The sequence below is a fragment of the Algoriphagus sp. TR-M9 genome (genome assembly GCF_027594545.1).
GTDB lineage: Bacteria > Bacteroidota > Bacteroidia > Cytophagales > Cyclobacteriaceae > Algoriphagus > Algoriphagus halophytocola.
The window spans coordinates 3,294,872-3,410,214 of record NZ_CP115160.1 but is presented as its reverse complement, the minus strand read 5'-3'; the positions used below and the strand labels follow the sequence as shown (position 1 = coordinate 3,410,214).

Sequence of the window (115,343 nt, the reverse complement as noted above, 5' to 3'; positions counted from 1 at the left end):
GAGTAATCTGAGGAGGAAAAAACCGCGTCGAATTTTATTTTTTGGTCTAAAATCCCTTGCATCACCTGTCTGCCTCCCTCCAACTGCATATTGCAGTCGAATATCAGCTTAGGATCCACAGCGATTCCATTATCGACCAAAGCGTCCTCGTAACCTCTTTTTCTTTCCTTATAGATGTTGATCCGCTGGTTACTGGTGAAGTGAATGATGCGTTTGCAGCCACTTTTTATCAGGTGGTCTACCGTTTGGTAAGCGCCCAAATGATCGTCGATTACCACCTGACTGACTTCCAGCTCATTGCTGATTCGGTCAAAAAGCACCAAGGGGATGCCTTTTTCAAGGATTTTCTGGAAATGCTCCACGTTTTCAGTGGTTTTGCCAATGGAAGCGATCACTCCATCCACTCGGGCATTCAGCAGCGCCTCTACGTTTTGGACTTCCTTTTCAAACTCATCATAAGATTGGGAAATGATAATCTTATAGTTCAAGTTGTTGGCAATGTCCTCAATTCCTCTAATAACAGATGAAAAGAAATTACGGTTAGCAGTGGGGACAATCACCCCTACCAGTCGACTTTTGCCGCTTCGCAAAGCTGAGGCGATGTGATTGGGCTGGTAATTGATCTGCTTTGCGATTTTGAGAACTTTCTTTTTGGTTGCATCAGAGATTCTGGGGTTATCATTTAGTGCCCTGGATACTGTGGATGCAGTGATGTTAAGTTTCTCAGCAATATCATGGATAGTTGCTTTGTTTTTTTTCATTGCTAAGAGGTTAGTGATGGGTTGTTAATCTTGCAATTTAATTTTCGCCGTTTGGCTTTCCTATTGTGGCCAATATACCACCATCTACATAAATGATTTGTCCGTTGATGAAGTTACTTGCTGGACTGGCAAGAAAGACCACTGCTCCGCCTAGATCATCCGGATCGCCCCATCTTCCCGCAGGAGTTCTGTTTACTATAAAGTCATTGAAAGGATGTCCATCTACCCGGATCGGGGCGGTCTGCTCGGTAGCAAAGTAGCCAGGTCCTATTCCATTGACCTGAATGTTATATTTGGCCCATTCAGTAGCCAGATTTCGGGTGAGCATTTTTAATCCACCTTTAGCAGCGGCATAAGCACTGACCGTATTTCGCCCAAGTTCGCTCATCATGGAGCATATATTGATGATTTTGCCACTCCCGTTTTTTACCATGGTTTTGGCTACTCGCTGAGAAACGATAAATGGAGATATCAGGTCTACGTCCACAATTTTGCGGAAATCCTCAGGATCCATCTCTAAAGCTGATGTACGCTGGATCATTCCGGCATTGTTTACCAGAATATCTACGTTTCCAATTTCACTTTCTATTTTGCCTATAGCCTGGTCCACGGCTTTGGCATCAGTCACGTCAAAAAGGTAGGGGTGCGCCTGTATACCCTCGGCGCTATAACTTGCAATGGCTTGTTCCATCTTGGAAGGAGTATGCCCATTCACTGCTAAAGTAGCTCCCTGCTGGGCCAGTGCTTTAGCCATGGCCATACCCAGACCATGAGTGGCTCCGGTCACCAATGCGACTTTGCCTTTCAAATCGAAATTTGGTTTCATAGTTATTTGAGATCTGTAGGGGCCACTACGTCCATATCGCCGTAGTCTAGGTTTTCTCCTGCCATTCCCCAGATAAAAGTATAATTGGACGTGCCGGCACCACTGTGTATAGACCAAACTGGCGATAATACTGCCTGATGGTTTTTCATCCAGATATGCCTTGTTTCATCCGGCTGCCCTAAATAATGGGAAATAGTGTTTCCTTCAGCCAAGTCAAAATAGAAATAAGCTTCCATTCTACGGTCATGTGTGTGGGCAGGCATGGTGTTCCAAACAGAACCAGGTTTCAGTTCTGTCATGCCCATTTGCAGCTGGCATGTTTGTACCACTGAGTTTACCAATAACTTGTAGATGGTTCTATGATTGGAGTTTTCTAGGGAGCCCAAGGTGACAACCTCGGCATCGTCCTGGCTCACTTTCTTGGTAGGGTAGGCAGCATGTGCAGGGGCAGAATTAAAGTAAATTAAGGCTTCCCCTTCTTTCGATGGGTGAAATATAACTTCCCTTACGCCCTTGCCTATATATAAGGCTTCCTTATGCGAAAGGCTAAAATCTTCACCATCCACAGTGATGGAAGCAGGGGCGCCCACATTGATGATTCCGAGTTCTCTTCTTTCCAGAAAGTACTCTGCTTTTAGCTGATCTACCGGTTCGAGAGTGACAGGCCGGTCCACAGGGTTTATACCGCCTACAATCAGGCGGTCTTCCATAGTGTACACGCCTGTAATTTGGTTAGGGACAAAGATTTGCTCTAGCAAAAATTTCTCACGAATCTCGGTTGTTTGGTATTTTTTGAAATCTTCTGGATGCGAAGAATACCGTGTTTCTATAGCAATACTCATAAGGGTCTATGTAATCGTTTGCGCAATATACAATTAAAATGAAGAATAAGTAAAAATAAAGGTTTTGAAATTTTCACGATTTACAAGTTTTTATTTGCATTATTTATCAGGTAGTAGTCATTTTAGGCTACGAGGGAGAGTAATTTTACGAAAAAGTTTTTTATTCGCCTGATTATTTATAATATGCAATCGATTGCTCAATGTTGGTAATTCCAGTCAATTCTGAGTTGTAATTGATCTGAGGTAATTGGCTGTAAATAAGTTGATTAATGATAGAAAACCCAAAAAAAACTACCGGTAATAAACGTCTTTTTGTGCTTGTTTCATGCATGATTGCCTTGGCTGTTGCGCAATATTCCTGTTATGGCCAAGCTTCTTCCAGTCCCGGTAAGGCGGAGGATGTTATTTATTTTTCGGTTAAAAATCATTTGGATCAGTCCAGGGAAAATTCCTTAATCGTATTGGATCCGAGCGTCTTGTCCGAGGTTAATTTTTCAGAAAGGAGCAGGTTGAGGATTTTTCTAGGAGAAAATGAAATTCCTTCCCAATGGAATGAAAAAGGTCCTGAAAAGGGCTTGGCTTTTGTTTTGCCAACTATCGGACCTTCAGAAACTCTTGAGCTGAGAATTGTCCAAGATGATTCAAGTAAAAGACCAGACTATAATAAAAGAACCCAAGCTGAGCTTTCCCATAAGTTTGGTGGGGAATTCAAAGACCGGGAGTATATAGGTGGGTATTTTGAGAATGTAGATTCACTGCATGTTCCGGCCGAACACACTGATCATTCCTGGTTTATCCGCTACGAGGGACCGGGCTGGGAGTCTGACCTGGTAGGCTATAGATTTTATCTGGATTGGAGAAATGGTATTGATGTATTTGGCAAAAAAGTAAAATCTCCGGTTTTACAGGATGTAGGTCAGGATGGTTTCGATTCCTATCATGAGCCGGCTGAATGGGGTATGGACGTGCTGAAGGTGGGCAAGACGCTGGGACTCGGAAGTATTGCCACTTGGGAAAATGGAAAAGCCAGACGAGTGGATGTGACGGATAGTTTATATGCTGAGATCACAAATAACGGAGCGGTTTATTCCTCAGTTTTGACAAACTATTACGGGTGGGATCTACCTTCCGGAAAAACTGATTTAAGGGCTGAAATAGCTATACATGCCGGCACAAGGCTTTCCAAAATGGATTTAATCTCCTCCAATGAGATTCCGAATTTTGCGACGGGTTTGATTAAAGACCCCAAAGCAGAATTGATGCAGAGTAATTCAGATTTGGAGTTTGGCTACATCGCGACTTACGGATCCCAAAGTTTGGCTGGCGACAAGCTGGGCATAGCGGTGATTTATCCTACCAGTAAACTAAAAGAAATCACGGAAGATGAGCTCTCCCATGTTTTGGTTTTTGATGCGAGAGATCAGGAGCTGAGCTACTATTTTTTAGCAGCTTGGGAGCAGGAACCTGGGGGCATCACTTCCAAAGAGGAATTTAAAAATTACTTAGAGATGGAAATAGTTAAGCTTTCCAATCCACTGGAAATAAGTATCAAGTAGTCATTTATTCAATACCCAAAATAAGCAATGCTTAAATTATTCAAATACACTTCGTTAGCACTCTTTTCTGGTGCTCTTTTGCTTAGCTGCTCTGCCGAAAAATCTACTGAAAGCACAGAAGTAGAAATCTCTCCCAAAAAAGACTATTCCATCTGGATGGCAGACTCCGAAATCGCTCGAAACCCAGAAGGCTGGACTCTAGATTTCAACAAAAAACCAAAATGGGAATATACCCATGGCCTGATCATGTCTTCCATGCAGGCGGTTTGGAAGCAAAAAGGTGAGCAAAGATTTTACGATTACACCAAGAAGTTTGCGGACTTTATGGTGGACAGTGCGGGAAATATCCTGACTTATAAAAAGAGCGATTTTAACATCGATAGAGTAAATGGAGGTAAATTCCTGATCAACCTTTACGAAAAATCCGGTGAGGAAAAATACAAATTGGCCATAGAGGAGCTACGAGATCAGATGAGAAATCATCCGAGAAACTCCGAAGGTGGTTTTTGGCATAAAAAAGTTTATCCTCACCAGATGTGGCTGGACGGAATCTACATGGGCTCCCCATTTTTAGCTCAATACGCGGCCACTTTCGACGAGCCAGCACTTTTTGATGATGTGGCAAATCAGATCCTGATCATGGATAAATATGGGTACAGCGAAGAAACTGGTTTGTACCACCATGCCTATGACGAAAGCAAGGAGCAGAAATGGGCTGATCCAGAAACTGGACTTTCCACGAATTATTGGGGCAGAAGCATAGGCTGGTTTGCCATGGCGCTGGTCGATGTGCTGGATTTTCTTCCTGAAGATCACCCAAAAAGAAGTGACATTATCGCGATTGCCCAAAAGCTAGCCAAAGGAATTCAGCGCTATCAAACTCCAGAGGGTGTTTGGTATCAAGTGGTGGATCAGGGAACCCGCGAAGGGAATTACTTGGAATCCTCGGCTTCGGGAATGTTTACTTATTTTCTCTTGAAAGGTTCTGAAAAAGGCTATTTGGATCAGGAAGATCTGGCTGCTGGCAAAAAAGCCTACGAAGGAATGCTTGCGGAGTTTGTCCGAGAAGATGCCGATGGCGGGATCAGCTTGACGAATGTCTGCGGAGTGGCTGGCTTAGGGGGAAATCCTTATCGAGATGGCTCTTTTGAATATTACGTAGGTGAGGAAATCCGGGTAAACGATCCAAAAGGCGTTGGGCCTTTCATTCTAGCCTCTTTGCAATACGAGAAACTCGGTGACTAATCATGAAAAAATCGATTCTATATATTTTGGCCTTTTTTCTAAGCGGATTTCTTTTCGCTCAGGAATTTGATTTTGTGGTGGCTTCTGATGGTTCAGGTGACTTTCAGACCATTCAGGCGGCTTTTGATGCAGTCCCGGATTTTCGGAAAAATCAAACCAAAATCCTTCTCAAGCCTGGTACTTATAAAGAGAAGTTGGTGCTGGCAGCATCCAAAACCAATATTTCTCTGATCGGGGAGGATGCTGAAACAACTTTGGTGACGTACGATGACTTTGCTCAAAAGAAGAACAAATTTGGTGAGGAAATGGGAACGACTGGATCCAGCAGCTTCTTCGTTTTCGGAGATGGTTTTTATGCCAAAAACATCACATTTGAGAATTCCTCAGGACCTGTGGGACAGGCAGTAGCGGTGCGTGTGGATGGAGATAAAGTCATGTTTGAAAAATGCCGATTTCTAGGATATCAGGATACACTTTATCCGCATGGAGATCGTAGCAGACAGTATTATAAGGATTGCTACATCGAAGGAACAGTTGATTTTATCTTCGGTTGGTCCACTGCAGTTTTCGAGAATTGTGAGATTTTCTCCAAAAAAGGAGGAAGCTATGTGACTGCTGCTTCCACGGAAAAAGAAACCGAATTTGGCTTTGTTTTTATCGATTGCAAACTGACTGGAGAAGGTGAAAATGCCTCGGCTTACTTAGGAAGACCTTGGCGTGATTATGCTCAGACGGTTTTCATCAATACAGAATTGGGAGCTCACATCAAACCGGAAGGCTGGCATAATTGGAGTAAACCAAATGCTGAAAAAACTGCCTTCTATGCAGAGTATGGATCGAAAGGCCCAGGAGCTAATGCTGCTCAGCGGGTGACCTGGTCACACCAATTGACTGAAGAGGAAGCTGCAAAATACACGGTGGAGTCAGTCCTGTCAGGTGAAGATGGCTGGAATCCAAAGAATAGAAGTAATCAATAACAAGAGAGTTAGTGAAAAAAATAATTTATAGCTTTTGTGTAATGTTCGCTGCTGCAAGTTCAGTTTTTGCGCAGCAAAATGTGGTTTCCAACGTCTGGGTTGCCGATCAAGGAGACGGGACTTACATCAATCCCATTTTACATGCGGATTATTCTGATCCTGATGTAGTAAGAGTAGGCGAGGATTTTTACATGACGGCTTCCAGTTTTAATGCCGTTCCAGGCCTGCCGATTTTGCATTCTAAGGATTTGGTGAATTGGTCTTTGGTGAATTATGCGCTTGAAAGGCAGGTTCCGCTTGATCACTTCGCAAAGCCCCAACACGGAAATGGTGTTTGGGCTCCGGCAATCCGATACCACGAAGGTGAATTTTATATCTATTGGGGAGATCCGGACTTTGGGATTTATATGGTGAAAGCCAAGGATCCGCTGGGTCAATGGGAAGAACCTGTTTTAGTAGAAGCAGGAAAAGGATTAATCGATCCTTGTCCGCTTTGGGATGAAGATGGCAAGGCCTATTTATCTCATGCCTTTGCTGGAAGTCGAGCAGGAATTAAAAGTGTGTTGGTGGTGAAACCTATGAACTGGGAAGGAACCAAAACGACCGGAGCCGGCAAACTAGTATTCGATGGTCACGATGCGCATCCTACAGTGGAAGGAACAAAGTTCTATAAGCGAAACGGCTACTATTATATTTTCGCTCCAGCAGGTGGGGTGTCCAAAGGTTGGCAGTTGATTTTGAGATCAAAAAGTCCTTATGGGCCTTATGAAGAGTATATTTCTCTGGCTCAAGGCGATACGCCTATTAATGGTCCGCATCAAGGTGCTTGGATAGCTACTGAGTCTGGAGAGGACTGGTTTGTGCATTTTCAGGATGTGGAGGCTTATGGAAGGATTACGCATTTGCAGCCGATGAGTTGGAAAAATGACTGGCCAACCATGGGCGAAGATCCGGATGGAGATGGCACTGGGCAGCCGGTTTTGAAATACAAAAAACCAAGCGTCACAGCTAACCAAGCGATCTCAACTCCTGCGGATTCAGATGAATTTGATGGGGGTGATATCGGTTTACAATGGCAATGGCAGGCAAACCCAGGGGCAACTTGGGCTTTTGCCAATCCAGCTAAAAGTAAGCTAAGACTCTTCACAGCACAGCTTCCAGAAGACGCCAAAAACTTGTGGGAAGTCCCTAATTTATTACTTCAGAAATTTCCTGCGGAGGAATTTACAACGACCACTTCTCTAGAGTTTTACCTAAATCCCAAACTGCAAAATGAGCAAGTCGGGCTGATCGTGATGGGAATGAGTTATGCGTACCTTTCGTTAGAAAGTACAGACGATGGTATTTCTCTAAACTATGTCACCTGCATCGATGCGGAAAATGGCAATCCGGAAGTAAAGAAGGAACTAGCGAAGCTGGACACTAACTCGATTCAACTTCGTGTAAAAGTGGAAAAAGGTGGTGTTTGCACTTTTTCTTACTCCAATGACGGAAAGAATTTCAAAGAAATAGAAGAGATCTTTACTGCAGTTCCTGGCAAGTGGATAGGAGCCAAAGTTGGGCTTTTTGCCATCAGAAATACCAAAACCAATGACAGCGGGTTTGCCGATGTGGATTGGTTTAGATTTAATAAATAAGACACCATGAATACCCGAAATATGAAAACCAAATTAATAAGACTAGCATTTCTATTTATGCTTTTTGCAAGTGCATTTCCAATTTATGCGCAGCAAACGCTAGAAACCATCTATGATGGGGTGGAATTTGATATGCCAAAAGTGAAGGAAGCGAGCTTTCCTGATTTTGAAAAAAGTATTACAGCTTTTGGAGCTATTGGAGATGGTCTGACGAAAAATTCCGAAGCTTTTAAATCAGCCATCGAGGCGGTCAATCAAGCTGGTGGAGGAAAGGTGTTGGTGCCGAGGGGAGTTTGGTACACTGGTCCGATCACGCTTTTGAGCAATGTGAATCTTCATTTGGAAGACGGAGCATTGATTATTTTCAGCAAGGATAAGGATGATTACCCTTTGGTAGAGACAAGTTTCGAAGGGCTAAATACTGTTCGTTGCCTATCACCAATCAATGCCTATCAAGTAGAAAATATCGCCATCACCGGGAAAGGAACCATCGATGGAAGTGGTGAGGTCTGGAGAGCAGTGAAGAAGGGTAAAATGACCGAATCGCAGTGGAAAAACCTGGTGAAAAGTGGCGGAATAGTAGAAGGGACAAACTGGTTTCCTTCCCAATCTTTTTTGGATGGATATAAAGCAAGTTCTAGTTTCAATGTGCCGGATGTTACGGACCGCAATGAATTGCAAAAAATGAAGGATTTCCTTCGCCCTGTGATGGTAAGCATCAGGGAAAGTAAGGTGGTTTTATTCGACGGGCCGACTTTTCAAAACTCTCCTGCCTGGAATATCCATCCCCTGATGAGTGAAGATGTGATCATACGAAATCTGAATGTGAGAAATCCATGGTTTTCTCAGAATGGTGATGGTTTGGATTTGGAGTCTTGCAAAAATGCATTGATCTATAACAATACTTTCGATGTGGGAGATGATGCGATCTGCATCAAATCCGGAAAGGATAAGGATGGTAGAGATAGAGCCATTCCTACGGAAAATGTGATCATCAAGAACAATATCGTGTATCATGGTCACGGTGGAGTAACTGTGGGAAGTGAAATGTCCAGCGGGGTGAGAAATATCCATGTTTCTGCCTGTACATTTATCGGAACTGACATTGGTCTTCGCTTCAAGAGTACAAGAGGCCGGGGTGGAGTAGTGGAGAATATCTGGATTTCGGACATTGATATGGTAGGCATTCCTACTGAGGCGATTGGTTTTAATATGTTTTATACGGGGAATAGTCCTGTGATCGAGGAAGACCAAAGTGCAGATGATGAGGCAAGGCAGGAAAACCTAGTGCCTGTGACTGAAGAAACGCCTGTTTTCAGAAATATCAGCATGAAAAACATCACAGTGACTGATTCAGAAATTGCAGCGTTTTTTATGGGGTTACCAGAGATGAAGCTGGAAAATGTGCGATTGGAGAATGCGGTTTTACAAGCGAAAAAAGGAATTACTGCTATCGATGCTTCTGGCTTGGAATTGATCAATGTAAGAGTGTTGGGAACGGATGAAGTGCCATTGACGATCTACAATAGTCAGGGAGTGAAGGTGAGTGGATTTACGTTTGAGGATAATGGAAAAGCTGCTGTCCGAGTACTAGGAACCTCCGATAAAGTAGAATTTGATCAAGCGGATTTCAAGAGTGCTGATCAAATTTCAAAAGGAAACGGACTTTCACCAACTGCAGTAAAACTGAAATAAGATGAGGGCCTTTTTGATTCTATTTTCAACATTTTCTCTGTTCTATGCGGCACTATTTGGAAGTGATAAGGGAGAAAGGGAGATCACCTTTTTTATGGTCGGGGACTCGACCATGGCCGACAAACCTTATACTGGAAGCAATCCTGAGAAAGGCTGGGGACAGGTTTTTCCATTATACTTCAAAGAAGGAATCCGCTTTGAAAACCATGCAATGAATGGCAGAAGCACCAAAAGTTTTCGAGCCGAAGGGCGCTGGGATGTAGTGATGGCGCGGATCAAACCTGGAGATTATGTCATAGTTGAGTTTGGTCACAATGATCAGAAAATCAATTCAGAAGATCGCTATGCTTTTGCAGATTCAACTTATAGAGACAACCTGGTCAGGTACGTGAATGAGATCAGGAAAAAAGGAGGAAAGGCTGTCTTGGCTACTCCGATTTCCAGAAGGAGCTTTGATGAAAATGGAGTGCTGACCGATACGCATGGAAGATATTCTGAGGTGGTAAGAGAAGTTGCAGCCGAAATGGAAGTTCCTCTTTTTGATTTGCATAAGAAGACCATTGAGGTTCTGGAGCAGTTTGGAGTGGAAAAATCCAAGGAATTATTCCTTCATTATCGTCCGGGTGATTATTCCCAATTTCCAGAAGGGAGAGAAGACAACACCCATCTTTCCCCAACTGGCGCTTTCAAAGTAAGTGATCTTGCAGTGGAAGAATTGAGAAGGGAACTGCCTGATTTGGTGAAGTTTCTGAAGGATTAAACAGTCGACAGTCCACTGTCCACGGACCACGGTTCCCTGCAGTGGACTGTTGACCGTCGTCTGTGGACATTAAAATTGAATCATGAAAATACACCTGTCTATACTACTTCTGATTATTGCGTTCTCCGCTTTTTCACCAAAAGAAAATATCAAAAAAATCTACCTTATCGGAGACTCTACGATGGCGGATTACTCGCTTTATGAAGGAGAAGACTATATGAAAGATCGCTACCCGCTGATGGGTTGGGGACAGGTTTTTCAGCCTTTTATGAATAAAGAGAATCTCAAATCTTTGCAAGGTTTGGTAAATGCTGACTCAGTGATTGTGGACGATAGAGCCCGTGGAGGAAGAAGTACACGTACATTTTTCGAAGAAGGTCGATGGTCGGCCGTTTATAAAGAGTTGGAAGCAGGTGATTTGGTGATCATGCAATTTGGCCACAATGATGCGGCTGTTGAAAAGACTGAGCGCTACGTGACTGTGGAAGGATACAAGGAGTACATTCGGCTTTTTGTCACTCAAACCCGAGAGAAAGGGGCGACTCCAATAGTACTGACTCCGGTAGCAAGAAATTACCCTTGGGAAGATGGGCATTTGCAAAATGTGCACGGGGAATATGATTCAGCAGCCAAAGAAGTTGCGGAGGAATTGGGTGCTTTGATGATAGATTTGAACCAGCGTTCGATGGATTTTTTCTCTGAAAAAGGGCAGGAATTTGTAACTGATAATTACTTTATGAACTTTGGACCGGGTCTGTATGAAGCCTATCCAGAAGGTCAAAAAGACAATACGCATTTCCAGCCTGCGGGAGCAAAAGCTGTGGCTGAGTTGGTGTTGGAAGGGTTGAAGGAGCTGGCTGGAAGTATCAAGTAGCAAATATTAAGTAGCAAGTAGTTAGTATCAAGACAATAGAATCAAGAGTAAAGAACCAAGAGCCAAGAAATAAATAAGTCGAATAGTTAAGGCAAATAAAATGAAGATAAGCTATAGGAAATCAGCATTTTATCATCTGGTAATTTGGGTTTTGGCGGTTAGTAATTCTTTTGCCCAGGTGTCCGATGTAGAAATCAAACCACTTGATTCTGAAAAGCTGAAAGGCAAAATTGAACATGATATAGTTGTGGCTCAGGATGGTTCGGGGCACTTCGAAACAATAGGAGAAGCTTTGGATGCGATAAGGGTTTATTTACCAGAGCCACTCACTGTTTATATCAAACCTGGAGTTTATAAAGAGAAGCTGGTTATTCTAGGGCCAGTGACGAATGTGACTTTTGAGGGCGAAAATCCTGAAAATACGATTATCACTTTCGATGATTTTGCAGCGAAAGACAATATGGGAACTTTTGAAACCTATACGCTGAAAGTGCTGGGGAACTCCCTGACTTTTAAAAATCTGACCATAGAAAACACAGCCGGAAATGTAGGCCAGGCAGTTGCGCTACATGCCGAAGGTGATCGCTTGGTTTTCGAAAACTGTAGATTTTTGGGTAATCAGGATACCATGTTTGCCTCGGGTGAAAACTCCCGCCAACTCTATAGAAATTGCTACATCGTGGGTACAACGGATTTTATATTCGGTTCAGCGACTGCGCTTTTTGATAACTGCGTGATCCACTCCAAATCAGATTCCTACATCACAGCTGCTTCTACGCCCGAATGGGTGGAGTATGGCTATGTTTTTAAAGACTGTAAGCTTACTGCTGATTCTGAGGTGAAGAAAGTTTATCTGGGAAGACCTTGGAGGGATTTTGCCAAAACGGTTTTCATCAATACAGAAATGGGAGATCATATTGTCCCTGAAGGCTGGCATAATTGGAGTAGGGAGAATGCTGAGAAAACAGTTTTCTATGCGGAATCTGGAAGCTATGGTCCAGGTGGAAACATTGACAGAAGAGTCGGCTGGTCGCATCAATTGACTGCTGAACAAGCAAAAGATTATCATATTTATGAGGTGTTCGAAGGGAAGACCAAAACTGTGGACTTTTATGGAAATCGCTGGTACGGATACCAAAAGGAGGGTTCTTATAATTTGGAAGATGCTTGGAAAAAGGATGTAAGGAATTTTCCCCAGATCAAGCCTGTAGAAATTAAATCCAGCGAATCAGTGACTGAAAGTAAAGGGCATGTTTATAAAAATCTCGGGAGTAGAGAGCTGAAGTTGGATGTGTTCTCACCTATTAGAGCTGAGACTTTACGACCAGCGATCGTGATGATTCATGGTGGAGGTTGGAAATCTGGAGACAAGGAGCTTCAGATTCCGATGGCAATTGCTTTGGCTGAAAAAGGGTACGTGACGGCTGTAGTAGAATATAGACTTTCGCCGGAGGCGCAATATCCTGCTGCGATTCACGACGTGAAGGAAGCGGTTCGTTGGCTGAAAGTTCATGCCAATGAATTTGGGATAGATACTTCTCAGGTGGCTATTTCCGGTAGTTCAGCGGGTGGGCAAATTGCGGCTCTGGTAGGTATGACGAATACAGCAGCGTATGAAGGAAATTCAGAATTAAATGCAAGTTCGGAAGTGAAAGCAATTGTGGATATGGACGGAGTGTTGGCTTTTCGTCATCCTGAGTCTGCGGAAGGGCAGGTGGCATCGGAATGGCTGGGTGGTACCTACGCGCAAAAGCCGGAAGTCTGGGATGCAGCATCACCTTTGTATCTCAAGAGTCCTGCATACAAACCTATACTTTTTATCCAAAGTCAATACCCTAGATTTCATGCTGGGAGAGATGAGTTGATTGCGCTATTAAACGAAAAAGGGATTTATTCAGAAGTACATACTTTTCCTGAGAGCCCTCATCCTTTTTGGTTGTATGATGTATGGTTTGAAAAGACCCTTGCACATATAGATGATTTTTTACTTAAAATTCTCCAAAAGTAGCGCTTTTTTGATGTAATCGATTGCGCTAATTATCCTTTTAGTAATGTAAAAAAGAGACTGCTTACTGTGGTTTTAACTTGTTTAATATTTGGCAAATAGCTGATTTATCTATTAATAATTTTGATTTATGGATTTTTTTAAAATTCCTTTTGAGAAATTAATTTTATTTAATTATTATGCAATCGATTGCTCAAATGATACTGCAAGTTTGAAGCATTCTTAACAATAAACCCGCAATACGATATGGAATTTCCTCGCATTATGTCTCCTCCAGTGTTTGGCCTGAGAGCAGTCTGCTGAATACAAGCAGAATTTTTCTTGCTCAATTATTACCAAGAGTTTTCCCGAAACATTAAACAATAATCCCTTAAAACTTGAAATGAATTTTACTAGAATCTTTTCGTTAATGATGCTGTCGATGACGGTGTTCGCTGTGGGACTACAAGCCCAGCAGACGCGAATCACTGGGACGGTAAGCAGCGAAGAAGGCGAGTTGCTCCCCGGAGCCACAGTCTTGTTGAAAGGAACGACCATCGGTGCAGTTACTGACATTGATGGTGGTTATGCTATTACAGTGAATGACCCCAATGGTACCTTGGTGTTTTCGATGATCGGAATGGTAGCCCAGGAGGTTGCAATAGAAGGTAGGTCATCTATTGATGTGGTGCTGAATCTCGATATGTCCCAGCTGGAGACTGTGGAGGTGGTTAGCTTTGGATATGGTACAGTTAAACGGACCGACCTTACGGGCTCCGTGGCTTCCATGTCTGGCAAGGAGCTTGCAAAAATCCCTGTGGCTTCTGCAGCACAGGCGATCACAGGTCGACTTCCAGGTGTTAATGTATTGACTACCGACGGTTCTCCTGATGCTGATGTGGTAATCCGTGTCCGGGGTGGTGGTTCCATCACGCAGGATAATGCCCCTCTTTATGTGGTGGATGGTTTTATTGTGAGCAGCATCAGAGATATTCCCCCTACTGATATTGAAAGTATATCTGTGCTCAAGGACGCAGCGGCAACTGCCATATATGGTGCCCAAGCTTCTAACGGCGTGATCGTGGTAACTACCAAGACGCCCACCGCGGGTAAAGTCTCCGTTTCCTACAATAACTTTTTTCAGTTCAAGAACCTTCCCAAAGATCGTCGATATGAGGTGCTGGACCCTTATGAATATGTAATGGTCAACTATGAATATGCCAAATTGAGATCTGAGGCAGATCTGAGGAGATTTGAAAGATTCTATGGAGTATATGATGACCTGGAGCTGTATCAGCAAAAACCGGGTACTGACTGGCAGGAAGAGTTGTTTGGTGATCCTAAGATGTCCATGTACCATAATATTTCCCTCTCTGGAGGTACAGACAAGACTAAAGTCATGCTCAGTTTGACCAATAACTCCGATGAGGGTTTGATGCTTAATTCCGGGTATAATAGAAATGTGATCAACTTCAAGTTGAATCAGGAGCTTTCCAAAAGACTCATGTTTGATGCAGGTGCCAGGATTACCCGTACCGTGGTAGACGGCGCCGGCACATCTGGTAATGCACAGATTAATATCAAAGATGCAGTGCAGACCAGACCAGTGAACGGTATTGCTGATGAATTGGATATAGATGTTACTGAGCTGAACTCAGAAGACGATTTTCAATCATTTTTATTGAGCTTGGTGAGTCCGGTAGAGCTAGCTGAGCAGGACTGGAGAAAGCGCACTGACAATGACTATGTATTCAACGCGGGGCTTACTTGGAACATTACCAATGGGCTGGATTTTAAAACGACCTTCAACGGGTCCAAGACTTTCCGTGAAGATCTGAGGTTCTATGGGCCTTTGACTGGGGAGTCTTTCAATAACGGAGGAAGTTTGCCTCTAGGCGTGAAAACGAATAGGGAAAGTGATTCCTACCGATGGCTGAACAGTGTAAACTGGAAAGTGAATGGCTTGGGTGATAAACATCAATTAGACTTTTTGATCGGACAGGAAGTATATTCTACCGGTGGAAAATATGCCATGATCAGGTCTGAGGACTTTAGGCTTTCCATCACTCCTGAAGAGCTTTTTGCAAATATGACATTTGGTAGAGTGGATCGATTGGAAACCAGTGACAATACGGATTCCAATAGGATTTCTGCTTTTGGTAGAATGAATTACCAGTTCAATGGGAAATGGCTTTTGACAGGTACAGTGAGGGCAGATGCCTCGAGTAAATTTGCCAAAGAAAACCGCATTGGTGTTTTCCCTGCTGTGGCTGTAGGTTGGAAACTTTCCGAAGAGGATTTCTTGGTCAATTCAACTTTTGTAGATGAGTTGAAGCTTAGAGTTTCCTATGGTGAAACTGGAAATGACCGCATAGATGCGACAGCCACTCAGTTTCTATTCCAGGGTTCTACCAATAGAGGTCCGGGATTTGGCAATGTGGACAATGTGTATTACACACCGAGTAGCTCAGTGCTGTATAATCCTGATCTGGTGTGGGAAACCACAGTCAATAGAAACCTAGGTTTGGATTTTACTTTGATGCAAGCGCGGATTGCAGGTAGCTTGGATTTTTATTCCAATACTACCAGAGATCTTCTTTTGCAGTCTGCCATTCCTCCCAACACAGGTTTTAGCTCCCAGTGGGATAATATTGGGAGTACTTCCAATAAGGGTTTTGAATTGGGGATCAATGTGTACTTGATTGATAAGTCCGACTTTTCATTGGCAGTGAACTTCAATACCGGGGTGAACATAGCCAAAATTGAAGAACTAGACGGAACCAATGAGCGCTTCTTCCAGTCCAACTGGGCCAGTACAGATTTGAACAACATCAATGACTACTACCTGCAGGTGGGCGGCAAGCTAGGTGATATCTATGGGTATGTGTCTGATGGTATGTATAGTGTCAATGATTTCCAATCTTATGATGCCGTGACAGATACTTATACCCTGAAGGAGGGGATCCCAAGTTCTGGGGCTGTAGTAGGCAACACCAATATCAAACCTGGCTACATGAAATTGAAGGATTTGAATGAAGACGGGGTGATCGATGCCAATGACCGGAAGGTGATAGGCAACGCCCTTCCAAGAAACCAGGGTGGTTTTGGTCTTACAGGTACATTTAAGGGTTTTGACGCGCAGGTATTCTTCAATTATCAATTTGGGAATGATGTCTACAACACCGGTAAAATCCAATACAACCAGTTCAGAAGAGTTACTTACGGCAATTTGCTGACCACCATGAGCTCTGATAACCGCTTCACCTATATTGATGTGGACGGTTCTTACACTGGAGTGGCTGGAGAAGTAGTTACCGATTTGCAGCAGCTCGGAGAAATGAATGCAGATAAGAATATCTGGTCTCCAAGTAGTTTCGGGATTGCCGGAGCGGTGATTTCTGATTGGGCAGTGGAAGACGGTTCATTTATCCGATTGAACAACCTAACGCTGGGTTATTCTTTCCCAACACCTCTGATTTCCAAGATTGGTCTATCACAATTGCGAATTTACGGAACGGGAAGTAACCTGAAGCTATGGACAGATTATTCAGGGTATGATCCTGAGGTGAGCACTTCGCGCAGCAGTTCTTATGCTGCCTTGACTCCGGGAGTGGATTACTCCTCCTTTCCACGAAGCCGATCTTACACGGTGGGGTTAAATATTACATTTTGATAGACTTGAATTATAAACAGATGAAAATCAAAAATATAATACTAGCGGCAATCGCCGGGCTGAGTTTCTCCTGCAGCGATTTCCTAGATCCAGAATCAATTTCCACATTTGATACCAATTACATTTATTCTAATGTGGACGATGCCAGAAAGGGCGTCAACGCGGTTTATTCACATTTTGGACAGGATGCTTTCCGGTCTAGGCTGTCAAATAACATGGCTGGAAATACCGACATAGAACATCAGAGTGGCTGGACCAGCTCAGGAGATAGATACCAGATTTGGGACCTGAATGCACAGGAAACCAACCGTGATCTGGAGATAGTCTGGACGTATGCCTACCGGGCGATAAGAGATGCAAACATTGCCATAGAAGGACTGAAAGCCAGTGGAAAACTGGAATCTACAGATCCAGTAGAAGCGCGCACCATGAATCATTTGCTGGGAGAGGCAGTGACATTAAAGGCTTACTGGTATAGCATTTTGGTCTATTATTTTGGTGATGTGCCCTACATCACCGATGCACCCAAAGCTGGGAATGAATTTAACCTTCCTAAAGAGGATAGAAATGTGATTCTATCAGGCGTGATCACCGAAATGATCGAGGTGGAAGCTAATATGATGTGGGCTGATGAAACTCCATTTGGAATAGAGCAGGTTACCCGGGAGTATACCTTGGGCATGATCGCAAGAATAGCCCTGCAACGCGGAGGTTATTATATCAAGCCTGACCTTTCTCAGGTGAGAGAGGGGGATTACCTGGAATATTATCTTATCGCTAAAAACTACACTCAGAAGCTAATGCAGCTGAAGGACAGAGAGCTTCCTTCAGATTACCGTCAGGTGTTTTTGAACCAGTCAAAGTTTATCTCTCCGGTGAATGCAGATGTGCTTTTTGAGGTGCCTTTTGCTCTTGGGAATGGAGATGTGGCCTGGAATATTGGTATTACCGTAGAGGGTGGGCCTACTGCCGCACACAGCTTTGGATCCGGAAACAACTACATGGCGATTCCTCCTACCTATTATTTTTCATTTGACACTTTGGACACCAGAAGGGATGTGACCTGTGCGCTGTACAAAATCAATTCGAACTTTGAGAAGGAGTTTGTGAATAACCGCACCAATATCGCTCAGGGCAAGTGGAGTAGACATTTTCTGGAAAACCCTCCTGGATCTTCTTCAGCCAAAGGAACGGGTATCAACTGGCCAATGATGCGCTATTCAGACGTGCTCTTGATGTTTGCGGAAGCAGAGAATGAACTGAATGGCCCCACCGCAGATGCGCAGGAAGCTTTGAAAAGAGTCAGAAGAAGGGCATTTGCGGATAATCTTTGGTCAGAAAAAGTCGATGCCTATGTGGCTGAAGTCTCAGCTAGCAAAGAGGCATTCTTTGAGGCAATTGTGGATGAGAGAGCTTGGGAGTTTGGCGGAGAGATGATCAGGAAGTACGAGCTGATCCGTTGGGGCAATTATTCTGAAAAAATGGAAGAGACCGTAGAGGGGCTAAAGCAAATGGCGGATGATGCATTCAATGGAACCGGCGATCTTCCTGACTACATGTACTGGAAAGTGAATGAATCAGGACAGTTTGTAATCCTTAATCCTAATACTAAAGTCGTAGCTCCACCAGATGATACCTGGAATCAGGTACCATTTCTACTGAGTATGCACAATGAGACACTACAGTATGAAGAATGGATCACCAAGGATTGGGCAAACTACATCAATGGACCAAATCCGGGAGTAGTTAGGTACATATTCCCTATTCCTTCCACGGCTATCAATAATAGCCAGGGCGTGTTGGCTAACGACGGTTATGGGTTTTAAGTAGGTGGAAACAAATAAAAATTCAACGATGAAAATTCTAAATATAAATATCAGGGCTTCACTTTTCATGCTGCTTTTGACAGTGGTGGCAGTCACGGCCTGTAAGGAAGAGGAGGAGATGTTTGAGCAAACCAGGTTGTTTCGGCCTGTGTTGAACGAGGATCTTTATTCCATTGGCAACACCATAGTGGTGGATATGGGTAAAATGAAAAGTGCCGTTTCCTATACCTTGGAGGTCAGTCGCGATACTTTCAATACCGTGGAATATGTGATTGAGACCGACACCGCTTATGTAGAGATCAATAAATCCCTTATCGGGGAGGAGCTTTTTTGGAATACGCTTTATCAAGTGAGGTCAACAGCTCATGCATCCGACCCCATGTATGATAGCAAGGCGGCGGATTTGGGAAATGTTAGAACACAGCGTTTCCCCACCATTCTGAATACCCCAGAGAGATATGATGTCACTGATGTGGCAGCTAGAGTGACCTGGACCAAAGCAGGAGCAGCGGTTACCGGAGTGAAAGTTTTCGCTGCAGATGACTTACAATTAAACAGTCCGCTATTTGATGAGCAAATAGTCAGTAGCGAAGAACAGGAAAACGCCGAGGTAATCGTGGAAGGATTAGATCCTGAGACAGAATATCAGATTGCTATTTACAGTGAGGATGCGCTTCGGGGATGGGTAAATTACACCACCAAAACGCCTGACATAGATCCCACTGCCCCTGGTGTCATAGATATCCGGGACAATGAAAGTCCTTCGGCGGTGGCTGATGCTGTTCTCGCAGCGGCTGACGGAGATCTGATCCTGGTGAAAAGAGGGGTGACCTACGATTTGCCTGATGAACCATTGGATAAATCAATTACCATTCAGGCTGCATACGGTTTTGGAGAGCAAAAAGCAAAGCTGTACACCACCGGTAACTGGAATATCGCAGAAGGTGCGCAGATCGATCATATCCGATTTATAGACTTAGAAATCCGGGGAGAAGATTACTCTGGCGATTATGTATTCAACCCAAATACAGAAGGTGTGAATGTAAGAGAGGTTCTATTTGACAACTGCGAAATAGGAACTGTAAGAGGGATTTTCAGAATACGAGGCACGGTAGCGCTGGAAAATTTCGTAATCCGAAATACCCTCGTAGATAGTGTAGGAAGCTATGGGATTTTGACCACCGACACCAATCCTAGTGAAGAAGAAATGACTGCTCATGTGGATAATATTTTGCTGGAAAATTCCACTTTCAACAAGATTCAAAATGGAATTACCTCAAGAAACAATTCCATATCTATCATTATCGACTCCTGTACTTTCGGGAATTTCATCAAAAGTGGCAATAGGATCTTTAGATACAGAGGTGGCGATGGGAATAACGATGTCAAAAATGGCATTTCCATTACCAACAGCATCTTCGGGCATGGATGGGACGAAAGTGAATCAGAAAACTATGCCATCAGAGGAATGGAGGGACTGGAAAATACAACTTTCAACATTGTGAATAACTATAGTACAGGGGACTTTAGCTTCTCCGACGGTGAGATCCCAGGTTTTCCTATCGGAAATTACTCCGGTGGACAGGCTGATCTATGGGTAAATCCAGATACCAATGATTTCAACTTCAAGGACAATGGATTCGCAGGTAGGTTCGATACCGGTGCGCAGCGCTGGAGAGTAGTGTTATAATTAAATAGATAGATAATTGGGTTACTATTGTTGATTAAAAGGGTGTGGCATTTGTCACACCTTTTTCTTGACTTATTACTTTACTATGCTAAAAACTAAACTGCTGACGCTAATAGTTACCCTAGTGCTGGGATGCATTATTTCTTGTTCAAATTCCGAAATCGATCCGGTGATTGATGGTTCTGAGGATCCTATAGCGGAAAATATCCCAGCCTATGAAGGCCCGGTGTATGCTTTTCCGGGTGCGGAGGGTTTTGGACAGTTTGCCACCGGAGGACGTGGAGGCAAGGTCTATTATGTTACAAAACTGACAGATGATGGCTCGGTAGGTACTTTGAGACATGCAGTCAGTCAAAGCGGCAAAAGAACCATCGTATTTAATGTAGCCGGTACCATTCAGTTAAGGTCCAGGCTGCTGATTAATTTCGGGGATTTGACCATTGCAGGTCAGAGTGCTCCGGGAGGAGGAATTACCATACGGGATTTTCCGGTGGTGATTAATGCCAGCAATGTCATTATCCGCTACCTGCGTTTTAGGATGGGAGACGAAGCAAAACAGCAGGGAGACGCTTTGGAGGCCAGATTTCAAAAGGACATTATTATCGATCATTGCTCGATGAGCTGGTCCACAGATGAGACCGCGACTTTTTATGCCAATGAAAATACCACTTTGCAATGGTGCATCATTTCTGAAAGCCTGAAAAACTCTGTTCATGAAAAAGGATCGCACGGATATGGAGGTATTTGGGGTGGGAAAAATGCGAGCTTTCACCATAATCTACTAGCGCATCACGATAGTAGAAATCCAAGACTTGGCGAAGAAGCTGGAAAAGCCTTTGCCCTGACGGACAAGGTAGATGTCAGGAATAATGTGATTTACAATTGGGGTTCCAATAGCACTTATGGAGGGGAGGCAATGAACGTAAACCTCGTCAACAACTACTACAAGCCGGGGCCGGCTACGCCGACCGGCAGCAAGCGAAATCGAATAGTTTCTATTGATAAAAATAAGAATTCAGGAACTGAGGTTTTTGATATATGGGGTAAGTTTTTCATTGACGGCAATGTGGTGGAGGGAAGCATACAGACCAGTTCGGATAATTGGAAGTATGGAGTACTCAACCAGTTTCATTCCAGCTACGGCGTAGTGCCAGAAGCTGAAATCGCTGCCCTCAGGCTAACCCAGCCGCATGATATTTTGGACAATGTGCACACGCATACTGCGGAGGAGGCGTTGGCTTTGGTCCTGGAACACGCGGGAAGCTCCAGGCTGAGAGATGAAGTGGATCTGCGTATCATTAAAAATCTGGAGGAAAACAGTTACTCCTTCGAGGGCTCCTTAGGTAGCACCCATGGCATCATAGATTCTCAGGCTGACGTAGGTGGATGGCCGGTATTGGCAGAAGGGGAACCTGTCACAGATAGTGATCTGGATGGGATTCCGGATTCTTGGGAAAATGAAAATTCCCTAGATCCTCAGGATTCTACTGATGCTGCTAAAATTAAATCCGGTACACCTTACTCTTATCTGGAGATTTATTTAAATAGCCTGATCAAAAACTTTCCCATCAAAAATTAAAATTTATGAAATTCGAACATTTTGCCGTCAATGTGCCCAATGCAAAAGCCACTTCACTCTGGTATGAGGAGCACTTAGGACTGAGTGTTAAAAAGAAAATGGCCGAGGCACCTTATATGACTTTTTTGGCTGATGACAGTGGTAGTGTGATGCTAGAGCTTTATTCCAATCCCAAAGGTGAAACCTTGGATTTTGAATCCTTACATCCCCTGGCAGTTCACTTGGCTTTGGTTTCTGAAGATCCTGCTGCTGATAAAGAGCGATTGATAGCAGCCGGAGCCTCAGCGGTCAGTGATGATGTATTGCCGGATGGCTCGCATTTGGTGATGCTGCGCGATCCATGGGGGATCTGCCTTCAACTTTGTAAAAGAGCCGTTCCGATGATTTAAGGATCTCCAGATTTCCCTTTGGTCTGTGACAGGCTCTTTCATTTCCCATGTCAAAGGATAAAGAATGATAATTGAAAAAATATGAAATCGAGCATGTCGGAAGCGACACACACTAGCATGGTTATAAACGCTGCGAGATTCCATGTGACAATTAAAAAACAAATTATAAACACATGAAACTACCCTATGTACTAGTGCTGATTTGGTTGGTGTATAACTCATGTGCTGCGCAGGAGGTGGGCTTACCAGATGAAGAGAAACCTTTGGCTTTTCCCTTTGCAGAGGGGTTTGGTAAGTACACCACAGGTGGTCGGGGAGGGGAAATATATATAGTTACGAACCTCAATGATGACGGTCCGGGCTCCCTTCGTGATGGGATCCAAAAGAAGGAGCCTAGAATCATAGTTTTTGAAGTAGCTGGAAACATTATATTGAAATCCAGTTTGGATATCAACCATGGTGATTTGACCATAGCCGGGCAAAGTGCACCGGGTGGCGGTATCACCCTGCAAGGTTACCCGATCAAGATCAAAGCGGATAATATCATCATTCGCTACATACGTAGTCGACTAGGCGACCTCAGCAAAGTTCAGGATGATGCGATGAGCTCAATACGGAATAAGGACATCATTATTGACCATTGCTCCCTGAGTTGGGCTACTGACGAATGCGGGTCTTTTTATGACAATGAGAATTTCACCCTACAGTGGTCGATTTTATCTGAAAGTCTAAACAAATCCGTGCACGAGAAAGGTGAACATGGGTATGGAGGCATATGGGGAGGCAAAAAAGCTTCATTTCTATATAACCTTCTAGCCGATCATAATAGCAGAAACCCCAGGTTCAACGGAGCCCGATACCATAAGGAACCTGCTAGGGAATGGGTGGATTTCCGAAACAATGTAATCTATAATTGGAAAGGAAATAGTGCTTACGCAGGGGAAGAGGGACAGTACAATATTGTGAACAATTACTTCAAGCCTGGCCCGGCGACTAAATCTAATCGGGATAGAATAGTAGAACCTTACGAACCTTATGCCAGTTTTTATGTCTCCGGCAATGTGATGGAAGGATCCGATCAAGTGACGGAAGACAATTCCCTGGGAATTCAAGGAGTGGATCCAAACCTGGTAGAAGCGGCAAAGGAGTTTGATTTTGCTAATGCAGTAACCATGACAGCCTATGAGGCTTTCAAGGCTGTATTGAACAGGGTAGGAGCCAGTGCTTTTCGAGATGAGGTCGACCTACGGATCGTCAAGGAGGTGGAAATTGGTCAAAACCAGTTTGGAAGTGAAGGAATCATCGATTCACAAACTCAAGTGGGCGGTTGGCCTGTTTTGCCAAAGGGAGAGGTTTCTCTCGATACGGATAGGGATGGAATGCCAGACCAGTGGGAAGTGGCAATGAATTTGAACCCCAAAGATCCTTCAGATTCTAAAGAATACACCTTGGCTAAAACCTACACGAATGTGGAAGTCTATCTGAATAGTCTGCTGAGATAAAAGGCTAGAAATGTTGATTTGCTCATGGAAATCCCACCATAGGCTTTAACTTAGAAGACTCCCAGTTTTAAGAACTTTTCCAAAGCCATGAATGATTTGAAAATTCCCTTTGAAGAACTGAAGGCCACGCTTTTTAGGGTTTTGCTGAAATACGGATTTACCGAAGAAAGAGCGCGTCAATGTGCGGCACTTTTCGCAAAAACCGACCTGGATGGTGTTCGGTCTCATGGAGTCAACCGCTTTCCTCTTTTTCTGGAGTTTATCAAAAGGGGGCATGTGAAACCTGAAAAAACACCATCTATTCAAAGCAAAATCAGCATGTTTGAGCGCTGGGATGGGAATTATGGGCCAGGAAATCTCAACGCTAAGTTTGCCATGGAGAGAGCAATTTCGCTGGCAGGTGAATTCGGGATAGGATGCGTATCTCTTGCCCATACCAATCACTGGATGCGTGGTGGAAACTTCGGCTGGCAAGCTGTAGAAGCGGGATGTATAGGGGTTTGCTTTACCAATACCAAAGCCAATATGCCGGCTTGGGGAGGCAGTGAACCTAAGCTGGGAAATAACCCACTGGTGATCGGGATTCCCCGTGCTGAGTATCCTGTAGTTTTGGATATGGCTATGTCCTTATTTGCCTACGGCAAAATGGCACTGTATAAAAATAAAGGGCAGGACTTGCCGTTCGAGGGAGGGTTTGATTCAGCAGGCAGTCTCACGAAAAACCCATCCGAAATCATAGAAAATGAACTGGCACTGCCGATGGGACTTTGGAAAGGGGCTGGGTTTTCGCTGGTTTTGGATATGCTAGCGGCGATTTTGTCAGGTGGAGATGCTACCCATGAAGTTGATAAAAGTGGTGATGAATTTGGGCTTTCTCAGGTGTTTTTATGCTTTGATCCAAGTAAACTGGAGTTAAACGAATGGATGGAAGCTAAAGCGGAAGAGATTATAAATGACCTCAAAAGTTCCTCGGTTTTTGAAGGAAAAGAAGTGAGGTATCCTGGCGAAGGAGTGCTGAGGACAAGACGAATAAACACAGAACATGGAATCCCAGTAGATGCAGAAATCTGGGACAAAATCAATAAAGAGCTAGAGTCATGAGAAAAATAGGAATTGTCGGGGGCGGATCCATTGCGCTTACACATGCCAAGGTGATTTCCGAACTCGAAAATGCGGAATTGGTAGGAGTTTGCATACACAGCAAAGAAAAAATCGAAGAATCCAAAGCGAAATTTGGCGTGCCTGTCTATGTGCATTTGCAGGAATTCCTGGAAATCCCTGGTCTGGAAGTGGTTTGCATCTGTACTCCTAGTGGTTTGCATCTAGAGCCAGCTTTGGCTGCTGCCAAAGCCGGTAAACACGTGATGGTGGAAAAGCCTATTGAGATCACCCTCTCTAGAGTGGATGAAATGGTCCGAGCCTGCGAGGATGCGCAGGTAAAGCTCGCGGTGATTTTCCAAAACCGATTTTCTGATGATTACCGGAAGCTAAAGCAGGGGATTGATTCCGGGGTTTTTGGCAAGTTGATCATGGGCAATGCACATATCAATTGGTTCAGAAATGCGGAGTATTACAGTTCGAGCAAGTGGAAAGGAACGCTGGAAGGCGACGGAGGCGGTGCGCTGATCAATCAGGGCATACACACCATAGACTTGCTTTTGGATGCCATGGGAGAGGTAAAGACTGTATTTGGGCAGGTACAGACTGCACTTTATCCGATCGAGGGGGAAGACCTGGGGGCAGCTTTGGTGAATTTCGAAAGTGGTGCTTTGGGAAATATCACTGCCGCCACATCACTTTATCCTGGATATCCAGAGCGATTGGAGATTTTTGGGAGTAAGGGTTCTGCCATTTTAGAAGGTGGCAAACTGATCGCCTGGAATGTGATGGGGGAGGAAAATGCTGAATTGTCAGCTGCCGCTTCGGCATCCGGATCATCGGATCCCAGCGCTATAGGACATAAGCTGCATCTGGCTCAGTGGGAGAGATTTCTGAAGAGCCTGGACCATGACGCTGCTGTGGTGGTAGATGCAAAAACGGCCCGAAAATCAGTGGAGCTGATCCGGGCCATTTATAAATCTTCGGAATTAGGGCAGCAGGTAGTTTTTCCTTTTGCTGACCTTTAGGTTAAAGGGATACGCCTCTTTTCCAAGGAATGAAATCATCCTGGCCTAGGATCATAGCTTTGGACTGCTCCTCTCCACTGGCAATTTTGATTACTTTATCCAGGATTTCTTCACCCATTTCCTGAATGGTTTTCTCACCTGAGATCACATATCCGGTATTGATATCAATGATGTCTGGCATTTTTTCAGCCAGCTTGTGATTAGAAGACACTTTGATCACCGGTGCAATAGGATTGCCGGTAGGTGTACCCAGTCCGGTGGTAAACAGGATCATATTCGCTCCAGAACCGGCCATTGCAGTGGTGCTCTCCACATCATTTCCCGGAGTACAAAGCAAATTAAGCCCTGGGTTTTTTACATATTCTCCATAGTCCAGCACATCCGTAACCGGGGAGGTGCCCCCTTTTTTGGCCGCGCCGGAAGACTTCATCGCATCAGTGATCAATCCGTCTTTGATATTGCCCGGTGATGGGTTCATGTCAAAGCCTGAGCCTACAGCTTCGGCAGAAGCGGCATAGGCCCGCATGAGTTTGGAGAATTTCTCCGCAGATTCATCCGTCACACATCTATTGATGAGATCTTGCTCTACGCCGCAAAGCTCAGGGAATTCGGATAAGATGGCTTTTCCTCCCAAAGCCACCAGCAGGTCTGCAGCATAGCCCACGGATGGGTTTGCGGAAATTCCAGAAAAGCCGTCTGAACCACCGCATTCCAGACCTACGGTCAGTTTGCTAAGCGGGGCAGGTTTTCGCACTTCCAGATTGGCCTCTGCCATGCCTACAAATGTTTCTTTGATTGCGCGGGAAAGTAACTGTTGCTCTGTGCCTTCCTTTTGCTGCTCCAGAATGATCAGCGGTTTGCTGAAGTTCGGGTTGATTTTAGCCAGTTTTTCTTCCATGTAAGAGGACTGGGCATTTTGGCATCCCAGGCTCAGTATGGTCGCTCCAGCTACGTTGGGGTTGTTCACATAGCCGGCTATCAGGGTACAAAGAGCCTCAGAATCCTGTCTGATACCTCCGCATCCTCCTTGGTGGTTGAGAAATTTAATTCCGTCAATATTTTCGAAAAGCCTGTCCTGTGGCTTAGAAGTCAGGGTTTCTACTGCTACAGTTTCAATGGATTCCTTCTTGCCGCTTTTGTACATGGCGGCCATTTCCTTCACCATTTTTTTGAATGGATTGGGTTTACTAAAGCCAAGCTCCTCTACAAAAGCATCTTTGATGATGTCCACATTTCTGTTTTCGCAGAAGACCATAGGCACTACCAGCCAGTAGTTGCCGGTGCCTACCTGGCCGTCAGGTCTATGAAATCCATTGAAGGTTCTGTCTTTGAATTTGCTGATGTCCGGAGCATCCCAGTGATAATCTGTGGCTTTTTTGCCAAAATCTTCCGCTTCATGGATGACGTTTTGTGTGCTGAGCACGCCACCTTGAGGAATATCAAAAAGAGATTTGCCTACTATACCTCCGTACATGTAGATTTTTTCATCCTTTGGCAGGTCTGAAATTGCAAATTTGTGCTTGGCGGGAATGTCATTCAGCAAAGTGATGTCTTTGCCCGAAAAAGGTATGATTTCTCCTGCGGAAAGGTCTTGCAAGGCAACTAAAACATTGTCCTTTGGATGAATCTGTAATGTTTTATGGTTCATTGAATTTATTGATTATATTGCGCAATCGATTGCGCAAAGTACGTATTTTACTTTAAAAAACGAAAGGCGCTTCGATATTATAATTCTCCTTGAAAGAGAGGCTTTTCGGGGATCTGTTAAACGCTAATTTGATCTTAAGTAGATTTAATATTCACCTTCAACTAAGTGGTAATTACTTCCAAGTTAACAGGAAACAAAAACTACTCAGCTATGGAAAGTATAAATTTAACAAAAAATTGGGCAACCGCACTAGGTTTAACGAATCGATTCCGTAGATGGGGCTGAATTTTATTCGAGAAAGGTTTATACTTGTCTTTAGCTTCAAAAATTATCAATTGACCCATGGTAAATAACTGTAAAAAGTTTTTTCATTTTCTAGTGATTCTGATGTTTCTGGCTTCTTGCCAAGGAACTAGCTCTAAACGTATAATCAAACTCGGCCATGGACTAGGTGTAACCCATCCGGTGCATGAGGCCATGCTTTTTCTAGCAGAGAAAGTAAAAGAAAAATCCGGAGGAGAGATGATCGTGAAAATCTATCCCAATCAGCAATTGGGAAGCGAGCGAGAGCTGGTGGAGCTGCTGCAGATCGGTAGCTTAGGGATGACTAAGGTTTCTTCTGCCGCTCTGGAGGGCTTTGCCCCGACCATGCAGGTCTTTGGCATGCCTTATCTTTTTAGAGATGATGATCACCAAAAGAAGGTTCTACAAGGTGAAATAGGCCGAAAGCTACTATTGGATCCGCAGAAATACCTGCTTCGAGGGCTCTGCTACTATGATTCCGGCAAGCGGAGTTTTTATACCAAAGATAAACCAGTGGAGACGCCTGAAGATTTGGCTGGATTGAAAATCCGCGTGATGGAAAGTAATACAGCTTCTAATATGGTGAGAAGCTTGGGAGGATCGCCGACCCCGGTTTCATTTGGTGAGCTTTATACCGCTTTGCAGCAGGGGATAGTAGATGGGGCTGAAAATAACGCCCCAAGTCTCTACACCTCCAAGCACTATGAAGTTTGTAAGTTTTATAGCATTGATGAACATACTGCCTTGCCGGATGTGATGATCGTGAGTACCAAAGTTTGGGAAAGTCTGAGTGAGCAGGAGAAGCAGTGGTTACAAGAAGCAGCAGATGAGTCTGCTACATACGAGTATAAAATCTGGGCGGAATCTACAGCGGAATCATTGCGGGAACTGGAAAAAGCCGGGGTCACCATCACGTATCCTGATAAGGAGCCTTTTCGTGCTGCGGTAGAATCTATGTACACCGACTTGAAGACCCAGCAACCTGAAATCTATAGGATTGTAGAAGAAATTCGAGCAGTAAAATAACCATTAACCCAAAGTATTTGATATGTTTTCACCCCAATCCAAGTTGAGTCTGGATAGATGGATCGCACATCTTCTGATTTTCTTGATGGCACTTATGGTGCTCAATGTGACCTGGCAGGTCGTTTCACGCTATGTATTTCAAGATCCTAGCTCTTTCACTGACGAACTTTCCCGCTATATGCTTATTTGGGTAGGAATGCTAGGTGCAGCCTATGTGGCTGGCAAAAATGAACACTTAGCCATAGATATTCTACTCACCAAATTGGATGAAAAAGCCCAGGATAAGCTGATGATTTTGATCAATTGCTGCGTCATGGTTTTTGCGCTTGTGGTTATGGTGATTGGTGGTTCTAACCTGGTCTACCTGACTTTTATTTTAGAGCAAAAATCCGCCGTATTACAAATCCCTTTGGCATATATCTATGGTATCATCCCATTCAGTGGGCTTTTAGTGATCTACTACCAAATCGTCGCGATTAAATTTTTGGCAACTCTTAAACCCGCTGTATAATGGAAGTATTAAGCGTATTGATATTAGTGATTTCATTCTTGTTCTTTTTAGGTATAGGGGTTCCGGTGGCCTGGAGCCTGGGGCTTTCTGCTATGCTGACCTTGATGGTGACCGTGCAGACTATGCCGGCTATTACTACCATTGCCCAGCGTATGGGTACAGGGTTAGACAGTTTTTCGCTGCTCGCTATTCCGTTTTTTATTTTGGCGGGAGAGTTAATGAACAGAGGTGGTATCGCCAATCGATTGATAGAATTTGCCAAATCTCTGACCGGAAGAATGCGTGGGGGCTTACTTCACGTAAATATCATTGCAGCCATGCTGATGGGAGCTATTGCTGGATCTGCAGTAGCAGCGGCTTCTTCTATGGGGGGGATTTTGGGTAAAAGAATGGAAAAAGAAGGCTATCCCAAGGAATTGGGAGCTGCGGTAAACATCACCTCCTCCACCACTGGTTTGGTGATACCTCCTTCTAATGTACTTATAGTGTACTCCCTGGCTTCAGGAGGTGTATCAGTGGCAGCACTATTTGTTGCCGGATATCTGCCGGGATTGCTGGTGGGAGGGCTGTTGATGATTACGGCGGCTATTATGGTGAAGATTCACAAGCTTCCAGCAGGAGAGGGATCTAATTTAAAGACCATTTTGAAAACCTTCTGGAGCGCTGTCCCTAGTTTGTTTTTGCTGATTGTGGTTATAGGGGGAATAATTGGTGGAGTATTTACAGCTACTGAAGCCTCTGCTATTGCAGTAGTTTATTCTCTGGTATTGTCGCTTATCTACAGAGAGCTGAAGGTTAAAGATCTTCCTGCAGTTTTGCTTAAGTCAGCGGAAACCACCGCAGTGGTAATGCTCCTGATTGCGACTTCCATGGCCATGTCATGGGTGATGTCCAGTGAAGAAATCCCTCAAAATATCTCCAATGCATTATTGGGGCTCAGTGATAATATCTTTGTGATCTTGATTATGATCAATTTGCTGCTGCTCTTTGTAGGGATCTTTATGGACATGACCCCGGCAGTCTTGATATTTACCCCTATCTTTTTGCCAGTGGTGACTGCTTTGGGAGTGGATCCTGTGCATTTTGGAATTATGATGGTTTTGAATCTTTGTATTGGACTTTGTACTCCGCCTGTAGGATCTATTCTATTTATTGGTGTGGGCGTAGCGAATACTTCTATTCAAAAAATCTTAAAACCCATGTTGCCATTTTATGCTGCCATGGTTTTGGCCTTGATCCTGATTATGCTTTTCCCTGAGATTACTCTTTGGCTTCCAAGAGTATTTGGAGTGTAAAAGCGATTGAAGTTAAAGAATAATAAAACGAGGCTGTCTCAAAAGGCTTCTACGAGTCTGATTGAGGGGAGTCGAAGGCCGATTTCTGTAAATTAGGCTACATTTCGACTTCGCTAAATGTGACATGCATACTTTTGAGACAGCCCGATTAAAAGTCTTCTTTACTACACGGATAGGACTTTGACTCAGTAAACCAAGAACCCGGATGGCCCTCTACCTGCCTCAAAAGTTCTGATTACAGAACCAGTTTCAGAAAGAACAGTTACGATGCCGTTTCCTTGGAAGCCATTTGAATTAGAGACGTAAATCTGATCCAAGTTATGGTCGTAACCAATGCCATAGAACCCTGATCCTGTCATTAATTCCGTAACAGTCGCAGCGTTTCCTTCTATGTCAATACTCAGCACGGCATCATTGTAATCTGGCCACCCTGAGCTAGTCAACACATACATTTCATCGTCGCCATCGAAAGCGATTCTGCTAGTAGCATTGGCCACTGGTACGGTGTAAGTAGTGCCTAGAGTTAGGCTGCTCAGATTTACAGTATAGAAAATCACCTCATCGGCTGCCACTGCATATACCCAAAGAATCCCGTCTTCAGCATAGAATTGCCGAGGTGAAGCTTCCAGGTCAAGGGTCGTAACTACAGCTTCCTGAGTGGCATCGATAATTTCGATTTTGTTTTCTTCAGAACCAGCTACAATGATGTAATTGCCATGAGCGAAAAGGTCTTCAGGTTTGTTTGAAACTTCGATTTTCTTGGAAACTACTCCGCCGTCTAGACCATTTACCACTGCTACATAAGAATCTGGAGTGCCGTAATTAGCGTCATAAGGGCCATAATCGCTGATGAAAAGCTTATTGCCATTTACAGCCAGAGATCTCGGCTGGTCCAGATCGGCTACCACAGCACCTGAACTTTTGAAATCCCCCGGATTGACGATCTCCACTTTACCGGTATTTGCCACCAAATACAATCTGTCGGCTTCCAGCACCATGTCTTCCAACAAACCTGCAAATGGGCGTGCATTTTCTGCTTCAAAAATGTTTGGAAGCAGTTCTTTCGTGTTTGGGTTGAGGTGATAGACTTCTCCGTCATTGGTACCGAAGTTCCCCTCATTCATGATCAATATGCCGGATTCATACTTGCCTAATGGCTTTTCATCTCCACTGTCGGAGCAGGCAAAAGAGATAGAAATCAAGGCTGAAGCCCAGAGAAATTGTTTTAAGTTCATAATAGTATGGATAAGTTAAATTGAAAAGATCTTCCTGGCATGGCTCTCAAGTAGAGCACCTGATAGTCGGTGTCGAGAATATTGTTGATTTGAAAACTGAGTGGAAAACGGACTTTGCCCAGCTGAATTCCGCTGTAGCCAAGTCCCAAATTGAAAAGCTGATAAGATGGCATCAGGCGCGGGTTATCCGCCGTAACTGATCGTTCTCCCACGTAAAATGTGCTCGCAAAGGCCGAAAAGTCCTGCATCTCTACTCTGAGTTTTGCGTTAGCCTGATGCTGTGGAGAGTAAGGCAATTGCTTGCCTACCGATTGGTCATTTTCGTCCGTTCCTTTGGTGGTTACTGCTTTGGAGAAGGTATAGGATATATTTAGATCCCAATTCCAAGTCCCAACAGTTCCATCCAAACTTCCTTGATATTCTACACCTTCATTACTGACCTTTTTGATATTTTCCGGAGTCCAGAAACTTCCTTTTGGCAGCCAGATTATCCAGTTATCCACAGACATTTTGTAATAAGTCAAGCTTTGTTTCCAGTTAAGATTTCCTGTTTTGTTCCAAGTCAGGCCGATTTCTCCGCTTAGGCTTTCTTCGGGAAGTAGGTCTGGATTGCCTCCGGGATTCCAGAATCTATCATTCAGCGTCGGGACTTTAAAGCCTTTCCCGAAGGAAGTTTTAAGTTGTAAGGACTGCGAGTTTCTGTTCCAAAAGCTCCAATCCATTCCAAGGTTGGGAGTAAAGGGAGCAAAAGTGCCATCATAAACCAATTGCCTAAGATTTAACGCAAATGAGAGCTTTTCAGAAGGGGAGAAATTTGTGCTTTGATACAACTCAATTCGATTATCCTCAGCTTGGTAGGTGCTGAGATCACCTTTGGTCAGCGTATATCTGGTGCCAAATTTTGAAGTCCATTTGGTGGAAATTTCCTGATCCCAATCACCAGCCATAAAGTATTGTGTGCTGTTGTTTTGACTCGCATTGAACAGTTGCTCATTTCTTACAAAACCCGTTTTCAGATTCCAGACCGATTTTTCTTCAAAATGGAAATAATCTATTACAGCGCGGAAAGCTTGATCTTCCTGTTCATCTTCAGTGTTTGAGCCGATGACAGGCTGAACTTCCCGGTTGGTTTTATTCCACCAGAAAGCTGTTTTCAATTGGTTGTTTTCATTCAGATTCCAAGCCAGATCCTGTGCAAGACCGATTTGCTCAAACTGCGCATGATCTTCTTTTACTTCCGGCGTACCAAATTGTCCCAAGTCTTTGTAGGGAAAATTGTTTTTGGCAAACTCCCTGTAAATTTTCGTTTTGCTACTGAAGTTAGAGGTAGAAAATCCTGCAAAAGCTGAAGAATTAAACAAACCAAAGCTTCCGAACTGCTGAGAAATTCTAGCCTGAAACCCCTTGGCAAATTCGGTTTCGGTGCCTAAATGAACAGAACCTCCAATGGCTTCATTTCCGAAAAGTGCTCCTGCATTGCCGAACTGCAAACTCACTTGATCGATGGCGGAAATAGGTAGAATGGATAAGTCACTTTGCCCGAGTGAGGGACTGTTGATGGGTAAGCCGTTCCAAAAAACTGCAGTATGACCTGCTGAAGTACCGCGAAAAGATGGGGAAGCGATCATTCCTGCTCCGTATTGCCTCACGAAAACCGGTGATTGCTCTTGCAAAATATTTCCAAGAGATCTTCCCTGGAAGTCCTGCAAATCCTTTTTTGACCAGCTGATAACTTTTTGCCCTTGGGCAAATCTATCCAAAGCCGGCGCATAGACTTCCACCTCAGCCAGAGGAATCGTATCCTGACTGATCGGGCTAAAGCCCACAAAAGAGTAAACCCACAAGAGCAAAGTCATGCCTGATCGAATTAGTTTAAATCCGATTCGGGCTTGAAGAGAAATGGGAAGAAAGGATCGGAACCGCAAAATGCGACTCGGGTACATTCTTCGTCGCTTTTCCTCCGAAAGCACAGAATCAACAGAAACGGGCAGGTCTCCTGGCTCACCTAAATTTGCCGCCTTCTCATCCCGAATTGGTTTCGGAACAATGGCATGGTTGACAAATCTGCGGAAAAATCCGCTCGGTTTACAGTTGCGGGGACAGCTTTGGTTTTACACCAAATTCCCTTTTAATCCCAAGAGCTCAGTTGCGAGTTTGGGAACCTATTTCGGCTGCAAAAGTAGATCGGGAAAGCTTAGAAAAAAAATCTGTTTAGAGACAAATTTTGGAAGTGGCGAATTCCCGAGCTTATTTTGGGCTTCAATTATTCCAATAAAATCTGTGAAAAACCATCGAATTAGTTTCTTTTTTTCTTTACTGTTTTTGTTCGTAATCCTTTCTTTTTCAGGGTGCAATGAGAAAGTGGGCAAGGGTGAAAATACGCTAGAAAAATTAGTCATAAGCTATGCATCTGGCTTTACTATTTCTAAGGGAGAAAACTTTTGGAAGGTAGAAGTGACTCAGCCATGGACGGGTGCAGATAGAATTTTTTCCTATTTGGTTTTGGAAGAAAATGCTGAAAAACCAACCGGGAATTTCGATGCAATCATTCAGCTCCCGGTAGAAAAAGTCATCCTGACTTCGACTACTCAAATCCCACATTTGGATATGCTGGATGAAACGAAAAAGTTGATTGGATTTCCGAATCTGGACCTGATTTCATCGGAAAAAACATGGCAACATATTGATGCTGGGAATGTTACTGACTTGGGTTCAGGGCCTTCGGCAAATACAGAAATGGTGATCGATTTGGCTCCGGATTGGATCATGATTTCTACGCTGGGAGATGATCTGAAGTACTTGGATTTGCTGGCACAGGCTGAGATTCCCGCAGTAATTAATGGAGAATATGTGGAGCAACATCCGCTAGGAAGAGCGGAATGGATTAAGTTTACAGGGGTGCTTTTAGGGAAATATGAGGAATCGAAACTAGCTTTTGAGCAGGTGGAAAATGACTATTTGGAAGCTGAGAAATTGAGTGATTCGATTGTTGATTCACTTCGGCCTACTGTGCTGAGCGGGGTGCTTTATCAGGATATTTGGTATGCCCCGGGAAGTGAAAGTTGGGGGGCGAAGATCCTACAAAATGCTGGTGGCGACTATATTTTCTCCGATCAAAAAGGAACTGGTTCTGCGCAACTGAACTATGAATATGTGCTTGAAAATGCATTGGAAGCTGATTTTTGGATAGGATCCGCTGATTTTCTGGATTTAGAAACTATGGGGAATGCAGAGACTCGCTATAAGGCATTTAAGGCCTTCAAATCAGGAAATGTGTTTTCATACACCCAAAAGCGAGGTAGAGAAGGAGGGTTGGAGTATTTTGAGTTGGGCTACATGCGACCGGATTTGATTCTAAAAGATTTGATCAAAATCCTTCATCCTGATTTACTTCCAGCGTATGAGTTGTATTTTTATCAACAACTCCATGCAAAAAAATAGTCCATTTCTTCTTCTCTCGGCCGCGTTGGTTCTGCTGCTTTTCAGTTTTCTGCTGAATGTCAGTTTGGGATCCGTGTCTATTTCACCGAACGAAATTCTTTCAGGAATTTTCACTGGAGAATGGACAAAAGCGTCACGGGAACAGATTATTTTGAACTACAGAATCCCAAAAGCTTTGGTCGCTATTTTGGCAGGAATAGGACTCAGCATCAGTGGTTTGCAGATGCAGACTTTTTTCAGGAATCCATTAGCAGGACCGTTTGTATTGGGGATTAGTTCAGGCGCGGGGCTTGGGGTGGCGATTTTGATGCTTGCTGGTTCTGCTTTTGGACTAGCTGCTTTTGGTGGGGCGATTAATCCTTGGGCTATCGCCATTGCAGGGACGTTGGGTGCTAGTTTGGTATTGCTGACCGTGAGTTTGGTAGCTTGGAAAGTGAAAGACAGCATGACGCTTTTGATCGTCGGGCTGATGTTTGGTTCTGCGGTTTCGGCTGTGATATCTGTTCTTTCTTATTTTTCAGGAGCGGAAGCATTGAAGCTTTTTACCATTTGGTCCATGGGAAGTCTAGGCGGATTGGTTTGGGGCCAGGTTTGGGTTCTTGGTTTGGTGAATGTCATCGGAATCGTACCCGTGATCGCCTCAGTCAAATCCTATAATGGAATGCTACTGGGCGAGAGTTATGCCAAAAGCATGGGGGTCAATCCTGAACGTCTGCGTTGGTTGATGATTCTCAGTACAGGATTGTTGGCTGGAAGTGTTACTGCATTTTGTGGGCCGATTGCTTTTATAGGAATTGCGGTGCCACATTTGGCTAGAATTGTCTGGAAAACCTCTGACCATAGAATCCTGTTTCCAGCTTCAGCCTTGGTAGGAGCAAGTTTGTTGCTTCTATGTGATGCCGTAGGTCAGCTTCCTGGATCTGCACAGACCTTACCCATTAATGCAATTACATCACTTGTTGGAGCTCCGATAGTGATCGGTTTGGTGCTTCGCAAAAACTTCAGTAAAGAATTCTAGCCATGAGAAAAGCATCAATCATCGGTAGAAATCTTAGCCTTGGATACTCCAAAGGCAATATGAAAAAGGAAATTCTAAATGGATTGGAATTTGAGCTCTTTTCCGGCGAAATGACCTGTTTGCTGGGACCAAATGGTGTCGGGAAATCAACCCTTGTGAAGGCTGTTTTAGGTCAATTGAAGCCCTTCCGAGGTGAAGTTTTGCTCCATAAAAAAACCATTTCTGAGTATTCAAATGAGGAATTAGCAAAGGAACTTTCAGTGGTTTTGACTGAGCCATTTTTGCCGGGAAATATGACCGTAGTGCAATTGGTAGCTATGGGTAGAATTCCCCATACAGGATGGACAGGAAAGCTGGAGGAAAAGGATAAGGAAGTGGTTCGAAATGCACTTTTGGCTACAAAAATCGAGTATTTACGAGATGAACGACTTTCTGAAATCAGCGACGGTCAGCGACAAAAAGCGTTGATCGCAAGGGCGCTGGCTCAGGATGGGAAAGTGATGGTCTTGGATGAGCCTACTGCTCATCTGGATTTGGTAAATCGCTACGAGATTATGCATTTGCTCCGGGAAATCGCAAAGACTCAAGGAAAGTCCATCCTCGTGGTGACCCATGATTTGGAAATCGCTTTGGAAACTGCTGATAGGTTTTGGTTGCTGAATTGCGGCACTCCGTTGATTTCAGGGTTGCCGGAGGATCTGGTGATTTCCGGGCAAATCAATCAATTGCTTCCGGGAAAGAAATTCCATTTTTCTGTGGAAAAGGGAAGGATTGAATTAGAAAATCAAAAGCGGAAACTTGATATTTCAGGTCCAGAAGACTTGGTTTCTTGGGTCTCGAAAGCGCTTGAAAAAGCCGGTTTCAAGGAGTTGGATGAGGTGATTGAAGTCAGTGAAAATCCATTTTCATTAAGTTATAAGGGGTTAGTTTATAGTAGGATTGAGGAGTTTATTGAGGCTAAGCTCTGAGACTTTCTTTTGAGCTCGAAGGATAAATTTTTGCCTAAAACCTACAAACCCCATAAAAATTATAGAGAATAGTATTGTCCAGCCAGATTTTTCATATATTTGTCACACTAACTATTGGTATGACACAAGAGCAGTATTCTAAATATTCATTTCTATTGGACCGAACGGCCCGTAAAGTGAAGCAATATGCTCAGCAGCAGTTTAAGTCTGGGGATTTTGATGTGACGGTGGATCAATGGTTAGTGCTGAAAAACCTTTCTGAAAATGATTTGTTGAGTCAGACGGAGTTGGCAAATTTGGTATTCAAAGATCATCCTACGCTTACCCGTATTATTGATTTGCTATGCAAAAAAGGATATGTGGAGCGAGTGCCCCATCCGCAGGACAGAAGGAGTTTTCAGTTGCATTTGACGGATACAGGTGTGGAAAAAGTCACTGCCTTACGTCCTGAGATTCATCAGATTAGAGAGAAAGCCTGGGAAAATTTGAGTCCCCATGATTTCGAAGAGTTTAAGCGGATTCTCAACACGATTTATCAAAATCTCAACGGGGAATCTCTTGATCAATAAATAATAAAAAAGGAAACTTTTAACCGGGGAAGCACCCCAAATTTTATACATCATGATCCATACAGACCTTTGTATTATCGGAGCCGGCCCTGTGGGCCTATTTGCAGTTTTCGAAGCTGGTTTGCTGAAAATGCGTTGTCATCTAATTGATGCCCTGCCTCAGGTGGGTGGTCAGCTTTCGGAGATCTATCCTCAGAAGCCGATTTACGATATTCCGGGCTATCCTGAAGTGAATGCCCAGGATTTGGTGGATAACCTGATGGAGCAGGCCAAACCTTTCTCTCCTACTTTTACTTTAGGTGAGCGAGTAGATCATCTGGATAAGCAGGAGGATGGCTCTTTTATAGTCACTACCAGCGACAAGACTAAGGTTCATGCGCAGGTGGTTATTATTGCCGGCGGATTAGGTTGTTTCGAACCTAGAAAACCTGCGATTGAAAACCTAGAGCTCTATGAGGGAAATGGCGTGACTTATATGGTGAAAGACCCAGAGAAGTTCCGTGACAAAAATGTAGTGCTGGCAGGTGGTGGTGATTCCGCTCTTGACTGGACCATTTTCCTTTCAAAAGTTGCCAAAAAGGTGACCTTGGTACACAGAAATGAGACCTTCCGAGGCGCTCCAGACTCTGCAGCGAAGGTTTTTGATTTGGCAAATAATGGTAAAATAGACCTGATTCTGTCTGCTAACCTGAAGCAATTGAGCGGCAATGGCAAATTGGATTCAGTCACTTTTATGGATAAGTCCAAAGTTGAGCATGTGATTGAAACAGATTACCTGATCCCTCTTTTTGGTTTGAGCCCAAAACTGGGTCCCATCGCAGATTGGGGCTTGAGTATTGATAAAAATGCGATCGAAGTAGATACGCGTGATTACTCTACAGGAGTGGAGCGAATCTACGCTATAGGTGATATCAATACCTACCCAGGAAAGCTGAAATTGATACTTTGTGGATTTCATGAAGCAGCGATTATGATGCATTCCGCCTTTAAATATGTGTATCCAGATCAGAAGTTGAGCTTCAAATACACGACTGTTAATGGTGTAAATTCATTTTAATCTTATTTTTGCGGCATGGTAAATTTCACTGTAGAAGATCACGACGGTAACCGTCAAGAAATCGAAGCTCCTGATGATATGGGCTTTAGCCTAATGGAGATACTAAAAGCTTCAGAATATCCGGTTTTAGCCACTTGTGGGGGTATGGCCCTTTGTGCTACCTGTCATGTGGAAGTGCTGGAGGGAAAAGATGAGCTGGGCGAGGCCACTGATATAGAATTGGACCAATTGGAGAACTTGCCAGAGTATTACCCTACGTCCAGGCTGGCTTGTCAAATCCGGATAGGAGATATTCTAGAAGGGTCAATTATCAAACTCAGAGGAGAAGATCAGTAAGCGATTTCAACTTCCGGGCTGTTCTGCTTTACCAGAAGGCTGGACTTTCGAATTAAATATTACAGCCACTCAGGAATGGGTGGCTTTGTTTTTTTTTAAACCACAAAGTTAGCGGAGGTTACACAAAGGGCACAGTTGTTCTGCATCACTAGAAACTGGACTTGTTTTGTCGTTTAGAAAAAGCGTAAATTACGTCAAACTGAATTGCCATGAAATCCCTCAGCATCCTTTTCTTACTCCTTATCAGCTCCTCAGCTTTCTCTCAAAACCCTTTGAATACCAAAGGTGAATCCCGGGAAATCATGGATTTGATCAGTTCTTATTCCCAGGCTAGGGAAACGAATGATACGGTTTTACTAAGGGAAATACTGGTAGAAGATGTGGATCAATTGGTTTCCTCTGGAGTTTGGCGAAAAGGAATAGACGAGGCTGTGAAAGGAATGATGGAAAGTTCTGCTGAAAACCCGGGCGAGCGAAGCCTGAAATTGGAGTCTATACGCTTTCTGAACCCAGATGTGGCGATTGTAGATGCTCACTATGAAATCAAAAATTCCTCAGGAACGGTACGGAAAATGTGGAGCACATTTTTGGTAGTGACGGAGACAGAGCAATGGAAAATCTCCGCGATACGGAATATGTTGCCTGCGGGGAATTGAATTTCATGGAATCAGGAAGTAGCCTTCGGTTTTTGCTTGAACAGCAGGAGGGAAACTGTACTTTGGTTTCAGTTACTGACCTGCTTATTCATAATGCCATGCGTGTATTTCTGTATTTTTAGAGTAAGGATAAGTGGACCTATAGATATGCGTTAAACCGTCCGTTTTAGTGTTGGATGATCGTCAAAGCTTTGATGAAGTGACCATACAGAGCTACTCAAATATTCAAAATCTTCTAGAATTCAGCATCCGTACTTACTCATCCGTTCTTATATTTTGCTAATTGTCAGATAAATAACTATTTTTTGAAGTTGTTTCGATATTGATAACTAAAAATATCTTAGCATTCTTAAGTACAATTTTCTTAAACTCATTTAAACCTAAACCCTTAATGATTATGATTTTCAAAAAATTATCAATGCTCTGCTTTTTCTTAGTAATAGCAAGCATGACCGCTTATGCGCAAAGTGACATTACCGGAAAATGGAAAACTACCCTCTCTGGACCGCAAGGGGAGATGGAATTGACCTTCAACTATAAAGTTGAAAATGGAGCTTTAACCGGAACTATAGCATCTCAAATGGGAGAGATCCCTTTGGAAAACGGCAAAGTAGATGGAAGTAAATTCAGTTATGATTTTGCTATCCAAGATATGACGGTATCCCATAAAGGTGAAGTTGTGTCCACGGACGAGCTGAAAGTGGTCTCTCAAAGAGGAGAAATGAAGCTCACACGGGTAGAGGAATAATCCAGAGCTAGCATGTCTTTAAAGCCTATTTTAGCAGTGACCTGCTGAGATAGGCTTTTTGCTTTTAGAAACAAATGAGCTCAAGTTCTGCCGCAGCAGTATTCTTTTAGCTAGCTTTGAATATTTTTGACATTTATCTGAAGACTATCATGAGCCAAAAAGCACTTCTCAATTGGAGCGGAGGAAAGGATTCCGCACTTACTTTGTATAAACTACAGCAATCTCAGGAATTTGAAATTGCATGCTTGCTCACCAGTATCAGTGAGAAATATCAGCGCATATCCATGCACGGCGTCCGGTCTGAATTGCTGGAATTGCAGGCAAAAAGCATGGATATTCCCCTGGTTAAAATGCAGGTTCCGGATATGCCCTCGATGGAAGTGTATGAGCAGACGATGCGAGAAACACTTTCGGAGTTGAAAAGGCAAGGGGTCGCAGCATCAATCTTCGGGGATATATTTCTGGAAGATCTGAGAACTTACCGTGAGAATAAACTGGCAGAGTTAGATTTGACCGGTGTTTTTCCGCTCTGGAAGCAACCTACAGATAAACTGATTCGGGAGTTTTTAGATTTAGGATTCAAGACAATTACCACTTGCGTCAATGAGCAATTTTTGGATAATAGCTTTGTTGGGAGAGTGATCGATGAGGGTTTTTTAAATGATCTTCCTGCTAATGTGGATCCCTGTGGGGAAAATGGGGAGTTCCATACTTTCGTGTTCGATGGGCCCATTTTCAGCAGACCTATTGAATTTGAGCTTGGAGAAAAAGTACTGAGAAAGTACGAAGCTCCGAAGACAGCAGATGATTCTGATCAGTGCTTTTCTGATAAGAAACAAGATCCTGCCCAGTACGGATTTTGGTTCTGTGATCTGATCCCACTCACTCCTTAGCTTTGGTGATAGGGGCACCCAATTGTACGCCCAGAGTCAATTCAATGGATGCTGGCCTGCCGATCTTTTCCTCAATTTCAGCTTTGATCGCTCTGAAATCATTCTCATCCAGGGCATTTTCAGAAAGTATAGTCACTGAAAGTTTCAGTGGTTCCATCTGCACTACTTTCACTTCCCTGAGTAGTCCATGTGGGATTTCCTTGCCGCTGAGATCTTGGATTATCGAGTTTTCTTTCACCATTTTGCTAAAGCTTAATCCTAGGGGCAAAGCAATCGCAATAAGGATTCCCATACTGATAAAAAGCCCTCTTTTTGCCAATCTGAACGGGCTGAATCCAAGGAGCAGAAAAGTCAAAGCTGCTGCCATGGTGATGCCGGCTAGGTTGGTGCCGAGCAAAAGCATGGCGCCACCAAATACTTCCTGGTCCATCCACCCGATTCCTATTCCCGCCACAGCCAAAGGGGGAACCAGCGCAACGGAAATCGCCACTCCTGCCAAAGTTTTGGAGATTTCTTCCTTGGAGTAGGCATAGGCTCCGGCTATTCCGGATGCTATTGCAATTCCCAGGTCAAGCAGGTTCGGGCGGATTCTGGCAAGTATCTGATCATTCAGCACTTCTAAAGGCGTAATCAGTGAAATTAGAATCGAGAAAAACAATCCTACGATCACACCCCAGAAGATTGTAATCAAGCTGTTTTTGATCAGCAAGCTATCTTGGCGAAGCATGCCCATAGCCAAGGATATAATCGGTCCCATCAGGGGAGCCAAAATCATCGCGCCTATCACTACAGGTGCAGAATCCCCAAAAAGCCCGAAAGTCGCAATCATAGTTGAGAGCGCCATCAGCACCAAATAGGTGGAGGAAGTCTGCGAATTTGTCCGTAATAGTGTGAAAAGGTCTTTGAATTCTTCCGCTGTGGCATGGCGAACCCATGGCAAATAGGAGTGAAGTAATTCCTCCTTCAATCGGCCTGTAGGAAGAGCCGCTACATTGATGGATTTTGGACCTTCACTTGGTTCTTTTTCCTGGAGTCTTGCTCCGGGTAGTATTTTAATTTTCTCTTCTACCAGCGAGATTTTTAATTCTTTGGCTTCTTTTTCTTCCCCATCCACCGCAAATTGAATGCGCTCGGAAGAACTAAGGCATACTTCACTTGTAGAAATATATCCCACAAACTTGGGAAGGGTTCCACCTTTGATAGGGAAAAAGAGGTTCTGTAATCCAAATTGGATCAAAGAGAAAAGGCTTTTTGGAGCCAAAATCAACAGATGGATTCTGCCATCGTCCAGACCGGATTGTTCTATGACACGACGAAAAATCAAGTTACTTTCGCAGTGCGCCACTGCTAAAATCCCCATCGCAGCTATTTCTATTTTGCTTTTCTCCTTTCCATTTTTATAAGTGATGGTATAGGGTTTTAGTTTTACCCTTCGGAAAAGTTTGATTAGTTGGGAAAATCTAGTTTTGACTCCTTCCCAGAAATTATCGGCTCCATTGGAATAAAGAATGCTTAGAGAAGTGCCGACTACTAAGGAGTTAAAGGTCAAGTGTTCGTCAACCTGCATCAAATCGGTTTCGGGGATTTTCTCGGCTTCTTGGATTTCCTGCCAGGCGGTTTCAAAACTGGTATGTATGCCAAACCCCTTTCTTGCCTGTTCCATCTCAGGATGGGGCAGAAGGGCTACATTTAGTTCTTTGTCTTTTGTCTGATCGAGTAGCTTACGAAGCTGATTGTCTGACAGCGAGCAGGCCAGCCATTCCTCTTGATTGAGATTCTCCACAGATAACTCATCCAAAGAAAGCTTTTTGTCAGGCCTGGGATCCATCCTTTCAAGCAACTCATCGAGTTTTTCAGGTTTTATTTCCGGATCATATACAAAAGTGATTTTTTTCATATGATTATAATTTGTCTTTTAAAGGCCATAACCTGTCCCGTGACGAAGGAAACGGGATGGAATCTCGTCTGGGAGATAATCATCCCTCTGTGTGTCGCTTCCGACATGCTCGATTTCATGACTCTTGAAAGTAGTTAAAATGAAACGGCCAAGAGATAATGTTTGCTGAATCATGCGGTTTACCCCTTGGAGGGGAATGGAGTGCACTGCTATTATTATTCCGATTTTTGACTCATCTCCCGCAGTCTGTCTATGCAATGATCCAAAGATCTATAGTGGTGATAAATTCCTTTCCAGATATTCCCTTTTCCTACTGTTTTTAGTTCTGGTTGCTTGTCCAGTCCTCCTGGATACCAATCCCCATTTTCATGGTCTATCAAGTAAGTGTCCGTGTAATCCCAGAGTTTTTCAAACTTCTCATAATAATTGTGAGGATCATTTGGGTAAAGCTCAGCCATCAATAATAGTGCGTTCATTCCTTCAGCTTGCGCCCACCAGTTTTTGGTGTCATGGGTTACCCGGTAACCGTCTTGGAAATAATAACCTTCGTCATAAAAGCCGCCTACACTTTCATCCCAGCCATTTTCTAGGGCATGGTCTATCATCTTTTTTGCGATTCTATGTGTGGTGCTGTCGTTTTCCCAGCCGAGCGTTTCAGAGGCCTCTATCATCAAAAAACCTGTTTCTACATCATGGCCAAAAGAAACATGGTCGAGCAAATGATGCCGGGTAATTACTTCTTCTGTAGAATCTTTGAAACTCACCGGTTGCCAGTCTGGATATAGGAATAGCGTCAGATAACCCTTGTCCGTCACGATTTGGTCCCGGATCAAAAGCAGCATTTCTTCCAGCCTATCCTTTACTTTTGGGTCTGGCCAAACTTGATATAACTCGGTGAAAGCCTCCAGTATATGAATGGAACTGTTCTGGTCTTTATAGCCTAGATCGGATGTGGATGGGGTATCCTCAGGTCGCAAAATGGGCGTGCCGTCCGGTGCCAAATGCTGAAAATATCCTCCGTTGATCGAATCGTGAGCATGCTTGTCCAGCCATAGGAAGGCTTCTTTTGCCAGGGCCAAAGCAGATTCATCTTCACTTGCGCCGTAATATGCCGCTAATGCATAGATCCCAAAAGCATTTCCATAGGCTGTTTTCATAGGATTGCCGATTTGCTTTCCTTGCTTGTCCACCAGCCAATGGAATCCTCCGTATTCATAATCCCACATTTTATCCTTTAGAAACTTAAAACCGTGTTTTGCACCAGTTTTATAGTATTCGACCTTGGGATACTTAAGTGAAGCTTTTGCATTTGTCCATACGTGCCGGGATTGAGTGACAATCATTTTTTCCTGCTTTTCCTCTAGCTTGAAATCGTAGGAGAAATTGCTATAAAAACCACCGTCTAGGGTATCCATTGCTTGTGGGTACCATTTATCCAGGACTTCGGTTTTGAGATGCTCTTCCATTTGGAGTGCGAGTATTTCTTTAGGATTTTCCTCCCTCTCAGGAGAACTACAGGCGATTAGCACTGAGAGAAGTAATGCTGAAGAGTACCTTAATGACATAGGAGTGATTTATTAAAAAAAAGTGAGAAATTTAAACAAACTTTGACAAATGTCGTTAATTTTATGACAGTTGTATTCGGTCCTAAAGCATTCATCATGACTCAATTTACCATTTTCGATCCAGAAGTAGCTTATAATACTACAGACGACAAGTTTATAAATGATGTAATCAGTCTCGTGAGGCGAGGTATTTCGTTTGATGATTTTGAGAAGTTTGCCTCCAAGAGTGCATTTACGAATGAGGAATGGGCAGATTATCTACATATTTCTGAGCGCACGATGCAGCGCTACCAAAAGGAGCAAAAGTCGTTCGATTCCTTGCAGTCAGAAAAGATAGTCGAAATAGCCTTACTTCAAAAGAGAGGTGTGGAGGTGTTTGGGAAGAAGTCAAAGTTCCAATCTTGGATGGAGACCCCTTGTATTGCTTTGGGTGGTTTACTTCCAAAGTCTTTCTTGGATAGCAGCTTTGGGATTAATCTCCTAAAAGACGAGCTGACTAGAATCGAGTATGGAGTCTTAGCATGAAAATTTACCGACTTTCCAAAAGCAAGTATGCTTTCGATTTGTCTGCAAAAGGTGCGGAATTGGCGGGGGGTAGATGGAACAGCAAGGGGAAAGCAATTCTTTACACCAGCCAATCCCGGGCACTTTGCACCGCAGAAATCGCTGTGCATACGCCTCTGGGTAATGTTCCGACCGATTATGAATTAGTGGAAATTACAATCCCTGATACTATAGCGATGAAGGAAATTGTGGTTTCAGATTTGCCGAAGGATTGGAAATCCATTCCGCATTCACATTCTACTCAGGAGATCGGTGATAAATTCCTCTCAGAAAACGACTATCTGATTTTTAAAGTCCCTTCAGTGGTGGTGCAGGGGGACTTTAATTTCTTAATCAACCCAGCCCACAGGCAGTTTTACCAGGTGGAAATCACCTCAACAGAACCCTTTGATTTTGATTCCAGATTTTTTTCGAGATAGGATCTTAGTCTTTAGTCTTCCTCAATCAACTTTTCCAGAATTTCTATTGCTGCTTCAGAAAGGACTGTTCCCGGACCGAAAACGGCAAATACTCCAGCATCCTTAAGGTACTGATAATCCTTTGAAGGAATTACCCCACCAGCCACTACCATAATGTCGGGTCTTCCTAATTTTTTCAATTCACTAATTAATTGCGGGACCAAGGTTTTATGGCCTGCGGCCAAAGAGGATGCGCCGACTATATGTACATCGTTTTCGATGGCCTGCTGCGCCACTTCTTCCGGGGTCTGGAAAAGAGGACCGATGTCCACGTCAAAACCCATATCTGCAAATCCGGTCGCAATGATTTTAGCACCCCGGTCATGCCCGTCCTGTCCCATTTTGGCTACCATGATTCTAGGTCGTCGTCCTTCCAGTTCCGCAAATTCGTCCGATAGCGCAATTGCTTTCTTAAATGAGTCTTGATTTTTCACTTCTGCTGCATAAACTCCAGTGATTGATTTGGTTTGAGCTTGGTGACGGCCAAAAGCCAACTCCATTGCATCTGAGATTTCTCCTAAAGTAGCTCTTTTCCTCGCTGCATCCACTGCAAGCTCGAGTAGATTTCCTTCGCCTGATTTTGCTACCTGAGTTAGTTTTTCCAGGCTTTTATCAACTTCCTGCTGATTCCTGGATTCCTTTAATTTTTTCAGTCTGGGTAGTTGGGATTCGCGCACTGCCTGATTATCCACATCACGAACTTCGATTTCTGAATCCTCTTCGATTTGGTAGCGATTCACGCCTACGATCACATCCTTTCCGCTATCGATTCTGGCTTGCTTTTTTGCGGCAGCTTCTTCAATTCTAAGTTTCGGCAGCCCGGCTTCTATTGCTTTGGCCATTCCTCCCAATTCTTCCACTTCTTCGATCAAAGTCCATGCACGCTGCACCAATTGATCCGTTAGAAACTCCACATAATGTGAACCTCCCCAAGGGTCAACAACATCAGTGATGGCCGTTTCTTCTTGGAGTACTAATTGCGTATTTCTGGCGATTCTGGCTGAAAAGTCTGTGGGTAAAGCGATGGCTTCGTCCAGTGAATTCGTATGAAGCGACTGGGTACCGCCCATCACGGCAGCAAGAGCTTCTACTGCTGTTCGGGTCACATTATTAAAAGGATCCTGCTCGGTAAGCGACCAGCCCGAAGTCTGGGAGTGTGTACGAAGGGCTAAAGATTTATCGGATTTTGGATTGAACTGTTGGACGATTTTTGCCCAAAGCAAGCGGCCTGCCCGCATCTTCGCGATTTCCATAAAGTAATTCATCCCAATTCCCCAGAAGAAGGATAGGCGGGGAGCGAAATTATCTATGTCCAAACCGGCTTTTACCCCGGTTCTTAAATATTCTAACCCATCAGCAAGCGTGTAAGCCAACTCAATATCTGCCGTAGCTCCAGCCTCCTGCATGTGATAGCCAGAGATGGAAATGGAATTGAATTTCGGCATGTGATCTGAGGTAAACTTGAAAATGTCAGCGATAATGCGCATCGATGGTTGAGGAGGGTATATATAGGTGTTTCGCACCATAAACTCCTTCAGAATATCATTCTGGATCGTGCCGCTAAGTTGCTCAGGTTTTACTCCCTGCTCTTCAGCTGCCACGATGTAAAATGCCATAATCGGGATCACCGCCCCATTCATGGTCATGGAAACTGACATTTGATCCAAAGGGATTTGGTCAAAAAGTAGTTTCATATCTTCCACCGAATCTATAGCCACTCCAGCTTTACCAACGTCACCAACCACTCGCGGATGATCAGAATCATAGCCTCTGTGGGTGGCAAGGTCGAAGGCGACTGAAAGACCCTTTTGGCCTCCGGCCAAGTTTTTTCGGTAAAAAGCATTGGATTCTTCTGCGGTAGAAAATCCCGCATACTGACGGATGGTCCAAGGCCGCATACTATACATGGTGCTGTAAGGTCCTCGTAGATAAGGTGGGATTCCGGCCGCAAAATTCACATGCGAAAGCTTAGCAGTTTGCTCACCGTTGAAAATAGATGGAATGGAAATCTGCTCTGGAGCTTCCCAGTTTGTGCTTTCTTCAGTAGGTGAGGCTTGAATTTCTGCGGATTTCCAATTTTTCAAATCTGGTCTCATGCGTTGCTCAGGGTTTTTTGTTCCACAAAGTAGGTTGCTCGGCTTGGGAGTAGTTCGAAGTCCTTTTCGACAATGGGGTCAAATTCTAAGTGGTTTTCCAAACTGTCTTTGGCGAGGTATTTATTAACCCCTACTTTAATAGTGTCATCTGATAGAATTTTCTTTTGTGCGCTTTCTCTGGAATTTCTGACAGCTGCTTGCAGGCTACGGTCTTCGAAGTTTGTTAGCCAACCTCCATTTTCTTCCAATTCTTGCAGTCCTTTTATCACTAAATTTACGATTTCCTCCTGAAGTTTTTCCAAGTAAAATGATCCAGCTGCCGGATCCATTACTTTGTCCAGGTAGCTTTCTTCTTTGAGGATTGAAGAAACATTTCTCGCAACCCTATTTTCCAGTACAGAAGCATCTTTTCCTGCGGCGGGTTTCACCCAAAGTGAATTTCCACCACCCAGAATACCTGCCATAGCTTCATAGGTTTGGCGGATCAGGTTTGTGTTTTTATCCAACAAAGATTTGCTCCAAGTGCTGGTGGAGGTTATGATGTGGATATCTTCAGGATCAATGTGCACTCCATAATTGACAGCTAGCCCTACCAGTAGCTTGCGCAAAGCTTTGACCTTAGCGATCTCTGCAAAATGAGGATCTCCAATGGCCGTGTGCAGTGCTATTTTTTCAAATACCTGTCGAGGAGAAACTGCTTTTTTTGCCAAATGATCAATTAATTCTACCACTTCTCCCAAGCCATATACCAGTTCTTGGATACCTGTGGCTCCGGCGTTTGCGTATCGGGCCAGATTGATGGTCATGGGACGAAATCCTCTAAAATCTTTAAAGTCATCTACCAGTTTGGCAGCTTTATTTATGGCTAATTCAAAATTCTCTCCTGATCTGAACAATTCATCGCAGGGAGACCAAATCATAGAACCGGTCAGCATACTGGGTTTGAGGTGAAGAGATTCAAGCCAGTCTTGAATTTGGCGGAAAACCTGCTCTGGCTCTCCCGCTGGTAAAAAATTCGTTTCTATAAATTCAGTGTGTACTGCCTTCATCAACTGATTGAGGTCCTCCTCACCGTTCAAATGCAGGATAAGGCCATCAGCTCCATGCTGCAAAGCATCTAATATGATTTGGTTGTTTTTGACAGTATCTCCAGGAAAAACAGAAATTAAGTTTGCCCAGATTCGAGGTGACATTCCCGGAAGGTTAGAATCCGGGTGAAAGGAACAGGAAACTCCAGGTGTGGCCAAGTCACTTTGGGTGTAGAAGGGCTCCACTTGGATTTGACTCCAAAGTCTCTTGACTAAAGTTTGCTGGAAATCCTTTTCCTTCAGGTCCTTTTCCGCTTTTTGGGTCCATTCTTCCTTGCTGCTGGGTGGGAACGGGTAGAATTCTTTGTTAGTCATAGTTGGGTTTTAGTTTTAAGAGACTAGCTCTTCCTCACCATTAAGTAAGTGATGTGATTTGCACCATTATCAAAAATAAGGAAATGCTTGAGAAATAATTAATCTCAAATCATGAAGCGAAATTGAACCAAAGAGTTTAAGCGCTTAAAATTAAATTTGATATAATTCTGAGTCTCTGATCTTAAAATATTGATTCGCTGCGTGGCAAGAAGAACTAATACCATAAACATTCTGGAGAAGTCCAAAAAATCATTTTTTCAAGTCAGAATCCATTTTTTATTTAAGTTAATTTTGCTCAAATTTGACACCCTTGCACCTACCGCGAGGTATTTGTTTTTCAGAAATCTTCTCTAATGAGTTCAGAAGCTAGCGCCGTTTGGAATGAATGTTTACGTGTTATAGAACAGCACGTCAATGAGCAGAGCTTTTCAACTTGGTTTAAGCCTATCAATCCTGTGAAACTGGAAGGTACTTCGTTGACCATTCAGGTTCCAAGTCAGTTTTTTTACGAATGGCTAGAGGATAATTATGTGCAGGAATTGAAACTGGCCATCAAAACTACCCTAGGGCATGGAGGAAGGCTGGAGTATGCAGTAGTAGTGGATCGTGGCAATTCTGCCAATCAACCCTATGTGGTTTCTTATCCACAGAATAATTCAGGTGCAAAGAAAGCTGCTGCACCACCTGCAGAGCCGGACAAGACGCCCTTTGAGATGAAATCTCTAGACGCGGAGGCTTTGACCAATAGTAATCTGAATCCCACATACACATTTACCACCTATATAGAAGGTGATTGTAACCGACTGGCGAGGTCTGCTGGATTTGCGGTAGCTACCAAGCCCGGTATTACTTCTTTCAATCCTTTGATGGTATATGGAGGAGTGGGGCTGGGCAAAACTCACCTGGTGCAGGCTATAGGCAATGAGATCAAAAATGGTCCAGAGGAGAAGTTTGTATTATATGTGTCTTCGGAAAAATTTGTAAACCAGTTCATGGATTCCATCAAAGATGGTAATGTGAAGAGTTTTACCAATTTTTACATGCAAGTAGATGTGCTGATCATCGATGATATTCAATTTTTGGCAGGAAAAGACAGAACACAAGAGATGTTCTTTCATATTTTCAATCACCTGCATCAAAGTAAGAAGCAGATTATTATGACCTCTGATTGTCCTCCACGTGATTTGAAAGGTCTTGAGGAGCGTTTGCTTTCCCGATTCAAATGGGGGTTGACTGCTGATTTGCAGATGCCGGATTTTGAGACAAGGGTTGCGATTATCAGACGCAAAATGCAATCTGAGGGGATTGTGATTCCGGATGACGTAGTGGAATACCTGGCCTATACGGTAGATACCAATGTGCGAGAGCTGGAAGGGATTTTGATATCTCTGATTGCCCATGCATCTCTGAGCCGTGTGGAAATCAGTCTGGAACTGGCCAAAACCGTGATGAAAAATATCATCAAGGATATTGAGACAGAGGTAGGAGTGGATTTTATCCAGAAAACCGTTTCAGAATATTATGGGATCAAGCTGGATGATTTGAAAGCAAAAACCCGTAAAAAGGAAATTGTAACGGCCCGTCAGGTAGCAATGTACTTCTGTAAGGAGTTTACAAACCATTCATTGAAATCCATAGGCTATCACTTTGGGGGGAGAGACCATTCCACGGTAATTCATGCTGTAACCATGGTCAATGATCTCATGGAGACGGATAGTAGTTTTCGAAATGCTGTCCAAGAGCTGAAGAAGAAATTCAAAATGCGCTCTTATTAATAAGGTGTAGCACTCTATTAGATTTGCGGGGTTTGGAACTAGGTGTCCAATTTTTTCGCCATGGTGTCCTCAAACCGCTGAAGTAATCTCACATATTTCTTATTGATGTTTTCCAGAAACTTTTCTTGGGTGTCAATTTCGTAGAGCGGGTTGTACTTGATCCTATCGATGATCATTTCCAGCCAGGCTTGACCGTCGTCTATCAGGTCTGCATGAAAAGCTTCGACGGTAAGATCTCTGGATCCGGAGAATGGTTCTTTTTTGTAAGGTTTGAAGAAAGCCGTAAAAATGGAGAGCGCCAGCTCGTGGGTTTTTTCAAAGCTGCTGATCAATTCCCTGGATTGTGATTCGGATAATTTGGTGTTTTTGGATCGTTGGGAGTAGACTGTTAGGTCTTCCAAGGCCAGACTATAGTCCTCAAGCAATTGTGAGCAAGTTTTGATGGGCTTTTTCATGTGTTTATAATTTTTTTTAAGGTCAATACCTGTCCCGATACCTCGGGATGGAATCTTCGCATGAATTATAATCATCCCTCTGTGTGTCGCTTCGGGTCATGCTTGATTTCATATGATTATAATTTGTCTTTTAAAGGCCATAACCTGTCCCGTGACGAAGGAAACGGGATGGAATCTCGCCTGGGAGATAATTATCCCCCTGTGTGTCGCTTCCGACATGCTCGATTTCATGGTTTTAGTATGATGTGACTATAGTTTCAAAATAATAAAATATAATGAATAAATTATATTGTATGTAGAATGTTATGTTAATGTAAATAATTGTGCGGGGTGGGGAATTTTTGGCACGGAAAAAATAATTGGAAATTTTATTGAATAATGCAACAAATCTTGTTTAGATGAAAAATCTGAATTTTTGGGAATCAGTTTATAATTTTGAAGAGATTTTGGTTTTTATTGAAAAAATTAGAGGTAATAGGGTTGATTTCTTTAGATATCTGTCTGTGAATTGTTCTTTTTACCAAATAGAGGGGTTTTGAAGCATTGGACAAAATTTGTCCGCTTTATGAAAATATATATATTTGCCCTGTACGATTATGAAACATTAACGTTTCACTTAATCATTTAATCACACCAAATTAAACAAAACCTTTATGAAGAAAATTTTACTATTTTCTTTCTTGATGGTTCTTACAGGATTGGCTTGGGCCCAAAACCGTACAATAGAAGGTACGGTTACGTCTGCAACGGACGGAACCACCCTGCCAGGCGTAAGTGTAATCTTGAAAGGAACTCAGAACGGAACGATTACCGACATCGACGGTAAGTATCAATTGTCTGTACCAAGTACAGGAGGAGTTTTGGTATTCTCTTTTGTAGGCATGACCTCAACAGAGATTCAGATTGGAAATCAATCAACCATTGACGCTGAGTTGGCAGAAGATGTAACCCAACTGAACGAAGTGGTAGTAACGGCTTTGAACGTAGAGCGTGAGAAAAAGACTTTGGGTTATGCAACTCAGGAAGTCGGCGCTGACAATCTACGTGTAGCTAGAGAAACAAACTTGAACGAGGCGCTTGCCGGTAAAGTATCGGGTGTACAGGTTATCTCTGGTTCTGGAGCTAAGTTCGGTGAAGCTGCTGTTCGTATCCGTGGTGTAAGAGGCTTCGGTTCAAACTCTCCATTATATGTAGTGGATGGTATTCCTACCGCAGATCCTGCTACCATTAACATGGATAACGTTCAGTCTATCAACGTTTTGAAAGGTGCAAATGCATCAGCTCTTTACGGTTCCCGTGCTCGTGATGGTGTGATTTTGATCACCATGAAGAAAGCGAAGTCTGGTAGATTGAATATTGATTTCAACAATACGACTACATTCGAGAATGTATCTGTAATGCCATCTTATCAGAATGAATACGGTGGAGGATACTCTCAGGAATTCCAGACTTTCAATTTCAACCCAGACACTGACGATCCTGCTTTAGCTGGATTGGATGGTGCAATGATCCCAGAATTCTATGCAGATGAAAGCTGGGGGCCAAGAATGGAAGGTCAGCAAGTAGCCCAGTGGGATGCATTTACGCCTGGAACTGATACCTATGGTCAGACTAGACCATGGTCTCCAAACCCAGATAACGTGAAGAACTTCTTTAATACTGGTGTGGCTCTACAAAACAGTTTGTCAGTAAGTAAAGCTGGAGATGGTTATAATATCACAGCTACCTTGTCAAATGTAAACCGTACCGGTGTGCTTCCTAACACCAAGCAGGAAAAGACTTTCTTGAACTTGAATGCCTCTGTTGAATTGGCGAAAGGATTGACATTGAATACTTTGGCTAACTATAACAGAACTAACGTATTTGGTAACTTGACTGAAGGATATCAAGGAGGTAGTATTGGACAAAACTTTAATCAGTGGTTCCAGAGACAATTGGATATGGATCTATTGAAAAAGTATTATCAAATGCCAGATGGAAGATACACCAGCTGGAACATCAACTCCGCAAGAAACTCCAGACCTTTGTACTGGAATAGTCCCTATACTGAGCAGTATGCAAACTTCTCAGAAAGCACCAAAGACACTTACAGTGGTAAGTTTGGTTTGACTTATGAGATTATTGATGGACTATCTGTTTCTGCTAACCTTAGTAGATACTTCACATCTTATTTCTCAGATGGACGTATTGCTTCTGGAACATTAGATCTTGATTCTTATGGTCAGAGTAAGTATCAGGAGGTTGAGGATAACTATGAATTCCTGGCCCAGTATAACAAAGTGACCGAGAATTTCTCCATATCTGCTTTGATTGGTGGTAACATCAGAAATGAGGAGTATAGCCAAAACAGCATGTCTACTGCAGGTGGATTGTCTGTTCCAAATCTATATAACCTTAGTGCGTCTGTAGATCGTCCAAATGCATCTAACTACTACAGCCAGAGACAAGTAAACTCTCTATTTGCCCAGGCAAGTTTCGGCTGGAAAGAAATCGTATTCGTAGACGGATCCATTCGTCGTGATTATGACTCTGTATTGCCAGAGGAAAGCAATGCATTTACTTACCCTGCAGTTTCTGCATCATTCATTTTCTCTGAACTGTTGCCTTCTACGAACGTACTGTCATTCGGTAAGTTAAGAGCAGGTTATGCAGAAGTGGGCGGTGAGCTAAATCCTTATCAATTGGATCCTGCATTCGGTTTGGGAACTCCTTATAATGGTAATCCAACTATGGGCTTTCCAAATTCTTTGATAGATCCGAATCTTCGTGCAGCTACTACTGGTGCATTGGAAGCAGGTATAGAATTGGCTTTCCTTCAGGGTAGAATCAGAACAGACTTCTCTTATTACTATTATGACAATACCAATGAGATCTTGAGTACTGAGGTACCAAGCACTACAGGTATTTCTTCTTATACTATCAACGCAGGTAAAACCTTTACAAAAGGTTGGGATGCAACTATCGGAGGTACTCCGATCCAGACGCAGAATTTCAACTGGGATGTGAATTTCAACTTTGCAAGAAGTAGAAACGTGATTGAAGAAATCTATCCAGGTATTGATGCTATACAGTTGGTGAATGGATTCCTTGGTAACCGTGTAGGCGGTGGATGGGGTTCTATCTCAGCCAGAGCAAAAGTAGGTGAAGAATGGGGTACTATCATTGGTGAAAAATTTCAAAGAGACGAGGCAGGTCGAGTTTTGATCGGAGAAGACGGCTTCCCATTGACTGAGCAAAACCAAGTTTTGGGTACTGTACTTCCTGATTATACCGGAGGTATCTTCAACAGAGTTACTTACAAAGGATTTGAATTGAGCTTCACTATTGATTGGCAAATGGGAGGAAAAGTTAACTCCATTACCAATATGTTTAATGCTTATTCAGGTTTAGGTGAAATGACTGTAGGAAACAATGACAAAGGCGTGCCTCAGCGAGACCCAGTAGCAGATGGTGGTGGATTGAGATTTGATGGTGTATTTGCTGATGGTACTGAAAATGACATTTACTTGGAGTCTTCAGAATACTGGAAAGGGCTATTCGCAGCGCACGAAAGATGGGTTTATGACGCGAGCTATGTGAAGCTACGTGAAGTTAGATTCGGATATAACCTTCCGCAGTCTCTACTTGAGCGTACTAACTTCATCAGAACAGCTGCGGTAGCTGTAGTGGCAAACAACCCATGGTTGATCAAAACTAACGTTCCTGGACTGGATCCATCACAAATCAGTGGTGATACCAGAAATTCAAGAAACAATGGTGCTTGGGTAGATTCAGGACAGTTGCCAGCAACTCGTTCTGTAGGTTTTGACATTCGTCTAGGATTCTAAAAAAAAGAAACATGAAAAAATCAATTTCAAAATATATACTAATCGGGATGGTTACTCTTGGAGTGGCTTCCTGTGACATAGGAGATTTTGGAGATACCAACGTCAACCCAAATCAGACGACTCAGGCTATTCCTTCTTCTCTATTGACTAATAGTCTTACTAGCTTGGGTGGTACCGTTTCAGCTACTCAAGGACAACTGTATTCTCAGTATTTGGCTAATTCCCAGTACACTTCTGCTGATAACTACCAGACAATCATTTTTGACTATGGTGGATATTATAGTGGGATTTTGATGGATTTGGAGCATATCATCACCATGAATACGGATGAGGAGACTAAAGTAGAAGCCTCTTTATACGGTTCTAATGCTAACCAGATCGCTGTAGCTCAAATCTTACAGTCCTACTATTTCAGCTTCATTACCGACAGATGGGGAGATATTCCTTATTCTCAGGCATTGAATATAGGTGAGGGAGTCCGTCAGCCTGCATTTGATCCGCAGTCTGAAGTGTATGCTGGAATTTTGGCTACTTTAAAGACCGCTCAGGCAAATATTTCATCTACAGCTCCGGTTCAAGGTGATATCCTGTTCGGAGGTAACATGGATATGTGGAAGAAATTCGCCAATACCCTTAGAATGAAAATGGCATTGAGAATGTCAGAAGTAGATCCTACTACCGCAGCAGCAGAATTTACTTCTGCAGTAAATGATGGAGTGATTGCTTTGGATAATAGCGAGAATATTTACTATCAAAACTTACCTGAAGCTGCTTTTCAGAGTCCATGGTTTGCGAGATTCTTGACGCGTCGTGATTACACGGTGGCCAATACCATAGTGGACAGAATGCAAACTACCGAAAATGGTGGTGTGCTAGACGTAGCAATGGATCCTAGACTTCCTGAATATGCAGATCCAACCGATATCGGTGGGATGTATGTAGGTATGCCTTATGGTCTATCTGAGGCAAAGGCCGGTGCGATTTCTAACTCTGATGTATCATTCTTAAATGAGAACTTGAGAGCTCAGGACGCTAGAGATTACATCTTCACTTCTGCTCAGGTATTGTTTTCTATGGCAGAAGCTGCAGAAAGAGGATGGATATCTGGAGATGCTGAGGCACTTTACTACCAAGGTATTGAAGCTTCTTTGGATCAATATGGAGTAGCTGATGGGTATGACACTTACATCACTAACTCTTGGGTACAGTTTGATTCATCTATGGCTATGGAGCAAATCCTGACCCAGAAGTGGATTGCACTATATCTGAATGGTTATGAAGCTTGGGCTGAATGGAGAAGAACTGGATATCCTCACTTGGATCCAGCTGAAGATGCGCTGAACGACAGTAAAGAAATCCCTGTTAGACAGGCTTATCCTCTATTCGAACTGAATCTAAACTCTGACAATTACGAAGCTGTAGTAGCTCGTCAAGGTGCAGATGGTTTAGATACACCGGTTTGGTGGGATGTTGACTAACAAAAACTAAAAACTTTAAAATGCCATCTGCAACTTGTGGATGGCATTTTTATGCTTTATACCACATGAATAGAACACTACCACTATTATTCCTTTTCTTGCTTTTTTCTACCTGCCTTTTAGCACAGGAAACTGACCAACCTCTACTTTTTGATCGTGATTACTCTGAAGCTCCATTACCTGAGGTATTGAAAAACCTTCAAAGTACTTCGCAAACCCGTTTTTTCTACCAAGAAGATTGGGGTATAGATGCCTTTTTGGTCAATGCAAAGCAAGGTGAAAATGCCATTGAAAACATATCAGAACTCTTAAGAAATTACGGATTTAGCTTGATTCCGTATAAAGGTTTGCTCGTAATTGTCAACCAAGAAGGCCTGCAAGCCTACCGGTACGAGCAATGGGAAGAGGATGATGCCCAGCTGAATGACTATCAGATCATTGGTACAGGGAAGCCTGAAAACTCAAACCTACCTGTAACCCTGAGTGGACAAATCAAAGACGCCGGGGAGAATGAACCATTAATCGGCGCTAGTATCCAAGTAGTAGATAGCTCCGAAGGAGTGGTCACCGATTTGGATGGCAACTATGAGCTGTCGCTGGTTCCCGGGAAATACAAGTTTCTAGTTCAATATGCCGGCTATGAACCCCAATCCATACCTGTACAGCTGATCAATTCAGGGGAATTGGATGTAGAGCTTTTTAATGAAACTCTAAAACTGGAAGAGGTTACCATCTCTGCCCGGAGCCAAGAAGTCACCGTTTCTGAAAAGATAGCTGGAAGAGAAATTCTGGATATTGCTGTGATCAAAAGCCTGCCCACCTTTATGGGAGAAGTAGATCCTGTGAAAAGCTTGATTTCCCTACCGGGAGTAAGCTCTGTAGGTGAAGGTACTTCGGGGTTCAACGTGCGTGGGGGAGACCCAGGTCAAAACCTGGTAATGATGGATGGGGCGATTGTTTATAACAGTTCACACCTTTTTGGCTTTTTCGGTGCATTCAATTCTGACCTGATCCGGGATGTAGAACTCTACAAAGGAGGCGGCCCGGCCAATTATGGAGGAAGGGTTTCATCCGTTTTAAATGTAAATCTCCGTAATGGTAACGCTCAAAAAATGGATGTGCAAGGCGGGATTGGCTTGATCTCATCCAGGCTTTTAGTAGAAGGACCATTGAAAAAGGACAAGACTTCATTTCTGCTTTCGGGTCGTACTGCTTATCCTAACTGGATGCTCAAGCGGATGAAAGACCCAGACCTTTACCAAAGTGCAGCAGGTTTTTATGACGTCAATTTTAAGGTTAATCATAACATTGATGATAACAATGTACTATCCTTCTCAGGGTATCTGAGTGATGATAATTTTGAATTTGCGTCGGATACGGCTTATGTCTGGAAAACCAAACTGGGTATTGTGAAGTGGGATCACCGATTCAGCAACAAGTTTTTGATGCAGACTCAGGTCGTAGCCAGTGATTTTCAAAGCAACATAAACAACACCCAAGAAAGCTACGATTTCGACTATAGATCCGGTATTTTGAATTATCAGGGGAAAATTGATTTCTCCTATGAGCTTGGTCGCTCCCATAACTTGGATTTTGGAATCAGCTCTCTATACTATGAATTTAATAATGGGGATTTCACTCCAGGAGCAGAAAACTCCACTTCTGAGCAAGTAGTAATTCCTAGAGAAAACGCGCTGGAAAGTGCCATTTATGCCAATGATGAATTTGAAATCTCGCCGCGACTTTCTTTAGTCTATGGATTACGGGTTTCCAATTACCTGGCTTTGGGGGGAAGCTATTTCAAATTTGACCCAAATCAGCCAAAAACCACAGCATCTATTACGGATACCCTGAATTTCAACAATAATGAGGTGGCAAAATCATACATGGGTATAGAGCCAAGAGCTTCTTTGCGTTGGTTGGCCACTCCTTCCAGTTCTGTGAAATTGAGTTATTACCGGACTAATCAATACATACATTTGATTTCAAATACAGCGGCTATTTCGCCGGTGAACTATTGGAAGTCGTCTGGATATAATCTTTCCCCTTCTATCGCAGATCAGTACACCTTGGGTTTTTTCAAAAACTGGAAAGACAATTTGTTTGAAATATCACTAGAAGGGTACTATAAGGACATACAAAATGTGGTAGATTATAAAAATGCAGCCAACATTCTACTCAATGAAACCCTGGATGCAGACTTGATCCAAGGTGTAGGAAGAGCTTACGGAGCCGAATTTTTGATCAGGAAAAACAGAGGTAAACTAACGGGCTGGGTAGGATATACCTTTTCCCGCAGTTTGAGGAAGTTTGATGAATCTCTATTCGAAGAGGAGAAGATCAATGGAGGTAGTTTTTATCCGGCTAATTACGATAAGCCGCATGACCTTTCGGTAGTGATGAATTACAAGTTAAGCAGAAGGTTTGCCATGAACTTAAACTTCGCTTATTCTACAGGAAGACCGATTACCGTACCGGTTTCTAAATTCCAATACGAGGACATCCTTTCTGTTTTGAATTACAGTGACAGAAATCAATACCGCGTTCCGGATTACCATAGACTTGACCTATCCTTCACTTTACAAAGTGGACTGAAAAAGGAGAAGTTTATCGATGGCGAATGGGTGTTTTCCATTTATAACGTTTACGGCAGGAGAAATCCCTTCTCCGTTTATTTCACTCAAAGAGGAAATGCATTCCAGCTTTCTGTGCTAGGCAGTGCTTTCCCGTCAATCTCATACAATTTTAAATTATAAAGATGCGACACAGTTTTGCAATAGGGCTTTTGTTGCTGATGACGGCTTGTATTGACCCCATTTCTTTTGAGACGGGCAGCGAACCCAGGCGTTTAGTAGTAGATGGCTATATTTCTAATCTATCCTTCACAGAGCAAGCTCAAAACCCAGCCCCACCCTTACGGTTTTATGTGGCTGTACGCTGGACCAGTGAGGTAGATAATGTATACGATGAGGTGATTTCCAATGCCGAAGTCAATCTGATATCTTCAAGTGGTGAGTCCTATGGCTATACCTGGGACGCTTCGGAGCAGCGGTATTTGATCGATGATCTGAACTTCCACGCAGAAGAAAATGTGGATTACAAGATCCGGGTAAAAACAGCTGGAGGTGATATCTACGAGTCTAGTACCGATCGGCTTTATCCTGCACCTGCTATCGAGGGAATCGATATTGATCATCAATCTATTTTCAAAAGTATCAATGTAGATGGCCAAACTCAAATCGTGCAGCAACGTGGGATTCAGGTATCTGTCCCCTTAAAAGAACATTCAGGAGAACCTTATCATTTTCGCTGGAAGATAGTACCAAGCTGGATATTTGAAACTTCCATGCTCGGCGAGGATAATCCTAATAAGAGATGTTACGCTACTAATATCTTTGAATATCAAGCGATTAAGGTTTGGGAGGATAAGGCGGGTGGTTATAACCGGGATTTGTTCTTTTTGGAAACCGATGATAATGAGCAAGTGGCATATGGCTATAGTGCCTACATCACGCAGTATAGTCTCTCTCCTGAGGGCTTTAAATTCTGGGATCAGTTGGCCACACAGCAGCAAAGTGGAGGAGGGATTTTTGACCCACCGCCATTCGAGCTGACTACTAACATCAAAAATGTAAATGACGAATCGGAAAAGGTCTCTGGCTACTTCTTCGTGGCACATGAGTCCTCCTATAGATGGAGGCTTAATCCGGAGGATTTGCCTTACCAATTGACATTTCAGGATCCTTGTGAACCCATTCCGGGTGTGCCGTTTATACCTCCGGCAGGCTGTACCAATTGCTTAGACTATAGAGGGTTAAAAACTGATATTACCAACCAAGAACCAGAATGGTGGAACGAATTTTAAAATTTCTTACGCTTACGCTCATTGTGCTAAGTACTGCCTTTTCGGCTGCCAGCGCACAGCAAGCAGGTCATCAAGTTAGAATGATTGTATCCTCTTCTGTTTTCATCAGTGGGGATGCGGTTTCCTTGCAGCTGTTAACTTTAGATGAAGAGGCTAAATTGCTCCAGGCAGGAGAGTTGATTAATTTATACCTAGTGGATCATGCGGGAAACACGGTAGCTATAGAGCGATTCAACTCAGGAAATAATGAGGCAGAAACGGCCTTTTTGTTGCCTGCTGATTTGGCTACTGCCAATTATAAATTAGTAGCACAAATTCCGGGCTCCTCGTACCAGACGGAAGCTTTGATTCATGTTTACAGTCCTACTATTTTCTCGTCAAATTCCTTACCTGAAAATGCAGATGCGGAATTAGGCTTGGTAGATGAGATGGAGGTTACTAATTCGACTCTTGATTTGGAAGTTCGTCCCGACAGTAAGGAATTGGCATTTCCTGTTGCCTCGGATGGGGTTTTGGCTGTAAAGGTTTTCGACCCGATGCTGGAAGCTACTCCTATACTAGGCGAGGTAAAAGCTTCGGAGGTAAAAGTGGAAAATACCGGCAAGTTTGAGTTGATTACCCCTTCTTCAGATCCAAACTCCAGAGTGTCGGTGTATTACATTGATCAGGGGATAGTAGAAGAATATTACCTGAGAGACAGTGCCAAAATCGAAAGTCAGTTGATCAGGCATCAGGGTTCATCCCACGTGTGGGCGTACCAATTTGATAACATGGGCGAGCGAATCGGAGAAGTAAAGGTGGTCCTGGCTGATTGGCAGAACAACCAATTTGCTTCCTTTGAAAACGTAGTTCCCTTCAGCGATCAGGTGGTGACTATTTTGGATCATAAGCGAAAAAGAAAATACATAGACCAAGTCTATCGGACTGATTTTGATAATTATGAACCTATCTGGCAGGAAGAAGAACAAGCCGGACCTGATGATGTTTATTTGAGCAAAGACTACCAAAGTATAGCTACCTTAAGGGAGGCATTTGGTGGAGTAGTTTCAAAGGCTTCTGTGAAAAGGAACAAAGGTGAGTACGAGCTGTTGCTTTCACCTGCAAATGCGGGATTTCGCTATGAAGGGAAACCGCTGATTTTGTTCAACGGGTCTCCTATTTATGGTTTTGGGGAGTTGATGGAGACTCCTTTTCACCAAGTCAATTCTATTTCAGTTTACAATTCCATCCAATCCTTAAAAAGGTTCGGCGTATTGGGTAGATATGGAGTGGTGGAGATAGAGATGAAGGAGGAGTTTGAAGATCCCTTATTACACTTGAAAGAAGATTACCCGTATTACCTAGGAGTCAATGATCTGGTTCAGGTAAGTGAAGAATTGGCCCCGAATGTGCCAGACTTGAGACCTGTACTACTTTGGGTTTCGGATTCCTACGTGCAGTCTGGGCAACATGTCACTTTCCAATGGAAGCCCTCAGATGTGGAGGAAAAGCATAGGGTATGGGCTGATTTCCTCCAAAAGGATGGGGGATCTATTCAGCTCACCCAGCCTTTGGAAGGAAACCCTGCCCAGTGATTTACCTGATCGTATAGCTTTGGAGGAATGGCTGGCCGTTAGATGCCACACCTTCTAAAAGTAATCTGCCACTGTACTTTTCTAAATATTCGCCAACTTGCTTAGGATCTTGAGCGGGTTGGCGATTGATTTGTGTAAGGATAAAACCTTCTCTCAGACCCAATTCCCTCAAATAACCTCTGGTCAAGCCGGATATTTTAATCCCGTAATCGACTCCAAATTTGTCTTTTTCAATAGTATTGACTGCCTCAAGCTTGGCCCCGAGGATCCTTGAGCTGTAAAATTCTCTTTTGATTACCCCGTTCCCACCTTCAAGATTTTGCAAGGTGAGATTGGCCATTTTGGGCTTACCATCCCTGAGGAAGCTGACTGATAGCTTATCTCCGGGGTAATAGTAGGAGAGTGCTTCTTCAAAACTTCCCTTTCCAGTGATCCTTTGATCGCCTAGGTCCGTGATTACGTCGTTGCGTTGCAGCCCTGCTCTTTCTGCAGCCCCATCTTTGATAACATGGGTGACGATTACACCATCTAGGGTGTTGATTTGCATTTCCTCAGCCAGTTCTGGGGTGATTTCTACGGCTTCTATTCCCGGAATGGCCTTTTGTACCTCTCCGTATTGGATCAGGTCATTGGCTACTTTTAAAGCAATATCCACGGGCACAGCAAATCCATAACCGGTATAGGATCCTGTTCGGGAAAGAATTGCCGTGTTAATTCCTACTAATTCCCCATCCACATTTACCAGTGCCCCTCCTGAGTTACCAGGGTTAATAGGAGCATCTGTCTGAATAAAGCTCTCTAGTGGGAAGTCACCGCCTAGGATATTGATTTGCCTTTCTTTTGCTGAAACTATCCCTGCAGTCACGGTAGAGGTTAAGTTAAAAGGATTTCCTACCGCGAGGACCCATTCACCGATTTTCAGATCACGGCTGTTGCCCTTCCGGATGGCAGGCAGATTTTCCCCCTCTATTTTCAAAACAGCGATGTCAGTATTTTTATCTGTGCCGACTAAGGTGGCTTTGTAGGTTTGCTTTTTGTGTACTACCTCTATGGTCTCTGCTCGGTCTATGACGTGATTGTTGGTCACTATGTACCCATCTTCTGAGATGATAACGCCCGAGCCGGTGCTGACCTGCTGAGATGGAACACCGCCTCCGCCAAAGAAGTAGTCAAACATACTGTACCGCCGTGGGTCAGTACCTGAGAAGTTTTTGATAAAAACTACCGATTCAGTGCTGTTTTCCGAAGCGTCTACAAAGGAAATGGGTGGGACAGTACGTGCAGGGGCAGGAGGTTCATACTGGGAGGCAAAGCTTACTTCTTGTTGTGAATTGGGAAGGAAACTGGCAGGCTGGACTGGTTCCGAAAAGGAAAGAAATGACCAAGCAGCAGCACCGGCTATTCCGGCTAAAAATGAAACTCCAGTAGTTTTAATGAGATTGTTCATAGCTTAGATTTTAATCAATTTGACGAACGAAAAGAAAGGGTGTTCATGATTTCACATTTTTTAAGCAGCTAAAAGGTGGAATCACTTTACATTTAGCCATTAAAATAATGCCACTGGGCAAAAACTGACGAATTGTGCACGGAAAAGTGGGAGCATCTTGTAATTTTGTCAGCACTTGAGAAAACCGACTGAATCTATTCCGGTTTTATTTACTCAACAATCCAAAATTGAATGACAGAACCTAAACGCGTAGCCATCCTAGGCAGCACCGGAAGTATTGGTACCCAAACCTTGGAGGTAATCCGTCAGCATCCTGAAGACTTCATCGTGGAGGTTCTCACTGCCCAAAATAATGCAGATTTGTTGATTGCTCAGGCATTGGAGTTTGTCCCCAATGCAGTTGTGATCGGTAATGAGGAGCTTTACGGGAAGGTGAAGGAAGCTTTGATCCCTCAGGACATCAAGGTTTTTGCGGGTACCAAAGCCATAGCCCAAGTGGTAGAGATGGACAGTATTGATGTGGTCTTGACGGCTTTGGTGGGCTATTCGGGTTTGATCCCTACTGTTAATGCGATCAAAGCAGGGAAGCAGATTGCCCTCGCCAATAAGGAAACCATGGTCGTAGCCGGTGAGATTATCACAGCTCTGGCCAAAGAAAATAGGGTGAATATCTATCCGGTAGATTCAGAACATTCGGCGATTTTTCAGTGCTTGGTAGGAGAATTTCATAATCCTATTGAGAAGATTATCCTTACTGCTTCAGGTGGTCCATTCCGTGGAAAGGATAAAACTTTTCTTGAAACGGTAACAGTGGAGCAAGCCCTGAAGCACCCCAATTGGGACATGGGAGCAAAAATCACCATTGACTCTGCTTCACTGATGAACAAAGGTCTGGAAGTGATAGAGGCGAAGTGGTTATTTGGACTGAAAACAGAGCAGATCGACGTGATCGTACATCCGCAGAGTATCATCCACTCTTTGGTACAGTTTGAGGATGGCTCCTTGAAGGCGCAACTTGGATTGCCGGATATGCGTATTCCCATTCAGTTTGCACTGAGCTTCCCAGACCGTCTGAAAAGTAACTTCGAAAGATTCAACTTTCTGGATTATCCGCAGCTCACTTTCGAGCAGCCTGATCTGAAGACATTCCGGAACCTACAACTGGCCTATGATGCCCTGGCAAAAGGAGGCAATTCACCCTGTGTACTCAATGCTGCGAATGAAATAGCTGTAGCGGCTTTCTTGAAAAAAGAGGTGGGATTTCTGCAAATGTCAGATCTGATTGGCGAAACTCTGGAAAAAGCTGAGTTTATTGCACATCCGAAATTGGAAGATTATGTGGAGACGGATCAGCGGGCTAGAGAAATTACAAAAGAACTAATAACGAATAAAGTATAATGGATACCTTAATTATGGTGGGCCAATTACTCCTGGGATTATCAATCCTGGTGGGATTGCACGAGTTGGGTCACTTACTTACTGCCAAGATGTTTGGCATGAGAGTAGAAAAATTCTCAATCGGATTTCCTCCTAAAATCGCCGGTTTTCAATATGGAGAAACGGAATATTCTATTGGAGCGATTCCATTGGGAGGATTTGTAAAAATCTCGGGCATGGTAGATGAGTCCATGGATTCTGAACAGATGGCCGGAGAGCCACAGCCATGGGAGTTCCGCTCCAAGCCGGCATGGCAGCGCCTAATTGTGATGCTGGGAGGGATTATAGTCAACGTCATCACGGGGATTGTGATATTTGTAATCCTGGTTTTCAACAATGGTGAGACATATTTCTCCAGGGATCAGGTAATAGAAAACGGGATTGTAGCCTATGAAATCGGAGAATCTATAGGTCTGAAAACCGGTGATAAGATTTTGGACATCAATGGAGAGCCTTATCAGTCCATCAACGACCTCAGTTCTGGTGCTGCTTTGCTCAGCGAGAACGGGTTTTATACGGTAGATAGAGATGGGGAAATCATAAAAGTGGCAATCCCTAGAGGCTTCATCAACTCTTTTAATAATGAGGATGCGATGAGTAATTTCCTGGATATTCGATACCCTTTTGAGCTACAAGGGGTGACCAAAGGCGGAGCGGCCGAAATGGCTGGGATTACTGCTGATGACCAGATATTGGCCGTAAATGGCCGCTCCATCAATTACATCAATGACATCCGGGAGGTATTAGCCGATGCAGCGGGTAAGGAAGTTGACGTTACTTTGTTGACTGCAGATCAGGACACTACACACACCATGGTGGACGTATCAGAAGACGGTATGATCGGGATTGAAATGGCGCAGACTGTAGAGATGGTGCAGCGTAAGTATGGTTTTGCTGAAGCGGTGAAAAAAGGCACCACCAGAGCATTTTCTGTAGTGATCGTAAATGCCAAAGCCATGGGCAAGATGTTTACCGGTGAGGTTTCCACCAAAAATGTAAGCGGTCCTATCGGAATGGCGAAGATATACGGGGATACCTGGAACTGGTCCAAGTTCTGGACTATTACGGGATTGATCTCTATGATATTGGCATTTATGAACTTGCTTCCGATTCCTGCACTGGATGGAGGACATGTGATCTTTTTGCTTTATGAGATGATTTCCGGTCGAGCGCCGTCGGATAGATTCTTGGAAAATGCCCAGAAAGTGGGGATGGTGGTTTTGCTTGCCTTGATGGTTTTTGCTATTGGAAACGATGTGCTAAAGCTGATCATGGGGGATTAGAATCACTTTAAAACAAAAAAAGCCGGAATCTCTTCCGGCTTTTTTTGTTTTAAAACTAGTATTGATTTTTACTAAAAAATATTTTAACTATTCCATTGCTGATATGTAGAAAACTGACTATCTAGCGCGCCTCTTTTATTTATTATATGGTAAAAAATCTACAAATGGCAATTGTCTTGATTCTGACAAGCTTGCCGTTTTTCCAGGCACAGGCTCAAAGTGGATACATAGAGGAAAACATATGGTCTAGCTTAGATCCAGGCCGTGGGATTGCATCGGATTTTGTCATTTTCCCAAATGGGACAAAAGTCTTCGGGCAAATTCAAAGAAACTATGATGTCACTGACTACAGCGAGGTGGTTTTTGTCAGTCAGGGTAATACACAAGTTTTTGGGCCAAAAGATCTTTATGGGTTTGGTATAGAGAATGGAAGGTTTTTTCTAAGCAAGACCCTTTCTGAAGAATCTGGGAGGGAGTTTGTTCAGGTTATTTTTTCTGGGAAACTGCAGCTAGATTATAAAAATGGAAATTACTACATAGATAATGGAATTGAAATCCAGAAGCTTCGTGCTTTTTACCAAATAACTCCAGGAGCAGGAACCTCGAAGCAGCGGCGTATCAAACTCTACATCTCCACACTGAAAGTACTTACAGCAGGTGAATGTGGATTTCAGCTTATTGATTTGATAGAAAAGTCTAGGTTAGAAGAACAAGATTTAATTAGAATATTAACTCAGTTTCACGAATGTGAGCAGTTACCATACAAGCTACATGTCGAGAAAATCCCTTTTGTTAAATTTTCGCCAACAGTAGCATTTGGTGTTGGTGCAGATTTCCTTCAGTCACATTCACGATCAGAAAAGTATAAGGGGGCGTTTAGTTCAATTTTGGGATATAGGGTTTCGGCAGGTATAAAACTTCATGATTTTAGACGTTCACCAAAGTCCAGTTTTGAGATACGTGCGGGTTATGTTACAAGACCTGTGGATTTTGAAACCAGTTTCTCTTACTCAGTAAATGACATAACCGCATCTGCACAATTTGAAGAAAAGAGTATTGTGATACCTGTCAGCTATAGTTATAGCTTTTTGAAAAGAGGAGGTATGGATTATTACTTGGGTCTAGTAGGAGGAGTTTGGATGAGTAAGTTAGATAATAACAAAGGCTTTGTAGATGATGCTTATAACGGAGGAATGGAAGGCGTCTTAATTATGGAATCCCAGCTTTTTTCTACTACTGATCTGAAGATTGTTCCTGGGATCAAATTAGGTGCTTCAATACCAATTTCTCATTCCTTTGATCTTTTTGCAGAGGTTGAAGCTCAATACCTTAGGGATTTTTATACGGTTAGTATTCCGAATTTACCCCAATATTATTATAACAGAACTTACGTGTCCTTTCAAATAGGATTAGAACTATAAGGCAATTATGAAGAATTGGTTGTTAGGGATTCTAAGTATATTCCTGTTTAGTGGTTGCGATAAAAATGAAGAGGTAGTACCTCGGACCAACCCTAGATTTAGTGTTGCCTTTGTACAGGAAGTTTCGGAGACCGGAGCTGAATTTACTGCCAATGTATATGATTTTGGTTCTGATGAGATCCTAGAATATGGCTTTGTTTATTCAGAGAATGCAGATCCTAAAGTAACTTCAGCAGAGGTGGTAAAAGCCACTGGGCGCCCCGCTAACGAGTTTAGGCTTGTGGGAGATCATTCTATGGTGAAGGGGAGAAGTTATTACGTTTCCGCATTTATCAAAACTGAAGTAGCGACTGTTTATTCCGAAGCTGTGATATTCAAGAGTGAAGGCGCTCTGGGCTTTTTGATTGATCGTGTAGAGGGAGAACCAGAAGTTTATTACGGTGATACCTTGGAGGTATATGGTACCCGACTCAGCACGGACTTGTCAAATTATTCCGTAAAGGTAAATCAGGCACCGGCACAGGTAATAGATTTAAAGGAAAATAGCTTCAAAATCATTATACCAGATGACCTTGAGTTTGGCTATCCCTATGATTATGATGGGAAACTAATCTTATCTATTAAGGTTCTGGACAAACAAGTGAATATCAATTCGGATTTTCAGTTCTATGAACCTATATTTTTCGAATCCGACAGGGATTTCGCATATGAAGAAAATTTCTATATCAAGGGGAAATATTTGAGAAGCAGAGATGTAAATGTTTATTATCCTAATTACAATATGGAAGTAGTCAGTGTATCTGATTCTCTGATAGTATTCAGTTCATTTGCAGCCTTCGAAACGCTCAATCCCACTTTTAGAATTCAGCTTCGAGGTAAAATCTATGAACTAGACAAAAGCATTCGGATTCAAAAAACTGAAATCGATCCAGGTCAAAAAGTAAAAACGGGCACTAATTATACTTATTTGGTTTTAGCTGGAAGCAATTTCAATTCTGTTGTTCCATTCAATAACTATTTTGTCTCTGATGTGGAAGGGCTAGAGATTTCTGTAAGCAGTGCGAAACCCGATTCTATATGGTTAAACTCTTATTTCCGCGAAGATGAGGTTTATCCTAGATTTTTCAAGGTTTGGGCAAATAATGCAGGAGTGAAATCTGATAATTATGCCTCTGTAGAAAATACATGGCCTGTGCTGCCTTACATGCGCATGCACACTTTTCCATTCAATCCGGCGGCAGATGGAAGATCAGTGAATTGGCGGGATAAGGGAATTTGGATTTTGGATGGGAAAATAACCCAAGTTGATCCACAGAATAAAACAGGTAAGATTCTCAAATACGTGGATATCAACCAAGGTAATATTGCATCGTCTTTTGCAGTGATCCATCAAGATGTGGTGTATTTCGCGGGTTCTAATAATACCATAGCCAATATACCGGGAATATTCTACAGTTATAATTTGACTACTGGCAGTCTTACGGAACTGCCGGCTATTCCCTCTAAAGCCTCAACCCCCCGGTCTGTTTTTATTGCTGGCGGTTATTTATACTTCGGAGGAGGCTATTATATTGATGAGATTGATGTTCAAAAAGTAGAGGAAGGATATAGGTTTAACCTTTCCACAAAAACTTGGAGTAAATGGAATAAGACTTTTAAGGTAAACGACTACTGGGATTTTGAGACCACATTTGAATTTAAAGGTCAGGTATATGGCTTTGTCCATGAAATCAATGATAATGATTTAAGGGCTACCAGGCTGATGCGATTTGATAAAGCTCAAGAAGACTGGGTAGAACTAGCGCAATATCCTTACCTAGGGTATTCCAATGGGAATGTAGCCATGCCAATCGGAAATGCAGTTTATGTCCTTCTTGGAAATACCCTACGTAAGCTAGATATGACTAGCTATAATCAAGCTCCGGTAAAAGACATCTATATTTATAATAGACAGTATTCTGGCTCTCCGCTTATATTTCTGTCCAGAGGGAAGATTTTCTATTCGGAATACAATAGCTATATGTTGAGAGAAATTGACCCAGCCTATATTAGGGATTAAAACTGCCATTCTGACCACTTCTCCCTTTGGCACAGCCCTTGACCTTTTTGGAAGAACCTTCGTTTTTTGAAGGTTCTTCTTTTATTTTAGCATAAAACAGACAGCGTGGCTGTCAATCTGTCTATATGAATCAATTCGAAAATTCTGCATTTCAAAATCTAATGGTCGGTGAATTTGCCGGAGAAGGTGATCTGATTCAATTGATCACGGATGAGGAGGATGAAACGCAGGGTAAGGAAGTCCTAGAGGAAGAGATCCCGATTCTCTCTGTTCGCAATACTGTGTTGTTCCCCGGCGTGGTCATCCCCATCACTGTGGGAAGACAGCGCTCTATCCGCCTGGTCAAAAAAGCCCAAAAAGGCAACAAGCTGATCGGTGTATGTGCCCAGATCAATCCCAATATAGATGACCCGGCATGGGAGGATATTTATCAAGTAGGTACCCTGGCTAAAATCATTAAGATGATCGTGCTTCCGGATGGAAATACTACGATCATTATCCAAGGCAAAAAGCGCTTTAAAATTTCCGAGCAGATTACGGATGATCCGTACTTCATTGCTAGAGCCGAGTACCTAGAAGAGAATTTCCCGAAAAGCTCAAAGAAAATCCAGGCCCTGGAGGAATCCCTCAAGGAATCTGCAACCCGGATTCTGCATTTGAATCCGGAAATCCCAAGAGAAGCTCAGGTCGCACTGGATAATATTGATAATACTCCTTTTCTCACGCATTTTCTCTCTTCCAATATCAACGCTCCGGTAGAGTCCAAACAGCGCCTTTTGGAAATCAACGATGGTGTAGAGCGGGCTACCTTGCTCTTGGAATACATGCTGAAGGATATCCAAATGCTGGAATTGAAATCGGAGATTCAAAAGAAAGTCCATACGGATATAGATCAGCAGCAGCGGGACTACTTCCTGCGTCAGCAGATGAAAGTCCTGCAAACTGAGCTAGGTGAGGAAGGGCCTGAAAAGGAAGTCGAGGATCTCAGGATACGCGGAGCCAAGAAGGACTGGCCCGCAGAAGTCAAAAAACATTTCGATAAGGAACTGGATAAGATCTTAAGAATCAATCCATCGGCTGCTGAGTATCCCATCGCACTGAACTATGTTGAAACCATGGTGGATCTGCCTTGGAATGAGTTTACGCAGGATAATTTTGACCTGAAGCATGCCAAGAAAGTACTGGATAGTGATCACTTTGGCTTGGAAAAAGTCAAAGAAAGAATCATTGAGTACTTGGCGGTTCTGAAGTTGAAGAATGATTTGAAAGGACCGATACTATGTCTTTATGGACCTCCTGGTGTGGGCAAAACCTCCTTGGGTAAATCCATTGCGGCAGCTTTAGGGCGGAAGTATGTCAGGATGTCGCTGGGTGGCATGCACGATGAATCAGAGATTCGTGGGCATCGCAAAACTTACATAGGCGCTATGCCAGGTAAGATCATCCAGAATATGAAAAAAGTAAAAACATCCAATCCTGTCTATGTGCTGGATGAGATTGATAAACTTTCCTCAGATTTTAGAGGGGACCCTTCTTCTGCTTTTTTGGAGGTTTTGGATCCTGAGCAAAACAACGCCTTCCTGGATAATTACCTGGAAGTGGAATATGATTTGAGTAAGGTGCTCTTCATCGCTACGGCCAACTCCCTGGATTCCATTCAGCCGGCTTTGCGTGACAGAATGGAAATCATAGAAGTAACCGGATATACGCAGGAGGAGAAAGTCGAAATCGCCAAGAGGCATTTGGTGCCCAAGCAGAGAAAAGAGCACGGCTTAAAAGCCAAGCAAATTTCCTTTGAAAAAGCTGCATTAGTAAAATTGATCGAAGATTACACCCGTGAATCAGGTGTGCGAAGTCTGGAAAGAGCCATAGGTAAAGTGGTAAGAAATATCGCCAAATCCATCGCAATGGAAGAGGAATATTCCCCTAAAATCACACCAGCAGCTGTAAGAAAAATCCTAGGTTCGGAAATATTTGATAAGGAATCCTATACTGATAACAATACCGCTGGCGTCGTGACTGGCCTAGCCTGGACCAGTGTGGGTGGAGAAATTCTATTTATAGAAACAAGCCTAAGCCGAGGAAAGGGTAAACTTACCCTGTCTGGCCAATTGGGAGATGTGATGAAGGAATCAGCCATGACCGCACTCTCTTACCTAAGGTCCAAAGCAGACAAACTGGGCATAGATCATCGGGTTTTTGATCAGTACGATCTACACATTCACGTACCGGCCGGAGCTGTGCCAAAAGATGGGCCTTCTGCAGGAATCACCATGCTTACTGCGATGGCATCCGTTTTCACCCAAAGAAAAGTGAAAGCTAAAGTAGCCATGACCGGAGAAATCAGCCTTATAGGTAAAGTGATGCCTGTAGGTGGAATCAAAGAAAAAATCCTGGCAGCCAAACGTGCAGGGATCAAAGAAATCATTCTTTGTAAAAAGAATCAGCGTGATATCGAAGAAATCGATGCACAATACATCAAAGGACTAGAATTCCATTTTGTGGAAAGAGTAGAAGAGGTGCTGGATATTGCTTTGCTGAAAGGCAAAGTCGATCATCCACTACAATTCAATTTTCAGTCCGAAAACGGAAAAGATAAATAAGCATGGGAAAGGGGGGAGTTCCTCCCTTTTTTCTTCAATTTGAGAAACAAACCAACTCCTACTCAGATGGGAACCCACCACAATCCTCTGAGTACACTTTAAGCTAACAACATGGAAAAGATACTTTCACTTACGCCCAGACAGATTGTCGCTGAACTGGACAAATATATCATAGGTCAAAATGATGCCAAGCGAAACGTGGCTATTGCGCTTCGAAACAGGATCAGAAGGCTGATGGTCAAGACGGATATCCAAAAGGATATAGTCCCAAACAATATTTTGATGATAGGTTCCACGGGAGTGGGTAAGACAGAAATCGCCAGGCGGCTAGCCAAAGTAGCCAATGCGCCTTTTACCAAGGTGGAAGCGTCCAAATTCACAGAAGTAGGCTATGTAGGTCGGGATGTGGAAAGTATGGTACGTGACCTGGTAGAGCAGGCAGTGGCTTTGGTGCGTGAGCAAAAAAATGAAGAGGTAAAAATCAAAGCTGCAGAGGCAGTAGAAGAGTTGATCTTGGATATTTTGATTCCTCCAGTGAAGAGCGCAGGATTTACCAGAAATGTCCCGGCAAATGTAGAAGATGACTCAGAGCCTAGCAGTGATGCCGAGCTGAATGAAAGAACCCGGGACCGTTTTCGCGAAAAGCTCCGAGAAGGTGAACTGGACGATAGGAAAATTGAGATCAATGTCAAAGCCAGCTCTCCTGTGGGTGTGGGCATGATCGGAAATGGAATGATGGATGATGCCAGCATGTCCGGTCTTCAGGATATGATTTCCAATATGATGCCGAAGAAGACTAAAAAACGTAAAGTAAGTATTTCTGAAGCTCGTAAGATCCTCTTGGAAGATGAAATGGCTAAGCTGGTGGATTTTGATGAGGTAAAGGAAGAAGCCATCAAGCTTGCAGAAAACAATGGTATCATATTCATAGATGAAGTTGATAAAATAGCCTCTAAATCCGGAAAGAACGGTGGAGGTCCTGATGTAAGTCGGGAAGGAGTACAGCGGGATTTGCTGCCTATTGTAGAAGGGTCAGCAGTGAATACCAAGTACGGAGTGATCAACACAGATCATGTTCTATTCATCGCTGCCGGTGCTTTTCATGTGTCCAAACCTTCTGATTTGATCCCTGAATTACAAGGTAGATTCCCGATCCGTGTGGAGCTGCAAAGTCTGACTCAATCAGATTTTTCCAGAATTTTGCGCGAGCCAAAAAATGCCTTGACCAAGCAATACCAAGCTTTGTTCAATGCAGAAGAGGTTTCTCTTGAATTCAATGATGAGGCCATAGAAGAAATCGCACGCCTGGCTTTCCTGATCAATCAGGAAGTGGAAAATATAGGTGCAAGGAGACTTCATACCGTGATGAGTCAGTTGTTGAATGACTTTCTCTTCGATGTGCCAGATACCATCACTGCCAATTCAAAAATCATGGTTACCAGAGAAATGGTCCAAGATCGCTTAAGTACTTTGGTACAAAACCGTGACCTTTCCCAATATATTTTATAATATAGAGCCAATCTTCAATCACCCCACTATGAAGAAATCACTCTTAATCCTAACCGGGCATAGCCAAGGCTTAGGCCGCGCTATACTGGATAATTACCTAGCCAAGGAAAACTTCCAAATCTTGGCGATTTCACGTTCCAAATTGGATTTGGATAGACCCAACCTCACAGAGGTGAGTCTTGACCTTGGCGAGCTAGATGTCCTAGAATCCCGTATGGAAGAGCTACTTCCCGATGGGGATTATGAGCAGGTAATTCTGATCAATAATGCCGGGTGGATCGGAGAAATCAAGCCAATAGGAAGCTTGATGGTAAAAAAGTTAAGATCTCAGGTGAATGTGAATTTATTGGCTCCCATGTATCTGACCAACGCTTTTATAGCCAAATACAAAGCGTATCAAGGCAAAAAGATCATTTGCAATGTGAGCTCGGGAGCTTCCCACAAGCCTATGCAGGGCTGGGGTGGATACTGTAGTACCAAAGCAGCCATAGCCATGTTTACGAAAGTGGCTGCCAAAGAAAATAGCGATGCTGAATTCAGATTTTTCAGCGTGGCACCGGGGATCGTGGACACCCAGATGCAGGACGAAATCCGGCAAGCTTCAGCTTTGGATTTTCCGGAGATTGAGCGATTCAAAAGCTACAAAAGCAATGGAGATTTGAGTTCACCAGAACAAGTAGCATCAAAAATCAGCCACATGCTTGAAAATGAACATCAGTTCACCGAGGTGATTCAGGATGTCAGGGATTTTGAACTGCCTTAAAGAGCTTTCTTAGGATAATCAAAAAACCAAGGTTCTACATGCTCAGGCTTGAAGTTTAGCCAGTGGGCAGCTTGGATTTTAAACCCAAAAATTCCTGAAGTCGGTAGGTTTTCTATATCTCCACCTAGGCTCCAGATCAATTCATTCATTCCCGGATTATGTCCCACCATGAAAATGAGGGAATGTTGATCATCTTGGCCTTGGAGAATTTTTCGTAATAAGCCTGCGGAAGAATGGTACAAATTATCCTGGTAGCTTATTTTGTCCGGATTTATGGCTAAGCCTTCGGCCATAATTATAGCGGTATGCGCTGCCCTTACCGCTGTGGAAGAGAGAATTAGATCAGGGTAAATTCCTTTCTCTTTCAGTCTTGCGGCCATTTTTGGGACATCTCTTAGACCTCTTTCGGCTAATGGTCTTTCGTGATCCGTCAGTTCTGGATAATTCCAGGCTGATTTCCCATGTCGTATCAAAATTATTTTCTTCATATCCTGAAAATAAGAATGATTATTTTGTTTTTTTTAAACGAATATTTACTTTTAACGCTCTTTCAATTCCATTTTATCACAATTTATTATGTTTACCGGAACAGTAAAATTCTACAATGAAGCCAAAGGGTTCGGATTCATCGTTGACGATGAGTCTCAAAGCGAAGTATTCGTACACGCGACCGGATTGGTAGATCAAATCACTCAGAATGACAAAGTAACCTATGACATCAAGGATGGCAAAAAAGGGCCAAATGCCATCAACGTCAAAAGATCATAATAGTATTAGTCTTTTTCGTTAGTGTAATTATCCCCTGTAGCTAGGCTTCAGGGGATTTTTTTTACTCCTTTGGTTCCGAATCATCCGGCGAAATTTCCTCATTGGGTTTGGAGATTGTTTCCTTCCAGTTGCCCGGTAGAGACTTGATGTATAGGTCTCTTTTTGGGAATGGGATTTCAATTCCATTTTCAGCAAATTTTTCAAAAATAGCAGTCATGACCGTTGACCTGCAGTCCAGCCAAACGTCCATGTTTTCCACCCAAAACAATACCCTGAAATCCACGGAGTTGTCATTGAAAGTCTGCATGTACACTCTTGGATTTGGGACTTTGAGAACATCAGATTCCTGCAAGATGTTTTCTAAAATGGATTTGACTAGCTTCATGTCTGAGCCATACCCTACGCCAATGATGAGTTCTACTCTCCGTTTTTTGTCAGAAAGCGTCCAGTTGATCAGGCTCTGGGACAGTAGGTCTCCATTCGGGACTATTATCTCAGACCCATCATAAGCCCTGATTTTACTGGCTCGTATGCCCACATCTTTGACAGTTCCGCTGTTTTGTCCTACCTGAATCTCATCTCCGATCTGAATGGGTCTTTCGAAAGCCAGGATGATACCCGACACGAGATTGTTGATGATGGTCTGAAGTCCAAACCCAATACCTACCGATAATGCACCCAACACAATGGCTATCTTATCAAATGGGATTTTCGCTGCAGTCATGCCGATGAAAAAACCAACTATCAGCACAGCTAATCTAATCAGGAGTACTGAACTTCCTAGGCGTTGTTTTCTGGAATGGGCATTTTTCTGATCCTTGATGGAAGCGAAATAGGCAATGTTATTTGCCAGAAAGGTGGATATATAAAGGATGAAAAGAAATAATAAAATGCTTCCAAATTCAAACTCTGTGTCTCCAAGCACACGGGTTTTGCTTAAGAAATCCACCATCGAGGAGAATAGCTGGTCAAAGTACCCCAAATTCCAAAGTACTCCATAGATCCAGAAGATAGTGGCCACGATAGATAGCCCTCCTTTCATTCTTTTCTGTAAATCTTGAAAATCGAAATAAGAAGTAAAGCCGTCATTCTCTTTTTTGCTGTATTCGATCAAAAGGTACACAGCTTCCAGACATGCTTGGACAAAGAGGTATAAGCCAACAGCCCTGTAAAAACTCACCACCCCGGTGACAGTGTAAATTTTGGCCAGGTTGAATCTGCCCAGGATATTTGCAGCCAAGCCAAAGACTTCCAGTAAAATCATAAAAAGCGCCACCAGCTTCAACAGGCCTGCGCCCGCAAATTCCTTGTCCTTGACATCTTTCCAAACCAGGTATCCCATAAGGATGAAAATGATGGATGAGAACATGATATACCATCTTTCCTGATAGGCGATTTTCCAGTGCAGTCCGCTATAAGCGAGCAAAATGTAAGGGACTAAAAATAAGACCCAATAGCGGTGAAAGGTTTTTCCAAATTGATTTTTGACCAGAAAAGTGGATCCAATCACCAGCAGCAAACTGAGTATGGAAACAAAGACTAATGGAGGGGAATTAAAACTGATCAGAAAGAATGGCAAAAGGCAAATTAAAGTGGACCAAAAGGTGTGCTTGTCGAAGTACTCCACCCGTTGTAATATCAGGTTGGCAAATTCCTTTTCATCAGATATTTTCTTTAATACCCGTTTGAAAATCAGATATAGTCCAAAGGTGAGGAAGATGGCCAGGCTAAAAATGATGGGAAATCTCTGGATGTAAATCAGTAATAATCCAGAATTGAGGAGAATTGAGTCTTTGATTACTTGATTAAAAGTAGTCGTATCATCAAAGTGAGATGGCTCCCAGGGGTAGCCGATTTCCTTGGTCCAGATTTTATGTTCCAGTTGTTTCCTCTCAGAATTGATTAATTGCTGAAGCTCAAGAAAGGTAACCGTATTTGAACTGATCTTGGCTTGGAATCTAGCCACAATTATCTCTTGAGCTAGGAAACTGCTGTCTATGGTATGGATGGATTGGCGGAGGAGGTTAAGTTCATGATTGATGGCAGGGATCAGTGTGGTATCACGTAAACTCAGGTTGAAAACGGTGTCTGTTTTTATTTGCACCAGACGCTCGCCCACATCGGTCAGGACCTCTATCCGGTCTTTAACGTCCTCAGCAAACTGGCTATTGATATCACTAACTATATCTATGAGGTTTTCCATACCCTGCAGATACCTCAGGTTATGTTGTCCTTCAGCCGCCGTTGACTTTTCCTTGAGCGTATTTGCAAAAGCTCTGATGCTTGGCAGTTTGTCTGACATTTCCAGCGTGTCAAGCGGCTCAGATAACTCCATCTTGATTTGATTCAGCGCGATGGCATTGAGCTGAGCTCTATTGATGATTTCTGAAAACACTTTGCCTATATCAGTTGTTTTTCTGCTAGGGACAGATTCCAGACTATCAGGAATAATGAACAAGCTGTCTATTGACTCAATCTTAGAGATTAGGCTTCTGCTACTGTCCTGAGCTATGCTGTCTATGGATGCATTATTGATTGTATCCTGAGCCAGAAGGAAATTGCAGGTCATGGAAAAAATCAAAAGGACTAGAATCAATCTTGAGATCATGGGGTAGAGTTTAAAAATTGATTAAGCATATCAAATCATCACTTGGGAGCTCAAAGGTAATATATGCCTGATTCATGCTCTCAGGTAGACTTTGATAAGTTTAAGATAATTATTTTCAAGCAATGCCCTTAATATTCTTTGGTTTGCCTCAGTTTTCTATAAAGAATAGTTTAATGAACTGTCAATTTGACTGCTTTGGTCAGCTTGCAGGATTGACTGATCTTAAATCAATGCTGAGGAGTAAGGTTAAATACTTAAACACTGCGAAATTCGGTTAATTCATGTTAATTTGGCTTATGACGTATTTTTTCAGGTGTAATATTTGGGATATGCATGGCGTAAATAAATAAAATTTAATTAGGAGGAAATATGAGCAAAAAACAATTCTTTCTGGGACTGCTACTTGCCTCGATTATTGGAGGTATTGTCGCTTTGGCAGGCGTTAGCTTTCTCATTCAGCCCAAAAATGCCACTAGCTTTGACGAAAAGCAAAATGCCAGTTTTGTCAACTTGCTTTCCGACGATGAATTTACGGTCCCGGATGGGATCAATTTTGTGGCTTCTGCAGAACTGGTCACCCCTGCGGTAGTGTACATTCAAAGTGAAATCTCTTATTCTGCCCCTTCTCGAGGCCGGACTAATCCTTTCGAAGAGTTCTTTGGTATTCCCCCTCAGCAAAGAGGGCAGGGAGGCAGGCAGTCTCCACGTGCTGTGAGCTCAGGTTCGGGTGTGATTATCTCGCCAGATGGTTACATTGTTACCAATAACCACGTGGTAGAAGATGCGACCAAAGTGGATATATCTTTGGAAAACAATAAGCGCTATGTAGCCAAGGTGATAGGAACAGATCCTACTACCGATTTGGCATTGCTTAAGATAGATGCTGAAGGCTTGCCTTTCGTGAAATTTGGTGATTCTGACAAAACCCGCATCGGAGAATGGGTGCTGGCTGTAGGGAATCCATTCAACCTAAACTCAACCGTAACAGCAGGGATTATTTCTGCTAAAGCTAGAAATATTGGGATATTAAGAGAGGTGGAAAACAACTTGTCCGTAGAATCCTTTCTGCAGACAGATGCTGTGGTCAATCCGGGTAATTCCGGTGGCGCTTTGGTGAACCTTGCCGGAGAATTAATAGGTATTAATACTGCCATTGCATCCCGTACTGGCTCATATAGTGGTTATTCATTTGCGGTACCGAGTACTTTGGTCAAAAAAGTAATGGATGACCTGATGATGTATGGAACTGTGCAGCGTGGCTTGCTGGGAGTCTCAATCCAAAGTATTTCACCGGAACTGGCAGAGTACCTGGATAAGGATTTTCCAGTGGAGCAAGGTGTTTATGTAGCTGGTGTAAATGAAGGAAGTGGAGGAGAAGAAGCCGGACTAGAAGAAGGGGATATCATCATCGCTGTGGACGGTGTCACTACCAATACTGTGGCCAATCTACAAGAAATGGTAGCTAGAAAAAGACCTGGAGATGAGGTAGAGGTGGAATATTTGCGAAATGGAGAAGCTAGAAAAACCACTGCTATACTGAAGAATTTCTCGGGAAATACAGATATAGTGGAAAAGGTTATTCCTAAAACTTATGAATTCCAAGGCGTCATCTTCGAAGACCTGAGTGATTCAATGAAAGAGGAGCTAAGAATAGGAGGAGGGGCATTGATCTCCTCCGTAGGAGGCGAAAGATGGAGTGATTCTGGGGCCAGACCAGGCTTTATCATTACATCTATCATTACCGAGCGAGGTAGAATCAAAGTTACCGATGTAGAAAACCTTCTGGAAATCCTGGAGGAAGTAGGTGATGAAAATATCGTAGTCTTGGGTATGTTCCAAGACGGAACGGAGTATTACTTCGAACTGGAATAAGCAGAATTTCTAAATAGAAAAAATCTAGCTGGTCGATGTGAATTCATCGGCCAGCTTTTTTATTGGGGTTCGGGTAGATATTACGCTTGATTTTTTAACTTCCTTTTTAAAATCAAACCCAGAACCTATGAAAATCAAATTTTCTCTGTTTACTGCTTGCCTGGCCTTTTTGGTGGGAATAGCAGTTTTTGCCCAAAATCCCAGCATAGTTCTCACGCCGGCAGGCAATCAATCTGCCGATGGAATTTCCGTAGAGCGAATCCATAGGATAGACCAAATGCTCGCAGAAGCTTTAACTTCAAATCAGGTGCCTGGCTTGGTGGCATTGGTGGTGAAGGATGGTCAAATTGTCTATCACGAGGCCAAGGGAATGGCAGATGTGGCTACTGGGGAAAAAATGGCAAAAGACCAGATCTTTCGCATCGCATCCCAGACCAAAGCCATCACTTCTACCGCTGTGATGATGCTATGGGAGGAAGGTAAGTTTCAATTAGATGATCCCATATCCAAGTATATTCCGGAGTTTGCTAATCCTCAGATTTTGACTGGATTTCGATATCAAGATTCTACTTTTTCTGCACGACCTTCACCGCGTGAAATCACTATACGACATCTGCTCACTCACACCTCTGGGCTAGGGTATGGCATGATTGATGGTAATGAGCAGATGAAAATGATCTACCAAAAAGCGGGGATTGTGGACCTTTTTACCACAGAGCCAGTCCGAATCAGCGATAACATTAAGAAGCTGGCAAAGCTCCCTCTGCATCACGAGCCTGGAACCAAATATACCTATAGCGAGGGACTGGATGTGCTGGGGTACTTCATAGAGATCATATCGGGAATGCCATTCGATCAGTTCCTGAAGTCTAGAATCTTTGAACCACTAGGGATGAAGGATACAGGATTTTACTTGAGTGATAGTCAGGGAGAGCGTCTAGTGACTATTCACCACAAGGTAGACGGAAAATGGGTGGCTTTTCCGGAGACATTTTATGACCCGGATTACCCAAAGCAAGGGGCAAAAACCTTCTTTTCAGGTGGAGCCGGGCTATCGTCCACTGCTGAGGATTATGCTAAATTTCTTCAAATGTACTTGAACGGAGGTGCCTATAATGGCAAGAGATTACTCAGCCCAAGCACCATAGCCGCCATTATGCGTAATCAAGTAGGGGATTTGCTTGGAAATGGAGGCAAAGATTATGGATTGGCTTTTGGTCTCGTGGATGAAAATGGAGTGGCCAAAGGAGGTATAGGAAGTCTAGGTACTTTTGACTGGGGCGGGTATTTTAATACGCAGTATTTTGCCGATCCGGTGACCAATACAATTGGTATCATTATGAAGCAAACTCAGGGAAGTACTGGAGATCAGACGGGGTGGAAGTTCCGTCAAATGGTTTTCTCTGCTCTTGAAGAGTAATTGAGAAGAATTTAAAAGTAACAGGCAGGCTTAAGAAAGCCACAGTCTGAATTACTGACTCGATGGCTTTAACTAAAAAAAAACTGTCTCAAAAGTATCGGTTGCCTTCCTGTGCGGAGTCGAAGGGTAATTCCTGTAAATTAGGCTGCCTTTCGACTTTGCTGAATTCGACAACCGATACTTTTGAGACAGTTCCTTGTTAAGGATCGACTATTTTGAAAGAGATGTCAAATCACACCTTGTCCACAGCTAGTTTATAGGTGGGATCCTCTATGACATTTACATCGATTAGCTTATCTGCATTTGCCAGTAATTTTCTGCAGTCAGGGCTGAGGTGCTTTAAATGTACTTTTTTTCCTACTTTTTGGTATCGTTCAGTCAGTTTGTTTAAAGCTTCTATAGCAGACATATCCACCACTCGGCTTTCTTGAAAATCAATGATTACCTCTTCTGGGTCATTCAGTACATCAAACTTTTCATTAAACGCAGAGATTGAGCCAAAAAACAGCGGGCCAAACATTTCATAGTGCTTTATTCCATCAGCATCAATACGTTTTCTGGCTCGGATTCTTTTGGCATTGTCCCAAGCAAAAAACAAAGCCGCCAGGATCACACCTATCAAAACTGCCAGAGCAAGATTGTGAAGGAAGGCGGTTATCAAGGTTACCAAAACCATCAGAAAAACATCTGATTTAGGCATTTTGGTAAAAGTGCGAAGACTGGCCCATTCAAAAGTTCCTATAGAAACCATAATCATCAGCCCCGTGAGTGCTGCCATTGGTACTTGCTCGATCAGGCTAGAACCAAACATAATAAAGACCAAAAGCATGACAGAGGCCACAATCCCAGACAATCTGGCTCGTGCCCCTGAGGAAATATTAATCAAACTTTGACCTATCATAGCACAACCGCCCATTCCGGAAAATACGCCAGAAAGCATATTGGCAATACCCTGGGCCACCGCTTCCTTGTTGCCACGGCCTCGGGTTTCGGTGATTTCATCAATGATATTCAGCGTCAGCAAACTCTCTATTAATCCAACACCTGCGACAATGGCCGCATAAGGGAAAATGATTTGTAAGGTTTCGAAAGTCAGTGGAACTGCAGGAAGGTGAAAAGGAGGGAATCCGCCCTGAATGCTGGCCATGTCGCCCACGGTTTTGGTGTCTAAGTTTAGCAAAGACACTACTCCGAAAACTACCAGAATTGCAGTCAAAGAAGAAGGAATGGCTTTCGTGAGCTTTGGTAAACCCCAAATGATCAGCATAGTCAACAGCACTAAGCCCATCAAAATGTACATGGTGTTGCCGGTAAGCCAGTTTCCATTAGCATCTTTAAATTGGTCCAATTGGGACATGAAGATGATAATAGCCAGCCCATTTACAAAACCAAAAATCACGGGATGAGGCACTAAGCGCATCAGTTTTCCTAGTTTTAAAGCACCAGCTGTAACCTGTAAAATGCCTGCTAGGACTACCGCTGCAAAAACATATTCTACCCCATGCGTAGCAGCCAAACTGACAATCACTACTGCTACTGCGCCGGTGGCTCCTGAGATCATTCCCGGTCTACCACCCAATATGGAAGTGACTAGCCCCATCATGAAAGCGGCATAAAGACCAGTGAGGGGAGATAACCCCGCAATAAATGCAAAGGCAACAGCCTCTGGAATCAAAGCCATAGCTACGGTAAGCCCGGATAAGACTTCTGTTTTATAATCTACTTTTTGGCTAAAATCGAATAGGTTGAAGTAATGTTTCAATGGATTTTGATTTGCGCGAACCTGTTCGCTAGGTATGAAAACAAGTGGCAAAGATAGACAAAAAGAATGATGCGGAATATTATTTGGCGAAACTAAGGGCTTAGATACTCGCCTCCTCAAACAAAAAAAGCATAACCGGTTGGCTATGCTTTCTTGTTAAGGTTTGAAATCAGATTGTGTTGCCTCTGGATCTACTGCTTCCTGTAGAGGAAGAGCTACTGGAGGATGACCTTGAGCTCTTGCTAGAAGATGAAGATCTGGCCGGGGTGCTCTTCGTGCTAGTTCTGCTGGGGCTACTTTTTATTCTGTTTGGAGTGGATTGGCTTCTGGCAGGAGCAGCTTTCTGCTTAGGAGCAGATTGGCTACGTGTAGAGGTTCTGGGACTGGAACTTTGAGTTCTGGCAGGAGTAGATCTAGTTTCTGTAGTTCTATTGCTTGGACTAGACTGAGCCGATGGTCTGCTCGGTCTAGTTTCGGAATTTCTGGAAGCAGGAGCTTGGTTTTGCCGACTAGGTGTGGCGCTTCTGGTCTGAGAGCCGGAATAAGGCTTGGTTTCGAAACCACTTCTAGAGGGGCTTGTTGAGCTCGGTCTGCTTGTTGAGCTTGATTTTCTCGATGGCGATGATGGACTTTCTACAGATCTAGAAGATCTGGCCGGAGTACTCGCTGATCTTTCAGATACAGACTCCGATCGTGTTCCCACTCTGGATGGACTCACTGAAGGTTTGGTTCTAGCCTGACCTGGAGCCAGGGTTCTAGAAGGTCTAGCGGCTACTTTGGTTTCTCTTGCGCTTTGAAGGTCTGGGCGATATACATTTACAGTATTTCTGGAAACAGCCACTCTTCCTGGTGATCGGCTGTTTTGCACCCGCAGCTCCGGATAGGATCTCCTGGTCACGCGTTCCACATCTCTTCGGGATGGACCGGCATAGTAATGATTGTTATTGTACACCACCGTATTGTTAATGATGGTAGTACTGTTGTAAATGTTTACTCTTCTGGCTCTTGGTACGCAATAGGAATATACGTTGCGATATACAAACCTTCTCTGAGGGACAAATATCCAATGAAAAGCAGGGATGTTGACTCTGACACTAACGCTAAAGCCCGGTCCCATAGGAGCCCATCCGTAGTACCCTCCTCCTGTTCTCCAGTCCACCCAGGCCGGACCCCACTCGTAGCCCGGGATCCAAGCCCAGCTTTGGAAGTGCTCATCATAATACCAACGACCATAGTGGAATGTCGCCCAGCCCCAGTCATATTCTGAAACCCAAGTGTTGCCATAGCTGGTCATGACCCAGTGACCGTTGGTGCCATAGGGATGGAAGTCCTGATAAACTGCCGGAAGCCATACGTAGCCATATCGTGCATCTTTGACCCAGTCGCCATAAGGCATCAATTCGTCATAGAAAACCTGAAAAGACACGCCTAAAGGGGATTCGGCTTTGGCTTCATTTGGGTTCAACCATGCTAGGGCAAGGATCCCTATAATCAAGGATTTCATCCATCGTGGTACTGTTGGAGTTTTCATAATAAGTGGGTTTAGTGATTAAATAACTGTTAGTGGTTTTTACCGATTTGATGACTTGATCGTTTTTAATGTAGATGCAATTTTTGTCAAAAAGGATGCATGCATACTAAAACCAAAATCAGGCCAAAAATCCTATCTTTCTGAAAATGAATGATTGGTTGTTTGCTTTTACGGTAAAAAATGGGTTAATGGTTTCGGTAAATATTAAAAATAACCTAATAATATTTTAAAACTTATGTACTTATATAAAAAAATAAATTAACTACTTTTTGCCAGATAGATTATTTTTAAGAAAACTCTGGGCTTTGCTGATAAAAAGCAAGACTTGAAGCGGTGAATAAAAATTCACTTTTTTTCTAGAAAGCTCGTTTTTGCTGAAGTTTTCGGGGGTAGGCTAATAATAAAGCCCTGCTTCAAATTCAAAACAGGGCTTTGTATTCAACTATTTTCTGTATATCTGCTTTTCTGCCAGTAAGGAGGCAAAAGCAGCCTAGGGTATGTTAAACTTAAGAATTGAGGCCACTTCGGTCTTCTGGCCGGTTATAAGTAGAGTAATATTAGTTACTGGCATCATTCCGTATATCCATGAGCTATTTTTTTTGCTTTAGTCATTAAATAATGGATTTCACCAGACCGCCTTCCACACGAATGGAAGCGCCATTGGTGGCAGATGCCAAGGGGCTGGAATAGTAAACCACCGTATCGGCAACCTCTTCCACTTTGGCAAATCGCTGAATGAGGCTGGTAGGTCTCATGTCCTGGAAGAATTCTTTCTCAACCGCATTTGTAGACTTTCCACTGGACTCAGACAGGTCTTCTATGAATTTGCCCACACCTCTGGATTTGGTAGGGCCTGGCAAAATTGAATTTACGGTGACATCAGATCCTTTGGTGAGTTCTGCCAGACCTCTGGCCACAGCTAACTGTGCAGTTTTGGTCATGCCGTAATGGATCATTTCGTCTGGGATGAACACTCCAGATTCACTGGAGATGAAGATGATTCTCCCCCAGTTTTTCGCTAGCATTTTAGGGAAATACTGTCTGGCCAGCCTTATCCCGCTGAGTACATTGATTTCGAAAAACCTAAGCCAATCTTCATCGGGGATGTCCACGAATGCTTTTGGTTCAAAAATTCCAGCATTATTGATCAATATATCTACCTCAGGTAAGGCTTTCAATAGCCTGTCTACCTCTTCCGATTTGGAGAAATCAGCTGGAATACCTGAGACTTTTTCGCTTCCGGTTTCTGATTTTAGCGCTGAGATGGCCTGATCCACGCTTTCCTGCGACCTGCCGTTGATGATTACTGTGGCGCCTTCATTGAGGAATCTTTTTGCTATCGCAAAGCCAATTCCCGCCGTGGAGCCACTGATGAATGCGCTTTTGTCCTCTAGTTTTAAATCCATTGTTCGTGATTTTTAAAAATGATCATTTTGAGCAGCATGTGGCTGCATGATAGGGTAAACTAATGTAAAGAGCAGAAAATTCGAATGAGGTTGAGAAAATGGTGAGCTAATGTATGTTTTTCTATACTTGAGCAATTCGTTTTTGATTAAGTAACTCAAACGCTCTCCTTGACCAATTGATCCATTACCCAGTTTGCTCTGGCTCCGCTGTTTCCTGTACTATTGCAAAAACCTGAGCCTAAAAGATCCTCAACTATGGTTTTGATCAAAGGCTGCTGGATGTGCTTTGGTAAGTCAAATGAGAATATTTCTTTTCCTTTTCCGTCAGATTCCAGGGTAAACTCTCCTTTCCCAAAAGTTTCAAATCGAACTGTAGCTTTGCTTCCGTAAATGATGGTTTCGTCGATTTCAGCTTTTTCCGAAGTGGTGAAGCACCAGTTTCCGGATCCGAGTACACCGGTTTCAAAAACAAAGCTTCCAGTTACGATGTCTTCAGCTTCGTAGGTATGGGCCTGATTCGAAGAAAAGCCGTTGGCATGGGTGATTTTCCCAAAGAAAAAATCCATTAAGTCCAATTGATGTGATGCTAAATCAAAGAAATATCCTCCGCCAGCCAGTTCAGGGTCTACGCGCCAGTTGGTCTCTACTTTGGTGATCAGCGAAGCATCCAGTTTTTGCTTGAGGTTAATGTGGACGGTCCTGATTTCTCCCAGCGCACCCGTATCTATCAATTCTTTGATTTTGAGAAAATGTGGAAGTTCCCGGCGGTAATAAGCGACATATAACGGTACACCAGCCTGCTCACAGGCATCTATCATTTCCAAGCATTCTGAATGGGTGCGGGCCATGGGTTTTTCCACATATACAGGTTTCCCTGCACTTGCGGACATTTTGGCGAGCTGCAAATGAGCCTTTGGTGGAGTGGCAATGTAGATTGCGTTGACCTGGGGATCATTGATTAGGGATTTGGCGGAGGTGTACCATTTTGATATGCCGTGCCGATTAGCATAGTCTTTCACCTTATCTTCCGAGCGGCGCATTACTGCTTCGATTTTGCTATGGGGGATCAGATTCATGGCCGGGGCGGATTTTACTTCGCAGACATTGCCTACTCCTAAAATTCCCCATCGAACTTCGTTATCTTGGATTTTGCTCATCTGCTAAAAATAGCGGATATGCACGAAAGTAATCCCATGTAGAATTGAAAAAATCGGAGAGCTTTTACTGTCCTGGCGGCGGTCCCCTCCTTTTCATTACTAGACTGTCTGCCGGATAAGTGGCTTTGAGGTAGTCCATCTGTGCTTTTGCCCATTCGATGATCTCATTTCTTTGGCTCTCCGTAAGGTCGCCTTCCGGATGTAGCCCGAAATAGGTATAAGACTCCAGTGGCATTTCTTTACTTTCTACCAGTTCAATGGTTTCATCCAGTTTGTGGTTTTGATAGGCTAAGGGTCTATTGGTGAATTCAGAAAAATTCAAGCTTCTTTTGCCATCCGTGATGTGACTATTCAGCCAGAGCCCTATGGGTTCCAGATGTGCATACCATGGATACTCGCTTTTGTTGCTGTGGCAGTTATAGCATGCATTGTCCAGCAGTACGCTGATGTTATCGGGCATGTCATAACTTTGGGAAATGTGATGTTGGTTGTCATTGCTTTCATTGGTCTCATAAGGGATAAACTGAATAGCAATGAGGACGACTAAAAGAGCTAATCCTATTTTTTTGAGCATGACTGAAAAGTTTTGGAGCTGCGCTAATAATTCAATACTAGCTTAATTTAACAATAATTTGTCTAAATGAAATAATTGAAAAGTTTACCAGACAGATGTTTTTTGGCTAAAAACTAAAAAGCGGCAACTTAATCAGGCTGCCGCTTTGGGGTTTTTGTGCCGGGGAATTACATCCCGAAACCTTCTCTGTAGGTTCTTCCTACAAATTGATTGGCATCTTCCAGGTTGGTGATCCGGAGATTGTCACCATCCCAAAGTAATTTTTTACGTCCGTAAAATTCAGGTTGCCCTTTGCTATTTTCTCTTCTGAGCAGGTAGCTTCGGATGGCCAGGTTACCCATTAGTACGGTTTCAGTCATTGGCCCAGCATAGTCGAAAGAGGAGGTGAGGCCTTTATGCTCTTGGCTTCCAAATCCTGCTTTACAAGCATCCACCCATTTTCTTTGGTGCCCATATTCTGGTTCTATGTTTGGTTCAGTCTCTGGTCCGAATTCTGTGGTGCCGTCATTAAGGTAAAGCTTTGGCATCAGCGGAGAGGAGTCATTGATGTTGGTAGAGATGATTCCTTTTTCACCAATGATCAAAACGCCGTTAGCACCGCCGCCTATTTCCTGGTCTGCCGGAATGATATCCGGGTGCGCAGGTTTGATGCCACCGTCCATCCAGGTCATTTCTATAGGAGATTTGCTTTTGGCAGTCTCATCAAAATGCAGGGTGATAAACGATGAGGCAGGACATCCATCAGGATGATAGTCTGGAGTCCACATGCCGCTGTAAACGGAGCCTACACTGCATTCAGCGTCTTTGGGATAGTGTAGTCCCAGCGTTCGGAAAGGAATATCAATCAGGTGGCATCCTACATCGCCCAGTGCCCCTGTGCCATAGTTCCACCAGCCTCTCCAGCTGAAAGGATGAAGTCCTGGGGTATATGGGATTTCCGGAGATGGGCCCAGCCAAAGATCCCAGTCCAAGGCTTCAGGTTTAGCGCTCGGTTTTGGTGAAGGAAAGGCGCCGCCCTGTGGCCAAACCGGCCGATTGGTCCAGACTTCTACCTTGTGTATTTTCCCGATTTTATCATCGTCGATCCATTTTTGCACCATATTGAGCAAGTCATTGGAGCCGCCTTGGTTGCCCATCTGAGTGACTACCTTTTGGCTTCTAGCCAATTCAGTCAGCATTCTGGCTTCTTTGATATTGTGGGTCATGGGTTTTTGCACATAGACGTGCTTACCGCGATCCATGGCATATTTGGCAGCTGGACCATGGACGTGATCCGGAGTGGAAATGGTCAATGCGTCAATGTCCGTCTCTTTGTCCAGCATTTCCCGATAGTCTGCATATAATTTTGCCTTCGGGAAAGCTTCTACGGAAGCTTTGGCAGAGCCAGAAAAATCCACATCACAGAGTGCTACTACGCGCTCTCTGCCTTTGACTGATGCATTTCTAATATCGCTGGCGCCTTTGCCACCGGCACCAATTGCCGCTAGATTCAACTGGTCACTTGGGGAGATAAAACCAACGCCGCCCAGCACATTCCTCGGAACAATCATAAAGGAGGATGCTATTGCAGCATTTTTGATAAAATCCCGGCGTGACTGATCCGAGCTTGGCTTCTTGGGTTGTTTCATAACTGTATGCTTTGAGGTTTAATGTCTCCCAAATTAGGGATTAATATCTATCGATGGAGTTAATTTAAAGTGAAGAATTAGGAAAGTACATCAACTTGTGATGGACGGAAAAAATATTGAGGCTGGTCCAAAAGGTTTCTCAGTATCTGCAGGGGCGGAGTACGAGGCCTTTTCCTGTATTTTAGGCTACATTTTGATTTCGCATAATGTGCCAAGCGATACTTTTGAGACAGCCTTTTCTATTTAGGGTGTCATTCAAGTTGTTTTTATGGTTTCGTTTTTGAAGGATCCTTGACCAGGACAGTCAATAAAAAACCGGTGATAAAAATAGCTAATGTCCCAAGTACAATAGTCATATTGGTATGAAGCGGGTTGATGAGGGGAGAGTCAGCAGCAAAAATATATGAGCCCAAACTCATCCATGCGATTAGTATTACCCCTACAAAGACCGAAATTGAAGCCTGTTTGCTCCTGGTGCTCTTCACGATAAAGCCTAAAAGGAACAAGCCTAAAATACCACCGGAAAATATAGATGCTAAAGCCCACCAGGCATCCAGTGCACTTGCCACCCCATTGAATGCCAGCCCTACAGCTATGCTCATCAGTCCCGTAAACAAAGATGAAACTAAAAGTACATTCATCTCTTGCTTTGCCGAAGGCGATTTGTTGATGTATTTTTTATAATGATCAGAGAGTAGGACTGTTGCTGAGCTATTCACACTGGTGGATACAGTACTCATGCCCGCTGCAAAAATAGCCGCGATCAGGAGTCCGGTGATCCCGCTTGGTAAGCCAGTGACTATGAAATATGGGAAAATTTTATCTGCGCTATTGATGGCTTGAAGCTCGCTTGGCAGTAGTTCTGGATGCACTTGGTAGTAGGCGTACAAGGCTGTGCCTATCATGAAGAAAAGCAGTGATACCGGGATATAAAGCATGCTTCCTAGCCAGGTGGATTTGATGGCTTCTCTTTCCGTTTTTGCACTGAGGTAGCGCTGCACATAACTTTGATCCACACCGAAGTTTTGCAGATTGATGAAAAGCCCATAAACCAAAATCATCCAAAAGGTGGATGTGGTAAAATCTAAATCGAAACTCCCCAAGCCGAGTTTGTCATCTTGGTAGGCTATTTCTACGATCTGACCCAATCCCCCGGGCATCGAGAAAACAAGCACACCCAGACAGGCCAAAGCACCGCCGATCAGCACTATTCCCTGAATAGCATCTGTCCAGATCACTGCTTCTATTCCGCCTAGCATGGCATAGATCATGACACTGATCCCAGTGACTATAATAATCAAAGAAATGCTCCAGCCGAAAAGCGCATTCATCGGCAAAGCAAGCAGGTACATGATCGCACCCATTCGGGCGAGTTGTGTGAAAAGATAGCAAGCAGAAGCATAGGTCCTGGCCCAAGGCCCAAACCGCTCTTCCAAATAGAAATACGCAGATTCGCTATTGAGTCTGCGGTAAAGTGGGACAAAAAACCGGACAGCAACCAGAGCTGCAAGAGGGATGGAGAGACTGAAGACGAAGCCGTTCCAATTACTCAGGTAGGCATTGCCCGGAAGAGCCAAGAAACTGATGCTACTGACGAAAGTTGCAAAGATCGACATCCCAATGGCCCAAGAAGGGATTTTACCTCCGCCTCGGGTATAGTCTGCAACCGATCTCTTCCGAAAGGAAAATGAAACCCCAAACCCCACTATGGCCAGCATGTATAAAAGGAATATGACTAAATCGAGAACTGGAAGATCCATTGGTTAAAGTTTTTTCTCCTTTAAGTAGGAGTTGACTCTAGCCTCCACGACTTCATATTTTTTCTTAAGCGTAGCTTTTTCACCTTCTGAGTAGGCATAAAGCGGTAGTGCCAAAATACCTTTGCAATGCCCCTCAAAGGACATGGCCGCTTTCAGACCTTTTAGGTAGGCGGATTGATAATCGACATGACTGTACAGATTTTGACTTAGGAAAAGTACATTCGCCTGTAATGTCTCGATTGCTTCGGAATCAGTTTTTTTGATGGCCTCGTATAATTTAACATAGAGTTTTGGGAAAAGATTAGCCCCACCGGCGACACAGCCGTGGCCCCCCATGTTTATGCTTTCAACCATTTTCTCTTCAGGGCCTATCAGCAAAGAAAATTCATTAGTATCCTCAAAAATCCTGCATAAGCGATTGAAATATTCCAAATCATTAGAACTGTCTTTGATGCCGATAATATTTGGATGTTCGGAAAGGATCTTTACACTTTCTGGGGCAATGCTGATCCGGGCGTGGGAGGGGATATTATATAGCATTAAGGGTAGCTCAACCTGATCTGCCAGCTTCTCATAATAGTTGATCAACTCTACCTGATCCAATCGCATATAAAAAGGAGGTGCAGCTACTACCGCCTGGGCCCCGCAATCTGCTGCTTTGGCGGCATAACTTAGACTTTGGTTAAAAGAGCAATCTGTAATTCCTACCAGAACCGGAATGCGCTTGTTGATTTTGCCGCAGGTAAGGGAGATTACTTCGTTTTTCACCTCTGTACTCAAACTTGAAAATTCTCCGGTGGTGCCCAGGATAAAAACCCCATGAACTCCACCTGCTACGGTATGTTCCAGAATATTAAAGAAGCTCGGGTAATCCAGCGTGAAGTCCTCATGAAGCGGTGTAATTAAAGGAGGGATAATGCCCTGAAGTGGTTTGCTGAGATTCATTAGTAAGGGTTTGAATGGTTGTGTCAGATTGCTAAGGCTACATGTTTTACCTTAACTCGATTATAAGTATAAGAAATATGAACTGTTTCGTCAGCAGCTTGAATAATGGCAGGATAGCTGAATTCACCTTTTTTTTCGTCTTCAAGTACAATAAGTTCTTCCCAGTTAATCCCATCTTCGGAGCCCAGCAGCACCAGTTTGTTACGCCCTTTTTTGATCGGATTGCACACGAGTAGGTGATAGCCATTGTTCAGCGTGACTCCGTCGATCCCTGAATTGTTGTTCACCAGATTGCTGGCCACTACAGGGCTCCAGGATTTACCCTGATCCTCTGACCAGGTAACACCTATTTTTCCTTCTTGAGTACGGCAGAGCATTTGTAGTTTTCCATTTGGATGATGCAGTACTGTGGGTTGTATGGCGTTAAATGAGCCGTTTTCAATCGGGATTTTTTTCCAGTCTGTTAGGTTTTGCGTGCTGGTCTCTGCATGGATGGTCCATTTGTCATTGGTTTCTATGCTGCTTGGGCTAAAAATACTGCCGTCGGCCAGTCGAACCGGTTTGTTTTTGATCGGGCCCAAAAGCCCATCTGGGATTTTTATTTCTTTTGACCAGGTTTTACCCTGGTCATGGGAGGTTTTATAGACTCCCCACCAGTCCCTGGGGGTAGGGCCCACTTTATAATACAATATGATTGTCCCATCATCTTTTTTGTACAGTACAGGATTCCAAGTGGGATACCTCAGGTCATTATTGACCACTCCATCTGCCACCTTGACCGGGCTGCTCCATTTTCCCTGGGATAATAGAGCGGTATAAATACTTACATCCGGATGTCTTTCGTGGGTGCCTCCAAACCAAGAGGCCAAAATTCCCCGGTCTGTTTGCACCAGCGTGGAGGCATGGCACTCTGGAAATGGAGCAGATTCGTAGATAAATCCCGAACTGATGATTTTCACATCGGGTTTTTCAGCTGAGCTTACTAAGCTGATGACATGGATAATTAACCAAACAAATAGCATAAGCAAAAAAGGTAAATGCGCCAATAATCAAATAAGAAATACTAAGACTATGGATATTCCATCCCGTGCTTACCTGTTTTTAGACAAAGTACCAATGGAAGTTGAAAAATAACTTCAGGGTGGTATTCTGATTGAAGCAGGGAAGCAAAAGCGTTTTTTCTGAGCGATGATAGGTGCGGTATCAAAAGCCTATAGAAATGCTTTGGGATTTAATTCCAGAATTAAAGCAATTTAACAGTGAAAACTTTCGGTTATGTACTAAAAGTGCGACTTTAGAGAAGAATAGCGAAATTAGGCGTAGATTTAAAATCCAATTAATCAGGTAATTCTGAGATTTTACAAAAAAGGTTCCTTCTCTGATCAGATTTTATTTTTGATTCTGCGAAAAAATAAGAACCTTACCGGCGAGTTTGGAAGATTTAGGACTTGATTCGAGTAAAAGGAATAACGTCCGCTTGTGTAAAAACTTGTTTAATCTTGAGAATTAAGCCTGATTTTTCACAAAAATCTAAAAGAGTCCATTGTTTTTTGAATTTAAAAAATGATAACTTTAAAACTCGATTTTAGTGTAGAAACCATTTAACCTTTATCAAAAGTCTATTTAAAAATCACATTATGAGAAAGTTAATCGCTTTGTTCATGCTCGCAGGCATCCTTTTCGCTCCTGTTATCACTAACGCACAAGAGGCAGATTCTGCAGCACAAGAAGAAACAACCCCAGTAGCAGTTGAGCCTGCTGCATCTCCCGCCATTGTAGATGATGAGATCGTCGCAGAGGAGCAAAGCTTCCACCAAGTAGTAAAAGAGAAGTTTATTGAAGGTGATCCAATCTACATGACTCCGGTATTGATCTGTTTGATCTTGGGTCTAGCAGTAGCATTGGAAAGAATCATCACATTGAACTTGGCTACTACAAACACCAAAAAATTATTGATCAAAGTAGAAGATGCATTGGCGTCTGGCGGAGTTGAAGCCGCTAAGGATGTTACTAAAAGCACAAAAGGCCCAGTAGCTTCTATCTTTACTCAAGGTTTGATGAGATACTCTGAGGGTATCGAAATGGTGGAAAAATCTATCATTGCCTACGGATCTGTAGAAATGGGTAGATTGGAAAAAGGTCTAGTATGGATCTCCCTATTCATTTCACTTGCTCCAATGTTGGGTTTCATGGGTACGGTAATCGGTATGATTGGTGCATTCGACTCTATCGAAGCAGCTGGTGATATCTCTCCATCCCTAGTAGCAGGTGGTATTAAAATCGCCCTTTTGACCACTGTAGCTGGTTTGATCGTAGCGATTATCCTTCAGTTGTTCTACAACTACTGTGTAGCTAAAATCGATTCTTTGGTTAACGATATGGAAGATGCTTCCATCTCTTTGGTTGACATCTTGGTTAAGCACAAATTGACTGGTAAGTAATCCGTCAGATTTGTTGAAACTTAAATAAACTAGTTAACCCCAAAGAAAAGCTACATTATGGATACTTATGACATCTTATTATACGGAAGTTACGTCCTGATCGGTCTAGGAGCAGTTGTGGCGATTCTAATGCCTTTAATCAAGTCATTGGATAACCCAAAAAGCTTACTGAAAACCGTTGTAGGGATCGTCGGGATAGTAATATTGTTCTTTATTGCATACTCTATCTCCAGCAATGAAGTACTTCCGAAATTCGAAGCAGACCCTTTCAACCTGACTCCTGCCGGATCTCAGCTAGTTGGCGGAATGCTTATCACCACATACATTCTTGCAATCTTTGCTTTAGTTAGCATTGTATTTACAGAATTGAATAAAGCGATAAAGTAATATGGCCAGAAAGAAAAATAGAATGAGTACGGAGGTCAATGCAGGCTCTATGGCAGATATTGCTTTCCTGCTGCTGATCTTCTTTCTCGTCACCACTACGATCGCATCGGATAAGGGTATTTTAAATATCCTTCCTCCGAAGCTAGACCCGAACAATCCTCCTCCGGAGATTGACCTGAACGCTAGAAATATCTTTAACATTCTGATCAATGCAAACGATCAGCTTTTGGTGGAAGATGAGTTCAGAGATAATTCTGAAGGACTAGATGAGGATGTGAAGGCGTTTATTTTGAACTTCGGTGCTCCTAATGAAGAGGCTACAGCCCTATACAATGGCTTGCCGTCATCTCTAAAGGCTTTGGCTAAAAGAGATCCGGAATCCTCGGATCATCCAGGAGAAGCAGTAGTTTCTATCAAGACTAACCGTGGTACTAGCTACGAAAAGTATCTTGAAGTATTCGATTTGGCAAAGAAAGCCTACTTCGATATCTATGCTGAGCGTGTCAACCTAACTACAGACGAGTATAGAGCTCTGTCTGGTAAAGATGACGCAGAAGTAAGTCTTCAAGATCGAGGAAAAGAAGGAATCCCTATGGCGATTTCAATTGCAGAACCTGATAAAATAGGTAGTTGATATGGCAAAGTTTGGAAAGAAACAAAAAGTATCGGAGAATATCCCCACCTCAGCGTTGCCGGATATTATCTTTATGCTACTCTTCTTCTTCATGGTAACTACCGTGTTGAGAGAACAGGAAATATTGGTTGAACAGAAGATCCCTGCGGCTACCCAGCTTCAGAAACTTCAGAAGAAAACCTTGATTTCTTACATTTTCATAGGAAAGCCAAAGGATACAGCTACTTACGGTACAGAGCCTAGAGTTCAGGCCAATGATGCCCTAATGGCTACTTCGGATATCGTTCAGTGGGTAAACCAGGAGCGTGATATGCTTCCAGAAGCAGATCGAGGTCTGATCACTATTTCTATGAAAGTGGATAGAGATGTGAAAATGGGTCCTATATCTGATGTTCAGTCTGAACTAAGAGAAGCTGACGCGAGACGAGTTCTTTATGCATCTATAGGAAAAGTACAGAAATAATATATTCTTATTTACAATATCAAAGCTATCCTGAATTCAGGGTAGCTTTTTTTATTTGACATGCTTTCTTCGATTCAAAACACAAAAAAAGTACATAATGCCTGGGCTATGTACGATTGGGCCAACTCAGTATATAGTCTGGTCATCACCTCTACTATTTTCCCTGTTTATTACAACAGCGTGACCAAAGGCCTACATCCTGAGGATAAAGTGGATTTTTTTGGGTATCAGGTGGTCAATACGGTTTTGTATTCCTATTCTATTTCTTTCTCCTTTCTGGTGATTGCCTTTATGTCGCCCATTCTTTCCGGTATAGCTGATGCCAGTGGCAAGAAACTACAGTTCATGAAGTTTTTTGCTTACTTGGGTTCCCTGTCCTGCATGGGCTTATTCTTTTTCGATGGATCAAATTTGGAATGGGGCATTCTTGCCAGTGTTTTGGCCAGTGTGGGCTATGCAGGAAGTATAGTTTTTTACAATGCCTACCTACCGGAAATAACTACTCCAGATAAATATGATTTATTAAGTGCCAAAGGTTTTGCTCTGGGATATGTGGGTAGTGTGATTCTTTTGATAGTGAATCTGCTGATGATCCAGTTTCCATCCTGGTTTTTTCTAGCTGATGATGGAATGGCTGCCAGGCTTTCCTTTTTGATTACAGGTGTATGGTGGATTGGATTTTCCCAAATTACTTTCCGGGTTTTACCACAGAATCCATTTGGTAAAGATTTGAAAAGGGAGTTCTTCCTGAAAGGGTATCAGGAGTTGAGGAAAGTTTGGCTGGAAGTAAAGGAGATCAAGGTGATGTCTAGATTTTTATTGTCCTTCTTTTTTTATTCTATGGGGGTGCAGACGGTCATGTACCTGGCTGCTACTTTTGGAGATAAGGAATTGGGATTGCCAGGAGATCAATTGATTCTGACCATCTTGATCATACAGGTAGTGGCCATAGCAGGAAGCTACTTCTTTGCATTTCTATCTGGTAAATTTGGGAATAAGATGAGCCTGATCATCATGGTGTTGATCTGGGTGGGAGTATGTGCCGGTGCTTATTATGTGTACACAGCCAATGAATTCTTTGCCCTGGCATTTGTAGTAGGCCTAGTGATGGGAGGAATTCAGTCTCTTTCTCGTTCTACGTTTTCCAAATTAATTCCTAGTAAGACTACGGACCACGCTTCCTATTTTAGTTTTTATGATGTTACCGAAAAAATGGCCATAGTCTTGGGTACCTTCTCCTATGGGATGATTGAGCAAATCACCGGGGATATGCGAAACTCTGCGCTTTCTTTGGGATTGTTTTTCTTGGTAGGTTTAGGTTTCTTATTTTTAGTCAGTATACCTAAAGAACGCCTGACCCAAAAAATATAACCATGCAGAAAATCTTAACCGGTGCTCAAGTCAAGGAACTAGACGCCAATCATGTGAAAATTACTGGACAGAGTAGCCTAAAACTCATGGAGTCGGCAGGGCAAAGTTTTGTCAATTGGTTTTTGGATCAGGGGTATAGTAAGGAAAAAAAGATTTTAATAGCAGTAGGAGCTGGGAACAATGGGGGAGATGGTCTGGTTATCGCCAGATTACTTGTGGAGCGTCAGTACCAGGTTAGGATTATTGATTGTTTTGGGTCCATTGATCGATTTAGCCCGGACGCATTGTCGAATTTTAACTTGCTGCCCAAGTCCGTTCAGGTGGTTAAACTCAATCCAGATATTTTCAAAGATTACGCTATACTGATCGATGCCTATTTGGGTGTGGGCCTTAGAGGAGAGCTGCGTGAGAGTGCTATTGATACTATACAGTCACTGAATCTATTTCAAGGGGTTAAAATAAGTATAGACATTCCGGCTGGCTTGCCATCAGAAGGAGTTGGGAACACGGAATTGTGTTTTCAAGCTAACTGGACCGTGACGTTTGAGTTTCCTAAACTTGCACTTTTACTTCCTGAAAATACCTGGATTGTAGGAGAACTGATTTATGCCAAGATAAAGGTCGATGCTGAAGCTTTTGACCAAATGGAAACTTCCTATTATTTCCTTGAAAAAAAGGATATTCCAGCTTTGCACAAGCATTTTACTCGCTTTAGTTATAAGGGTGACTTAGGTAAGGTGCTGCTGATCGGGGGAGGGCCAGGGAAAATGGGCGCTATTATTTTGAGTTGTAAAAGTGCCATGCGCACCGGATCAGGATTAGTTACCTGTCATATCGAAGAGTCGGAAAGGGCAATTATCCAAACAGCTGTTCCGGAAGCTATGGCTTCTTGGGGCTTAATAGCCAATCCTGAATATTATGATGCATTAGGAATCGGGCCGGGCTGGGGTACTGACAATAGGCTGAGACAGTTTCAGCAATTATTGAAAGATTTCAATAAGCCAATGGTGATCGATGCTGATGGGATTAATTTATTGGCAAAGCATGAAGCGCTGCTTTCCCAGGTTCCGGAAAATTCCATATTGACGCCACATATCGGCGAGTTTGAACGCTTAGTAGGAAATTGTCAGGGACATTTAGAACGCCTTAGTAAAGCTAAACTATTCGCCATGGAGCACAAGCTGATTATTGTATTGAAAGGTGCCAATACCGTGGTGAGTTTGCCGGATGGAAAGCAGATTTTCAACTCCAGCGGGACACAATATATGGCTACGGGCGGGTCTGGCGATGTGTTGACGGGGATGATAACTTCCTATTTGGGCATGGGGTATGACCCAGTGAATGCTGCACTCTGCGGAGTCTATCACCATGGTTTAGCTGGAGAGATAGCTTCCAAAAGTAAATTCAGAGGTACCATAGCTTCAGATATTATAGACGCCATACCGGAGACTTATAGTCAATTGCGCATAGCCTGAAAAAGTTATTTTATAGAATTGAAATTTAACAGGGATTCTAAGAGAAGCCTTTGATTATATGAGCAAAGAGAAGCTATTACTCTGGACCCTGGCGGCCATTAATTTCATCCATATTGTGGATTTTATGATTCTCATGCCCCTTGGGCCTCAGCTCATGCGGATATTTGAGATATCGCCTCAGGAGTTTGGACTTTTAGTGTCTTCTTACACTTTCAGCGCGGGAGTTTCCAGTTTTTTTGGTGCATTTCTGCTGGATAGATTTGACCGCAAAAAGATTCTTCTGTGGGTTTATGTTGGATTTACAGTTTCTACCCTAGGCTGTGCACTTTCTCCAAGTTACCCGGTTTTGTTGATTGCGCGGATCTTGTCAGGGCTATTCGGTGGTCTTACTTCTGCCCTTATTTTGGCAATCATAGGAGATGTGATTCCAGATTCGCGTAGAGGACGGGCCATGGGATTGGTGATGGCAGCCTTTTCAGTGGCTTCGGTTTTAGGAGTTCCTTTGGGCCTTTTCCTAGCTAGCTTGTCGGATTGGCACACGCCGTTTTTTATTCTGACGGGACTGTCTATTATCAGCCTAGGGATGATTATTCGATTTATCCCTAGTATTTCTGATCACCTAGGCCAAGAAGTGGAGAGACCCAGACCTTTGCTGGTCATTCGCAGAGTGACCGGTAATCCTAATCAGATGCGAGCTATTACGCTTTCTGTGATGATGATGTTCGGGCAGTTTATGATTATTCCTTTTCTGAGTCCCTACACCGTAGCAAATGTAGGCTTCACTGAATTGCAACTGACCTACATTTATATGGCAGGAGGAGCTTTTACCATCTTTACCTCACCCTGGGTGGGGAAGCTATCAGACAAGTATGGCAAAGTAAAAGTCTTCACCGTCTTCATGCTTTTGAATATTATCCCAATTGCAATTATCACCCATTTGGGTGTGACTCCTATTCCTTTTGTCCTGATGGTGTCTACGATGTTTTTTGTGACTTCTAATGGAAGGTATATACCCGCCGCAGCTATAGTGACAGGTACTGCAAATCCTGAAAACAGGGGGAGCTTTTTGAGTTTCAATTCTGCGGTACAACAAATGGCTACGGGATTAGCCTCCTTGATTGCCGGAATTATTATCGGAGAAAGCGCTACAGGGGAGCTGACCAACTTCAATGTGGTAGGTTATATTGCTATCGCTTGTAGTCTGATTTGCATTCCTTTGGTTAGAAGGGTGAAAATCGTGAGTTAAAAGAAATACCCCGACATTTCTGCCGGGGATAATGATTAAAATTCCGCGTTGCCAGGGGTTCTCGGGAATGCGATTACATCCCGGATATTCCCCATTCCTGATACAAACTGTACCATCCGCTCAAAGCCTAGTCCAAATCCTGCATGCGGAGTGGAACCAAATCTACGGGTATCAAGATACCACCACATTTCTTCCTGAGGGATATTCATTTCTTCCATTCTGGCAGTGAGTACATCCATGCGTTCTTCACGCTGGGATCCTCCTACTATTTCTCCGATTCCAGGGAAAAGTATATCCATGGCAGCTACCGTCTTTCCGTCATCATTTTGACGCATGTAGAAGGATTTGATTTCTTTTGGGTAATCAGTTAGAATCACAGGTTTTTTAAAGTGCTTTTCGACCAAATACCTTTCGTGCTCAGATTGCAAATCAGCACCCCATTCATCGATTAAATAGGAGAATTTCTTCTTTTTATTAGGCTTTGAGTTACGAAGGATTTCTATCGCCTCGGTGTAGGTGATCCGTACAAAATCATTTTCCGAGACAAACCTCAATTTTTCTAAAAGCCCCATTTCACTTCTCTGATCAGCAGGCTTGGACTTCTCCTCTTCAGTGAGTCTTTGATCGAGAAATGCCAAGTCTTCCGCACAATGATCCAAGGCATATTGAATGATATATTTCAGGAACTCTTCTGCTAAGTCTGCATTGTCTTCTGCATCGTAGAATGCCATCTCAGGTTCTATCATCCAGAATTCAGCCAGGTGTCGAGTGGTGTTTGAATTCTCCGCACGGAATGTCGGACCGAAAGTATAGATATCAGCAAGTGCCATTGCAGCCAATTCCCCCTCCAGTTGACCTGATACCGTCAGGTTAGTTTCTCTTTCGAAGAAATCCTGCTTGTAATCGATTGTACCTTCTGCCGTTTTAGGAGGGTTTTTCAAGTCGAGCGTAGTGACTTTGAACGTTTCTCCAGCTCCCTCAGCATCGGATGCAGTGATAATAGGCGTATGGATATAAAAGAATCCCTTATCATTGAAATATTTATGTACCGCGAAAGCCAGGGCATGTCTGACTCTGAAAACTGCCCCAAAAGTATTGGTTCGCATTCTCAAATGGGCATTTTCGCGTAGAAACTCCATGGAATGCTTCTTTGGCTGCAGAGGATATTTTTCCGAGTCTGCTTCGCCCAGTACCTCGATTGCCGTGGCGTTAAGTTCAGAACTTTGACCTGCACCTTGAGATTCTACTACTTTTCCGCTGACTTTCAGACAAGCACCGGTAGTACATTTCTTGAGGATATCCTCAGCGATCAGATTCGGGTCAGCCACTATTTGGTAATTGGTGATGATAGACCCATCATTTAGCGCGATGAAAGAAACGTTTTTATTTCCTCTCTTGGTGCGGACCCAGCCCATTAGTGTTATCTCTGATCCAATTGGATTTGTATCCAGGATGGTCTTGATTTTGACCCGTTTGTTAAATGCCATTTGGTAAATTTTTTATGCAGGACAACCCGCCCCGCTAATAATTTAAAGGAATGCAAAAAAACGATTAAATCAGCTTTTTATCAAAAATTTGCTCCTTTTTCCTAACTTTGGCATAGGGGCTTTTTCTGGAGAAAAGGCCTTTTTTGAACCCAAATAGTAGGTTTTACCCAATTTCGAATGCAAAAGCTAAATCTTAGCCAGTCACTTTCTCAAAAGCTTTCTCCTCAGCAGATACAATTTATAAAACTGCTGCAGGTGCCTACAGCCGAATTAGAAACTAGAATAGAAGAGGAGCTGGAGATTAATCCAGCACTGGAAGAAGGAAAGACAGAAGAAAAGGAATCCACAGAAGATGAATTTGAAGATAACTTCGAGGAGGAAAATATAGCAGATGATCGCGATGTTAATATCGATGATTACCTGGATGACGAGTACGGAGGGTATAAAATGCAGGGTGACGGGAATTACAATTCCGATGAAGAAGACCGGGAAATGCCGATTTCTTCGAATACTTCTCTGCATGAGCAGTTGATGTCACAGTTGAATTTCCTGCGCCTGGATGAGCGCAAAAAAATCATTGGTGAGCAATTAATCGGATCTATAGAAAATGACGGCTACATACGCCGTGATCTGGAAGCCATAATCAATGACTTGGCTTTCAGCCAAAATATAGAGACAGATATAGATGAACTCGAAGAAATCCTTCGTAAGATCCAAGCATTTGACCCGGCTGGTATTGCTTCCAGGAATCTACAGGAATGTCTGACGATTCAATTGGAAAGGAAGGAGCACCCAGATGACCCTACTGTGCAGAACGCTTTGATGATCATTCATGATTGTTTTGACGAGTTTACCAAAAAGCATTATTCAAAAATCCAGCGAAAGTGTGACCTAAATGATGAGGAAACCAAAGAGGCTGTAAATCTGATTACCAAACTGAATCCTAAGCCCGGTGGAGCATCTGACGGATTGGTGCGTACGCAATATGTCATTCCGGATTTTATACTGACTAATACCAATGGAAAGTTTGATATAAGCCTTAATTCCAGAAATGCTCCAGAATTGCGGATTTCCAGGTCTTATTCGGAGATGTTTGATGCTTATGATAAGTCAGACAAGAAGGATAAAAAGCTGAAGGAAACAGTGACCTTCGTCAAACAAAAGCTAGATGCTGCGAAATGGTTTATAGATGCCATCAAGCAACGTCAAAACACCCTGCTGAGGACTATGGAGGCTATTCTTGCTTACCAAAAAGATTTTTTTGTGGATGGTGATGAGACGAATTTAAGACCTATGATCTTAAAGGATATTGCAGAACGTATAGATATGGATATTTCTACCGTTTCGCGAGTGGCTAACAGCAAGGCTATTCAGACAGAATTTGGAGTGTTTCCTTTGAAATACTTCTTTTCCGAGGGAATCGCTACAGATAGTGGGGAAGATGTGAGTAACCGGGAGGTGAAATCTGTCCTGCAGGCTATGGTAGATAGTGAGGATAAGAAAAAGCCCTTTTCTGATGATAAGCTGGTGAAGATGCTCAATGCCAAAGGTTATAATATTGCTCGTAGAACTGTAGCAAAGTACCGTGAACAGCTACAGATTCCCGTGGCTAGATTAAGAAAAGAACTATAGTGCGGAAGGTTTTTGCCGAGATTGTTTCTGTCGTTTTGCAGCCATTGGTGATTCCTAGTTTGGTTTACTGGCTGGTTTTGTTCGTAGTGCCAGAGGCCAGCAGTATTCCTGAGCCATTCAAGGGACGGGTGTTTTGGTTAATCGCCTTATCCACTTTGATCATTCCTATGCTGACTATTTTTGGGTTGAGGCTAAGTGGGACACTCAAAAGCATTCACATGGCAGAGCTGAAAGATCGTGCCATACCCTTCAGCGTGACCTGTATTTATTACTATCTCACGGTTTATTTTTTATACCAAAGATCCGAGCTGGATCCGATTTTATGGCAGGTTTTGGGATTAATTACCTTAGCTATTACAGGCTTGACGCTGGTTACTTTCTTTTGGAAGATGTCAGCTCACATGACGGGTATGGGAGGCTTGATAGCAGCTGTGGTGGTTTTAGCTTCCAAGTTCCCTACTTTCTCAGGATTGTATCCGTTGATCATCAGTTTGCTGCTGACCGGCCTAGTAGGCACGGTCAGGCTTTACCTGAATGCGCACAAGCCTATAGAGACCTATGTAGGTTTAGTATTTGGTTTTTTGGTTTGCTATATAGGATTTAACCTGATTTGGCTTTAAAGTCAGTTTTTTCATTCTACTGAGGGTTTTGCCGAGAAGCCATAGGTGTTCAAGGTGGATGGATCAAGAGCTATGCTTATGCTTCGAATGAGGCAAACACTGAAGGTATAATAGCTGTGGCTTACTTGAAATTCTTGATTTTGTAGCCTATGGTCAAGGAGTTAATGTCCTCTCTGATATGCCTGCACCTTTTTGAAGCTTTTCCTATGAAAAATAGACCAATCGGGCAAAATGATATTCGTTTGACTTACGCTGCATTTTTCAGCTTTTCCTGATTTTTGACCGTAGGCAAAACCCGCTTGATGAAGCAAAAAAAAGCCGCGTCATACGACCCGGCTTTGATTTTTAGAATGTTTCTGAATGCTTTGTGAGCTATTAAAACAGGTTTACAGCAACTCCAAAATTGATTTGATTAGCTTCAGTAGCATTTGGTCCCAGTCCTTCTTGAAACACTTTGTTGAGGCCGTAATACCCCCAGACATAGAATCCTGGCGTTCCGGCTTTCAGGGAAATGCCATACCGGAATTTTTCGAAGCCGTAATTTTGTGAATCTTTTACTTTTCTCTTCAAACCATCTGAATTCTCATACTTTACTTTCGTGTGAGATTCGTAGAGATAGCCCACTTTTGCCCCTACACTCATGGTAAATCCTTTGGTGTAGTTGTTTTTATTGGCATGATAGGTAAAGTCAATCGGGATATCTATATAATTAGTCGCTACTACATTTTTATTGATCTGTATGTCGTCTCCCAGCACATCTCTGATATCCTTGAGTTCACTGGATTCAGGCCCCAGTTCAGGTACATTATACAGGGTCTGATCATCCTTAAAGGCATATTTATCCGATCCTATGCCTATTCCCAGATCAATGGTGTATCCGGAGTTTTCGCCAAAAATAGGGAAAGGGTACTGGTAGTACACGTTGAAAGTGCGGGAGCCAAAGAAATTTAAACCTATGTCTTCGGACCTGTTGTTAAGTTGATTAAATCCGAATTCGATCTTTAAGTCACTTGGGATGTTGGGTCTGCCTCCGATCGGAGTCTTTGGTTTTTTCGCAACTTGCAGGCTGTCCTGGGCAAATGCCGCTCCTTGAATCAAACCAAAAGCTAACAGGAAGGTGTATATTTTTTTCATCAAAATGGTTTACTTAAAATGCACTCAATGCGGGCAAAAATAGGGAATATCCAAGGATTTACCCCTTTATTGCTCTTAATTATTCTTAAGGGAGAACGGAAATAAGGAGTAATAATTATAAAATTCTTGGGGATTGATATTGCATAAAATCGATTTTTGGGTACCTTTGCATTCCAATTCGGCTTCGTAGCTCAACTGAATAGAGCACCTGATTACGGCTCAGGAGGTTTCAGGTTTGAATCCTGACGAGGTCACAAAGCTCAACCAGACGGTTGGGCTTTTTTTATCTATTCTGTTTAATTGCTTGAATCACTGAAAAAAACAAACCTAAAAAGGGGAGTGATTGAGGTACTTGAATACTGAGTACGGTTTTGATTAACCACTTCACTTTTTAATTTTATCACCAGTGGTAAAAGGGTTTTAAGCTTTTAGGTTATTTTAAGATCAGTAAATCAAAGATAGTTACGATCAGGCCTAGCTATAGCCCCCATAGTTCTTGTGCACAAAGTGCATCAGTATTGCATCTACAGATTTAGCCTTTATCCTAAAAATGAAAGGTGAGGTTAGAGATATGATAAGCTGATACAAATAAATTTCTGCAGGTGTACGCCCTACTTTTAGGACTTACCTTTAACCATACCGGGCAATTCTTAATACGCCTATAGTTGTTCTTTTCTAGTTAATTGGATCAATATCATAATCTTCTCTTTTTTTAAGCGAGGATTTTCTTCATTTTAGCCCTATAAATAATTGTCAGCATTCATTATGAAAAAGGCTTTCCCAATCGTATTTCTGATTTTATCGGGATGTGGATTGTTAGAGGACACCAAACTAGTGGATATCCTGGATGTGGATGGTCCATGTACGGTTTTGCTTGCTGATGGTACTACGGTCACCAGCAGTGGCAATATCGAGATCAGTAAGCGTACTCAGGCGATCACTTATAGGGATGAAGATGGGAAGATCTGGTCTTTGTTCAAGGATGATTACCAAAGTTATTCCTGTCAGGAATAGCGGGTTTTTAACCAGATTAAGGATCAAAAAAAAAGCAGCCCGAAAGCTGCTTTAAATTTTTATTAGTGAGCTGCTGCTCCGGCTGGTTTTTTACCTTTTTGCCAGAAGTAGAAAATAGTAAATAGCACGATCAGAACTAATGGGAAGAGCATTAACTTTTGTAGCGTGGCTTGCCCAGCTGCTAGTTCCAAAGCCTCACCTATTAATCCTTCAGCGGACATCAATGTTCTAGAGCCATCAATCCAGCTACCGATCACAGGCTGCCAGATAGCAGTAGAGAACATTCCCACACCACCGATGATGGACATACCTAATGCACCACTAAGTGGGACTCTTTGTGCAGTAGCGCCTACCATTACTGGCCAGAAGTAAGCTACTCCCAATGCGAAAATAACTGCTGCGACATAGGCTAGTGGGCCAGTTACTACACTGAACATGTAAATTCCTATAGTGGCCAATACTGCTCCAATTAATAGAATTCCTGTTTGGCCAAATTTCTCTACCACCGGACCGGCGAAGAATCTGGCTACTGCCATTACGCCAGTGGTGAGGGCTAGAATCAACATGCCACTCGCGCCTGAGCTATTCAGGATTACCTCAGCCCACTGGGTGGTACCAAACTCTGTAATCGCTGTGATGGACATCGTGACGAATAAGAAAATGAAAACAGGAGAGAACATCGCCTTAATGTTTTCACCGATGGACATGGCTTCGTCAGCATGTGGTTTAGGGAAGGTTTTTCCAAAGAAAAGAACTGCGTAAATGATAGTAGGAATCATCAATATCCACATCTGTAACTGCCAGCTGGCACCGAAATCTGTCATGAATTTGGATATCAAACTGCCAAGTACAATGCCACCTGGGAACCACATGTGAAATCTGTTCAGCATTTTATTCATTTTCACTCCAGTGTACATATCTGCTATCATGGGGTTACATGCCGCCTCTGTACATCCATTACCAAATCCAATAAATAAAGTGGAAAGCAATAGTGTGGTATATCCTCCGGCAAAAATCGTAAGCAAAATACCCAAGGTGTGCATTACAAAGGCGATACGCATGATATTCGCTGCACCTACAACGTGATAAAATAATCCTCCCAGAATCATGGAAATAGGGAATCCTAGGAACCACATGGAGTTGATAAATCCAAGATCTTCGTTGCTGAGGTTAAATTCTGCTCCTAGCTGAGGAAGAATTCCTGCTCGTATTGAGAAGGTGAATGCGGTGGTAATGAGGGCAAAACAACTTGCGTTGAAAAGCGCCGTGCGGTTGATAGTTTGAGTCATATTGATAGGTTTTTGACTTTGGGTTTGTGAACGAATTATTCCAAAGGTTGAAAAATAGGAAAAATATTCGAGCGAACTTTCCCGTTGATAAAAAAGATTGTCAAAAAGAGGGTTTAATCCAATACCAAGAGGGTTCCTGTCATTTTTTCTTCAAACCCATAGGTAGGATTTCTCAAGACTACCACCACCAAATAGGTACCCGTTGGTACTTCTTTGCCGGAAGTTTTTCCATCCCAATTCAGGATAGGTGTTTCTAAAGCTACTTCATCTGTGCGCTCGTAGTGAATTAACGCGCCCTGCCGGTTCATTACAAATAGTTCCGCATCGGTTACGCCTTCACTCACCAATACCCGAAAGTCCTTGTTTGGATTTCCTAATTCCATCGCATTAGGGTATACTACTGAAAAATTACAGGCATCATAGGTTCTGAATGAACCGCTGAGCTCGCAACCGTCCTCAGTAGTTACCACTAAAGTGTAATCTCCTACTTGGTTGGGCTTATAGGTATTGTTGGTAGAAACTAATTGATCTCCAAAATACCATTGGTAACCAGCAAAATCCCCGGGGTTGATAGGAGCCATGGTGTTTTCCTTGGAACAAATGGCATAGCTTTCGGCTAGTGAAGGAGGGGTGAGAAGCATGCTCTCCTCCACCAAAATGTAGTTTCTTCCGATCTCACACCCAAGGGAGTTATAGGTGATGGCCTCATAGGTGCCGGGATTTGCGGCCTCTATTTCAAAAGTATCATCAAAGTCAGTTAGCTCTGTTCGATTGTTGTTTTGGTCATAAAAGACCCACTCGGTGTGCGCTACTTCTTCCTCATCTGTGGTCAAGCTCACCCAGGCGTATCCCGGATCAGGACAGATTTTAGAGGCTTCTAATCCCATTGGAACCAAAGTGATAGGTGATTTCACTTCAAATTCTACCGGAGTAACCGGGCAGAAACCACTTCGTAAAGGCTGAACTAAAAGCGAATAAAAACCGATTTTAGAAGGATAGAAAGCTGCATTTCTTCCTACTATTTCGCCTTGATCATTCAGCCAGCGTATGCTTGCTTCTTCTGGTGAAATCCCTTCGATTACCGCTTCATACTTGATGGGATCAAAGCATTCCTCCACTCTCAAAACCGGCTCAAAAGAAATGGAGGATGAAAAAGTAGCATCGAAATCTACCTTTTTTGCACAAAGGCCGGAAGCCCCATTTCTGTCCACAGCTGTGATCGAGTAAGGTCCTTCCTCTGTAAGTGTAAATGAACCGCCAGCATTAACTTCTAGTGTACTCAGATCAGGGAAGGTTAGGGTGAACCGTAGGTTCTGATCGGTTTCAGGCGTCAGGACATAGGTTTCGCAGATGTTCAGAGTTTCAGGGACTGTAAATTCTACTTCGGGCTGTTTTGCAATACTGAGGGTTTCAATGGGATAAGAGCAGCCATCTACTATCATTTCCAGCAAATATTGGCCTGAACTTAAGGGGATGTCCAGTTCTCCTGAGTTAGGGATGGTCCCGGATTTGATTTCCCCGGATCTTGGCGATAATATCCTGTAAGTGCCATTTGAAATTGGGGCTCCAAAATCCACGGCTACATTTCCTTCTACCACTCCAGTAGCGGCACAGGTTTCATCTTCCCTCAGGATGGCCGGGGTCAAAGGAGTGGACGGATTAACTGCTTTTACTTGAATAAGTTCGGTGGTTTCACAGCCATTTTTGACCGCAAGCAGGGTATATACCTGTGCTTGTAAATTGGGGAAAGTAAAGGTGTCCCCAGCTGAAATGGAAGTTTGAGAAATACCGATTTCCGGAATCATCAAGGCGTCAAGCTCAGAAACAGCCGTCACTTGCAGCGCTCCATTGCTGCTTCCACAGTCGTCAGGATCAGTCAAGACCAGGGCATTGACCTCTGGGGATTCCATATATTCAAATGTGGTTTTTCGTTCTGAAGGACAATCGGGAAATCCGGGACTAGCGGTTCTGAAAGTTACCTCATAGATCCCCGGGCCACTTAGTTCAGCAGTAGTGAGATTTATCTCGAATCCCTGACCTAAGCTAGTCTTTGCTCCTGCAGCCTGCTTTTGTATAAACCATTCTCCGGAAAGCGGCGTATCGGTGGTAATGCTGATTGAGTTGCCTTCGCAGATTTGTTCGCTTGATTTTTCAAACTGAAAATCTACCGGAGGGCCTACGTAGGTAGCTCCATTGACGGTACAGGATTCAGTTCCATTGGGTAAGGTTTGGTACAATTCGACCAGATGATAACCAGCTGAAGTAGCGAGAAATTCGTTTCCTCTCCCCAGCTCTACGGTATCTCCTTCATTATTGAAAGACCTCCAGATAATAGTGTATTCCTCTACGGGTGTAGTGTCAGGATCAAGTGCAGTTAGTAATACAGGGGAATCCGCACAAAGTAAATAGTCGGGCCTTAATGCTAGTTCTGGGCCTTGCTGTACTTTGACCTCCAGATTGTCCTCAAAGTAATTTGGAGTACTTCCTCTTCGGATTTTCAGGTTGACGTTATAAGTACCTTCCTGAGTATATACATATTTATAGGTTTCTAGCTGCCCGTTTTCCTTGTAATCCAGGATATTGCCAGTAGCTATATCAGTGAGCGTCCACTCGTATACGTCCCCATCTTCGCCACCTGCGGTATATGTCCCCAGTACACTGCCATTGGTCAGACACAGGAAAGGCTCACCTATGAGGTCAAGGGTGGCATCTATGGAGTTGTTGATTTCGGGTTTACTTGGATTTTTGACTTGCCTACTCCAAACCAACAGTGGAGTCAACATCAGGAAGGTCCAAACCATAAGTATCCCAATCTTCCGCCTTAGTGGAAATTGGTCTTTGCCTTGCAAGAATTCTTAATTTTTAGGGTGTGCACAAAGATAAGAATCGCTTTTAATCAATTTTAGCGTTTAGAAGTATCTCAGCAAAAAATGACCCAGAAATACCAGGAATAAATTATTGGATGACTATCACAGATCCAAATTCAGATTTTGAGATGTTCTTTTCGTAGTTTTTAAAATTGACGCGCACGGCATAGGTGTCGTTTTGGATTGGGGATCCATTGTAAGTTCCATCCCAAACACAGGTGAACTCTTCAGAGATGAGATCGGTTTCGGCGCATTGAAAAATAGTCTGCCCCCATTTATTGAGAATTATTACTTCCAGTTCATCTACAAGGTAGTTGGTGTAAATTAAAAAGCCTTTGTCAGGAGTTCTAGGCTGTATGGCATTAGGATAGCTTACTCTTAGTTCGCATTCTTCTGTTGTGGTAAACGTCTTTTCATAGACGCAACCCTCGCTACTGTAAACGATTAACTGATAATTTCCGACTTGTAGAGGCTTGAAAGTTGGACTGGTGGAGACCAGCTGCTCACCAAAATACCATTCGTAACTAGCAAAATTGCCAGGGTCAAGTAAGGGGCCGATTTCATATTTCGGACAGACTTGATAGGAATCGTTTAGCTCAGGCCGGACAGTATCCGTGCTTCTTAGAACCAAAGCATTATCATAGCCGAGTAGGCAAGGGATTTGATTGAACACCCGGACCTCATAGGTCCCTTCATTGATGGCTAATATTTCCCGATTATTGGTTTCGTTCACCAACTGGCTTTCACTTCCATCTATAGCGGTGAACCACCATTCTATACGCTCCACTTCATCAAAATCAGTAGCTACTTTCATCAATGCTGATGGTGCGTCGGGACAAAGCGGTTCAGCAATTAGGTTTACTTCAATTTCCAATACAGGAGGCAGCACTGTAAACGGCTTTGCAGAAATATGGCAAGGAATAGCGCCTGAAGGCTGAACTTCTAAGCTATAGTCGCCCGGAGCCGAAATCGTCAGGAACTCATCTGTGCCTATTTCATCACCACTTGCGTTTTTCCAAGATATCTCCACCTCTTCCAGTACATAGTTTTCTACTTTCGCCTGAAAAGTTTTGGTACCGTCACATTCCTCTTGGAATAATTCGGGCTCAAATAGAACCTCTGGGAAGATATTGACCAAGAGTTCTTTTTGCTCAGGACAGAATGGGGTAGGACTGTTCTGGTCAAAGGCCAGGAAAGTATAAACTCCCGCTTGATCAATAGTGACCACTTCACCTGAGGATCTGGTCAAAATTTCACCCGAGGGAGTGCTGATCTCAAAATTTAGATTTTGGGTGGTGCTGGGGGTAAGTTCATAGTAATCACAGATGGTTAACTGGTCGGGGATGTCAAAACTCACCTTGTCCGGTGTGAGGTCAAGTTGAAAGGTGGTTCTGCCCAGTTCGCAGTTTTTGTTGATTTCTGGCTTTATGCTATAAACGGAGGCTTCGTACGTTCCTCCTATTCGTGTGGTGATGCTGGTTTGATCGTCAAACTCAGGAAGTTCAACGATGACTCCTTCTTCATCAAACCTCCTCCATCGGATGTCCGTAACGGCCTCTGGCGAAGTAGTGCTAAGCTCTACTATGGCTTCGGGGCCAAATTCACACAGCTTGGTAGATTCTATGGAAACATCTACGAAGAGCACGGGCGGCTCTACTATAAATTCCTTTGGTGTAATGGGGCAAGCTTCACTTCCTGTGGGCTGAACCTCCAGAGAAAATGTCCCCACGGAGGTAGGAGCCAGGAATAACTCTTGCCCGGTACCTATAATGTCCCCATTTTGATTTCTCCAGTAAAAATCAGCCAACCCTGGGTCTATGCCTTGGATGTCAGCTGTGTACACCCGGTTGCCGATGACGCAGTCTTCGCTTTTGAGCACGGGATCAAAAGGGATAGGGTCAGTAGTAGAAATTGTTATTTTTTGCTCGGAAGGACAGGTGTCATCTTGATCTGGCAGAATACCGACCAACGTATATTCACCTGCTTCAGTAATACTGAAAGGCTCTCCAGTAGCTTGAGTACTGCTATTTCCTAAGGGATCGGTCAAAGTAAACTGTAAATTTTCGTCCGTTTCGGGCAGCAACTCATAGGTTCCGCAGATGGTAAGTTCTTGCGGGATGCTGAATTTTGTCTGGGCTTTGCCTGGAATCTCTAAGATTTCTCTTCTAGGTAAGTTACAACTGTCTTCATTCAGTAACTCGAAGTAATATTTGCCCCCGGCTAATTCTATTTTAAAGGGATTTTCGGCCGGAATATCATTTCTAAGAAGCTCCTGGCCTTTTTGAGTCAATACACGATAAGATCCCGTAGTCGGTCCATTGCTCATGTTGATCTCTGCAAAGCCGTTGATTTTACCATTTGGAGTACAGGTTTCACTGATAATATCAGATACGGTAAATTCTAATTCGGCTGGTTCAGTAATTAGCGGTACTACAGTGCCTATGCTGTTTTGGCAGCCGTTCCAGGATAGGTAGATAGTATAAGCACCCGATTCCAGACCTGGAATGGAGATGGTCTCTCCGGCTAGATATGGACCAAAAGAAACCCCAAGCCCACCTACTGTCACCTGATCCAGATCGGTCACGGCAAGTAATTCAAGCCCTCCGTCAGATACAAAACAAGCACTTGCCGCAGTGGCAGATTCCAGTGAAATCAAGGGTTCCTCCTGATAGGTAAAGTCAGTAATAGCGCTGGGTGAGCAACTGGGGTTGGAAGGGTTTTCTATCACATACTCCAACTGATATTCTCCATGCCCGGTGAAGTCATCTTCTGGATATAACGCCAGCTCCGGAAATGTCCCTACTACCTTTGGTTCTGTTTCTCCGGGTGCCGTCAGTAGCCACAAACCTCTAGAGCTGGTGTTTGCTTCAAATTCAATAGCTGAACCCTTGCAGACTATGTCAGAAGTTTGGGTGATAGAAAGACTGGAAAGCACCTCCACTTCAGTGTTGAGCTCGGTATCACAAATGGGGTTTAAGTTGACGTCTGGAGTATAAAACTGTACTTTATATTTTCCTGGGGTATCCACAGTCAAGGTGTTTTGCGTCCCCAGGATATCTCCGGACTCATTTGTCCATTCAAAAATGTAATTTGAAAAATTGGTACTGGAAGGTGAAATGGCCTGAAGTTCTAAAGGATTGCCTTCACATATTTTATAGGAATCGGCAAGCGTAAGCTCAGGCCCGGCTATGATAGCCACCTCCTGCTCCAAAGATGCGATTGATTTCCCACCTCTACTGACCTCTAGCAGGACTTTGTGCACCCCCAGTAGTTCAAAAGTATAGTCAATAGTAGGGAAAGACCCGGCAGGTCTGGTGAATAATTCGGACCCATCTGGGGCCAAAATGGTCCATTTATAGATATCAGTAGCAGAGTCCCCGCCACCTGAAAAAACACCGATTACACTACCATAAATATTGCATAGTTTATCGGGGCCGGTCAGCTCAGGGTCGTTTACTTTTATGGCAAAATGCTCATCTGCGAAAGGCACAATGCTTTCCCCGATCACCTTCGCAAAAATGAACGCCAATAAGAGAAAGGAGAATATAAAATGACTCTTGAGCACACGAAGTTAGATGCAGGGATTCTAAACCTTTTTAATGCATCTAAACTACGTTTTATACTGTTGAAATGAAACCTTGGAAACTTTAATTTTTGATTTTTAGGGACTTAACGCACGAAGACCCATTCTGATTCTGAACTTAGCTGGGTGGAGTATTCATACCCCTCTTCATTAAAGGTTTTCAGCAGTTCCGGATCTGAAATCCTATTTTTGATTGCAAAATTTGTCATCATTCCGCGAGCCTGCTTCGCAAAGAATCCTACGATCTGATATCCGTTTTCTTTATGCTCTTTGAAATTGATGGTGATTACCGGTGATTTGAGGGTTTTGAGATGGACGGCTTTGAAATATTCCTGTGAGGCCAGATTGACTATAGGTTGCCCATCAGCCGCTTTGTTGATGGCTTTTGCTATTTTTTTATCCCAAAACTCATAGAGGTTTTTTCCTTTAGAAGTCTCCAGTTTAGTGCCCATTTCTAGCCTGTAGGGCTGGATTAGATCCAAGGGCTTGAGTAGTCCATACAAGCCTGAGAGGATTCTCAGATGCTGCTGCGCAAAGTCAAAATCTTCCTTGTTGTACTCATCCACATCGATTTTGGTGTACACATCTCCTTTGAATGCCAAAAGAGCCTGCTTGGAATTGTCGAAAGTAAAGTCTTTTTGAAAAGTCTTGAAGCGCTCTTCGTTTAGGTTGGCTAAATTTTCCGAAATGTGCATCAGTTTTCCGATTTCATCAGCAGATTTCTTTTTCATTACCCGTACCAGGGAGCGGGCATCTGTCTGAAAGTCGGGTTGGGTGGATTCGTTGAAATTTGGGGCACTGTAGTCCAGCGTTTTCGCCGGGGAAATAAGGATAAGCATGCTATTGAATTACTGTAATGGCCTTAGTTAATTGTTCGGTTTTGTTTTGGTCTTCACTGGTAAACTTCACAACGACAGCATATGTTCCGTTTTGAACAAATTCCCCACCTACTTGCCCATCCCAAGGGCAGAAGGATTGGTTCGGTTCTAGGTTGTCATGTTGGCAATAAAAGATCAATTCACCCCAACGGTTGAAAATAAACACCTCCACATCATCAATGTATTCATTGGCGTAGAGGATAAAGTTTCGATCCGGGTCACCCAGAACTACCCCATTCGGGAAGATGATTTTCAAGCTGCAATCC

86 protein-coding genes, 1 tRNA gene and 1 riboswitch (2 of these 88 running past the window's edge) are annotated in these 115,343 nt (G+C 43.2%); of the genes, 57 read left to right on the top strand and 30 right to left on the bottom strand.

Annotated elements, in window-relative coordinates; translation table 11 throughout:
• The 3 genes in view from PBT90_RS14160 to kduI are tightly spaced (at most 37 nt apart) and all read right to left on the bottom strand, a layout consistent with a single transcriptional unit that may run on beyond the window.
• Window positions 1–761 carry the 5' portion of a LacI family DNA-binding transcriptional regulator gene (locus tag PBT90_RS14160; protein WP_264811243.1) on the bottom strand. The gene continues 256 nt to the left of window position 1, outside the view, so only the first 761 of its 1,017 coding nucleotides appear in the window; its start codon is at window positions 759–761; its stop codon lies off the left edge, out of view.
• 37 nt (window positions 762–798) lie between these two features.
• The gene (locus PBT90_RS14155; RefSeq protein ID WP_264811242.1) at window positions 799–1,587 is read right to left on the bottom strand and encodes a gluconate 5-dehydrogenase; all 789 of its coding nucleotides are present in this window, start codon (window positions 1,585–1,587) and stop codon (window positions 799–801) included.
• A 2-nt stretch (window positions 1,588–1,589) separates the two neighbouring features.
• Window positions 1,590–2,429 (bottom strand): 5-dehydro-4-deoxy-D-glucuronate isomerase, encoded by an 840-nt coding sequence (kduI, locus tag PBT90_RS14150; protein ID WP_264811241.1) that lies wholly within the window; start codon window positions 2,427–2,429, stop codon window positions 1,590–1,592.
• A 269-nt stretch (window positions 2,430–2,698) separates the two neighbouring features.
• Here kduI and PBT90_RS14145 point away from each other — a divergent pair, with 269 nt between their 5' ends.
• The 16 genes from PBT90_RS14145 to PBT90_RS14070 all read left to right on the top strand — a co-directional run bounded on the left by PBT90_RS14145 (window position 2,699) and on the right by PBT90_RS14070 (window position 25,942).
• Window positions 2,699–3,985, top strand: a complete 1,287-nt coding sequence (locus PBT90_RS14145; RefSeq protein WP_264811240.1) for a DUF4861 domain-containing protein — start codon at window positions 2,699–2,701, stop codon at window positions 3,983–3,985.
• A gap of 27 nt (window positions 3,986–4,012) precedes the next feature.
• The gene (locus PBT90_RS14140; RefSeq protein ID WP_264811239.1) at window positions 4,013–5,230 is read left to right on the top strand and encodes a glycoside hydrolase family 88/105 protein; all 1,218 of its coding nucleotides are present in this window, start codon (window positions 4,013–4,015) and stop codon (window positions 5,228–5,230) included.
• Between the two features lie 2 nt (window positions 5,231–5,232).
• The gene (locus tag PBT90_RS14135) at window positions 5,233–6,207 is read left to right on the top strand and encodes a pectinesterase family protein (protein ID WP_264811238.1); all 975 of its coding nucleotides are present in this window, start codon (window positions 5,233–5,235) and stop codon (window positions 6,205–6,207) included.
• A gap of 41 nt (window positions 6,208–6,248) precedes the next feature.
• The gene (locus PBT90_RS14130; RefSeq protein WP_270133177.1) at window positions 6,249–7,844 is read left to right on the top strand and encodes a glycoside hydrolase family 43 protein; all 1,596 of its coding nucleotides are present in this window, start codon (window positions 6,249–6,251) and stop codon (window positions 7,842–7,844) included.
• Between the two features lie 21 nt (window positions 7,845–7,865).
• Entirely contained in the window at window positions 7,866–9,539 is a 1,674-nt protein-coding gene (locus PBT90_RS14125; protein WP_396127645.1) for a glycoside hydrolase family 28 protein, read from the top strand.
• A gap of 1 nt (window position 9,540) precedes the next feature.
• A complete protein-coding gene (locus tag PBT90_RS14120; RefSeq protein WP_270129763.1) occupies window positions 9,541–10,299 on the top strand; it encodes a rhamnogalacturonan acetylesterase in 759 nt (252 codons plus the stop codon).
• 82 nt (window positions 10,300–10,381) lie between these two features.
• Window positions 10,382–11,173 (top strand): rhamnogalacturonan acetylesterase, encoded by a 792-nt coding sequence (locus PBT90_RS14115; protein WP_270129762.1) that lies wholly within the window; start codon window positions 10,382–10,384, stop codon window positions 11,171–11,173.
• 100 nt (window positions 11,174–11,273) lie between these two features.
• Window positions 11,274–13,181: a pectinesterase family protein gene (locus tag PBT90_RS14110; protein WP_270129761.1), complete on the top strand. Its 1,908-nt coding sequence runs from the start codon at window positions 11,274–11,276 to the stop codon at window positions 13,179–13,181.
• 379 nt (window positions 13,182–13,560) lie between these two features.
• Entirely contained in the window at window positions 13,561–16,830 is a 3,270-nt protein-coding gene (locus PBT90_RS14105; RefSeq protein ID WP_264811234.1) for a SusC/RagA family TonB-linked outer membrane protein, read from the top strand.
• Window positions 16,831–16,850: 20 nt separating this feature from the next.
• A complete protein-coding gene (locus PBT90_RS14100) occupies window positions 16,851–18,656 on the top strand; it encodes a RagB/SusD family nutrient uptake outer membrane protein (RefSeq protein WP_264811233.1) in 1,806 nt (601 codons plus the stop codon).
• Between the two features lie 28 nt (window positions 18,657–18,684).
• Window positions 18,685–20,346 carry a DUF4957 domain-containing protein gene (locus PBT90_RS14095; RefSeq protein ID WP_264811232.1) on the top strand — a complete coding sequence of 554 codons (1,662 nt, stop codon included), beginning with the start codon at window positions 18,685–18,687 and terminating at the stop codon, window positions 20,344–20,346.
• A gap of 85 nt (window positions 20,347–20,431) precedes the next feature.
• Window positions 20,432–21,925 (top strand): pectate lyase family protein, encoded by a 1,494-nt coding sequence (locus PBT90_RS14090; protein ID WP_264811231.1) that lies wholly within the window; start codon window positions 20,432–20,434, stop codon window positions 21,923–21,925.
• 5 nt (window positions 21,926–21,930) lie between these two features.
• Entirely contained in the window at window positions 21,931–22,314 is a 384-nt protein-coding gene (locus PBT90_RS14085; RefSeq protein WP_264811230.1) for a VOC family protein, read from the top strand.
• Between the two features lie 173 nt (window positions 22,315–22,487).
• The gene (locus PBT90_RS14080; RefSeq protein WP_264811229.1) at window positions 22,488–23,816 is read left to right on the top strand and encodes a pectate lyase family protein; all 1,329 of its coding nucleotides are present in this window, start codon (window positions 22,488–22,490) and stop codon (window positions 23,814–23,816) included.
• 87 nt (window positions 23,817–23,903) lie between these two features.
• Window positions 23,904–24,917, top strand: a complete 1,014-nt coding sequence (yiaK, locus tag PBT90_RS14075) for a 3-dehydro-L-gulonate 2-dehydrogenase (RefSeq protein WP_264811228.1) — start codon at window positions 23,904–23,906, stop codon at window positions 24,915–24,917.
• Window positions 24,914–25,942 (top strand): Gfo/Idh/MocA family protein, encoded by a 1,029-nt coding sequence (locus tag PBT90_RS14070; protein WP_264811227.1) that lies wholly within the window; start codon window positions 24,914–24,916, stop codon window positions 25,940–25,942. Before yiaK ends, PBT90_RS14070 begins: the two co-directional genes overlap by 4 nt.
• 1 nt (window position 25,943) lies before the next feature.
• Here the strand turns inward: PBT90_RS14070 and PBT90_RS14065 are convergent, their stop codons facing one another.
• Window positions 25,944–27,590, bottom strand: coding sequence for a UxaA family hydrolase (locus tag PBT90_RS14065; RefSeq protein ID WP_264811226.1), 1,647 nt, complete (start codon window positions 27,588–27,590; stop codon window positions 25,944–25,946).
• A gap of 342 nt (window positions 27,591–27,932) precedes the next feature.
• On the opposite strand from PBT90_RS14065, the gene PBT90_RS14060 reads away from it, so the two are divergent.
• Genes PBT90_RS14060 through PBT90_RS14050 form a run of 3 tightly spaced genes read left to right on the top strand, consistent with a single transcriptional unit; the run spans window position 27,933 to window position 30,725 of the window.
• Window positions 27,933–28,919, top strand: coding sequence for a TRAP transporter substrate-binding protein (locus tag PBT90_RS14060; RefSeq protein WP_396127644.1), 987 nt, complete (start codon window positions 27,933–27,935; stop codon window positions 28,917–28,919).
• A gap of 22 nt (window positions 28,920–28,941) precedes the next feature.
• Window positions 28,942–29,430 (top strand): TRAP transporter small permease, encoded by a 489-nt coding sequence (locus tag PBT90_RS14055; protein ID WP_264811225.1) that lies wholly within the window; start codon window positions 28,942–28,944, stop codon window positions 29,428–29,430.
• Window positions 29,430–30,725 (top strand): TRAP transporter large permease, encoded by a 1,296-nt coding sequence (locus tag PBT90_RS14050; RefSeq protein ID WP_264811224.1) that lies wholly within the window; start codon window positions 29,430–29,432, stop codon window positions 30,723–30,725. The genes PBT90_RS14055 and PBT90_RS14050 overlap by 1 nt, the downstream gene beginning before the upstream one ends.
• A 185-nt stretch (window positions 30,726–30,910) precedes the next feature.
• Here the strand turns inward: PBT90_RS14050 and PBT90_RS14045 are convergent, their stop codons facing one another.
• Window positions 30,911–31,960: a YncE family protein gene (locus PBT90_RS14045; protein WP_264811223.1), complete on the bottom strand. Its 1,050-nt coding sequence runs from the start codon at window positions 31,958–31,960 to the stop codon at window positions 30,911–30,913.
• Entirely contained in the window at window positions 31,957–33,816 is a 1,860-nt protein-coding gene (locus PBT90_RS14040; RefSeq protein ID WP_264811222.1) for a TonB-dependent receptor, read from the bottom strand. The genes PBT90_RS14045 and PBT90_RS14040 overlap by 4 nt, the downstream gene beginning before the upstream one ends.
• 113 nt (window positions 33,817–33,929) lie before the next feature.
• Window positions 33,930–34,141: riboswitch (cobalamin riboswitch) on the bottom strand.
• A 99-nt stretch (window positions 34,142–34,240) separates the two neighbouring features.
• Here PBT90_RS14040 and PBT90_RS14035 point away from each other — a divergent pair.
• The 9 genes from PBT90_RS14035 (at window position 34,241) to PBT90_RS13995 (ending at window position 41,646) form a co-directional block, all read left to right on the top strand.
• A complete protein-coding gene (locus PBT90_RS14035; protein WP_264811221.1) occupies window positions 34,241–35,401 on the top strand; it encodes an ABC transporter substrate-binding protein in 1,161 nt (386 codons plus the stop codon).
• Complete coding sequence (locus tag PBT90_RS14030; protein ID WP_264811220.1) at window positions 35,388–36,419, top strand: iron ABC transporter permease; 1,032 nt, start codon at window positions 35,388–35,390, stop codon at window positions 36,417–36,419. Before PBT90_RS14035 ends, PBT90_RS14030 begins: the two co-directional genes overlap by 14 nt.
• A gap of 2 nt (window positions 36,420–36,421) precedes the next feature.
• Complete coding sequence (locus PBT90_RS14025) at window positions 36,422–37,387, top strand: ABC transporter ATP-binding protein (RefSeq protein ID WP_264811219.1); 966 nt, start codon at window positions 36,422–36,424, stop codon at window positions 37,385–37,387.
• Window positions 37,388–37,506: 119 nt separating this feature from the next.
• On the top strand, window positions 37,507–37,956 hold the full coding sequence (locus PBT90_RS14020) for a MarR family winged helix-turn-helix transcriptional regulator (protein ID WP_264811218.1): 450 nt from the start codon (window positions 37,507–37,509) through the stop codon (window positions 37,954–37,956).
• Window positions 37,957–38,008: 52 nt separating this feature from the next.
• Window positions 38,009–39,013: an NAD(P)/FAD-dependent oxidoreductase gene (locus tag PBT90_RS14015; RefSeq protein WP_264811217.1), complete on the top strand. Its 1,005-nt coding sequence runs from the start codon at window positions 38,009–38,011 to the stop codon at window positions 39,011–39,013.
• A 15-nt stretch (window positions 39,014–39,028) separates the two neighbouring features.
• Window positions 39,029–39,349: a 2Fe-2S iron-sulfur cluster-binding protein gene (locus PBT90_RS14010; protein WP_264811216.1), complete on the top strand. Its 321-nt coding sequence runs from the start codon at window positions 39,029–39,031 to the stop codon at window positions 39,347–39,349.
• A gap of 209 nt (window positions 39,350–39,558) precedes the next feature.
• Complete coding sequence (locus PBT90_RS14005; protein ID WP_264811215.1) at window positions 39,559–40,005, top strand: SgcJ/EcaC family oxidoreductase; 447 nt, start codon at window positions 39,559–39,561, stop codon at window positions 40,003–40,005.
• A gap of 397 nt (window positions 40,006–40,402) precedes the next feature.
• Window positions 40,403–40,753, top strand: a complete 351-nt coding sequence (locus PBT90_RS14000; RefSeq protein ID WP_264811214.1) for a DUF2147 domain-containing protein — start codon at window positions 40,403–40,405, stop codon at window positions 40,751–40,753.
• Between the two features lie 149 nt (window positions 40,754–40,902).
• Entirely contained in the window at window positions 40,903–41,646 is a 744-nt protein-coding gene (locus PBT90_RS13995) for a Dph6-related ATP pyrophosphatase (protein WP_270129760.1), read from the top strand.
• On the opposite strand, the gene PBT90_RS13990 is transcribed toward PBT90_RS13995, so the two are convergent.
• Window positions 41,636–43,543 carry a TIGR00341 family protein gene (locus PBT90_RS13990; RefSeq protein WP_270129759.1) on the bottom strand — a complete coding sequence of 636 codons (1,908 nt, stop codon included), beginning with the start codon at window positions 43,541–43,543 and terminating at the stop codon, window positions 41,636–41,638. The two genes, PBT90_RS13995 and PBT90_RS13990, sit on opposite strands and share 11 nt — an antisense overlap.
• A 215-nt stretch (window positions 43,544–43,758) precedes the next feature.
• Complete coding sequence (locus PBT90_RS13985) at window positions 43,759–45,108, bottom strand: AGE family epimerase/isomerase (RefSeq protein ID WP_270129758.1); 1,350 nt, start codon at window positions 45,106–45,108, stop codon at window positions 43,759–43,761.
• A gap of 96 nt (window positions 45,109–45,204) precedes the next feature.
• On the opposite strand from PBT90_RS13985, the gene parS reads away from it, so the two are divergent.
• The gene (gene parS / locus PBT90_RS13980) at window positions 45,205–45,633 is read left to right on the top strand and encodes a type II RES/Xre toxin-antitoxin system antitoxin (RefSeq protein ID WP_270129757.1); all 429 of its coding nucleotides are present in this window, start codon (window positions 45,205–45,207) and stop codon (window positions 45,631–45,633) included.
• Window positions 45,630–46,091 (top strand): RES family NAD+ phosphorylase, encoded by a 462-nt coding sequence (locus PBT90_RS13975; RefSeq protein WP_270129755.1) that lies wholly within the window; start codon window positions 45,630–45,632, stop codon window positions 46,089–46,091. Before parS ends, PBT90_RS13975 begins: the two co-directional genes overlap by 4 nt.
• Before the next feature lie 11 nt (window positions 46,092–46,102).
• On the opposite strand, the gene scpA is transcribed toward PBT90_RS13975, so the two are convergent.
• Complete coding sequence (gene scpA, locus PBT90_RS13970; protein WP_270129754.1) at window positions 46,103–48,226, bottom strand: methylmalonyl-CoA mutase; 2,124 nt, start codon at window positions 48,224–48,226, stop codon at window positions 46,103–46,105.
• Complete coding sequence (locus PBT90_RS13965; RefSeq protein WP_264811207.1) at window positions 48,223–49,629, bottom strand: methylmalonyl-CoA mutase family protein; 1,407 nt, start codon at window positions 49,627–49,629, stop codon at window positions 48,223–48,225. Before PBT90_RS13965 ends, scpA begins: the two co-directional genes overlap by 4 nt.
• A gap of 353 nt (window positions 49,630–49,982) precedes the next feature.
• Between PBT90_RS13965 and dnaA the strand changes: the two genes are divergently transcribed.
• Complete coding sequence (gene dnaA, locus PBT90_RS13960) at window positions 49,983–51,404, top strand: chromosomal replication initiator protein DnaA (RefSeq protein WP_264811206.1); 1,422 nt, start codon at window positions 49,983–49,985, stop codon at window positions 51,402–51,404.
• A gap of 38 nt (window positions 51,405–51,442) precedes the next feature.
• On the opposite strand, the gene PBT90_RS13955 is transcribed toward dnaA, so the two are convergent.
• Window positions 51,443–51,859: a nucleotidyltransferase substrate binding protein gene (locus tag PBT90_RS13955; RefSeq protein ID WP_270129753.1), complete on the bottom strand. Its 417-nt coding sequence runs from the start codon at window positions 51,857–51,859 to the stop codon at window positions 51,443–51,445.
• Between the two features lie 653 nt (window positions 51,860–52,512).
• Here PBT90_RS13955 and PBT90_RS13950 point away from each other — a divergent pair.
• The 5 genes from PBT90_RS13950 to PBT90_RS13930 all read left to right on the top strand — a co-directional run bounded on the left by PBT90_RS13950 (window position 52,513) and on the right by PBT90_RS13930 (window position 62,603).
• Window positions 52,513–55,686, top strand: a complete 3,174-nt coding sequence (locus PBT90_RS13950) for a SusC/RagA family TonB-linked outer membrane protein (protein WP_264811204.1) — start codon at window positions 52,513–52,515, stop codon at window positions 55,684–55,686.
• Window positions 55,687–55,697: 11 nt separating this feature from the next.
• The gene (locus PBT90_RS13945) at window positions 55,698–57,164 is read left to right on the top strand and encodes a SusD/RagB family nutrient-binding outer membrane lipoprotein (RefSeq protein ID WP_264811203.1); all 1,467 of its coding nucleotides are present in this window, start codon (window positions 55,698–55,700) and stop codon (window positions 57,162–57,164) included.
• Window positions 57,165–57,229: 65 nt separating this feature from the next.
• Window positions 57,230–59,920: a TonB-dependent receptor gene (locus tag PBT90_RS13940; RefSeq protein WP_264811202.1), complete on the top strand. Its 2,691-nt coding sequence runs from the start codon at window positions 57,230–57,232 to the stop codon at window positions 59,918–59,920.
• 2 nt (window positions 59,921–59,922) lie between these two features.
• Complete coding sequence (locus PBT90_RS13935) at window positions 59,923–61,029, top strand: DUF4249 domain-containing protein (protein WP_264811201.1); 1,107 nt, start codon at window positions 59,923–59,925, stop codon at window positions 61,027–61,029.
• Entirely contained in the window at window positions 61,011–62,603 is a 1,593-nt protein-coding gene (locus tag PBT90_RS13930) for a hypothetical protein (RefSeq protein ID WP_264811200.1), read from the top strand. Before PBT90_RS13935 ends, PBT90_RS13930 begins: the two co-directional genes overlap by 19 nt.
• Window position 62,604: 1 nt before the next feature.
• Here the strand turns inward: PBT90_RS13930 and PBT90_RS13925 are convergent, their stop codons facing one another.
• Window positions 62,605–64,050: a S1C family serine protease gene (locus PBT90_RS13925; protein WP_264811199.1), complete on the bottom strand. Its 1,446-nt coding sequence runs from the start codon at window positions 64,048–64,050 to the stop codon at window positions 62,605–62,607.
• A 231-nt stretch (window positions 64,051–64,281) separates the two neighbouring features.
• Between PBT90_RS13925 and PBT90_RS13920 the strand changes: the two genes are divergently transcribed.
• The 7 genes from PBT90_RS13920 to PBT90_RS13890 all read left to right on the top strand — a co-directional run bounded on the left by PBT90_RS13920 (window position 64,282) and on the right by PBT90_RS13890 (window position 75,125).
• A complete protein-coding gene (locus tag PBT90_RS13920) occupies window positions 64,282–65,448 on the top strand; it encodes a 1-deoxy-D-xylulose-5-phosphate reductoisomerase (RefSeq protein ID WP_264811198.1) in 1,167 nt (388 codons plus the stop codon).
• Window positions 65,448–66,770 carry an RIP metalloprotease RseP gene (gene rseP, locus PBT90_RS13915; protein WP_264811197.1) on the top strand — a complete coding sequence of 441 codons (1,323 nt, stop codon included), beginning with the start codon at window positions 65,448–65,450 and terminating at the stop codon, window positions 66,768–66,770. Before PBT90_RS13920 ends, rseP begins: the two co-directional genes overlap by 1 nt.
• A gap of 164 nt (window positions 66,771–66,934) precedes the next feature.
• Window positions 66,935–68,191, top strand: a complete 1,257-nt coding sequence (locus PBT90_RS13910) for a hypothetical protein (protein WP_270129752.1) — start codon at window positions 66,935–66,937, stop codon at window positions 68,189–68,191.
• A 7-nt stretch (window positions 68,192–68,198) separates the two neighbouring features.
• Window positions 68,199–70,250 (top strand): hypothetical protein, encoded by a 2,052-nt coding sequence (locus tag PBT90_RS13905; RefSeq protein ID WP_264811195.1) that lies wholly within the window; start codon window positions 68,199–68,201, stop codon window positions 70,248–70,250.
• A gap of 125 nt (window positions 70,251–70,375) precedes the next feature.
• On the top strand, window positions 70,376–72,853 hold the full coding sequence (gene lon, locus PBT90_RS13900; protein WP_264811194.1) for an endopeptidase La: 2,478 nt from the start codon (window positions 70,376–70,378) through the stop codon (window positions 72,851–72,853).
• Window positions 72,854–72,964: 111 nt separating this feature from the next.
• Window positions 72,965–74,362, top strand: coding sequence for an ATP-dependent protease ATPase subunit HslU (gene hslU / locus PBT90_RS13895; RefSeq protein WP_264811193.1), 1,398 nt, complete (start codon window positions 72,965–72,967; stop codon window positions 74,360–74,362).
• 28 nt (window positions 74,363–74,390) lie between these two features.
• Complete coding sequence (locus tag PBT90_RS13890) at window positions 74,391–75,125, top strand: SDR family NAD(P)-dependent oxidoreductase (protein WP_264811192.1); 735 nt, start codon at window positions 74,391–74,393, stop codon at window positions 75,123–75,125.
• Here PBT90_RS13890 and PBT90_RS13885 read toward each other — a convergent pair.
• Window positions 75,122–75,613 carry a SixA phosphatase family protein gene (locus PBT90_RS13885; protein ID WP_264811191.1) on the bottom strand — a complete coding sequence of 164 codons (492 nt, stop codon included), beginning with the start codon at window positions 75,611–75,613 and terminating at the stop codon, window positions 75,122–75,124. The two genes, PBT90_RS13890 and PBT90_RS13885, sit on opposite strands and share 4 nt — an antisense overlap.
• An 88-nt stretch (window positions 75,614–75,701) precedes the next feature.
• Between PBT90_RS13885 and PBT90_RS13880 the strand changes: the two genes are divergently transcribed.
• Entirely contained in the window at window positions 75,702–75,893 is a 192-nt protein-coding gene (locus PBT90_RS13880) for a cold-shock protein (protein WP_264811190.1), read from the top strand.
• Between the two features lie 61 nt (window positions 75,894–75,954).
• Here PBT90_RS13880 and PBT90_RS13875 read toward each other — a convergent pair whose 3' ends face one another.
• Complete coding sequence (locus PBT90_RS13875) at window positions 75,955–78,501, bottom strand: mechanosensitive ion channel family protein (protein ID WP_264811189.1); 2,547 nt, start codon at window positions 78,499–78,501, stop codon at window positions 75,955–75,957.
• A 369-nt stretch (window positions 78,502–78,870) separates the two neighbouring features.
• Here PBT90_RS13875 and PBT90_RS13870 point away from each other — a divergent pair, with 369 nt between their 5' ends.
• Both PBT90_RS13870 and PBT90_RS13865 read left to right on the top strand, forming a co-directional pair.
• Window positions 78,871–80,373 (top strand): trypsin-like peptidase domain-containing protein, encoded by a 1,503-nt coding sequence (locus PBT90_RS13870; RefSeq protein ID WP_264811188.1) that lies wholly within the window; start codon window positions 78,871–78,873, stop codon window positions 80,371–80,373.
• Window positions 80,374–80,500: 127 nt separating this feature from the next.
• Window positions 80,501–81,793 (top strand): serine hydrolase domain-containing protein, encoded by a 1,293-nt coding sequence (locus PBT90_RS13865; RefSeq protein ID WP_264811187.1) that lies wholly within the window; start codon window positions 80,501–80,503, stop codon window positions 81,791–81,793.
• A 232-nt stretch (window positions 81,794–82,025) separates the two neighbouring features.
• Here PBT90_RS13865 and PBT90_RS13860 read toward each other — a convergent pair whose 3' ends face one another.
• From PBT90_RS13860 to PBT90_RS13820, 9 genes are all read right to left on the bottom strand, one after another.
• A complete protein-coding gene (locus PBT90_RS13860) occupies window positions 82,026–83,555 on the bottom strand; it encodes a SulP family inorganic anion transporter (RefSeq protein ID WP_264811186.1) in 1,530 nt (509 codons plus the stop codon).
• Between the two features lie 169 nt (window positions 83,556–83,724).
• Window positions 83,725–85,086 (bottom strand): DUF6600 domain-containing protein, encoded by a 1,362-nt coding sequence (locus tag PBT90_RS13855; protein WP_264811185.1) that lies wholly within the window; start codon window positions 85,084–85,086, stop codon window positions 83,725–83,727.
• A gap of 611 nt (window positions 85,087–85,697) precedes the next feature.
• Entirely contained in the window at window positions 85,698–86,492 is a 795-nt protein-coding gene (locus PBT90_RS13850; RefSeq protein ID WP_264811184.1) for an SDR family NAD(P)-dependent oxidoreductase, read from the bottom strand.
• Between the two features lie 155 nt (window positions 86,493–86,647).
• Window positions 86,648–87,649: a Gfo/Idh/MocA family protein gene (locus PBT90_RS13845; protein WP_264811183.1), complete on the bottom strand. Its 1,002-nt coding sequence runs from the start codon at window positions 87,647–87,649 to the stop codon at window positions 86,648–86,650.
• A gap of 64 nt (window positions 87,650–87,713) precedes the next feature.
• Window positions 87,714–88,223 (bottom strand): heme-binding domain-containing protein, encoded by a 510-nt coding sequence (locus PBT90_RS13840; protein ID WP_264811182.1) that lies wholly within the window; start codon window positions 88,221–88,223, stop codon window positions 87,714–87,716.
• Window positions 88,224–88,390: 167 nt separating this feature from the next.
• The gene (locus PBT90_RS13835; RefSeq protein ID WP_270129751.1) at window positions 88,391–89,851 is read right to left on the bottom strand and encodes a Gfo/Idh/MocA family protein; all 1,461 of its coding nucleotides are present in this window, start codon (window positions 89,849–89,851) and stop codon (window positions 88,391–88,393) included.
• A 266-nt stretch (window positions 89,852–90,117) separates the two neighbouring features.
• The gene (locus PBT90_RS13830; protein ID WP_270129750.1) at window positions 90,118–91,611 is read right to left on the bottom strand and encodes a sodium:solute symporter; all 1,494 of its coding nucleotides are present in this window, start codon (window positions 91,609–91,611) and stop codon (window positions 90,118–90,120) included.
• Window positions 91,612–91,614: 3 nt separating this feature from the next.
• A complete protein-coding gene (locus tag PBT90_RS13825; protein ID WP_270129749.1) occupies window positions 91,615–92,556 on the bottom strand; it encodes a dihydrodipicolinate synthase family protein in 942 nt (313 codons plus the stop codon).
• A 23-nt stretch (window positions 92,557–92,579) separates the two neighbouring features.
• Entirely contained in the window at window positions 92,580–93,578 is a 999-nt protein-coding gene (locus PBT90_RS13820; protein WP_270129748.1) for a sialidase family protein, read from the bottom strand.
• Window positions 93,579–94,193: 615 nt separating this feature from the next.
• On the opposite strand from PBT90_RS13820, the gene PBT90_RS13815 reads away from it, so the two are divergent.
• From PBT90_RS13815 to PBT90_RS13785, 7 genes are read left to right on the top strand one after another with little or no spacing between them, the layout of a single operon-like run.
• A complete protein-coding gene (locus PBT90_RS13815) occupies window positions 94,194–94,997 on the top strand; it encodes a MotA/TolQ/ExbB proton channel family protein (RefSeq protein ID WP_264811177.1) in 804 nt (267 codons plus the stop codon).
• Between the two features lie 57 nt (window positions 94,998–95,054).
• On the top strand, window positions 95,055–95,384 hold the full coding sequence (locus tag PBT90_RS13810; RefSeq protein WP_264811176.1) for a hypothetical protein: 330 nt from the start codon (window positions 95,055–95,057) through the stop codon (window positions 95,382–95,384).
• 1 nt (window position 95,385) lies between these two features.
• Window positions 95,386–96,018, top strand: a complete 633-nt coding sequence (locus tag PBT90_RS13805) for an ExbD/TolR family protein (RefSeq protein WP_264811175.1) — start codon at window positions 95,386–95,388, stop codon at window positions 96,016–96,018.
• Between the two features lies 1 nt (window position 96,019).
• Window positions 96,020–96,481: an ExbD/TolR family protein gene (locus PBT90_RS13800; RefSeq protein WP_264811174.1), complete on the top strand. Its 462-nt coding sequence runs from the start codon at window positions 96,020–96,022 to the stop codon at window positions 96,479–96,481.
• A gap of 60 nt (window positions 96,482–96,541) precedes the next feature.
• The gene (locus tag PBT90_RS13795) at window positions 96,542–97,852 is read left to right on the top strand and encodes an MFS transporter (RefSeq protein WP_264811173.1); all 1,311 of its coding nucleotides are present in this window, start codon (window positions 96,542–96,544) and stop codon (window positions 97,850–97,852) included.
• 2 nt (window positions 97,853–97,854) lie between these two features.
• Window positions 97,855–99,327, top strand: a complete 1,473-nt coding sequence (locus PBT90_RS13790) for an NAD(P)H-hydrate dehydratase (RefSeq protein WP_270129747.1) — start codon at window positions 97,855–97,857, stop codon at window positions 99,325–99,327.
• Between the two features lie 58 nt (window positions 99,328–99,385).
• Window positions 99,386–100,573, top strand: a complete 1,188-nt coding sequence (locus PBT90_RS13785) for an MFS transporter (RefSeq protein WP_270129746.1) — start codon at window positions 99,386–99,388, stop codon at window positions 100,571–100,573.
• 35 nt (window positions 100,574–100,608) lie between these two features.
• On the opposite strand, the gene asnS is transcribed toward PBT90_RS13785, so the two are convergent.
• Entirely contained in the window at window positions 100,609–102,060 is a 1,452-nt protein-coding gene (gene asnS, locus PBT90_RS13780; RefSeq protein WP_270129745.1) for an asparagine--tRNA ligase, read from the bottom strand.
• A gap of 177 nt (window positions 102,061–102,237) precedes the next feature.
• On the opposite strand from asnS, the gene rpoN reads away from it, so the two are divergent.
• On the top strand, window positions 102,238–103,692 hold the full coding sequence (gene rpoN, locus PBT90_RS13775; protein WP_264811169.1) for an RNA polymerase factor sigma-54: 1,455 nt from the start codon (window positions 102,238–102,240) through the stop codon (window positions 103,690–103,692).
• Window positions 103,692–104,312, top strand: coding sequence for a PA-phosphatase (locus tag PBT90_RS13770; RefSeq protein WP_270129744.1), 621 nt, complete (start codon window positions 103,692–103,694; stop codon window positions 104,310–104,312). Before rpoN ends, PBT90_RS13770 begins: the two co-directional genes overlap by 1 nt.
• A gap of 375 nt (window positions 104,313–104,687) precedes the next feature.
• Here PBT90_RS13770 and PBT90_RS13765 read toward each other — a convergent pair whose 3' ends face one another.
• A complete protein-coding gene (locus PBT90_RS13765) occupies window positions 104,688–105,446 on the bottom strand; it encodes a porin family protein (RefSeq protein ID WP_264811167.1) in 759 nt (252 codons plus the stop codon).
• A gap of 180 nt (window positions 105,447–105,626) precedes the next feature.
• Here PBT90_RS13765 and PBT90_RS13760 point away from each other — a divergent pair.
• Both PBT90_RS13760 and PBT90_RS13755 read left to right on the top strand, forming a co-directional pair.
• Window positions 105,627–105,700 (top strand) — tRNA-Arg (locus tag PBT90_RS13760).
• A 511-nt stretch (window positions 105,701–106,211) separates the two neighbouring features.
• The gene (locus tag PBT90_RS13755; RefSeq protein ID WP_270129743.1) at window positions 106,212–106,460 is read left to right on the top strand and encodes a hypothetical protein; all 249 of its coding nucleotides are present in this window, start codon (window positions 106,212–106,214) and stop codon (window positions 106,458–106,460) included.
• Between the two features lie 62 nt (window positions 106,461–106,522).
• Here the strand turns inward: PBT90_RS13755 and PBT90_RS13750 are convergent, their stop codons facing one another.
• The 5 genes from PBT90_RS13750 to PBT90_RS13730 form a co-directional block, all read right to left on the bottom strand.
• A complete protein-coding gene (locus PBT90_RS13750; protein WP_270129742.1) occupies window positions 106,523–107,749 on the bottom strand; it encodes an MFS transporter in 1,227 nt (408 codons plus the stop codon).
• Between the two features lie 113 nt (window positions 107,750–107,862).
• Entirely contained in the window at window positions 107,863–110,550 is a 2,688-nt protein-coding gene (locus PBT90_RS13745; protein ID WP_270129741.1) for a hypothetical protein, read from the bottom strand.
• A 154-nt stretch (window positions 110,551–110,704) separates the two neighbouring features.
• A complete protein-coding gene (locus PBT90_RS13740) occupies window positions 110,705–114,181 on the bottom strand; it encodes a hypothetical protein (RefSeq protein WP_270129740.1) in 3,477 nt (1,158 codons plus the stop codon).
• A gap of 104 nt (window positions 114,182–114,285) precedes the next feature.
• On the bottom strand, window positions 114,286–115,038 hold the full coding sequence (gene yaaA / locus PBT90_RS13735; protein ID WP_270129739.1) for a peroxide stress protein YaaA: 753 nt from the start codon (window positions 115,036–115,038) through the stop codon (window positions 114,286–114,288).
• Between the two features lies 1 nt (window position 115,039).
• Window positions 115,040–115,343 carry the 3' portion of a gliding motility-associated C-terminal domain-containing protein gene (locus PBT90_RS13730; RefSeq protein WP_270129738.1) on the bottom strand. Its footprint extends 5,273 nt past the window's final position, so the window shows 304 of its 5,577 coding nt (coding positions 5,274–5,577); its start codon lies beyond the right edge, outside the window; it ends in the stop codon at window positions 115,040–115,042.

Excerpts from the sequence above, each read along its gene's own strand:
- PBT90_RS14155 (WP_264811242.1), bottom strand. The coding sequence starts at position 1,587 with ATGAAACCAAATTTCGATTTGAAAGGCAAAGTCGCATTGGTGACCGGA.
- kduI (WP_264811241.1), bottom strand. The coding sequence starts at position 2,429 with ATGAGTATTGCTATAGAAACACGGTATTCTTCGCATCCAGAAGATTTC.
- PBT90_RS14145 (WP_264811240.1), top strand. The coding sequence starts at position 2,699 with ATGATAGAAAACCCAAAAAAAACTACCGGTAATAAACGTCTTTTTGTG.
- PBT90_RS14140 (WP_264811239.1), top strand. The coding sequence starts at position 4,013 with ATGCTTAAATTATTCAAATACACTTCGTTAGCACTCTTTTCTGGTGCT.
- PBT90_RS14135 (WP_264811238.1), top strand. The coding sequence starts at position 5,233 with ATGAAAAAATCGATTCTATATATTTTGGCCTTTTTTCTAAGCGGATTT.
- PBT90_RS14130 (WP_270133177.1), top strand. The coding sequence starts at position 6,249 with ATGTTCGCTGCTGCAAGTTCAGTTTTTGCGCAGCAAAATGTGGTTTCC.
- PBT90_RS14125 (WP_396127645.1), top strand. The coding sequence starts at position 7,866 with ATGAAAACCAAATTAATAAGACTAGCATTTCTATTTATGCTTTTTGCA.
- PBT90_RS14120 (WP_270129763.1), top strand. The coding sequence starts at position 9,541 with ATGAGGGCCTTTTTGATTCTATTTTCAACATTTTCTCTGTTCTATGCG.
- PBT90_RS14115 (WP_270129762.1), top strand. The coding sequence starts at position 10,382 with ATGAAAATACACCTGTCTATACTACTTCTGATTATTGCGTTCTCCGCT.
- PBT90_RS14110 (WP_270129761.1), top strand. The coding sequence starts at position 11,274 with ATGAAGATAAGCTATAGGAAATCAGCATTTTATCATCTGGTAATTTGG.
- PBT90_RS14105 (WP_264811234.1), top strand. The coding sequence starts at position 13,561 with ATGAATTTTACTAGAATCTTTTCGTTAATGATGCTGTCGATGACGGTG.
- PBT90_RS14100 (WP_264811233.1), top strand. The coding sequence starts at position 16,851 with ATGAAAATCAAAAATATAATACTAGCGGCAATCGCCGGGCTGAGTTTC.
- PBT90_RS14095 (WP_264811232.1), top strand. The coding sequence starts at position 18,685 with ATGAAAATTCTAAATATAAATATCAGGGCTTCACTTTTCATGCTGCTT.
- PBT90_RS14090 (WP_264811231.1), top strand. The coding sequence starts at position 20,432 with ATGCTAAAAACTAAACTGCTGACGCTAATAGTTACCCTAGTGCTGGGA.
- PBT90_RS14085 (WP_264811230.1), top strand. The coding sequence starts at position 21,931 with ATGAAATTCGAACATTTTGCCGTCAATGTGCCCAATGCAAAAGCCACT.
- PBT90_RS14080 (WP_264811229.1), top strand. The coding sequence starts at position 22,488 with ATGAAACTACCCTATGTACTAGTGCTGATTTGGTTGGTGTATAACTCA.
- yiaK (WP_264811228.1), top strand. The coding sequence starts at position 23,904 with ATGAATGATTTGAAAATTCCCTTTGAAGAACTGAAGGCCACGCTTTTT.
- PBT90_RS14070 (WP_264811227.1), top strand. The coding sequence starts at position 24,914 with ATGAGAAAAATAGGAATTGTCGGGGGCGGATCCATTGCGCTTACACAT.
- PBT90_RS14065 (WP_264811226.1), bottom strand. The coding sequence starts at position 27,590 with ATGAACCATAAAACATTACAGATTCATCCAAAGGACAATGTTTTAGTT.
- PBT90_RS14060 (WP_396127644.1), top strand. The coding sequence starts at position 27,933 with ATGGTAAATAACTGTAAAAAGTTTTTTCATTTTCTAGTGATTCTGATG.
- PBT90_RS14055 (WP_264811225.1), top strand. The coding sequence starts at position 28,942 with ATGTTTTCACCCCAATCCAAGTTGAGTCTGGATAGATGGATCGCACAT.
- PBT90_RS14050 (WP_264811224.1), top strand. The coding sequence starts at position 29,430 with ATGGAAGTATTAAGCGTATTGATATTAGTGATTTCATTCTTGTTCTTT.
- PBT90_RS14045 (WP_264811223.1), bottom strand. The coding sequence starts at position 31,960 with ATGAACTTAAAACAATTTCTCTGGGCTTCAGCCTTGATTTCTATCTCT.
- PBT90_RS14040 (WP_264811222.1), bottom strand. The coding sequence starts at position 33,816 with ATGACTTTGCTCTTGTGGGTTTACTCTTTTGTGGGCTTTAGCCCGATC.
- PBT90_RS14030 (WP_264811220.1), top strand. The coding sequence starts at position 35,388 with ATGCAAAAAAATAGTCCATTTCTTCTTCTCTCGGCCGCGTTGGTTCTG.
- PBT90_RS14025 (WP_264811219.1), top strand. The coding sequence starts at position 36,422 with ATGAGAAAAGCATCAATCATCGGTAGAAATCTTAGCCTTGGATACTCC.
- PBT90_RS14020 (WP_264811218.1), top strand. The coding sequence starts at position 37,507 with ATGACACAAGAGCAGTATTCTAAATATTCATTTCTATTGGACCGAACG.
- PBT90_RS14015 (WP_264811217.1), top strand. The coding sequence starts at position 38,009 with ATGATCCATACAGACCTTTGTATTATCGGAGCCGGCCCTGTGGGCCTA.
- PBT90_RS14010 (WP_264811216.1), top strand. The coding sequence starts at position 39,029 with ATGGTAAATTTCACTGTAGAAGATCACGACGGTAACCGTCAAGAAATC.
- PBT90_RS14005 (WP_264811215.1), top strand. The coding sequence starts at position 39,559 with ATGAAATCCCTCAGCATCCTTTTCTTACTCCTTATCAGCTCCTCAGCT.
- PBT90_RS14000 (WP_264811214.1), top strand. The coding sequence starts at position 40,403 with ATGATTTTCAAAAAATTATCAATGCTCTGCTTTTTCTTAGTAATAGCA.
- PBT90_RS13995 (WP_270129760.1), top strand. The coding sequence starts at position 40,903 with ATGAGCCAAAAAGCACTTCTCAATTGGAGCGGAGGAAAGGATTCCGCA.
- PBT90_RS13990 (WP_270129759.1), bottom strand. The coding sequence starts at position 43,543 with ATGAAAAAAATCACTTTTGTATATGATCCGGAAATAAAACCTGAAAAA.
- PBT90_RS13985 (WP_270129758.1), bottom strand. The coding sequence starts at position 45,108 with ATGTCATTAAGGTACTCTTCAGCATTACTTCTCTCAGTGCTAATCGCC.
- parS (WP_270129757.1), top strand. The coding sequence starts at position 45,205 with ATGACTCAATTTACCATTTTCGATCCAGAAGTAGCTTATAATACTACA.
- PBT90_RS13975 (WP_270129755.1), top strand. The coding sequence starts at position 45,630 with ATGAAAATTTACCGACTTTCCAAAAGCAAGTATGCTTTCGATTTGTCT.
- scpA (WP_270129754.1), bottom strand. The coding sequence starts at position 48,226 with ATGAGACCAGATTTGAAAAATTGGAAATCCGCAGAAATTCAAGCCTCA.
- PBT90_RS13965 (WP_264811207.1), bottom strand. The coding sequence starts at position 49,629 with ATGACTAACAAAGAATTCTACCCGTTCCCACCCAGCAGCAAGGAAGAA.
- dnaA (WP_264811206.1), top strand. The coding sequence starts at position 49,983 with ATGAGTTCAGAAGCTAGCGCCGTTTGGAATGAATGTTTACGTGTTATA.
- PBT90_RS13955 (WP_270129753.1), bottom strand. The coding sequence starts at position 51,859 with ATGAAAAAGCCCATCAAAACTTGCTCACAATTGCTTGAGGACTATAGT.
- PBT90_RS13950 (WP_264811204.1), top strand. The coding sequence starts at position 52,513 with ATGAAGAAAATTTTACTATTTTCTTTCTTGATGGTTCTTACAGGATTG.
- PBT90_RS13945 (WP_264811203.1), top strand. The coding sequence starts at position 55,698 with ATGAAAAAATCAATTTCAAAATATATACTAATCGGGATGGTTACTCTT.
- PBT90_RS13940 (WP_264811202.1), top strand. The coding sequence starts at position 57,230 with ATGAATAGAACACTACCACTATTATTCCTTTTCTTGCTTTTTTCTACC.
- PBT90_RS13935 (WP_264811201.1), top strand. The coding sequence starts at position 59,923 with ATGCGACACAGTTTTGCAATAGGGCTTTTGTTGCTGATGACGGCTTGT.
- PBT90_RS13930 (WP_264811200.1), top strand. The coding sequence starts at position 61,011 with ATGGTGGAACGAATTTTAAAATTTCTTACGCTTACGCTCATTGTGCTA.
- PBT90_RS13925 (WP_264811199.1), bottom strand. The coding sequence starts at position 64,050 with ATGAACAATCTCATTAAAACTACTGGAGTTTCATTTTTAGCCGGAATA.
- PBT90_RS13920 (WP_264811198.1), top strand. The coding sequence starts at position 64,282 with ATGACAGAACCTAAACGCGTAGCCATCCTAGGCAGCACCGGAAGTATT.
- rseP (WP_264811197.1), top strand. The coding sequence starts at position 65,448 with ATGGATACCTTAATTATGGTGGGCCAATTACTCCTGGGATTATCAATC.
- PBT90_RS13910 (WP_270129752.1), top strand. The coding sequence starts at position 66,935 with ATGGCAATTGTCTTGATTCTGACAAGCTTGCCGTTTTTCCAGGCACAG.
- PBT90_RS13905 (WP_264811195.1), top strand. The coding sequence starts at position 68,199 with ATGAAGAATTGGTTGTTAGGGATTCTAAGTATATTCCTGTTTAGTGGT.
- lon (WP_264811194.1), top strand. The coding sequence starts at position 70,376 with ATGAATCAATTCGAAAATTCTGCATTTCAAAATCTAATGGTCGGTGAA.
- hslU (WP_264811193.1), top strand. The coding sequence starts at position 72,965 with ATGGAAAAGATACTTTCACTTACGCCCAGACAGATTGTCGCTGAACTG.
- PBT90_RS13890 (WP_264811192.1), top strand. The coding sequence starts at position 74,391 with ATGAAGAAATCACTCTTAATCCTAACCGGGCATAGCCAAGGCTTAGGC.
- PBT90_RS13885 (WP_264811191.1), bottom strand. The coding sequence starts at position 75,613 with ATGAAGAAAATAATTTTGATACGACATGGGAAATCAGCCTGGAATTAT.
- PBT90_RS13880 (WP_264811190.1), top strand. The coding sequence starts at position 75,702 with ATGTTTACCGGAACAGTAAAATTCTACAATGAAGCCAAAGGGTTCGGA.
- PBT90_RS13875 (WP_264811189.1), bottom strand. The coding sequence starts at position 78,501 with ATGATCTCAAGATTGATTCTAGTCCTTTTGATTTTTTCCATGACCTGC.
- PBT90_RS13870 (WP_264811188.1), top strand. The coding sequence starts at position 78,871 with ATGAGCAAAAAACAATTCTTTCTGGGACTGCTACTTGCCTCGATTATT.
- PBT90_RS13865 (WP_264811187.1), top strand. The coding sequence starts at position 80,501 with ATGAAAATCAAATTTTCTCTGTTTACTGCTTGCCTGGCCTTTTTGGTG.
- PBT90_RS13855 (WP_264811185.1), bottom strand. The coding sequence starts at position 85,086 with ATGAAAACTCCAACAGTACCACGATGGATGAAATCCTTGATTATAGGG.
- PBT90_RS13850 (WP_264811184.1), bottom strand. The coding sequence starts at position 86,492 with ATGGATTTAAAACTAGAGGACAAAAGCGCATTCATCAGTGGCTCCACG.
- PBT90_RS13845 (WP_264811183.1), bottom strand. The coding sequence starts at position 87,649 with ATGAGCAAAATCCAAGATAACGAAGTTCGATGGGGAATTTTAGGAGTA.
- PBT90_RS13840 (WP_264811182.1), bottom strand. The coding sequence starts at position 88,223 with ATGCTCAAAAAAATAGGATTAGCTCTTTTAGTCGTCCTCATTGCTATT.
- PBT90_RS13835 (WP_270129751.1), bottom strand. The coding sequence starts at position 89,851 with ATGAAACAACCCAAGAAGCCAAGCTCGGATCAGTCACGCCGGGATTTT.
- PBT90_RS13830 (WP_270129750.1), bottom strand. The coding sequence starts at position 91,611 with ATGGATCTTCCAGTTCTCGATTTAGTCATATTCCTTTTATACATGCTG.
- PBT90_RS13825 (WP_270129749.1), bottom strand. The coding sequence starts at position 92,556 with ATGAATCTCAGCAAACCACTTCAGGGCATTATCCCTCCTTTAATTACA.
- PBT90_RS13820 (WP_270129748.1), bottom strand. The coding sequence starts at position 93,578 with ATGCTATTTGTTTGGTTAATTATCCATGTCATCAGCTTAGTAAGCTCA.
- PBT90_RS13815 (WP_264811177.1), top strand. The coding sequence starts at position 94,194 with ATGAGAAAGTTAATCGCTTTGTTCATGCTCGCAGGCATCCTTTTCGCT.
- PBT90_RS13810 (WP_264811176.1), top strand. The coding sequence starts at position 95,055 with ATGGATACTTATGACATCTTATTATACGGAAGTTACGTCCTGATCGGT.
- PBT90_RS13805 (WP_264811175.1), top strand. The coding sequence starts at position 95,386 with ATGGCCAGAAAGAAAAATAGAATGAGTACGGAGGTCAATGCAGGCTCT.
- PBT90_RS13800 (WP_264811174.1), top strand. The coding sequence starts at position 96,020 with ATGGCAAAGTTTGGAAAGAAACAAAAAGTATCGGAGAATATCCCCACC.
- PBT90_RS13795 (WP_264811173.1), top strand. The coding sequence starts at position 96,542 with ATGCTTTCTTCGATTCAAAACACAAAAAAAGTACATAATGCCTGGGCT.
- PBT90_RS13790 (WP_270129747.1), top strand. The coding sequence starts at position 97,855 with ATGCAGAAAATCTTAACCGGTGCTCAAGTCAAGGAACTAGACGCCAAT.
- PBT90_RS13785 (WP_270129746.1), top strand. The coding sequence starts at position 99,386 with ATGAGCAAAGAGAAGCTATTACTCTGGACCCTGGCGGCCATTAATTTC.
- asnS (WP_270129745.1), bottom strand. The coding sequence starts at position 102,060 with ATGGCATTTAACAAACGGGTCAAAATCAAGACCATCCTGGATACAAAT.
- rpoN (WP_264811169.1), top strand. The coding sequence starts at position 102,238 with ATGCAAAAGCTAAATCTTAGCCAGTCACTTTCTCAAAAGCTTTCTCCT.
- PBT90_RS13765 (WP_264811167.1), bottom strand. The coding sequence starts at position 105,446 with ATGAAAAAAATATACACCTTCCTGTTAGCTTTTGGTTTGATTCAAGGA.
- PBT90_RS13755 (WP_270129743.1), top strand. The coding sequence starts at position 106,212 with ATGAAAAAGGCTTTCCCAATCGTATTTCTGATTTTATCGGGATGTGGA.
- PBT90_RS13750 (WP_270129742.1), bottom strand. The coding sequence starts at position 107,749 with ATGACTCAAACTATCAACCGCACGGCGCTTTTCAACGCAAGTTGTTTT.
- PBT90_RS13745 (WP_270129741.1), bottom strand. The coding sequence starts at position 110,550 with ATGGTTTGGACCTTCCTGATGTTGACTCCACTGTTGGTTTGGAGTAGG.
- yaaA (WP_270129739.1), bottom strand. The coding sequence starts at position 115,038 with ATGCTTATCCTTATTTCCCCGGCGAAAACGCTGGACTACAGTGCCCCA.